The sequence below is a fragment of the Anabaena subtropica FACHB-260 genome (genome assembly GCF_014697105.1).
Classification (GTDB): Bacteria; Cyanobacteriota; Cyanobacteriia; order Cyanobacteriales; family Nostocaceae; genus Trichormus; species Trichormus subtropicus.
Window position 1 is genome coordinate 115,343 of the sequence record NZ_JACJRF010000005.1, and the last position, 97,754, is coordinate 213,096.

77 protein-coding genes, 4 pseudogenes and 1 CRISPR repeat array (1 of these 82 cut by a window edge) are annotated in these 97,754 nt (G+C 40.2%); of the genes and pseudogenes, 52 read left to right on the forward strand and 29 right to left on the reverse strand.

Annotated elements, in window-relative coordinates; all coding sequences use genetic code 11:
- Positions 1-1,050: the 3' portion of a glycoside hydrolase family 10 protein gene (locus H6G18_RS04620; RefSeq protein WP_190405912.1), read on the forward strand. Its footprint begins 201 nt before the window's first position; 1,050 of the gene's 1,251 nt are visible here — the last part of the coding sequence; the start codon falls outside the window, past its left edge; the stop codon is at positions 1,048-1,050.
- A 384-nt stretch (positions 1,051-1,434) separates the two neighbouring features.
- Here H6G18_RS04620 and H6G18_RS04625 read toward each other — a convergent pair whose 3' ends face one another.
- Positions 1,435-2,916, reverse strand: coding sequence for a site-2 protease family protein (locus tag H6G18_RS04625; protein WP_190405913.1), 1,482 nt, complete (start codon positions 2,914-2,916; stop codon positions 1,435-1,437).
- A 295-nt stretch (positions 2,917-3,211) separates the two neighbouring features.
- Between H6G18_RS04625 and H6G18_RS04630 the strand changes: the two genes are divergently transcribed.
- From H6G18_RS04630 to H6G18_RS04640, 3 genes are all read left to right on the forward strand, one after another.
- The gene (locus H6G18_RS04630) at positions 3,212-3,817 is read left to right on the forward strand and encodes a vWA domain-containing protein (RefSeq protein ID WP_190405914.1); all 606 of its coding nucleotides are present in this window, start codon (positions 3,212-3,214) and stop codon (positions 3,815-3,817) included.
- 77 nt (positions 3,818-3,894) lie between these two features.
- Complete coding sequence (locus H6G18_RS04635; RefSeq protein ID WP_190405915.1) at positions 3,895-4,500, forward strand: vWA domain-containing protein; 606 nt, start codon at positions 3,895-3,897, stop codon at positions 4,498-4,500.
- A 2-nt stretch (positions 4,501-4,502) separates the two neighbouring features.
- Positions 4,503-4,895, forward strand: coding sequence for a salt stress protein, Slr1339 family (locus tag H6G18_RS04640; protein WP_190405916.1), 393 nt, complete (start codon positions 4,503-4,505; stop codon positions 4,893-4,895).
- On the opposite strand, the gene H6G18_RS04645 is transcribed toward H6G18_RS04640, so the two are convergent.
- Positions 4,892-5,272: a winged helix-turn-helix transcriptional regulator gene (locus H6G18_RS04645; RefSeq protein ID WP_190405917.1), complete on the reverse strand. Its 381-nt coding sequence runs from the start codon at positions 5,270-5,272 to the stop codon at positions 4,892-4,894. The genes H6G18_RS04640 and H6G18_RS04645 overlap by 4 nt on opposite strands.
- A 135-nt stretch (positions 5,273-5,407) precedes the next feature.
- Between H6G18_RS04645 and H6G18_RS04650 the strand changes: the two genes are divergently transcribed.
- Entirely contained in the window at positions 5,408-6,031 is a 624-nt protein-coding gene (locus H6G18_RS04650) for an FMN-dependent NADH-azoreductase (RefSeq protein WP_190405918.1), read from the forward strand.
- A 173-nt stretch (positions 6,032-6,204) separates the two neighbouring features.
- Here H6G18_RS04650 and H6G18_RS04655 read toward each other — a convergent pair whose 3' ends face one another.
- The 4 genes from H6G18_RS04655 to pedR all read right to left on the reverse strand — a co-directional run bounded on the left by H6G18_RS04655 (position 6,205) and on the right by pedR (position 9,580).
- A complete protein-coding gene (locus H6G18_RS04655) occupies positions 6,205-6,396 on the reverse strand; it encodes a hypothetical protein (protein WP_190405991.1) in 192 nt (63 codons plus the stop codon).
- Positions 6,397-6,992: 596 nt separating this feature from the next.
- Positions 6,993-7,994 (reverse strand): glycosyltransferase, encoded by a 1,002-nt coding sequence (locus H6G18_RS04660; RefSeq protein ID WP_190405992.1) that lies wholly within the window; start codon positions 7,992-7,994, stop codon positions 6,993-6,995.
- A 56-nt stretch (positions 7,995-8,050) separates the two neighbouring features.
- Positions 8,051-8,710, reverse strand: a complete 660-nt coding sequence (locus H6G18_RS04665) for a DUF6391 domain-containing protein (protein ID WP_190405919.1) — start codon at positions 8,708-8,710, stop codon at positions 8,051-8,053.
- Between the two features lie 606 nt (positions 8,711-9,316).
- Entirely contained in the window at positions 9,317-9,580 is a 264-nt protein-coding gene (gene pedR / locus H6G18_RS04670; protein WP_190405920.1) for a photosynthetic electron transport-dependent transcriptional regulator PedR, read from the reverse strand.
- Positions 9,581-10,093: 513 nt separating this feature from the next.
- Here pedR and H6G18_RS04675 point away from each other — a divergent pair.
- The gene (locus H6G18_RS04675; RefSeq protein ID WP_190405921.1) at positions 10,094-10,618 is read left to right on the forward strand and encodes a hypothetical protein; all 525 of its coding nucleotides are present in this window, start codon (positions 10,094-10,096) and stop codon (positions 10,616-10,618) included.
- A gap of 227 nt (positions 10,619-10,845) precedes the next feature.
- On the forward strand, positions 10,846-11,463 hold the full coding sequence (locus H6G18_RS04680) for a hypothetical protein (protein ID WP_190405922.1): 618 nt from the start codon (positions 10,846-10,848) through the stop codon (positions 11,461-11,463).
- Between the two features lie 9 nt (positions 11,464-11,472).
- On the opposite strand, the gene H6G18_RS04685 is transcribed toward H6G18_RS04680, so the two are convergent.
- Complete coding sequence (locus H6G18_RS04685) at positions 11,473-12,417, reverse strand: SGNH/GDSL hydrolase family protein (RefSeq protein WP_190405923.1); 945 nt, start codon at positions 12,415-12,417, stop codon at positions 11,473-11,475.
- 359 nt (positions 12,418-12,776) lie between these two features.
- Here H6G18_RS04685 and H6G18_RS04690 point away from each other — a divergent pair, with 359 nt between their 5' ends.
- Both H6G18_RS04690 and H6G18_RS04695 read left to right on the forward strand, forming a co-directional pair.
- A complete protein-coding gene (locus H6G18_RS04690) occupies positions 12,777-12,917 on the forward strand; it encodes a hypothetical protein (RefSeq protein WP_015114367.1) in 141 nt (46 codons plus the stop codon).
- Positions 12,918-13,211: 294 nt separating this feature from the next.
- Entirely contained in the window at positions 13,212-16,103 is a 2,892-nt protein-coding gene (locus tag H6G18_RS04695) for a glycerol-3-phosphate acyltransferase (protein ID WP_190405924.1), read from the forward strand.
- 165 nt (positions 16,104-16,268) lie between these two features.
- On the opposite strand, the gene H6G18_RS04700 is transcribed toward H6G18_RS04695, so the two are convergent.
- Together H6G18_RS04700 and H6G18_RS04705 are read right to left on the reverse strand one after the other, a co-directional pair.
- Positions 16,269-17,120 (reverse strand): Rpn family recombination-promoting nuclease/putative transposase, encoded by an 852-nt coding sequence (locus tag H6G18_RS04700; RefSeq protein ID WP_190405925.1) that lies wholly within the window; start codon positions 17,118-17,120, stop codon positions 16,269-16,271.
- A 173-nt stretch (positions 17,121-17,293) separates the two neighbouring features.
- A complete protein-coding gene (locus tag H6G18_RS04705) occupies positions 17,294-19,408 on the reverse strand; it encodes a serine/threonine-protein kinase (RefSeq protein ID WP_190405926.1) in 2,115 nt (704 codons plus the stop codon).
- A gap of 170 nt (positions 19,409-19,578) precedes the next feature.
- Between H6G18_RS04705 and H6G18_RS04710 the strand changes: the two genes are divergently transcribed.
- The 9 genes from H6G18_RS04710 to H6G18_RS04750 all read left to right on the forward strand — a co-directional run bounded on the left by H6G18_RS04710 (position 19,579) and on the right by H6G18_RS04750 (position 24,735).
- A complete protein-coding gene (locus tag H6G18_RS04710) occupies positions 19,579-19,806 on the forward strand; it encodes a type II toxin-antitoxin system HicA family toxin (protein ID WP_190405927.1) in 228 nt (75 codons plus the stop codon).
- Positions 19,803-20,027 (forward strand): type II toxin-antitoxin system HicB family antitoxin, encoded by a 225-nt coding sequence (locus H6G18_RS04715; RefSeq protein WP_190405928.1) that lies wholly within the window; start codon positions 19,803-19,805, stop codon positions 20,025-20,027. Before H6G18_RS04710 ends, H6G18_RS04715 begins: the two co-directional genes overlap by 4 nt.
- Before the next feature lie 633 nt (positions 20,028-20,660).
- Complete coding sequence (cysE, locus tag H6G18_RS04720; protein ID WP_190405929.1) at positions 20,661-21,413, forward strand: serine O-acetyltransferase; 753 nt, start codon at positions 20,661-20,663, stop codon at positions 21,411-21,413.
- 2 nt (positions 21,414-21,415) lie between these two features.
- Positions 21,416-21,655, forward strand: coding sequence for an Asr1405/Asl0597 family protein (locus H6G18_RS04725; RefSeq protein WP_190405930.1), 240 nt, complete (start codon positions 21,416-21,418; stop codon positions 21,653-21,655).
- A gap of 198 nt (positions 21,656-21,853) precedes the next feature.
- Complete coding sequence (locus H6G18_RS04730) at positions 21,854-22,057, forward strand: DUF2949 domain-containing protein (RefSeq protein ID WP_190405931.1); 204 nt, start codon at positions 21,854-21,856, stop codon at positions 22,055-22,057.
- Between the two features lie 416 nt (positions 22,058-22,473).
- Positions 22,474-23,607 (forward strand): homocitrate synthase, encoded by a 1,134-nt coding sequence (nifV, locus tag H6G18_RS04735; protein ID WP_190405932.1) that lies wholly within the window; start codon positions 22,474-22,476, stop codon positions 23,605-23,607.
- Entirely contained in the window at positions 23,594-23,881 is a 288-nt protein-coding gene (locus H6G18_RS04740; RefSeq protein ID WP_190405933.1) for a nitrogen fixation protein NifZ, read from the forward strand. Before nifV ends, H6G18_RS04740 begins: the two co-directional genes overlap by 14 nt.
- Positions 23,856-24,059, forward strand: a complete 204-nt coding sequence (gene nifT, locus H6G18_RS04745; protein WP_190405934.1) for a putative nitrogen fixation protein NifT — start codon at positions 23,856-23,858, stop codon at positions 24,057-24,059. The genes H6G18_RS04740 and nifT overlap by 26 nt, the downstream gene beginning before the upstream one ends.
- 109 nt (positions 24,060-24,168) lie before the next feature.
- Positions 24,169-24,735: a (2Fe-2S) ferredoxin domain-containing protein gene (locus tag H6G18_RS04750; protein WP_190405935.1), complete on the forward strand. Its 567-nt coding sequence runs from the start codon at positions 24,169-24,171 to the stop codon at positions 24,733-24,735.
- Between the two features lie 4 nt (positions 24,736-24,739).
- Here the strand turns inward: H6G18_RS04750 and H6G18_RS04755 are convergent, their stop codons facing one another.
- On the reverse strand, positions 24,740-26,023 hold the full coding sequence (locus H6G18_RS04755) for an ABC transporter ATP-binding protein (protein ID WP_190405936.1): 1,284 nt from the start codon (positions 26,021-26,023) through the stop codon (positions 24,740-24,742).
- 255 nt (positions 26,024-26,278) lie between these two features.
- On the opposite strand from H6G18_RS04755, the gene H6G18_RS04760 reads away from it, so the two are divergent.
- The 7 genes from H6G18_RS04760 (at position 26,279) to H6G18_RS04790 (ending at position 37,201) form a co-directional block, all read left to right on the forward strand.
- Positions 26,279-27,511 carry an FAD-dependent oxidoreductase gene (locus tag H6G18_RS04760; RefSeq protein WP_190405937.1) on the forward strand — a complete coding sequence of 411 codons (1,233 nt, stop codon included), beginning with the start codon at positions 26,279-26,281 and terminating at the stop codon, positions 27,509-27,511.
- 191 nt (positions 27,512-27,702) lie between these two features.
- On the forward strand, positions 27,703-29,097 hold the full coding sequence (locus tag H6G18_RS04765; protein WP_190405938.1) for a serine/threonine-protein kinase: 1,395 nt from the start codon (positions 27,703-27,705) through the stop codon (positions 29,095-29,097).
- Positions 29,098-29,271: 174 nt separating this feature from the next.
- On the forward strand, positions 29,272-29,787 hold the full coding sequence (locus tag H6G18_RS04770; protein WP_190405939.1) for a COP23 domain-containing protein: 516 nt from the start codon (positions 29,272-29,274) through the stop codon (positions 29,785-29,787).
- A 73-nt stretch (positions 29,788-29,860) separates the two neighbouring features.
- The gene (locus H6G18_RS04775; RefSeq protein ID WP_190405940.1) at positions 29,861-33,064 is read left to right on the forward strand and encodes a serine protease; all 3,204 of its coding nucleotides are present in this window, start codon (positions 29,861-29,863) and stop codon (positions 33,062-33,064) included.
- A gap of 739 nt (positions 33,065-33,803) precedes the next feature.
- Entirely contained in the window at positions 33,804-34,334 is a 531-nt protein-coding gene (locus H6G18_RS04780) for a single-stranded DNA-binding protein (protein WP_190405941.1), read from the forward strand.
- 149 nt (positions 34,335-34,483) lie between these two features.
- Positions 34,484-36,367: an ABC transporter ATP-binding protein gene (locus H6G18_RS04785; protein ID WP_190405942.1), complete on the forward strand. Its 1,884-nt coding sequence runs from the start codon at positions 34,484-34,486 to the stop codon at positions 36,365-36,367.
- 57 nt (positions 36,368-36,424) lie between these two features.
- Positions 36,425-37,201, forward strand: a complete 777-nt coding sequence (locus H6G18_RS04790; protein ID WP_190405943.1) for an SDR family NAD(P)-dependent oxidoreductase — start codon at positions 36,425-36,427, stop codon at positions 37,199-37,201.
- Positions 37,202-37,259: 58 nt separating this feature from the next.
- Here H6G18_RS04790 and H6G18_RS04795 read toward each other — a convergent pair whose 3' ends face one another.
- The 7 genes from H6G18_RS04795 to H6G18_RS04825 form a co-directional block, all read right to left on the reverse strand.
- Positions 37,260-38,039, reverse strand: a complete 780-nt coding sequence (locus H6G18_RS04795) for a photosystem II S4 domain protein (protein ID WP_190405944.1) — start codon at positions 38,037-38,039, stop codon at positions 37,260-37,262.
- A gap of 77 nt (positions 38,040-38,116) precedes the next feature.
- On the reverse strand, positions 38,117-38,623 hold the full coding sequence (locus H6G18_RS04800) for a hypothetical protein (protein WP_190405945.1): 507 nt from the start codon (positions 38,621-38,623) through the stop codon (positions 38,117-38,119).
- 159 nt (positions 38,624-38,782) lie between these two features.
- Complete coding sequence (locus tag H6G18_RS04805; protein ID WP_190405946.1) at positions 38,783-39,160, reverse strand: hypothetical protein; 378 nt, start codon at positions 39,158-39,160, stop codon at positions 38,783-38,785.
- Between the two features lie 131 nt (positions 39,161-39,291).
- The gene (locus tag H6G18_RS04810; protein WP_190405947.1) at positions 39,292-41,439 is read right to left on the reverse strand and encodes a TolC family protein; all 2,148 of its coding nucleotides are present in this window, start codon (positions 41,437-41,439) and stop codon (positions 39,292-39,294) included.
- Positions 41,440-41,543: 104 nt separating this feature from the next.
- Positions 41,544-43,103: a circadian clock protein KaiC gene (kaiC, locus tag H6G18_RS04815; protein ID WP_190405948.1), complete on the reverse strand. Its 1,560-nt coding sequence runs from the start codon at positions 43,101-43,103 to the stop codon at positions 41,544-41,546.
- Between the two features lie 75 nt (positions 43,104-43,178).
- Positions 43,179-43,505: a circadian clock protein KaiB gene (gene kaiB / locus H6G18_RS04820; protein ID WP_190405949.1), complete on the reverse strand. Its 327-nt coding sequence runs from the start codon at positions 43,503-43,505 to the stop codon at positions 43,179-43,181.
- A gap of 82 nt (positions 43,506-43,587) precedes the next feature.
- Entirely contained in the window at positions 43,588-44,181 is a 594-nt protein-coding gene (locus H6G18_RS04825) for a KaiA family protein (protein WP_190405950.1), read from the reverse strand.
- A 652-nt stretch (positions 44,182-44,833) separates the two neighbouring features.
- On the opposite strand from H6G18_RS04825, the gene H6G18_RS04830 reads away from it, so the two are divergent.
- Entirely contained in the window at positions 44,834-48,154 is a 3,321-nt protein-coding gene (locus tag H6G18_RS04830; protein ID WP_190405951.1) for an ATP-binding response regulator, read from the forward strand.
- A 56-nt stretch (positions 48,155-48,210) separates the two neighbouring features.
- Here the strand turns inward: H6G18_RS04830 and galE are convergent, their stop codons facing one another.
- Both galE and H6G18_RS04840 read right to left on the reverse strand, forming a co-directional pair.
- The gene (galE, locus tag H6G18_RS04835; RefSeq protein WP_190405952.1) at positions 48,211-49,221 is read right to left on the reverse strand and encodes a UDP-glucose 4-epimerase GalE; all 1,011 of its coding nucleotides are present in this window, start codon (positions 49,219-49,221) and stop codon (positions 48,211-48,213) included.
- Entirely contained in the window at positions 49,218-50,627 is a 1,410-nt protein-coding gene (locus H6G18_RS04840; protein WP_190405953.1) for a sugar transferase, read from the reverse strand. The genes galE and H6G18_RS04840 overlap by 4 nt, the downstream gene beginning before the upstream one ends.
- A 759-nt stretch (positions 50,628-51,386) precedes the next feature.
- On the opposite strand from H6G18_RS04840, the gene H6G18_RS04845 reads away from it, so the two are divergent.
- The 7 genes from H6G18_RS04845 to H6G18_RS04875 all read left to right on the forward strand — a co-directional run bounded on the left by H6G18_RS04845 (position 51,387) and on the right by H6G18_RS04875 (position 61,211).
- Entirely contained in the window at positions 51,387-53,597 is a 2,211-nt protein-coding gene (locus H6G18_RS04845) for a GumC family protein (RefSeq protein WP_190405954.1), read from the forward strand.
- Positions 53,598-54,064: 467 nt separating this feature from the next.
- Positions 54,065-55,429 carry a flippase gene (locus H6G18_RS04850; RefSeq protein ID WP_190405955.1) on the forward strand — a complete coding sequence of 455 codons (1,365 nt, stop codon included), beginning with the start codon at positions 54,065-54,067 and terminating at the stop codon, positions 55,427-55,429.
- Positions 55,430-55,506: 77 nt separating this feature from the next.
- Positions 55,507-56,601: a polysaccharide pyruvyl transferase family protein gene (locus H6G18_RS04855; RefSeq protein ID WP_190405956.1), complete on the forward strand. Its 1,095-nt coding sequence runs from the start codon at positions 55,507-55,509 to the stop codon at positions 56,599-56,601.
- A 116-nt stretch (positions 56,602-56,717) separates the two neighbouring features.
- Positions 56,718-57,980, forward strand: coding sequence for a glycosyltransferase family 4 protein (locus tag H6G18_RS04860; RefSeq protein WP_190405957.1), 1,263 nt, complete (start codon positions 56,718-56,720; stop codon positions 57,978-57,980).
- A gap of 4 nt (positions 57,981-57,984) precedes the next feature.
- Positions 57,985-59,301: a hypothetical protein gene (locus H6G18_RS04865; protein WP_190405958.1), complete on the forward strand. Its 1,317-nt coding sequence runs from the start codon at positions 57,985-57,987 to the stop codon at positions 59,299-59,301.
- Between the two features lie 60 nt (positions 59,302-59,361).
- Complete coding sequence (locus tag H6G18_RS04870) at positions 59,362-60,147, forward strand: glycosyltransferase family 2 protein (protein WP_190405959.1); 786 nt, start codon at positions 59,362-59,364, stop codon at positions 60,145-60,147.
- Positions 60,144-61,211, forward strand: a complete 1,068-nt coding sequence (locus tag H6G18_RS04875) for a glycosyltransferase family 2 protein (RefSeq protein WP_190405960.1) — start codon at positions 60,144-60,146, stop codon at positions 61,209-61,211. The genes H6G18_RS04870 and H6G18_RS04875 overlap by 4 nt, the downstream gene beginning before the upstream one ends.
- Positions 61,212-61,221: 10 nt before the next feature.
- Here the strand turns inward: H6G18_RS04875 and H6G18_RS04880 are convergent, their stop codons facing one another.
- The 6 genes from H6G18_RS04880 to H6G18_RS04905 form a co-directional block, all read right to left on the reverse strand.
- Complete coding sequence (locus tag H6G18_RS04880; RefSeq protein WP_190405961.1) at positions 61,222-61,788, reverse strand: YdcF family protein; 567 nt, start codon at positions 61,786-61,788, stop codon at positions 61,222-61,224.
- A gap of 68 nt (positions 61,789-61,856) precedes the next feature.
- Positions 61,857-62,732 (reverse strand): SMP-30/gluconolactonase/LRE family protein, encoded by an 876-nt coding sequence (locus tag H6G18_RS04885; RefSeq protein WP_190405962.1) that lies wholly within the window; start codon positions 62,730-62,732, stop codon positions 61,857-61,859.
- A gap of 81 nt (positions 62,733-62,813) precedes the next feature.
- Positions 62,814-63,476, reverse strand: a complete 663-nt coding sequence (locus H6G18_RS04890) for a hypothetical protein (RefSeq protein ID WP_190405963.1) — start codon at positions 63,474-63,476, stop codon at positions 62,814-62,816.
- Positions 63,477-63,515: 39 nt separating this feature from the next.
- Positions 63,516-64,805, reverse strand: coding sequence for a hypothetical protein (locus H6G18_RS04895; RefSeq protein ID WP_190405964.1), 1,290 nt, complete (start codon positions 64,803-64,805; stop codon positions 63,516-63,518).
- A gap of 297 nt (positions 64,806-65,102) precedes the next feature.
- Positions 65,103-66,950, reverse strand: coding sequence for an ArnT family glycosyltransferase (locus tag H6G18_RS04900; RefSeq protein ID WP_190405965.1), 1,848 nt, complete (start codon positions 66,948-66,950; stop codon positions 65,103-65,105).
- A gap of 251 nt (positions 66,951-67,201) precedes the next feature.
- Positions 67,202-67,813 carry a hypothetical protein gene (locus H6G18_RS04905; RefSeq protein WP_190405966.1) on the reverse strand — a complete coding sequence of 204 codons (612 nt, stop codon included), beginning with the start codon at positions 67,811-67,813 and terminating at the stop codon, positions 67,202-67,204.
- Positions 67,814-68,284: 471 nt separating this feature from the next.
- Here H6G18_RS04905 and H6G18_RS04910 point away from each other — a divergent pair, with 471 nt between their 5' ends.
- Complete coding sequence (locus H6G18_RS04910; RefSeq protein ID WP_190405967.1) at positions 68,285-68,617, forward strand: DUF565 domain-containing protein; 333 nt, start codon at positions 68,285-68,287, stop codon at positions 68,615-68,617.
- A 2-nt stretch (positions 68,618-68,619) separates the two neighbouring features.
- Positions 68,620-69,648 carry a glycerate kinase gene (locus H6G18_RS04915; protein WP_190405968.1) on the forward strand — a complete coding sequence of 343 codons (1,029 nt, stop codon included), beginning with the start codon at positions 68,620-68,622 and terminating at the stop codon, positions 69,646-69,648.
- Here H6G18_RS04915 and H6G18_RS04920 read toward each other — a convergent pair.
- The 3 genes from H6G18_RS04920 to H6G18_RS04930 all read right to left on the reverse strand — a co-directional run bounded on the left by H6G18_RS04920 (position 69,634) and on the right by H6G18_RS04930 (position 78,224).
- On the reverse strand, positions 69,634-70,632 hold the full coding sequence (locus tag H6G18_RS04920; RefSeq protein ID WP_190405969.1) for a response regulator: 999 nt from the start codon (positions 70,630-70,632) through the stop codon (positions 69,634-69,636). The genes H6G18_RS04915 and H6G18_RS04920 overlap by 15 nt on opposite strands.
- Positions 70,629-76,082: a PAS domain S-box protein gene (locus tag H6G18_RS04925; protein WP_190405970.1), complete on the reverse strand. Its 5,454-nt coding sequence runs from the start codon at positions 76,080-76,082 to the stop codon at positions 70,629-70,631. The genes H6G18_RS04920 and H6G18_RS04925 overlap by 4 nt, the downstream gene beginning before the upstream one ends.
- Before the next feature lie 684 nt (positions 76,083-76,766).
- Positions 76,767-78,224, reverse strand: coding sequence for a protein adenylyltransferase SelO (locus H6G18_RS04930; RefSeq protein ID WP_190405971.1), 1,458 nt, complete (start codon positions 78,222-78,224; stop codon positions 76,767-76,769).
- A 98-nt stretch (positions 78,225-78,322) separates the two neighbouring features.
- On the opposite strand from H6G18_RS04930, the pseudogene ntrB reads away from it, so the two are divergent.
- From ntrB to H6G18_RS04985, 11 genes and pseudogenes are all read left to right on the forward strand, one after another.
- A pseudogene (gene ntrB / locus H6G18_RS04935) lies at positions 78,323-78,967 on the forward strand (nitrate ABC transporter permease); the annotation flags it as partial.
- A gap of 424 nt (positions 78,968-79,391) precedes the next feature.
- The gene (locus H6G18_RS04940) at positions 79,392-81,125 is read left to right on the forward strand and encodes a diflavin flavoprotein (protein ID WP_190405972.1); all 1,734 of its coding nucleotides are present in this window, start codon (positions 79,392-79,394) and stop codon (positions 81,123-81,125) included.
- A 46-nt stretch (positions 81,126-81,171) separates the two neighbouring features.
- Positions 81,172-81,684: a phosphate-starvation-inducible PsiE family protein gene (locus H6G18_RS04945; protein ID WP_190405973.1), complete on the forward strand. Its 513-nt coding sequence runs from the start codon at positions 81,172-81,174 to the stop codon at positions 81,682-81,684.
- Between the two features lie 40 nt (positions 81,685-81,724).
- Entirely contained in the window at positions 81,725-83,461 is a 1,737-nt protein-coding gene (locus H6G18_RS04950; protein WP_190405974.1) for a diflavin flavoprotein, read from the forward strand.
- A gap of 116 nt (positions 83,462-83,577) precedes the next feature.
- A pseudogene (locus H6G18_RS04955) lies at positions 83,578-84,303 on the forward strand (nitrate ABC transporter ATP-binding protein); the annotation flags it as partial.
- Positions 84,304-84,326: 23 nt separating this feature from the next.
- Positions 84,327-84,446 (forward strand): hypothetical protein, encoded by a 120-nt coding sequence (locus H6G18_RS25240; protein ID WP_190405993.1) that lies wholly within the window; start codon positions 84,327-84,329, stop codon positions 84,444-84,446.
- Positions 84,445-84,951: pseudogene (locus tag H6G18_RS04965) on the forward strand (ATP-binding cassette domain-containing protein); the annotation flags it as partial. The gene H6G18_RS25240 and the pseudogene H6G18_RS04965, both read left to right, overlap by 2 nt.
- Before the next feature lie 769 nt (positions 84,952-85,720).
- Positions 85,721-86,596, forward strand: a complete 876-nt coding sequence (locus H6G18_RS04970; protein WP_190405975.1) for a lipid kinase — start codon at positions 85,721-85,723, stop codon at positions 86,594-86,596.
- A gap of 122 nt (positions 86,597-86,718) precedes the next feature.
- Positions 86,719-87,351 carry an exopolysaccharide biosynthesis protein gene (locus tag H6G18_RS04975; RefSeq protein ID WP_190405976.1) on the forward strand — a complete coding sequence of 211 codons (633 nt, stop codon included), beginning with the start codon at positions 86,719-86,721 and terminating at the stop codon, positions 87,349-87,351.
- A gap of 35 nt (positions 87,352-87,386) precedes the next feature.
- Positions 87,387-87,971: pseudogene (locus H6G18_RS04980) on the forward strand (PAP/fibrillin family protein); the annotation flags it as partial.
- Between the two features lie 25 nt (positions 87,972-87,996).
- Positions 87,997-89,473: direct repeats of the CRISPR family, unit length 37 nt; unit sequence GTTTCAATCCCTGATAGGGATTTTTGTTAATTAAAAC.
- Between the two features lie 545 nt (positions 89,474-90,018).
- Complete coding sequence (locus H6G18_RS04985; RefSeq protein WP_190405977.1) at positions 90,019-91,134, forward strand: metallophosphoesterase family protein; 1,116 nt, start codon at positions 90,019-90,021, stop codon at positions 91,132-91,134.
- 22 nt (positions 91,135-91,156) lie between these two features.
- Here the strand turns inward: H6G18_RS04985 and H6G18_RS04990 are convergent, their stop codons facing one another.
- Positions 91,157-92,365, reverse strand: coding sequence for an FIST signal transduction protein (locus H6G18_RS04990; protein WP_190405978.1), 1,209 nt, complete (start codon positions 92,363-92,365; stop codon positions 91,157-91,159).
- 254 nt (positions 92,366-92,619) lie between these two features.
- On the opposite strand from H6G18_RS04990, the gene H6G18_RS04995 reads away from it, so the two are divergent.
- From H6G18_RS04995 to H6G18_RS05020, 6 genes are all read left to right on the forward strand, one after another.
- Entirely contained in the window at positions 92,620-92,856 is a 237-nt protein-coding gene (locus H6G18_RS04995; RefSeq protein ID WP_190405979.1) for a Calvin cycle protein CP12, read from the forward strand.
- A gap of 391 nt (positions 92,857-93,247) precedes the next feature.
- On the forward strand, positions 93,248-93,844 hold the full coding sequence (locus H6G18_RS05000; protein ID WP_190405980.1) for a DUF3177 family protein: 597 nt from the start codon (positions 93,248-93,250) through the stop codon (positions 93,842-93,844).
- Between the two features lie 40 nt (positions 93,845-93,884).
- Positions 93,885-94,181 carry a DUF7734 family protein gene (locus tag H6G18_RS05005; protein WP_190405981.1) on the forward strand — a complete coding sequence of 99 codons (297 nt, stop codon included), beginning with the start codon at positions 93,885-93,887 and terminating at the stop codon, positions 94,179-94,181.
- Positions 94,182-94,234: 53 nt separating this feature from the next.
- Positions 94,235-95,347, forward strand: coding sequence for a cobalt-precorrin-5B (C(1))-methyltransferase CbiD (gene cbiD, locus H6G18_RS05010; RefSeq protein ID WP_190405982.1), 1,113 nt, complete (start codon positions 94,235-94,237; stop codon positions 95,345-95,347).
- Positions 95,348-95,573: 226 nt separating this feature from the next.
- Positions 95,574-97,196 (forward strand): glutamine-hydrolyzing GMP synthase, encoded by a 1,623-nt coding sequence (gene guaA, locus H6G18_RS05015; protein ID WP_190405983.1) that lies wholly within the window; start codon positions 95,574-95,576, stop codon positions 97,194-97,196.
- 141 nt (positions 97,197-97,337) lie between these two features.
- Positions 97,338-97,628, forward strand: a complete 291-nt coding sequence (locus tag H6G18_RS05020) for a nucleotidyltransferase family protein (protein ID WP_190405984.1) — start codon at positions 97,338-97,340, stop codon at positions 97,626-97,628.
- The last annotated feature ends 126 nt before the right edge of the window (positions 97,629-97,754 follow it).

Below are 97,754 nucleotides of genomic sequence, written 5' to 3' on the forward strand. Positions count from 1 at the left end.
GATGTGCTGTTTGAGCGCGATCGCCTCAAAAAATCCTTGCAGCGTCTAGATGAACTCAACTTTAACACCGTATATCCGGCGGTGTGGAATTGGGGATATACACTTTACCCCAGCAAAGTTGCAGCCAAAGTAATTGGGAAAGCGATCGACCCCACCCCAGGATTACAAGGGCGAGATATGCTCAAAGAGATCGTCACGGAGGGACATAAAGAAGGGTTAACCGTAATTCCCTGGTTTGAATTTGGGTTCATGGCTCCAGCCGATTCTTTACTCGCCAAAAACCGTCCCCAATGGCTCACTAGTCTCAGCAATGGGAGTCGCATCGTGAAAGAAGGTACGCATGATCGCGTATGGTTAAATCCCTTTCGTCCAGATGTCCAACAATTTATCCAAGATTTAATCGTGGAGATTGTGAGGAATTATGACATCGATGGCATTCAATTCGATGACCATTTCGGCTTACCTTCAGAACTGGGCTATGATGCCTACACAGTAGCTTTATACAAAAAAGAACACCGTGGTCAAGCCCCCTCCAAAAACCCCCGTGATCCAGAATGGGTACGTTGGAGAGCCAGTAAAATTACTAACTTCATGCAAAGGGTATTTAAAGCAATTAAAGCCACTAAAAGAGATTGCTTGGTTTCCGTTGCGCCTAACCCTCAGCGTTTTTCCTACGAATACTTTTTAGCAGACTGGCAAAAATGGGAAAGGATGGGATTGATTGAAGAACTGGTATTGCAAATTTACCGCGACGATTTAAACGTCTTTGTGAAAGAATTGGAATATCCAGAAGTCAAAGCAGCCAAAGCACATATTCCTGTGAGTATTGGTATATTATCTGGGTTAAAAAATCGCTCCGTACCCATGCAGCAGATTCAAACTCAAGTGCAGAAAGTACGCGATCGCAACTTTGCAGGCGTTTCTTTCTTCTTCTACGAAACCCTCTGGAACCTAACCAAAGAAACATCCTCACAACGTCAGTCTGGCTTCCAGCAAATGTTCGCTCAACCAGCCAAATATCCCAATCTCATTACGGGTTGGAAGCCATAGGAAAAGTCATAAGCCACAGAAGCCTCAAGTCTTCTGTGGTGTACAGGTCTGCTAAAAATTGCGCTTTTTTAAGTTTTATCAAAAACTGTTAACCTTCCAGATAAAAAAATATCCAAGTAGGTTGGGTGCGTCAGTGCGAGAAAACTTAGCTGTACTAAGAAATTATTCATACTGACGCACCGCAATACGGTTCGGATAAGCAGGGGGTGCAGGGGAGGCAGGGGAGGGAAGAGAGTTATTATTAAGCAATTTCTCTTCCCCTGCTTCTATTCTCCCCCTGCACCCCCTGCTCGCCTCAACAGATAACTCTGTTAACCGAACCGTATTGTGACGCACCCTACTAACCGTCAATTTGGAATAATTTATGTTTTGGTGTTCCCTTAACTAACCACCAATACCCAGCCGCCCAGCTAAACCAGGAGTCAGGGGCAAAAGGGTAGTAATCATCAAGAACAGAACCAATAAACACAAAGCGGCCCTAGCATCATCGGGTTCGCTGATTTCATTCAAGTTGGGACGTTCCAAATCCCGTTGTAAGAATAGAATCACGATCGCCCAATACATCGCCAAAGCATTACCCAAAGCTACCAGCGCTAAAACAATTAAAGTAGCAAATGTTGCTCGCCCTGCTATTTTGCGTCCGTAAATTGCCTGAACAATGCGACCACCATCTAGAGAGCCGGCTGGCATTAAGTTTAAAGCAGTGATTACCAAACCTAGCCAACCAATGATTACCAAGGGGTGGACGTTGACTAAGGGTGACTGCAAACCTGAACCAAGGACAACCCGTGCTAGGCTACCCACCAAAATTGATCCTTGGAAAAACTGATTAGGTAGTTGAAATAAACTACCTTGGTGAGATAGCAACAAACCAACAATTAGCATTAACAGAGAAACAATCCCACCAGCTATCGGCCCAGCCACCGCAATATCGAATAATACTGAACGATTGGGTAATAGCGACTCGAAGCGGGTAATTGTGCCAAAAGAACCAATTTGTACAGCTGGCAAAAAGAAAGGCCAGCTGAGGCGGACTTGATGACGGCGGGCTAGTAACCAATGCCCGATTTCATGAGCCACTAAAACGGCAAAGATACCAACACCTATAGGTAAAGCTTCTTGCAACCTGGCTGGGGTGGAAAATAAATCAAAATTCAAGAGTAATCCCGCAGTTTCTAGGCTAGTGCCAATAGTTGCTATAGCCAGGATAGCTGCAAATACTTTCTGAGGTAGTGTTGTGGGACGTGGATCATTAGTGCTGGGTAGCACAATTACCACGGGTCTACCATCCGTGTTTTCTACCAGAAATAGACGATATTTCTCACCTAACTTTTCTTGCAAACTCTTACTGAGGCGAGTGTGAACCTCTTGGGATTCACCGCGCAGATTACCTTTGAAGATAGCACCGTCTTGGTAGGCGATCGTTTCTGTGGCAAAAAAGGTATCAATCCCGAAAATGCCTTTGATAACATTTAAGTCTTCTTCGGGGATTGGCATTATCTCCACCACTACCCCTACTGGTTGCGGGATATTTTCTGGCGGTGGTGAAGATTCAGCAGCCAGCCTTTCCGTTGCCCGTTGCTGGAGGATGGCATCTTGTCCAGCCGATCGCAACTGTCTACCTAAATAGATGTACAATCCAGCAGAACCCACAACCAAGAACAATATCCCGACTATGTTGATATAAATCCCGGCAGCAAACAAACCAAAAAACAACAGCCAGGGAGACATTAATACCACCGACTGCAACCAGGCTAGGATTCCTAGTTTACCAAAAGGTCTGGCGCGGTAAAAGCCCCAACCCAAAATAGCCAAAGCTACAAGTAAAATTATTCCCAGTATAGAAGTCTCTGAGGAAGCAAACATTTCCCAACCCTTCGCTGTGAAAGACTAAGCCCGAATTAGGCCGGTGTTATATATACATTACTAATCTATAACGAGGTTGTGACTTGCCCAAATTGCTAAGGGTGTAATTTCCCATCTTGTTGGGACTGGGGACTCTTATGGCTGTAAGGGTGTAGAGGAGAATAGTTTTGACTATGGAATTATCATAACTACAAATGATTGAATGGCATGATTGATACGAAAGCTTAAAAAGCTTGCATAGACGAGAGATGCCTGAACTAGACTAGAACGGCAGGGTAGTAACTAAAGGAATATTATGATGAGCGATCGCGACTACACACTAATCATCGACAAAAGTGGTAGTATGTCCACTCCTGATCAAGCTGGTGGTAGAAGCAGATGGGAGATAGCCCAAGAGTCAACGCTGGCTTTAGCCAGGAAGTGTGAACAATTTGACCCAGATGGTATTACTGTGTATCTTTTTTCTGGCAGATTTAAACGCTATGACGATGTAACTTCAGCTAAAGTCGCCCAGATATTTTTAGAAAATGACCCGGCTGGTACCACGAACTTAGCAGGTGTGTTACAAGATGCTTTGAATAATTACTTTCAACGCAAAGCTGCTGGTAAAAGTAAACCTAATGGTGAAACAATTTTAGTCATTACTGACGGTGAACCGGACGATCGCAAGGCGGTGTTTGAAACCATTATTCATGCTACTCGCCAGATGGAACGTGATGAAGAATTGGGCATTTCCATGATTCAAGTCGGTGCAGATGCTCAAGCTACTAAGTTTCTCAAAGCTTTAGACGATCAGTTACAAAGCGTTGGTGCTAAATTCGATATTTGCGATACCATCACCTTAGATGACTTAGAAGATATGAGTCTTGCAGATGTGTTGATGAATGCAATTACTGATTAGTCAATAGTCCATAGCAGTGATAACTGAATATTAATAATTAATCATTGGTTAACGGGTTTTTAGTGGAGAATTAGATCGTGTTAGAAAATCGTGATTACACTCTCATCATCGATAAAAGTGGTAGTATGGCTACCCCTGATCAAAAGGGTGGTAGAAATAGATGGATAACCGCACAAGAATCTACTTTGGCTTTAGCAAGTAAGTGCGAACAATTTGACCCAGATGGCATTACTGTATATGTCTTTTCTGGCAGATTTAAACGCTATGAAAATGTCACATCTGCCAAAGTTACACAAATTTTCCAAGAAAATGATCCATCTGGCACTACTGATTTAGCAGGCGTGTTAAAACACGCTACTGATGATTATTTTCAACGCAAAGGTGCTGGTCAAACTAAACCCAATGGTGAGACAATTCTAGTCGTCACCGATGGCGAACCAGATGATCGCAAAGCCGTAATGAGGGTAATCATTGAAGCCTCTCGTCGTATGGATAGAGATGAGGAGTTAGCGATTTCTTTCATTCAAGTCGGCTCAGATGCTCAAGCTACCCGCTTCCTTAAAGTCTTAGATGATGAATTGCAAAGTGCTGGTGCTAAATTTGATATTTGTGACACCATTACAATGGAAGACATGGAAGATTTGAGTCTTTCCGAAGTGCTACTTAATGCCATTACAGATTAGTTATGGATGCTCTAGACAAGCTGTTATCTCAAATCAAAGCTGAATACGAGAACGAACAAGCACCACAGCAACCACCAAAACCAAATGTATTCAAATCATTCAGCCCACCTGAACTCAAGTCATCATCCTTAATGGATAATCTGTTGTCAGAAGTTCAAGCTGACTTTGCTGCTCACGATGCAGCTCTGGAATTGAGAAAACAGCAAGAACTAGAACAAGAAAGACTTCGACAAGAGCAAATTAAAGTTAAACAACGAGAGGCTTTAAAACAGCAAGCACAAAATTGGTTAGAAAAATTAGATCCTTTTTCTCCAGAAGGGCTGTGGTTTGAAAGATTTGCTGAAAGTTACCCTTCTAAATTAGAAGCAGCAATTGAATATTTGCAAAGTAACTAAATAGATTCAACATTGCTATCAATGTAATTTCCGCTTTGGTTAGCGTTTGTTGGATAGAAATGTTTGATAGCCCATTCGTGCATAGCATAGAGGATTGGTTGTAAACTTGCTCCCAAAGGTGTTAGCGAATATTCTACCTTTGGGGGGATTTGTGCATAAACTTGTCGATGTACAATACCATCCTCTTCCATTTCTCGGAGTTGTTGAGTAAGCATCTTTTGTGTAATTCCGGGTAAGGCTCGCTGCAATTCACCAAACCGTTTTACACCTAACATTAATTCTCTGATAATTAAAACCTTCCAGCGTCCGCCAATTACCTTTAAAGTGGTTTCCACTTCACAAGTCAGCCTTTCATCTTTTTCTGCTTCAGCTTTCATAGTTACTTTTTAGTAAGTACCTTACTTTTAAGTGCGTACTTTTCTAATCAACTTTACATAGTTTAAAGTCAATTGAGCAAGTTTTATTGAACTTGACCATTAGCCGATTATCTGCATAGCAGTAAATAATTTATTATGGCAAATATCCTCCACATTGATTCTAGCCCTCGTGGCGATCGCTCTATTTCCCGTCAACTCTCTTACAAATTCATTACATCTTGGAAAGATACTCATCCAGGCGATACTGTAACTTACCGGGATTTAGGTCACAATCCTGTTCCTCATGTAAATGAACCGTGGATTGCTGCGGCTTTTTCCTCTCCAGATACACACACCCCCGAATTGAAAGAAGCACTTAAGCTGTCTGATACACTGATTGATGAATTTCTCGCCGCCGATCGCTTCGTTTTTGGCGTGCCGATGTATAACTTAAATATACCCTCGACTTTCAAAGCATATATTGATCAAATAGTTCGTGTCGGTAAAACCTTCACCGTTGATGCAAATGGCTATAAAGGCTTGGTTGATAGTAATAAGAAAGTATTAGTCATTACATCCCGTGGTGGTAGTTTTCCACCAGGAACCCCCTATGCAGCCTATGACTATCAAGAACCTTATCTCCGTGCTATCTTAGGGTTCATGGGACTAACAGACGTTACCTTCATCCATGCTGAGTCCTTGAATATGGGTGATGATGCTCGTGAAAAATCATTGGCAGATGCGAAGGATGCGATCGCTCAAACTGTAGCTAATTGGTAATTATTTTCCCAAAAATCATTCAATTGTCTTTTCTTTGTGTCTTGGTGTCTACCCTAAGACTAAGCATTCAGTCTATATGGTTAGATATTTTTACCACTAAGACACAAAGTATTTTTCAATAGCTAGATAATCAGTTTTTGAAGCAAGAGAAAAAAGTTGTGTTCAAAATCCTCCTAGACATCAACATTTATTTGTTCTATCTGTCTAGCAGCTTTATCCCACAGCTTGGCTGAAGTTTCATCTTGCCAATTGTTTCTCAAATATTCGGCTTTTTTATGACATATTCGCTCTAACATCTCTAGGGTTGCAGCTAATGTCAAGTTATCGATGAATTTTTCTAAAATATTCATATATTCTGTATTCATCACGAATATCTCCTGAAGGTTATAAACATCTTGTGAACAGACGAAACGAAAATTAACTCTCAAGCCCAAGTGCTTGCGAAAAGAGAATTTTTATAATTAAGCTAAAAATGAAATGCTATTTTTAATCATAGGTTATTTTCATCCATAAGCTTCAAAAAATATCACCTCTTGCTATCAAGATTCTTTTGGCATTAACAAGCAATCTGATCTATTTTAAATGCTCAGTTCAAGTAGTTATTGCTGACAGATGAAAAATAAAAAAATACCACTTTATTCCATAAAACTATGTTAATATATAAGTAATATTGAACGCAGTAAACTTCCAACATAGATGAAAAAAGTGGCAACACCCTTGACTGAAAGCTGAGGTAAGAGTAAAGCCAAACCAGGATCTAGGAAGATGCAACTATGGGAGGTTTGAGTGAGGAGACTGCGAGATGTATGAACTCAAGTTGGTTGTGGAGGAACCCTTGTATAGAATAAACAGTGATAGCTGAAGGGTCTGGTTGCATTCAACTAGACCCTTCAGTTTATTTGTAGGTAGGTATTTAAGACTCATCCTTTCAAAAAAGCAAGAAATGCAGCCGGTCAGACCACTACAAGTCCTGAAAATATTTCTTTTGAAATTTACTATATATTCTCTTAATAAAAAGTTTAGCTAAACGCCCCCTTGTTAAATGGGGAATATCACTTGGTTGATATTTTTTGTAGTCAAAAAATTCGTTTAACTCCTCTAAAATTACTTGTAGACGCTTAATAATATTTTCAACGCGATATTCAGCAAAGAAATCTTCTGATAGAGTCGGCAACATGGAAGAATCTATCACTTTTAGAATACGCTGTACATCGTATTCTTGAGAATAACCAGCAATTTTATAACAATTGAAACCAGGATCTAAATAATCTGACAGTCCACCATTAACACTAGAAAAAACCTGACAGCCACAAGCAAGAGCTTCCATTGGTTGCAACCCAAACCCTTCGCTTACATTCTGTTGCGCCCAATATTCAGCAGAATCATAAAGGTAAACTTTAGCCCGATTAAATAATCCAGGTAAATCCTCAACATAAGCAGTCACCACCTGGACTTTACATCTTTTCTGTAAATCGGGAATTAGTTGTTTTAATAGATATTCAGAAGATTTTCGCGCCTGCATTAAAATATCAATATCTCGTTCTAAATGTAAATTTTTAAACTCCCCACTAATTTCATTAGGTAAATAATAAATAAGAGAATTAGGTGATTTCTCCCCCCAATATCCCAGGGTGTTACGACTGACAGTAATTATGGGAATACTTGCAGGTAGATTGAACTTATAACCCGCACTATGGGCATGATAAACCACATTGTATTGTTTGAGTTTAGCCGCTAATTTAGCTATGTCAAAACCCCAACTAATTACAAAAATTACATCATCTAAGTTTCGTTCTTTCAATAAGTCATCAAGAAATAACTTACCTATTTCTCTCTGACGGTAAGTAACCACATTAGCTTGACAAACCTGTTGAGCCAATTTAAATGTTTTTAACTCTGCCCAAAGACCACCACAAGCAAATTTGCTATCAGTTCCTGGGACTAAAAAGTAAAGTTTTCGCATCATAAAATGGGGACTCAGAAGTAGAGGAACAAAGAAAAATAACTAAGGACTAGTGACTAATGAATTTCTCGCCAGTTCACCTTAACAAAATGCCCTTGACGACCCCAAACATCGCGGGAAATCGTAATATTTTCTACTGCTAAGTTAAAGGGAATGGCAGTGGTAATGTATCGCTGTGCTATTAAACCTAAATCGGGTGCAAGTTCAGATGCAGTGGTAGCGGCTAATCCTAAGCCAATCAATTGTTCAACAGGACGGAATGGTAACATCAAATGTACACCCACAGCTAACCCAGCCGTCAGTAACATAGCCACTGATACATTAGTGCCGCAACGGGGATGTAGAGCTAAATCCCATTCACCACTTGTTAGCCGTTGAAGCGCAACGGAGACTGCACGCCGCAGATGGCTAATATTTACTTCACCGTAAAGGTAGAAACCTTGGTCTGTGGATAAGCCACCTAGTAATTCGTTATCAATTTGAACAGCACTTGGTCTAGTTATAGGTGTTTGAGCGTTTCTAGTTTCACTCAAAACCCAAACTGTGGCGTGTTCGAGGGCGTGAACTTGCCGCAACATCAAAATTTCTTTCAACCCTGGTACAAAAGATAGCTGTTTGAGTAAATCAGCGTCCTGAGTTGGTTGAGGTGTTGTCAAGTCGAAATTGAGAAAATCAAAGGCAGACGAGCTACCTTGAACAGAGTTAGATGCATCCATAAGAACACCGCTCCTTAAGCTGATGGAGCAAAATAGATTTCTTACAAATGTAACGCTTGAGTCCAGGGATTGTTGCTAATTTTTGTGGATGATTTTCCCAAGGTCTATTGACATAGGTTGAAGTTACCCGTTGTGTTGAGAAGGGATGTAAGGGTGTGAAGGGATAAGGATTTTAAACACTTACACCGCATACCCCCACCCCCTCTGTTTAGCAACCTACGGTGTACACATAAGTCTGAAAATCTTACCCACATTGGTTTTAGTCTGGTAGGGTGTGTTGTCGCATAGCGCAACGCACCATCCGAAATCTTCGGTGCGTTAGGACTAACGTCCATAACACACCCTACAAAAAATGATTGGCAGTGATTTAATCATTTGTGTATACATCGTAGGTTTAGCAACGGGGAAAAATAGCCGCACACGGTAACTAACAGCCGATTTATTCTGCTTGATGTTGACGTTTATCAGACTTGCGCTAGAGGTTCACAAAAAAGATGCGTGAGGAGAAAACAATTAGTAAACCGTCAAAATGATCTGTATTACCAGACAAAATGAAATCGCTGTGCTAGATGCACTCAATGGCGTTTGCCACACGCCATTGATTGTTTAATCGTTCTGGTTCGGTAGAGTACAGCAGTTAACGTCATTCAAGCAGACTTTACCCCACTGTAAAGCCCAGCGAACAAGTGCTACTCGGTTTTCCGTTCGCGTCTTGTCGAGAATATTACTAATGTGGTTATCAACTGTGCGTTTGCTAATTTCCAGTTTTCCTGCAATATCTTGGTTAGTTAAGCCAGCGGCCACTAAGTCGATAATTTGCAGTTCTCTGTCTGACAGAGTAACAGGGGTCTGGGACTCGCCACTAGCCATGAGTTATTCTTTCCTCCCTTGGTATATGTACTTATCGCCTTTCTTAATTCTAGAAGATTCTTTTAACTGTAGGGATTTCAAGTGTTAGCTGTAATACAATTGACAATATTTTTTTTCTTTTTTGAAGGAATGATAATTTCATTATGCTTTTGTAACTGATATTAAAAAATACAATTTTATTCAAAAAAATACTTAACTATAGAGATATACAATGTGCGTGGTGTATGGAAAATTACATCCGTCACGAGTAACCGTTGAGGCTAGGGTGTACTGTAGAACGCCATAACACAAATTGCTATTACAGCACTTTTCATTTGGATGAGGTACATTATCCTATTCTGTAGCCCCTAATGGAGGACTGTGGAAGCGAGGATTAGTAATGGGTAATATTTTGTTTTCAATTACTAAATGCAAAGATGAAAACAGTTTATTACTAATTAAGAAAAAATGATTTAATAAATTAATTTTTATTTTTGGATAAAATATAAACAATAAGTCTTAACTTCAATAATTATGAGCGTTGTTGCAGCTAAAAGATATTCCGGTAAATTAGAGTTTGCTGCTGATAGTATTCGCGTCAATGGTTACTTAACTGAAAACTCTCGTGTCACTGGGGATGAACAAGGTAAATTGTTTGAAGTTAATGACATGATTATTGGCAGTGTAGGATATGTCATGGAGTTAAGCTTCATGCAGATATTTGCGAGAAATCATAAGCCTTCTGCTGCGACAGTAGAATCAGTGTTAGACTTCATTGTAGAGTTTTACGCTTGGGCTAAGAAGAAAGATGATACCTTTGGGCGTAAAAATAGTTATTTAATTGGTATTGAAGGAGAAATCTTTCGTGTCAGTAGTAGCTATTTAGTTGAAAAAATTAATGAATTTAGTGCTATTGGTGCAGGACAGCACTTTGCTTTGACGGCAATGTATTTAGATAAAAGCCCTAAAGAAGCCGTAGAAATTGCTAATGAATTGTGTGTTTACTGCTCTGGCCCAGTAAATGTAATTACAAAAACTTTAAACTCAGTTCATACTTAGCAAAAAAATTTTATATATGTGAGCATCCTCGAATGCTTTGATGATAAGTATGTCAACTTGATAATTTCCTCTAAAAGCTGAAAGCGATCGCTCTAAATATAATCTAGGCGATCGCTTTTTATCTAGACCTTGGTAAATCAGGCTATTGATTATGAAACTTGATAAAATATAGATGCTTAGATACAGACATTTTTACTTTTAAAAACAAAGAAAATTTTAATTTACAGATGAATACTGATTTGACATCTACCAACACAGATAACTTTATTAATACCTTATCCCAAGCGGCGGGGGCGTATCGGAAACAAAGCAACAACCGTACTCAGCCAGAGGTCATAGTTAATGCTTTGTTACAAGCAGAAAAAACTGCCAAACAGCAACGGCTAAATTATGATTTTGATTCTTTAATCGGACAATGGCGATTGTGTTTTGCGACGGGGACGAAAAAGGCTCAAGAGCGAGGCGGGATTACTTTAGGTAAAGGTTGGTATGTACCCCAATTTACGAAAATTTATATATCCTTTCGCTCTTCTCCAATAGAAGATTTAAGCAGAGGCGAAGTTACTAACCAAGTAAAATTGGGGTCATTTTTATTACAACTTACAGGCCCAGCCAAATATTTAGGCAAGAAAAATATCTTGGCTTTTGACTTTACCCAGATGTCCCTCAGTTTATTTGGTCGTACTCTTTACCAACAAAAGATTCGCTCTGGCAAAGTTCAATCTGAGGATTTTTACAACCAACCCATAGGGAAACAAGCATTTTTTGCGTTCTTTTTGGTGACAGAAGATTTGATTGCGGCTCGTGGACGTGGGGGAGGTTTGGCTATTTGGATTCGGGAATAATTCTTGATTTTATTTTATGAGTGGTAGAAGCGATCGCTCAATTTCTTGGCTGACTAGCTGATTACCTTGTAAGTTCAGATGAATATGATCATGGTATAAGGCTTTAAAGTCATCAGTAGCATTAAATATTGGTAAAAAATCTATATAAGTAATTTGTTGGGACTGAGTAAATTCCTTGAGGCGTTGACGTTCCTTAATTTCGTAATCACGGGGCCCTGGTTCACCTAGTTCTCGTAATAGGGGAGTCATCACCAGGAGAAATTGGCTATTTTTTTGACGAGTTAATTCCTGAATTTTACCAATGGTTTCTAAATTAATCCCGACGCGATCGCCTCCTTCTTTCTGGACTGCGGTTAATTCAGGATTTGGCTGTGGTTTTTTGATGTAACGCTGCCATACTTCTATTAATGCTAAGGGTGGTTTTTTGTCTGGATAGTTGCGATCGCTTCCTACGGGTAACGATGTGGGTGCTGTCGCAAATAAATCATCAGTATTGAGTACCAATACAACTACTTGGGCATGAAAATTACCAAATCGTTGTAAGTAAGCCAATTCATTTCTCGGCCCCCAAGAATTAGCTGAAGCATTCAGTACCTCTACTTGTTGATAATTGTCATGAGTTGATGAACTTAGGGAAGTCATCATCAAGCTAGAGATTGTATTCTTTTGATCTGTCCACCAACCACCATTAATAATTGAATCTCCCAAAAGTAGGATTCTTAGGGTGGCTGGTGCAGGTGTCTTGGCGATCGCCCCACTCCGCATAGAATATTCATTGATTTCAATGCGATTACCAAAGCGGCGGGTGCGCTGGTTAGGAGCCAACAAGTAACCAATTTGCGGATCGCCAATGTAAATCAGAGGATTACCAAAACCAAAGAGCGATCGCAACCCGATCTCCACCGCTAGTAATCCTATCGTTATCAGCAAAATAATCATCGATACTAATTTCATTTGTAACCAACCTTTTCTTAATCACGGAAAACAACTAAATTTAAAGTAAATGATTATACGTATTTTTTCAAAATAAGAGATAACCTCTCACTTAATTTAAGGTTTCTTCCTAAATTCAGTAGAATTAAAGCTTTGTTCTCTTCCCCATACCCGATTACCTATACCCGATTTTCTATTATCCACGCTTGATTCTTTCGTATAAAACTGAACATTCTGTCTACAGAAGTAAGTAAAATCGGTGATGAAAATGTTGCAAAGCTTAAACAAAATATTATTAGTAATATCGTCTTATATGCGGATAGAAGGACTAAAATCAAAACGGGTAAATTAACCCAGTCAAAAAGGAGGATTACAAAGCTATGTCCGACTTAAATCGCGGAATTATGAAATTTGAAGGGGCAGATTCCCCTAAACTTGTTACCATCTCTACAGTGTTACTGTTGGGATCAATTGCTGGTCTGATTATTTGGGCGTTACAAGCAGCCTATGCGCTCAACTGAGTGTGTACGTAGCAGCTTTGAGGGACACCGACAACACAGTTAGGATTTACGCATGAAAACAAAGAATCAGGGTATGGGGGTATAGGGGTAAGAATGAAGAGAAATTACACCCTCACACTCTTACACCCTCACAAAGTCTCGTTGCGTAAGTCCTAATAAATTTTCATCCTAGCCGTGTGTCCATCAAGCAACTAACAACAGATCCCTAATAACCATCAAAAATTGTAGGAAAACTTTAGATATTGAAGATTTGAGGTTTTAAGTGCAAGATTAATCTCAAATCAAAAATTCAGAATGAGAGAACTTTGGGGTGCCTTAGTTATATTAATTGTCTGTCCCCTCTTGGGCGCGTTACCTGTAATTGCTTGGATTACTTACGCGCTCAAAAGGAGACGTTTAGCTCAAATCGGTACGAAAAATGTCAGTGTCTCCGCAGCTTTTTACCACGGTGGCACATTAGCAGGTGTTTTAGCGGTTGTATCAGAAGCCCTAAAAGGAATCGCGGCAATTTCTATTGCTCGTGCTTTTTTTCCTGAGGGGTCGTTTTGGGAACTGCTGTCCCTCATCGCTTTGGTACTAGGTAGGTACTTAATTGGCAGAGGGGCGGGGACAACCAACGTCGTTTGGGGATTATTAGTACATGATCCCCTGATAGCAATATTTGTTGGTCTGGTAGCAATCATCAGCTTTACGCTTTTGCAGTCGAGAAATCTGGTAAAGTATGGGGTTTTATTTGTGTTTCCTTTATTTGTAGTGCTGCTCCATGCCGAAGATTTTCCTAAAATTATTACGGCTTTTGCCCTAGCAGGATTATTGTGGTGGATTTATAAAAGAATACCTGATGACCTGAATTTATCCTCCCAAGAGGTAGATACAGAGTCGCAAGCAGCATTTGAATATTTACGTGGCAATGACACAATTCTCACACTAGATGATGAACTAGACCAGGCGATCGCTGGGCAGAAAGCAGCTACTTTATCTCAAATTAAGCGTTGGGGTTATCAAGTACCCAAGGGTTGGTTACTCGTTCCTGGCAATGATCCAGAAAAATTATTAGAATTTCTCCAGCCATCCGAATTATCACCCTTAGTAGTACGTTCTTCCGCCATTGGGGAAGACTCAGAACAGGCTTCGGCGGCTGGGCAATATTTAACAGTTCTGCAAGTTACCAGTGATCAGCAACTGCAACAAGCGATCGCACAAGTTAGAGAATCATATAATAATCCATCTGCTGTGCAGTATCGCCGCGATCGCGGTTTACCCGACACAGCAATGTCAGTCCTGATTCAACAACAAGTCCAAAGCGCATATTCTGGAGTCGTTTTCAGTCGTGATCCCATCACCCAACAAGGCGATGCAGTGATTATCGAAGCCTTACCCGGTAGCCCCACTCAAGTCGTCTCTGGGAAAGTGACACCAGAACAATATCGGGCTTTTGTCGTTGAAGCAGATAACTTGTCCTCGGTGAAATTAGAAGGTACAGGACGGGTACCACAGGCATTAATTAAACAAGTGGCATACTTAGCTCGTCGTTTAGAAAAGCGTTACCTGGGAGTACCTCAAGATATTGAGTGGAGTTACGACGGCCAAACCCTGTGGTTATTGCAAGCAAGACCAATTACTACCCTATTACCCATCTGGACAAGGAAAATCGCGGCGGAAGTGATTCCTGGTGTCGTCCATCCCTTAACTTGGTCGATTAATCGTCCCTTAACTTGTGGCGTTTGGGGTGATATTTTTACGATAGTATTAGGCGATCGCTCTACAGGTTTAGATTTTACAGAAACAGCAACTCTGCATTACTCTAGAGCTTATTTTAATGCCTCTCTCTTAGGGGATATTTTTCTAAGGATGGGATTACCGCCAGAGAGTCTAGAATTCTTGACTAGAGGCGCGAAAATGAGTAAGCCGCCGTTGCAGTCAACTTTACAAAATCTGCCAGGACTACTGAAATTACTTAAACAAGAACTCAATTTAGAGAAAGACTTTAAACAAGATTACCAAAAAGTATTTATTCCGGGGTTGTCCCAATTAGCCAATGCGTCCCTAGAGGAGCAAGAAACAGCCGAACTCTTGACTGGAATTGATTTCAACCTGGAATTGATGCGCCGTGGCACTTACTACAGCATTTTAGCTCCCCTAAGTGCTGCCATTAGACAAGGAATTTTTCGGGTAAAAGATGAGCAAATTGATAACAGCGTCACCCCAGAAGTAGCCGCTTTACGCTCATTGAGAGCTTTAGCTGTAGATGCCAAACAGGTATTACCAGAATGTGAACCTGAGCAAGTATTTGATAAGTTAGCACAAATTCCCGAAGGAGAAAAAATTCTTTATGAATTTAACGAATTGCTGGAAGATTACGGCTATTTGAGTGATGTGGGTACAAATATTGCCGTTCCCACCTGGAAGGAAGATCCCCAACCAATCAAGCAGTTATTTGTCCAACTAATTCAACTGAGTGAACCAGAAAAAGCCGAATTAGAAGCAAAACAGATTGCTTCACCCAAACGTAGACGGGGAACTGTGCAGCGACGGGTAGATATTAAAGGACGAGTCACCGAACTTTATTCACGTTTACTCGCAGAACTACGTTGGAGATTCGTGGCTTTAGAGCAGATTTTGTTAAAGTCAGGTCTACTTCATGAGGTAGGTGATATATTCTTTTTGGAATTGGATGAAGTACAGCGTTTAGTAACAGATGCCGATGACGAGTTAAAGACTAGCTTAACTGAACTGATCAAATTTAGGCGATCGCAATTCCAGCAAGATAGTCAAATTGAACAAGTCCCCTTGGTAGTCTACGGTAATATACCCCCTCACCCTGCCGATACTATAGAGATTTACTCTGATCAAATATTACAAGGTATTGCCGCCAGCCACGGTCAAGCCGAAGGCAGAATCAAGGTAATACGTAACTTACAGAACTTGCCAGACATCGACAAAGATACAATTCTCGTAGTACCTTATACCGATTCCGGCTGGGCCCCGCTTTTAGTTAGGGCTGGTGGAATAGTAGCTGAAGCCGGGGGTAGACTTTCACACGGGGCGATCGTTGCAAGAGAATACGGTATTCCTGCGGTTATGGATGTTAAAGGCGCGACATGGATTTTGCAAGATGGTCAACGGGTAAGAATTGATGGATCTAGGGGTATTGTGGAACTATCCAACGACTTACGACCAAATTGACTAAACGCTCTACTCAGAATTTGATTAAACCGTCGTGAGTAGAGCGTGAACTGCGATCGCCATATCTTGCAGAAGTCTCTAAAATATAATTATCTTCAGCACGACTTGAATAGTTCTACAAAAGCACTGACTAAGGAAGAAAAGTTTTGTTGCTAATGTCTTGCTCTATTTATTTAGAGGTTTTTGCTCTGCTACTTGTTGGACTTGTGCAACATCTAAGTCTAACGCCTGTGCTATCTGTTCTACAGTTAAACCCAATGCTAACAGTTTAGGTATAGCTTCTAATTTGGCTTTTTGTTTACCTTCTAGTTCACCTTCTAGTTTGCCTTCTAGTTTGCCTTCTAATTTGCCTTCTAGTTTGCCTTCTTCTCTAGCTTCTTGATAAACCCGCGTTTTTTTCAATTCACTTAATCCAAACATTGCTTCTATCTCCTGACGGCTCATTTGCGGAAATTTGTAAACTAAGATTGTCTCTATTAATTCTAGTAATTGTTTTTGTGGTAGTTGCAAATTTTGTGATTGTTGGGTGCGGTTGATTAATTCCCTAGCCATGTTAATGGCTGTATCTTCCGCTTCAACTACTAATTTTATCGTAGCAATACCTATGGGTAGTGATGCAGCTTCGCCTAGTTCATCTAGGTAAATTATCCTAATATGTTGACTTTCAAAAAATTCTAAGAAATCTTCTTTCTCTGCTGTATCTATATATCTACTAGGATAAATCACCACTCCCCGCCAAGGATTTTTGCTTTTGTTTTGGCGTAAGTATAAAGAAATTTCTGAAACTAGGCGTAAGTAGATGTCTGCATCTGCTTGAAATTGCACTTCCACAAAATAAATCGGGCTTTTTTGCTGTTGGCTAGGGAGAAATACACCATCAATTCTGAAAGCTGTTTGTTTGATTTCTACTGAAGCAAATTGATAGATGTTAACAGTTTCGGGAGGGTTGCCAATTAGTTCAAAGAAAATGCTGGGGAATTGTTGAAACAGGCGATAAAATATGCTGTCAGTTTTCACGCAGAGCTTTTAGCTGATTTTTAGCTACGGTGATTTTATCATGATTGATATTACCTTTGCTTGCTTGGTGCGTGACGGCAATTTGAATATATGGGTGATGTTTTAAATCTTATCGCTGCCGTCACACACCCTACGTTACTACTCAATATTCAAAACAGCTAACTCAGCACTCACTACTCTAGCCTCCAAATTTTCATGGTGTTGTCAAAACTACCACTGACAAGGTTTTTGCCATCTGGGCTAAAGGCTACGGAATTAACCAAGTGGGAATGCCCTTTGAGGGTACGGATTTGCTCTCCTGTTGCCATATTCCACAATTTGATGGTGTCGTCGCCACTACCACTAGCAAGGGTTTTACCATCTGGGCTGATGGCTACGGACAAAACCAGGTTGGAATGCCCTTTGAGGGTGTGGATTTTCTCTCCTGTCTCCAGATTCCACAGTGTGATGGTGTTGCTGTCAAAATGACCACTGACAAGAGTTTTGCCATCTGGGCTGATGACGAGAGAATAAGCCCAGGAATCCCCTGTAAGAGAGCGGAGTTCTTGTCCGGTTGTCAGATTCCACAGTTTGATGGTCGTGTTACGACTACCACTGGCAAGGGTTTTGCCATCTGGGCTGATGGCTACGGAAAGAACCCGTTCGGAATGCCCAGTAAGGGTGCGGATTTGTTGTCCAGTTGCCAGATTCCACAATTTGATGGTTGTGTCACTACTACCACTGGCAAGAGTTTTGCCATCTGGGCTGATGGCGAGGGAATTAACCTCACTGGAATGCCCAGTGAGGGTGCGGATTTGTTGTCCGGTTGCCAGATTCCACAATTTGATGGTCTTGTCACCACTACCACTAGCAAGAGTTTTGCCATCTGGGCTGATGGCGACCGGACCAACCCCGCCGGAATGCCCTGCGAGGTTGCGGATTTGCTCTCCAGTGGTGAGATTCCACAGTTTGATAGTCTTGTCTTTACTACCACTGGCAAAGGTTTTGCCATCTGGGCTGATGGCTACGGAAAAAACCACGTCGGAATGCCCTTGCAGAGTTTTGACTGGGGCAATATCTGAGATACTTACAGGGGTGAAACTAGGTTGAGGAGAATTACTTAATTTTGGTGTTGCTTCAAGAGTTTGAGTCGGTAATGGCGAATCTTTATATCCAGAAAGACTAGATTGCCAAAACCAAAATCCTGTTAATCCACCACACAAAATGATAAAACCCCACAACGCTTGCTTATTCAGATGCTTTGGTGGTGGAGTGGGTGCGGGAATTGGTTGTGATGATGAAATTCTTGTTGAAGGTGGCGGTGATGAGGGTTTTACAATTGCTGGCTGGGTTGGCGGTACTGGTGAAGGTGGCGGTGATACTGGTTTTACAATTACAGGCTGAGTTGGGGGTACTGGTAGTGATGGCGATGAATTTAAAGCTTGTAAAACTTCCGTCGCTGAATGATAACGCTGCTGGTGTTCTTCGTGGAGTAACTTATCCAGTATTCGCCCTAATTCTTGACTGACTGGTTGCGGTAAATGCTGTCTCCAATTCGCAACCCAACCATAACCTTGACGTTTCCACAACTCCCAAGGGTGAATCCCACTCAACAGGTGAAAGCAAGTTGCACCGACACTATATAAATCACTGACTGGGTAAGCTTCACCTCCCTGCATTTGTTCCAATGGTGCATAACCAAACGAACCGATCGCAGTTCCTGGGTTAGTCATCACTGTGGCTGTCAGCTGTTTGGATGCACCAAAGTCAATCAGTACCAATTTCCCATCACTGTGACGGATGATATTCTCTGGTTTGATATCGCGGTGAATAACTTGCTGTTGATGAACAGTTTGGAGAATATCTAATAAATCCAGTAATAATTCCCTGACTTTCTGCTCATTGAAAATTCCCTGCTGTTGTAATTCTTTGAATAAATTCTGCCCTGCCATAAACTCTTGTACTAAATACAGGCGATTATCTTCATTAAAATATGCCAACAGTGTGGGAATTTGGGGATGTTTGCCTAACTGTTGCAGTCGCTTGGCTTCTTGTTCAAATAATTCTGTAGCTTTATTGAGTGATGCTGTTCCCTGTACTTGCGGTGCGAATTGCTTGATGACACAATGCTCATTGAGTTTGTCTACATCTTCTGCCAAATAAGTCTTACCAAATCCTCCACCACCTAATGTTTTCATCGGGCGATAGCGGTTTCTCAAAACGATTAAGGGAACACCGCAGCTAGAGCAGAACTTTACACCATCGGGATGGGGTGGGTTGTGGCAAGCTGGATTTAGGCAGCAGGTCATAACTATGCTTATATGGGCAAGTGTATTTATTATCGCTTAAATACAACTTATTCTGGGTATAAGCCGCAAAATCAAGACATATAATTGGGTATGCCAAAATTAAGGTGCAGAGAATAAGTCAAAAATGCTAAATGGTAATGAAGTATCTATGGCAGTATTGAGCTTAAATTATGCCTAAAAAAATTAGAGAACTCAAAAGCTTATTACTGCAAGCAGGGTTTAGCTGTCGTACTGGTAAGGGTAGCCACACTAATTGGTATCACCCTCTGCTTCCTGGTAGAGTCACCATATCAGGTAAAGATGGGAGTGATGCTAAAGCTTATCAGGAAAAAGATGTTAATAATGCCTTGCAAAGAATAGAAGATATTAAAAAGGCTCAAGAGGAAGAACAAAAATGAATTATCACTACACAATAATTATTCAATGGTCTGACGAGGATGGGTGTTTTGTTGTCAGCCTTCCTGAGTGGGGAGAATTTTGTCACACTCATGGAGATACTTATGAGGAAGCTCTTAAAAATGCTCAGGAGGTTTTAGAACTTTTGATTGAAACGACTTTAGAGGATGGCGAAATTCTACCAGAGCCTAAAAAGTTAGGTGCGTTAATTCAGGTTGCATAAGAATTGCCTACTGTATCATGGTATTAATGCTGCATTGTTCACCCTAAGTAACTCTGTGATTCTGTGGTTAAAAATCATTTATTAAACTATAGAGGCACAGAGAACACAGAGAAAATCAGGTTTTAGTAGTCATATAGACCGGGGTAAGAATGTCCATGATTTTTTCCTAGTCTCTTTCATTAAAAGGTATATGTGCATACAGACAGGAAAGGCTAAAACAAAATGAAGAATTTGGTTTTTTAAGTGCCAAAATTATAAGATGGTTATAGTGATTGGGAATACAGAAATTTAATTTACAGTCCTGTCTACTTGATATTCCGAGGTAGTTGAGTACAGCTTAATATATCGCAAAATATCTTCCTCAAATCGTATCAGAGTCTTACATATTAAGTTATTTGTAGCGAGTACAAAAATTCTGAACCCCTTGTTTAAAAATACTAGTCCCTTGTACTCAAAACACTAGTACCTATACCCCAAGAGAATTTTTAAGTTTAGTTAAGTTGCGGTTTGTAGCGGTTGAGTACAAGCTTAATTAATCCAATAAATCCAATCGGCATTTAATGTACTGTCTGCTTTGGAGCAATCTGATATAAGCAGAAAAATAGCACACGGCTCTTTAACCAGATAGTACTGATGCAACAGTCCTTAGACGGTATCGAGAATCCTCCGGATTCTACACATACATCCCTGCTGAAAAATCTATTCTCTGGCGTTTTTCTAGAGCCATTGTTGAGTGATTTTCTGATTATCTTTGAGCGCGATCCGGCGGCTCGTAATTGGTTGGAGGTGGTATTCTGCTACCCAGGATTTCACGCCATTTGTTTTTATCGTTTTGCCCATTGGTTACACTGTCGTGGGGTAGTTTTCTTCCCTCGTTTAATTTCTCATTTGGCTCGGTTTCTCACAGGAATTGAGATTCACCCAGGTGCAGTGATTGGTAAAGGTGTGTTTATCGACCACGGGATGGGCGTTGTCATTGGTGAAACGGCGATTGTGGGAGATTATGCCCTAATTTATCAAGGGGTGACTCTAGGGGGTACTGGGAAGGAAAGCGGTAAGCGTCATCCCACCGTTGGTAATCATGTGGTGGTGGGTTCTGGTGCAAAGGTTTTGGGAAATATTCAAGTTGGCGATCGCGTGCGTATTGGCGCTGGTTCGGTTGTTTTGCGTGATGTCCCTCACAATTGTACGGTTGTCGGCGTTCCTGGGCGGATTATTACCCACAAACCCAAGGCCGATGTCTCCCCTTTGGAACACGGAAAATTACCTGATATGGAAGCAGATGTCATTCGTTCTTTGCTGTTGCGGATTGAGCAATTGGAACAAAAACTGCAAACCCTGACAAATCCAACGAAGGAACAAGAACTGTTGACGAAAGATAAGTAATTATGTTACCACCTTGTAGTTCTCAAGTGTTGCAGATACCGTTGTGCGATCGCTGGCAAATTTATCACCGATTGCAAGAGTTGATGATCCCCTGTTCCTGTCATTCAGATGGTACATTGCGGGTGCAAATAAATAGTTGGCTGACTGCAATTTTAGTCCGTAGTACTGTGATGCAATTTCTAGGTTCCCGTCAAGAATTAATAGACTGGCTAGAGCGTTGTTGGTATTGCAACCATTACTAGCAAAAATTATAAGTCTTCTCAATCTATTCGGAAATATTTAATCAATAGAGACTCAGGCTTTAATTGTGATGCAACCATGATTTGTCTGAATACACATCAAAAGATTGTCCTGAAACTATTGATTATTGAAGAAGATAGTTTATCTAAGTTTTGTAGTTTTATTTTGTCGATATTTTTCTCAATTGGCTATTTGAATATATGATTATACAGACTAGTAGCAAAGATATGGAATTACTCAACTTTTTACATGATGAACTTGAGTTGACCGAGAAAGACATGGCTTTGGCCTTGAAACACCGCCAATCTGACAACGAGCCTTTACCAATGCTTCTCTGGCAGTATGGACTAGTAGATTTAGAACAGTTAGAACAAATTTTAGATTGGTTATATAAAGAGATATAGTAAATATTTTTCTGTGAAAAGTAATATATTTATCAATTCATATAGCTAAATAATAGTATTTTTCATATACATGAAAAGCTAAATATTCTTTAAACCATAGCTATTAATTTTATATGATTTTGAGTCCGTCAATATATGTAATCTCATAGATTAGCTATTATAAAGATTCGCATATTTTTTACAAAGTAATTATTAAAAGATACACGATTTTGGTTCTCTGCCATACAGATATATTGTTATTGTTTAGTTAATATTTAGAAATGATGAAGATGAATTATTAATTAAGAGAGTTCATAGCATTTACCATTCTTCCTTCAAGATGGGGAACGAAGATTTTTCATGACCAGGAATTACAGAAAGATTAACTCTCAACCCAAAAAGAATATTAAGAAAAATCCCTAAGAGGCAAATTTGAGATGAATAAAGTTCTCATTAATGACACTACATTACGTGATGGCGAACAAGCCGCAGGTGTTGCTTTTACCTTAGAAGAAAAAGTTGCGATCGCTAAATTTCTCGATACCATTGGCGTACCCGAATTAGAAGTGGGGATTCCGGCGATGGGTGAGGAAGAAATGCGTGCAATCTGTGCAATTTCTAACTTAGGTTTAAATGCTAATCTCTTGGCTTGGAATCGCGCTGTCATCTCAGATATCAAAGCTTCTATTGCTTGTGGAATGAAGCGAGTGCATATTGCAATCCCTGTTTCGGGTATTCAAATTGCAGCGAAATTTCACGGACAATGGCGGGTAAGTCTGCAAAGACTCAAAGATTGTATCAGCTTTGCAGTTGATCAAGGTCTTTGGGTGGCAGTCGGGGGGGAAGATTCCTCAAGAGCTGATGAAAACTTCCTCTTGGATGTTGCATTATATGCTCAAGAGTGGGGTGCATCTAGATTCCGCTTCTGCGATACCGTGGGAGTCCTCGATCCTTTCACCACTTACGGAAAAGTGAAGCTACTTGTTTCCGCTTTAGCCATTCCTGTAGAAGTTCATACCCACAATGATTTTGGCATGGCTACAGCTAACGCCTTAGCGGGAATTAAGGGTGGAGCCACATCTGTGAATACTACCGTCATTGGCTTGGGTGAAAGAGCCGGTAACGCCGCTTTAGAAGAAGTTGTCATGGCCATCAAACGCATCTATGGCGTAGATATGGGTATTGACACACCCCGTTTGTTGGAATTATCCCAAATGGTAGCAACCGCTTCCGGTGCGAATGTACCACCTTGGAAGGCGATCGTTGGTGAAAATACCTTTGCTCATGAATCAGGTATCCATGCACATGGTGTCATGCAAAATCCTGATACTTACGAACCGTTCGCACCTGAAGAAGTAGGCTGGGAACGCCGCTTAGTAGTTGGTAAACATTCTGGAAGACATTTAGTTTCCAACTTGTTAGAACAACACGGGATATTTTTGAACCCAGAAGAAACCCAGTCTGTGTTAGATGCAGTGCGCCAACAGTCAGTTAAGAAAAAACGCAGTTTGACTACAGAAGAACTGTTGAACTTGGTAAAAGAACAGAGGTATTCTCATGCAGCGCGATGAAAACGAGTTAGAGTCAGAACCCGTTTATGAAATTGGAGAAAAAGTCAGACTTCGTAAACAAATTAAGAACGATGGCACATTTCCTGGTAGAGACCTTGGGGAAATCTTAGCGAAAAAAGGAGAGATTGGCTACGTATCTAGTATAGGTACTTTTTTACAACGTTCCTATATTTATGCAGTGCATTTCTTGGAAAAAGGAATCATTGTTGGTTGTCGAGAAAAAGAACTAGAATCTGCCGAGGAAAACCATGAAAGTGATGTTACGAGTGAATGACGCTGGCAATTTAACAGTCTACGTTCCTAAAAAAGATTTAGAAGAAGTAGTTGTCAAACAAACAGATGGTGCTGAAGGAAAAATTCTGACTTTAGCCAACGGTTGGGAATTGGAATTTCGGGAAATACCAGATGTAGCTAATTTGCCCAAAACATTGGAAGCTAAAAAACTGGAATAAATAATTCGTGATTTTTTCAGCCACATGAAAATCTAGATTCCCGACTTCTTTGAGAAGTCGGGAATCTATAATTCAACCATGCTCGTAATTTTATTTTGAGTAACTAATAATGGGTGACAAATTTCTGACGTTATCAGAGTTTAATCTCGAAGGTAATTTTTTAGGTTTTGTTGGTAATAAACCTAAAAAAATCAAATATTTAAGTCTGGCAATTCCTTCTGGCGATGTGTTAGTTAAACTCCCGAAAAAATTGCGCGGTTCTTTGAGTTCTGCTTTAGAAATAGGTGAGCAAATTAATATTTACGGTATCTGTAAATTAAACAGATATAAAGGTACAATTAAACTCAAAGCTTATCAAGTAACAGCACTTGCTCCTACCCCAAATCAAAGTTTACCAGCACCATCCAGTGCGAAGATTATGGTGTGCCAAAAATCTGGTTGCGTCAAACGGGGTGGTAAAGGGTTGTTGTCAGAATTAGAAAAAACTTTGTGCGATCGCGGTTTACTCGACAAGGTGACAATAGAACAGACTGGTTGTCAAAAACGCTGTAGCAGCGCCCCTAACTGTGTTCTGATGTTAGGTAAGAAAAAATACAAGAAAATTCATCCAGAGGCGATCGCATCTCTGTTAGAAAATTACTTGACTGGTGATCATCCTTGCCATCCAGAAGCATAAACGGCTATTTTTTCGGAAATATCGCTAAATCCGTATCTGGGTCAAAAAAGTGAACTTTATCTGGTGTTAGTGATAACCAAAGTTGCTCACCCACACTGACAAGTCGGTCTGGTGGAACTCGCACTTGCAGAGACTTGGTTGCATCAGCAAATCGAGAATCAGTCTCGGCTAATTTGACAGTCACAAAAGAATCATTACCCAAGTTTTCCACTACATCTACTTGGACTGGCAAATTCTTAGTAGCTGGTACACTCACAGTGAAATGTTCTGGACGAATGCCTAAAATGATGGTTTGTCCATCATATTTTTGCAGCGCACTAGCCCAGATATCTGGAAGAGTAAAACGGAATTGAGAATGGGTAATTAATAACGGCGCGTGAAACACCACAGGGATAAAATTCATTGGTGGTGTACCAATAAATTCAGCCACAAATCGATTAGCGGGATGGTTGTATAGTTCTAGTGGCGAAGCTACCTGTTGAATCTGTCCTTGATTCATAATGGCGATGCGATCGCCCATTGTCATGGCTTCTGTTTGGTCGTGGGTGACGTAAATTGTGGTTGTTTCTAGTTGGCGTTGCAATTTGACAATTTGAGCGCGAGTTTCTGCTCTGAGTTTGGCATCTAGGTTAGAAAGCGGCTCATCCATTAAGAATACTTGGGGATTGCGAGCGATCGCTCTCCCTAATGCTACCCGTTGTCTTTGCCCCCCAGATAGTTGTTTGGGTAAGCGATGCAGCAAAGTTTCCATTTGTAACAATTGCGCCACAGACCGCACTTGTTCATCGACTTCTCGTTCTTTGTCGGAAATATAACGCAGTCCTTTAGGTAGCTTTCTTGTCGTACCTACTAGGAGATTTTCCGCCCAGGTGGGAAATTGAGAATGAGAATTTTCCCTATTCCCCAATTGTCGGCGGCGTAAACCAAAGGCGATATTGTCATACACCGTCATGTGGGGATAGAGGGCGTAATTTTGAAACACCATTGCAATATCCCGTTCCTTGGGTGGTAAGTCATTCACCAGGCGATCGCCTACCCAAATATTGCCGCCGGTCATCACTTCCAACCCCGCAATTAACCGCAGCAGGGTACTTTTACCGCAACCAGAAGGCCCCACCAGTACCATAAATTCCCCATCAGGAATCGTCAGGTTAATCCGTCGCAATACATTGACGGTTCCTGCTGGCTCTGTATCAATTTTCTTCCCAGATGGAGTTTGTGAGGTAACATTTTCCCCTCTACGGGGAGGGAAACTTTTGTAAACGTTTTCTAAAACAACTTGCGCCACAGTATTGCCACTAGTCAATAGTCATTAGTCAACAGTCATTAGTCAACGGTCAATGGTCAACGGTCAATGGTCAACAGTCCACATTAGCAAAACCTTGGGACTATTAACTTTTGACTATGGACTAATAACTAAGATGACGAAGGACATTTTAGCGTCTATGATACACATTCTCTATCGCTACGAAAAATTAAAAAAAATGTTTGCACCATCAAAAGCACACTACCCTTGATTTTAGGGCTGTCTGGAGGTGTTGTGATGACTACCGATTTACTAACTGATTCTGCCCATGAGATTGTAGACGTAAAAAATACAGATTGCTGCATTGTTGGGGGTGGCCCGGCTGGTGCTGTCTTAGCTTTACTCTTGGCGCGTCAAGGTGTTGCTGTAACCTTGCTGGAAGCGCATAAAGACTTTGACCGAGATTTCCGTGGGGATACGATTCATCCATCAGTAATGGAAATTATGGACGAATTGGGATTAAGCGATCGCTTGCTACAATTACCCCATGCCAAAATGCGACAAATTCGTATAAAAACGCCTGAAGATACGATCACTTTGGCTGACTTTAGTCACTTGAAAACCCGCTATCCCTACATCACAATGCTACCTCAGGTGAAATTCCTAGAGTTTATTACCCAAGAGGCGCAAAAATACCCAACATTTCAACTGGTGATGGGTGCAAATGTGCAGGAATTAATTGAAGAAAACGGAGTAATTCAAGGTGTACGCTATCGAGGTGGTGGAGGTTGGCACGAAATCAGGTCAATATTGACAGTGGGTGCTGATGGTCGTCACTCAAGGTTACGGCAATTAGGTGATTTTGCCACAACTGAAACCTCACCGCCAATGGATATTCTGTGGTTTCGCCTACCCCGTCAACCAGAAGATGGCGAGGGGGGAATGGGGCGTTTTGCTCCTGGTCATATTATCGCTATGCTTGACCGTGGTAATGAATGGCAAATGGCTTATGTGATTTCCAAGGGAGGCTATCAGCAGTTACGTTCTGCTGGCTTAGAAGCACTCAAAAAATCCATTGTGGAAGTTGTCCCAGAATTAGAAAATCGCATCCACAATTTACACGACTGGTCACAGGTAGCCTTTCTTTCAGTAGAATCTAACCTTGTCCGGCGCTGGTATCGTCCGGGGTTACTATTGATTGGTGATGCAGCTCATGTCATGTCACCAGTTGGCGGAGTGGGTATTAATTACGCAATTCAAGATGCTGTTGTAGCTGCTAATATCCTCACCAAACCACTACAAAATCACCACGTAGAACTTAGCGACTTAGCCAAAATCCAGCGTCGGCGAGAATTACCTACACGCATCATTCAAGCATTTCAAACCTTCATTCAAAAACGGGTGTTTGCCCCTGTCTTAGCATCCAATAGCACCTTTCAGCCTCCTGCTCTCTTACGCTTACCCATATTGCGCGACCTACCAGCCAGATTGATTGCTTTGGGTGTTTTTCCTGTTCATGTTCAGGCTTGAAAAACAAATCGTCACAAACATCTCAATTCTTTGTTTGTACTGAGGACTAAAGTCTACCCTGTAAGGGGTTTTCAGTGCGTTAGCCCTACGGCATAACACATCCCACTGGCGCGCCATTATGGAGTATAGATTGTCCCAACAAGTAGTTTCCATGTCAAAATTCAGATTAATCAAACATACTTGTAAATCTGATGATCGGTAAAATCCTCGATGGACGCTACGAAATTATTAGCAAACTAGGAGAGGGTGCTTTTGGTACTACTTACCTGGCTATTGATAAGAAGCTACCCGATAAAGACCAGTGTGTTGTCAAGCACTTCTCGCCTCAAACGATAAATCCCTATACTTTGCACCATGCTCGACGGCTATTTGAGACTGAAGCGAAAGTATTGAATCGCTTAGGTAATAATGATTGCATTCCTCGCTTGCTGGCACATTTTCAAGAAGACCAAAATTTTTATTTAGTTGAAGAATTTATTGCCGGGCATGACTTGAGTTATGAAATTAAACCCAACAACCCGTGGAGTCAGGAGGAAGTAATTGCCTTATTAAAGGATATTTTAGAGGTTTTGGGCGTTATTCATCAGCAGAATGTGATCCACCGCGATATTAAGCCATCAAATTTAATGCGTCGTCAACAGGATAATAGGGTTGTCCTCATCGATTTTGGAGCAGTTAAGCAGATCAGTTCTCAAATAGTCACTGCTGAGGGACAAATGGTACCGACCGTCATAATTGGCACACCTGGCTATATTCCCAGTGAACAAAGTCAAGGTCAGCCCAAGTTATGCAGTGATATCTATGCAGTCGGAATAATTGGTATCCAAGCTCTGACTGGTTTAAACCCTATGCAATTAGTCAGAGATAGTAGTACAGGTGAAATCATCTGGCGCAATCAAGCACAGGTTAGCCCACAGTTAGCAGACATTCTCGACAAAATGGTCAAGTATGACTTTCGACAGAGATATCAAGTAGTCCAGGAAATTTTGCCGGCCCTACAAAGTTTGACACCGACTAATCGTTTGACAAAGCCCATTTGGTTAAAGGCTGGTGTTGCATTGGGAATCATCACCGCAGCGATCGCCAGTATATTGTTTTTTATCTTAATACAACGAAATGACAATTTAGAAATTTATAATAACACCGTTTATGGTATCACCATCAAATATCCTCAACAGTGGGATAAAACTGTCACTCCAGACCGCATCACTGGCAATTTAGTTAAATTTATCTCACCAAAAGAAAATGAATCAGATACCTATTTAGAAAATATTAATTTAATTGTGCAAGATTTACCAGAAACGCGTAGAGAACTAGCAGACTTTACTAAATTTTATTTAAATGAAATTAAACAGTATCATCAAAATTCCCAAATCCTGCAAGAGGATAAAACACTGTTAGCCAATCAACCAGCTTATCAAGTTATTTATACTTTTGAAGGAGATGGAGTTAACATTAAACGCCTGCAAACTTGGATGATAAAAAACAATAAAGCATATATTATTACTTATACAGCAGATGCAGATAAATATGCAAAATATCTGGAAATTGTAAAAACGATGATTACTTCATTTGCCATTAAGTAATTTGCTTTTAACAAGAGTAGGAAGCAATGAAAAATTATTGATACAAGAAGATTCAAGTGGTTTCCGGATTTATGCACAAATAAATATTTACATTTTTTTCAGTAATAATAAGGTTGTTTTGTGGTAGATATATAATACAGATGCTTTCATCATATTTAGCGAGAACTACCCAAGATGAAAACCCAGTTATCTGTGCAAATCTTAACTGCCGGTCTAATTGCCTTGAGCAGTATTGCGGCGATCGCACCACCTAGTTTTGCTCAAGAAAAAACCTACTTTTGTGAGAGCGATAAAGGCGTTTGGACTACATTTGCCAAAAACTATAATAACCAAAAGATTCCTGTAATTCGCTGGGTTAGAGCTTTAGGAAACTATACTGCAAAAGCACGGTGTGAAGCTGTATCTAGCAGATTTCAGAGTGCCTATGAAACTGGCATTTTGAATTACCTCACCACTGGCATCTCTGGCAGACAACCGGTGATATGTGCTGCTAGTCAATACGGTGGCCCTTGTAGTCAATTATTATTTACACTCAAATCGCCACGAGATGCAAGTTCAGTACTACAAAATCTTGTAGAAATTGGTTATAAAGCTCGTGGCCCCATTCTTCAATCTGACGATGCTGCCGATCAAATATACATTGACATGAGTATGATCGTTAACCAAAGATCACCAGGAAATGGCAACTAATAGCAGTCTGTGTAAGTAGTGCATTGCCGATTAAGTCTGTCTCTTATAGATATTTGTAAGCGTTAAAAGCAACATGAAACAAAAATTTATTGATAACCGCTCATTGGCTCTGATTGCCTGGATGGGTACACTGTTGATGTTGCCTATACAAGCTGTTGATATGACAATTTTCTCCTCGAAAGTGTCTGCTCAACAGTCAAATCCTCAGCTATCTGAAGAACAACTTAAACGGCTAGCCCAATCTATAACTGTCAAGATTTTATCTGGAGAGAATACTGGCTCTGGTATTTTATTAAAGAAAAATAATCAAGTTTATACCATCATTACAAACCGCCATGTTTTAGAATCTGGAACTTCTACTAAAATCCAGACAAAAGATGGAAAAATTTACCCAGCCAATGTAGTTAAGGGAGTCAACTTTCAAGGTAAAGATTTAGCTTTATTGCAGTTTCGGACTAACGTCAATTATGATGTAGCTCCCCTCGGAAATCTAGCAACAGTAGCAGTAAATGAGCCAATATATGCAGCCGGATTTCCCAATGGAAATAAGTCGCCTCAATCTCAGGGATTTGTTTTTAAGACAGGACGAGTTTTGTTAGTACAAGAGCGAGCTTTTAAAGAAGGCTACCAGATAGGGTATAGCAATGAAATTGAAAAGGGTATGAGTGGAGGCCCTATCCTGAATCGTCGGGGGCAAGTAATTGGGATTAATGGTATCCATGCTTATCCCCTATGGGGCAACCCTTATGTATATGAAGATGGTTCTCGACCAACGGCAGCGCTACAAGATTTAATCAGCCGTTATAGTTGGGGAATTCCGATTCAGACTCTGGCTCGTTTAGCGCCAGAATATACTACTAAAGAATCCCAACCAGCATCTAATATAGCCTCAACACCCAGTCTTCCCCCCATCGCCAATGAAGTCAACAACATTGCTCAAGAAATCACAGTCCGCATAGATGTACCAACTTTACGTGAGTGTAGTGGTTCGGGGGTAATTGTTGGCAAACAGGGAAACACTTATAGCGTACTTACAGCAGAACACGTTGTGAGAGGATCAAGAAAATGCGATCGCTCCATCCTAGAAGTTATTACCCCAGATGGTAAGCCATATCAAGTCAGGGTAAATGATAAAAACCTCAAAACCTTGCCAGAGACAGATTTAGCAATATTGCAGTTTACCAGTAATCAAAACTACCGTGTAGCAACCCTAGCCAACTACGACATAGTTAAAGATCAAAACTACATTTTTGTTTCTGGGTGGTTAGGGCCACAACTTGGAGGGAAAGAAACACAGCGTCAGTTTACCGCCGGGAATGTGGCATCAAAACAACTAGCTTCTTTCTTGGCGAAGAACTCTTTGTCTTTAAGTTATGGTTATGGTTTAATCTATACCAACCTAACCTATAAAGGTATGAGTGGGGGTCCCATATTAGATATTCGTGGGCGCGTCATCGGTATTCATGGAAAAGCAGAACTGGAAGAAATTACCGATAAAGCTGGTCAACCTCGTTTAATCTCATTGGGTTTTAGTTGGGGTGTTCCCATTAGCAGTTTTGTGCGTTGGTCACAGTCGGTGGGGATGGCTTCTATATTAAAAGTAGAGAATAATCAACCACCGAAACTGACACCAGAAGAAACTAAATCAATTCTAGAAGCCTTATTCAAGGTAGAAAAACCGAAAGATAACGCTGATGCCATTGATTGGCTCAACTATGGCTGGGAACTAGCGCGAAACACCCCAGACAAGGCACTTGGTGAAAATCAAGCCAAAGAGGCATTTAAGGCTATTGACAAAGCAATTCAGCTAGAGCCTAACTTTTATCAAGCTTGGTATCTACGCGGTTTTGCAAAAATAGCTCGTCAGGAATCTTCAGAAGCTCTGAAGTCTTTTGATAAAGCTATACAGATTGAGCCAAAATTTGCTCCTGCTTGGCGCTTCCGTGGGCTAACACTTTTAGGCTTAGAAAAATACTCAGAAGCGTTACAATCCTTTGACCAATTAGCAAAATTAGACCCCGAAGATACTGGTATTCAAACATTTCGTAGCCTGATACTATTGCAAGCCAAGCGTTTCCCAGAAGCATTAGAAGTATCAAACCGAATTGTACAGAATAATCCTGGTTCTTGGGCTTACTTTGCTAGAGGTGCAGCACGTATTGCTACGGGGGACTTACAAGGAGCGATGACTGATTTAAACGAAGCAATTCGCTTGAATCCAGAATACATCGAAGATACGGCTTATGCACTGCGAGGACAACTCCGCGCTCAACAGGGAAACCTCAAAGGAGCGCTAGCTGACTTCAATGAAGCTGTGCGTTTTAACCCTGAAAATCATGAAAATTTTAAAAAACGCGCCGCAATTCGCTTTCAGCAAAAAGACTTCAAGGAAGCAATAGCAGATTTAAATGAAGCACTTCGTCTCAAACCGGGAGATGTGGAAGTGATTAGAGAGCGTGGTGCAATGCGGTTTCTACAACAAGACTACAAAGGAGCGTTAGCAGACTTCAACGAAGTTATTAGACTCAAACCTGACGATGCTCAAATTTTCAAACTGCGTGGTCAAGCCCACTTTCTACAGCAAGACTACAAAGCGGCTGTAGTAGATTTCAACGAAGTCCTGCGCCTGAAACCTGAAGACGCTGATGTTCTCAAACTCCGGGGACAAATTCGCTTCCTACAGCAAGAATACAAAGTGGCTGTAGCAGATTTGAGCGGAGCAATTAGACTCAAGCCGGAAGATACTGACGCTTACTACTACCGGGGACAAGCACGCGCTCAAATCAAAGATTTTCAAGGAGCAGTTGAAGATTACAACGAGATACTGGGTTCTCAAGAATTAGGTGGCATTGGCGTGCAAATAGAAATCAATGCCCAAAATAAAATTGCAACAGTTACTCAGGTATATGAAAATTCTCCGGCTCAAAAAGGAGGAATAAAAACAGGAGACCAGATATTAGCAGTTGATGGTCAATCTACAGCAAATATGAGTTTAGAACAGGTCATTAAACTGATTCGAGGTCAAGAAGGCACTAAAGTCGCTTTGCGAATTAATCGCTCTGGTAAAAATACCCTAAACACAAGCCTCACAAGATCACAAATTGTAGTTGACAACAAATTTGCTGATGTTTATTACCATCGGGGTCTTGCCCGTATTCAAGTGAAGGATAATCAAGGAGCGCGTCAGGACTTTCAAAAAGCCGCAGACCTCTATAAGCAGCAAGGTAAAGCAGATGATTATCAAAAAGTCATGGCAAAAATTAGAGAGCTTCAGTAGTAAGGGAACACCAAAAAATAAATTATTCCAAATTGACGGTTAGTAGGGTGCGTCAGTGCGAGAAAACTTAGCTGTACCAAGAAATTATTCATACTGACGCACCCAACCTACTTGGATATTTTTTATCTGGAAGTCTCTAAATTTCTACATGATGTGAAAAGTCAGAGTATTTTATCTACTAGTGAAGTGGTACAATTATACTACTCATGCAGAAATCAATGCTCGTTTTCATCAAGCGAGAGTGGCAAACAGCATCTTAAAAAATTCTGTTCAAAACTGTCGCTTGGTTTTTATGCTAAAACTGACTCCTAGAGACTATGTGATGAAGTAAACCTTAAGGTAGGGGAGGTAAAAAGCGGTGTAGATGTTCTTCCCGCTTTATTGCCGTTGTGTTATGGCTTTAACTTAACGCACCGCATTATTTAGCAGTGCGTTAGGCGCTTAAATTATCTTTTTCTTGGGCAATCATATGAAAATATGCGTCTAACACACCCTACAGAAATTTTGTTTTTACTTTATTAAGTAATATTTTATTAGAGAGTTTTTTTATTAGAGATAATTAATTCTAGAACTCCTAGAAAAAGCCAAATATTAAATATATAAGTATTGATTGGCACTACATCCAAAAATCTCTAATTTTTCACTGTTGGGAAGAAGGTTCATCAAGGGAAAATCCCACAACCGAACATAACAATCTTTCTTTCCTACTCCCTATTTTCCAGACAGTCAGGAGGATTTAATGAATAGCTGTGTTTTATTGGCGGAAATCATTCAAGAACCGCAACTGCGTTATACATCTGATAATTTAGCAATCACAGAAATGCTGGTGCAATTTCCCAATTCCCAAAAACCAGAGGAGCCACCAGCCACGTTAAAAGTTGTCGGCTGGGGGAATTTAGCTACAGAAATTCAGCAAAACTATCATCAAGGCGATCGCGTGATTATTGCCGGCCGTTTAGGGATGAATACCATTGAGCGTCCAGAAGGATTCAAGGAAAAACGTGCTGAATTAACAGTACAACAAATTCAATCAATTAGCGGTAACTTCACTTCATCACCATCAGTAGCAAGAACACCAGCCGTTACAGAAACCCCATCTCGTCCACCATCCCCGGCGGTGACTACCCCAAATGATGTTCCTAGCTACGAGTCGCCACGTCCAGCACCTACTCCAGTTAGTGTTACCCCCCAGGTAAATAATTATGAACCTGCACCCAAAACTACCTACCCACCAGTAGAAGAACCAGATCCAGACGATATTCCATTTTAAGGCGCTGGGCGTGTCAGTTGTCAGTGGTTGTTACGTATTTTTGCTATTGACCACTGACAAAACTTTACCCAAATTCCTTAATTACCCCAATTCTTCAAACTACTGCTAAAATCCAAATAATTTTTACTGAAGATTCATTATAAATTCCTATGAGAGAAACTATCCTAGATGTCCGCAATCTACAAGTGGAATTTTCCAGTGATGGCCATATTGTCAAAGCCGTTGATGGGATTTCTTTTCAGCTACATCGAGGAGACACTCTAGGTATAGTCGGTGAATCTGGGAGTGGTAAATCAGTCACTTCTTTGGCGGTGATGGGTTTGTTACAGCATCCTGGTAGAATTAGCGGTGGCGAAATCTTGTTTAGTCCGCAAGCAAACGCTAACCCCGTTAATTTATCAGCGTTATCTTCAGAAGAAATGCAACTATATCGGGGTGGCGACATCGCCATGATTTTCCAAGAACCGATGAGTTCACTAAACCCGGTTTATACCATTGGATTTCAACTAACCGAAGCCATCCTCCGCCATCAGAATGTCAGCGCCACTGAAGCAAACCGCATTGCGATCGCTGGTCTGCAAGAGGTTAAACTGTTACCTAGCGATGAGCAAATCAAACAGCAATACATCGAAACTTGGACGCAAACTAACCCCGACTCTGCACTGGATGAGTTTAAGTTAGCGCAGTTGGTGAAACAGCATAAAGAATCAATGCTGGAACGTTACCCCCACCAACTATCGGGGGGACAATTGCAACGGGTGATGATTGCAATGGCGATTTCCTGTAACCCCTTGCTATTAATTGCCGATGAACCGACTACGGCTTTAGATGTTACTGTCCAAGCTACAATTATTGAACTGTTGCGAGAATTGCAACAAAGCCGTGAAATGGCGTTAATTTTTATCACCCACGACTTGGGGCTAATTTCGGAAATTGCCGACCAAGTAGCAGTAATGTATAAGGGTAAAGTTGTCGAATATGGTGCATCTGAGCAAATTTTTAGTAGTCCCCAACATCCATATACTAAAGGTTTGGTAGCTTGTCGCCCCACCCTTAACCGTCGTCCCCACAAATTACTCACCGTTTCTGACTACATGAGTGTGGAAGAAACACCAAGCGGACAATTAATTATTCAAGAGAAAGAACCCTCACACCCATCAGAAATTACCTCTGAAGAAATATCCGCCAGACTGAAAAACCTGGAAGAGAAGAAACCTTTATTACAAATCCGTAACTTGAAAGTAGGTTTTCCCGTGAAGGGTTGGTTTGGTGGGACAAAACGCTATCAAATGGCGGTTAATGATGTTTCCTTTGATGTCAAACCAGGGGAAACATTAGGTTTAGTGGGGGAATCTGGTTGCGGTAAAACCACCTTGGGAAGAACTTTGTTACGGTTAATTGAACCAATGAGTGGTCAAATTATCTTTGATGGACAAGATATTACCACTCTCAAAGGCGAACCGTTGCAAAAACTGCGGCGGGAAATGCAAATAGTTTTTCAAAATCCTTTTAGTTCCCTTGATCCCCGGATGAAGGTTGGGGATGCGGTGATGGAACCGTTATTAATTCATTCTGTAGGTAAGACATCAAAACAACGGCGAGAAAGGGTGGTGGAACTTTTAGAACGGGTGGGTTTGAGTGCAGATGCAATGAGTCGTTATCCGCATCAATTTTCTGGTGGTCAACGTCAACGGGTTTGTATTGCCCGTTCCTTGGCATTAAACCCCAAGTTTATCATTTGTGATGAGTCGGTTTCCGCCTTGGATGTATCAGTACAAGCCCAAGTATTGAATCTTCTCAAAGAATTACAAGATGATTTTCAGTTAACTTATATATTTATTTCCCATGACTTAAGCGTGGTGAAATTTATGAGCGATCGCATTTTGGTGATGAATCGTGGTCAAATAGTCGAACAAGGGACAGCAGAAAGCATCTACCGCGAACCTAAGGAAGTATACACCCAAAAATTAATCGCCTCTATTCCCACCGGTAGTCCTGAAAGAGTCCGCAGTCATCACCTGAGAACTTCTTAACCAAAAATATATTGTTAAAATTTATAAGATTGATAAGAAAATCTTTTAATATTTAACATGACCACTGCTTTAATTACGGGTGCGTCTGGTGGTATCGGTAAAGCCTTTGCCCAAGAACTAGCCGCACGTCAGACAAATCTTGTACTGGTGGCGCGTTCTGAGAAAAAACTTGAGCAACTGGCGCAAGAATTACAACAGCAACATAACATCCAAGTAGATATTATCCCTAAAGACTTAACCCAAACAGATGCGGTGGCTGATGTATTTGATTTCACCAAAAGTAAAGCATTGACAATTGACTTACTGATTAACAATGCTGGATTTGGCGATTATGGTGACTTTGCCCAAAGCGATCGCCAAAGACAAATTAAAATTATTCAGTTAAACGTTTTAGCATTAGTAGATTTAACCCATAGGTTTTTACCACTGATGCGTCAACGTCGTTCGGGAAGCATTATTAACGTCGCTTCCATCGCCGGCTTTCAACCCATACCCTATCTTTCAGTTTATGCAGCTAGTAAGGCTTTTATCGTCAGTTTTAGCGAAGCCTTGTGGGCAGAAAATCGCCAATATGGTGTTCGTGTTTTAGTTACTTGTCCGGGACCAACGGAAACTGACTTTTTTACAGAGGCTAATTTTCCCCAAGCTTTAGCAGAAACTACAAATAAGGTGATGAGTTCTGAAGAAGTCGTACAGAAATCACTCCAAGCTTTGGAAAATTGGCAGCCAACGGTTATTATAAGTGATACTACTACTCAACTGAGAAGTACAGTAGCTCGATTAGTACCACGAAAAACCTTACTCCATTTTTTGGCTAAACATTTTAAAGCCTAACTGTCATACCAATTCGCAATAGCCTTGCCGCAGGAAGACAGCGAATTGCGAATTGGTATTACATATATCGTGTTAACTGGACGCGGTAACGTTCTTTTTTCGTTACCATAATTTCTCCAACCTCTAAACGTCCTTTACCGCGAATAGCGATTAAGTCACCCGATTTTAACTGTGAACTGGCTTGAGTGACTTCTTTCCAATTGACACGGACATCACCAGAGTCAATGAAGTCTACCATCTTACTACGAGACATCCCAAAACCAGCAGAGGCGATCGCATCTAACCTTAAAGAAGCTTCCACCGTAGTTAATTCTTTCTTCTTCGGTTCCCGTACTTTTAACTCAGTCAACTCAATGGGTTGAGTTTTTACCGGCACAGAACGCACCTGATTGAGGTGTACTTGCAAAAACTCTGCCAACTCTGGAACGACAATTGCTTGCGCCCCCCGTTCACCCAGAACGATAATATCCCCAGTTTTCTCCCTGACAATCCCCGTTCCCAGCATTGCGCCTAAAAAGTCGCGGTGAGTTGCTGAATCAAAGAGAAAATTACCAGCGATTTCTAGCACCACCAGGCTAACTTGAGATTGATCTAATGGTAAATCAGCACGAGCGATCGCTAATCGTTGCCGTTCTGCTTGCGGATATCCACCCCAAGCCACTAACTGCACTTCTGTTAGTCGATTAAATACCCTTTGAATTTCTGCTAATTCTGGGGGAGACAAAAAATCTGTCAAAACCACTTCCCAAGTCTTAATCGCTTGTTCGGCTTGATCAATTACCCGCACTACAGTATCTCGATTCTCAACACCCTTTAATAATTCTTCTCGTGGCAACATTGTTAAATAGTCAGTTGTCAGTTGTCAGTTGTCGGTTGTTATTGTCCAATACTTACCTAATCCCAGTCCCCAATTCCTCACACAGGAGTTGTGTCAGCGTAACCTTGCATATTTTCTGGCTCAAACTGACGTAATATCCGGGTTGCTTGGCGAGACAGAGTTTCCGAACCCTGAACTACAATCAAGTATTTACCTGCATTTAAGCGGTTACGGTAGGGTAAAGCATCACCACCACCCACAACTAAGCCAACTCCACCGCCAACAAACACACTACCCATAGCACCACTACCAGCGCCTAAAAGTCCGCCTACAACGTGGTTGCCAATTTCACCTGCCCAAGCAAAGGTATTCAAACCAGTGATGTAACTAAAGGTAAATCCAGCGAAAAAGCCGAATGGTACTAACCAATATGACATTAGCTGTGCTTGTTTTCTGGCTTGGAGATTGGGGTCAATTAAGCCAAACTCATCAGCAGTTTTATAGCCTCTACCTAAAATAGTGCTATTGATACCTTCTTTTTCTAAAGCTAAATAAGCAGCTTCAGCTTGGATGCGATCTGGTAATACGGCAACTAGGTAATTCATTGATAGAAAAATTTGTCTAATAAAAAGTTTTGCCCTAATTACCAGGGTATCAGTCCTTGGGAAGTAAGGAGTAGAGAGTGGGAAAAGTCCTGAGTGCTGACTAAAAACTCCTTCCCCTGCTCCCCCTGCTCCTCTGCTCCTCTGTTCCTCTGCTCCCCACTACTTAAGCGCATCCAAAGGCTCACAAAAGCTATTCACGCCTTGTTTGAGAATATATATCAAAACTGGTGTTGCCAAAATTTTGGGAAATGTGGGCATTGTTTTGAGATGCGCCATCATCTCAGTTATTGAACCGTTAAGCAAATCATTACGAAATTCTTGCTCACAAATAACAGCACGCCACTTTCTAGCCAAAGCATCTAACCATTCGGCGTTGGCTCGTTCTGGTTCTTGTCCGGCTTTGATGGCTAATGTCATCGCCGCATCTTCTAAATCTCCCTCGCAGTCTTCAATTAAGTCCAACGCCTCCATCGCTCCAAGATCATCTGCCAACTGAGAGCGAAACAATGCTATTTCTTGTGATGTAACTTTAGTCATGAGTCAATAATCAGTAGTGCATAGTCAATAGTCCATAGTCCATAGTTTATAGGTTATGGTCAGTCAAGTTTGTAACTCTTGATTTTTGACTGTTGACTACTGACTACTGACTACTGACTACTGACCATTGACTATTGACTAGCTAATGCTCTAGAAGTGACAGCACGCTGTAAATCAGCCAAAGCGCGATTGTAATCTAGAATGGCAGTGATTCTGTTACCCTCAGCCTGTGTTAAATCGTTTTCTGAGTTAATCACATCTGTTTGAGTACCTACACCAGCTTGGAAACGTAACCGTGCTAAACGTAATGCTTCTCTAGCTTGTTCTAGAGCAACATTGGCAGTTTGTACATTCTCTAAGCTTGAGCGTTGGGTGGTAAAGGCTTGTTCTACTTGGAAGCGAACTTGGTCGCGCTGGGTAGCAAATCGAGTTTCTGCGATCGCAATATTACTTTTGGCTTGGGCTGCTCTGGCTCTAGATGCTCCACCATCAAACAAGTTTAAAGTTGCTCTCACCCCAACAGAATAACCATCCGTCAGACCAACACTATCATCAAACCGATCAAGCAGGTTGTAGTTAGCGATGAAGCTGACTTGCGGCCCCAGGTTTGCCAGTGCTTGCCTACGCTGTTGCTCGTTAATGTTCCGTTGTGCCAATTGCTGTTGCAATTCGGGACGATTTTGGTAAGCGAGGATGATGCTTTGCTCTAGAGACTGGTTCCACAGACCTGCTAATTGTACAGGGTCGGCGGCGCTGATATTTACCGACTGTGGCAGGCCTAACACCGTTGCTAGTTGACGACGGGTAGTTTGTTGACGGGAGAGGCTATTAGTTAGCTGTTGGGTGTTATTGGCTAAGTTTACTTGCGATCGCAACACATCAAACCTAGTACCCACCCCAGCCCTTTCTAAAGCTTCCGCATCTCGCAAGCTAGCCTGGGTGTTTTCCACCGCCGACTGAGCAATACGTACTTGTTCATCTGCCTGTTGCAAGTCGTAATATATCCTAGTCACATTCAGACGGATTTCTTCCGACTGACGCTCTACATCCAACTCATTAAAACGCACCTGTTCTTCAGCCTGCTGAATGGCAGCTTTCCGCCTCCCAGAGGTATACAAGTCATAGGATAATTGAGCTTGACCATTGAAGCTTGTACTTGGTTCATCGCTGTTGCCAAGTCCTCCCTGTCTACTAGTAAGTTCATCCTGAAGTTGACCGCCTGCTGATTGGCTGCGGGTGACATCACTACTTAGAGACACATTGGGCAATAAAGCTGCCTGTGCTTCCCGTAAAGCGCCTTGAGTGCGTTCCAGTTCCAACAACGAAACTTGTAAATCCCGATTGTTCCGCCGTGCTAGTTCCAGCGCCTGCGCCAAACTAATCGGCTGATTTTCCTGAAGTGTCACTTCTTCTGGTTTGGTGGGAAATTGCAGAGGATTGGCATTGGGAATGAGATTTTGCGGCACTTGTACAGCACCAGCAGGTACAGGAGTATCTGCTGGTGGCTGGGTATCTGCTGGCGCTAATTCAGTCTGTACAGGAGTATCTGCTGGTAATTGAGTATCTGCTGGCGCTAATTCAGTCTGTACGGGAGTTGAAGCCGGATCGACTGTAGTATTCCCCTGAACTATCTGCTGCTCAGTTAGTTTGGGTAGTTGGCAGGTTTGTGATGAGCAACTACTGATTTCTAAGAGTTTCGCCGCCCCTACATTCCCGGCTTTTGCTTGTAAAACTATTGGTAACTGAGTTTTCAGCTTTTCCCGTGGCGCAGAAGACAGGAAAAAAGTTTGCAGTGTAGATGATGGCGTTGTGGAGGTGGTAGAAACTACTTTTGTTACTAATTCTGCTCTAGAAATCCCTGATTTAATCTGTTTTGGATTTTGAGAAAACCGCTTTTGTTTTAGCCTCTGAGCAAGAGTAAGATTGGATTTGAGATTGAAAGTTTTAACTTTATCTGGTTGAGATTTGTCTTCTCTATGGATACCAGTATTTTCTGTCAAGATTACTGGGTGACTGTGACTACTAGAAAATTGTAAATTTGGTGTAGTCACACCAGAATTGGGACTGATGTCTGGGAAAATCTGAACTGTAGCATTAGGCAGTTGTGTCTGACTGTTGTCTACTAGCAAAGTTTGACTATCTTGATTAGTCACAACACTAGAAGAAGGTACAAGTTGTACACTACTGACTTTCATGGCTTCAGCCACGGCTGGCTGAGTTGTCAATACTGCTGCTGTTACACCAGGTAAGAAACTATAAAATAAGTGTTGTCCTTTCACCGCATCCCCTCACACGAAAATCAATCTGGCGGCAGAAAACTTTTCTTCACCACAGAATATAGCACGATACTAAATTTAAGGAGGAATATAGTACGATACCAAATTTAGGAATCGGAACCCTGTTTTTCTTCAAAACGTTTGACGATGCGAGAAAGTTCCGCTTTTTCGTCAATACTTACGCGGGTAGGAGAGCCACTGACAATTCTTTCGTAGTTACGGAAAGAATCTTGAATTTGTGGCCCGTCTGCCGTGATATTATATTCTCTAATTCCTTTGTCGTGCCAGGAACCTCTCATCTTAAATACGTTAATTGCTCTTGACATTTCCCCACGAATTTCTACGTACTGTAGCATCAGAATTGTATCTGTAATTGTAGAGATGTGGGAGTCAGTAATCGAATGCGATCCCATAAATTGGTCAGTTGTGTTAGTAAAGAAACCTGTAATTTCTTCTTGTTTGGCATAACCTGTCACACCAATCACAAACTGCCGGAAAGCATTATTACTTACGCCTCTGGCTAGTGCTGAGAGTGAATCAATAGCAATTCGAGCTGGTTTGAATACAGCAATTTCTGACTTAATGATCTGTAAATGGTCTTCTAAGCCAGTTGATTCTGGGTATGTACAAATAATCTTGAGTAAACCTTGGCTTTCTAATTCTTCAAAATCAATACCCCATGAATAAGCATTCCGAGAGAGTTGAGCGCGTGATTCTTCATAAGCAAATAATATTGCTCGTTCATTGTTGACGCAGCCATTTTGTAAAAATTTACTCACCAACAGGGTCTTACCTGTACCTGTAGCTCCTGTTGCTAAAATAATTGAATCTTTAAAGAAACCGCCACCACACATTTCATCTAGAGTTTTTACACCAGAAGAAACTCGGACATTAGAAGACCTTTGAGTGAGGCGCATTGCTCCCAATGGGAAAATATTCACACCTTCATTAGTAATTGTGAAAGGATACTCACCTTTCATGTGAGTTGTACCACGCAATTTCAAAATTTCAATGGTGCGACGGCGACGCTCTCCTTCTAAAACGTTGCGGACAATTACCACATTATCGGACACAAATTCTTCCACACCAAAGGAGGCTACTGGCCCATATTCTTCACTGCGTTCAGTGGTAATTATCGTAGTGACATTGAGCTGTTTGAGACGTGCCACTAAGCGAAAAATCTCCCGGCGCACAACTCCCACCGCTTCATACTGCTGAAAGACGGCGGTGATGGAATCAATAGAAACTCTTTTGGCTTTGTATTTACGAATCGCATACTGCAAGCGCTCAATCAATGCGGAAAGGTCGAAGTTCCCTACAATGTCTTGACCTTCCGGGTCGGGAGATGCGTCCAGAATAAATAATTTACCCTCATCTATTAGGCGTTGCAAATTCCAGCCAAAAATATGAGCATTTTTGATAATATCGCTGGGAGATTCTTCAAAAGTTACAAAGACTCCGGCTTCATCAAAAAAGGTAATGCCATTAAAGAGAAACTGTAGAGATAATAAGGTTTTTCCTGTACCAGAGGTTCCACTGACTAGAGTGGTTCTACCAACAGGTAAACCGCCATGACTAATATCGTCAAAGCCTTCGATCATTGTGCGAATTTTTTCTACACCATTACCGGATGTATTTTTTTGTTCCTGTTGCTCTTTCTCACTCATCGCTTGCTAATAATGGGGTGCTATCCCCAATTTTTATATGACTAAAGTTGGTAAATTATTTTTAACACTTAAAGATTAAAGATTATTTTGTGCGTCCCAATCTTCTTCCGTTAGTTCTTCGTACAGTAAATCTAAGCCGATTAGGACTCTTTCCCGATCTGAAAGATCACCAATGATTTTGCGAACTGGTGGCGGCAAAATTTTAGATAATGTTGGTGTGGCTAAGATTTTATCCTCCTCTGCTAGCTGTGGATTCTTTAGCACATCAATTACTTTCAGAGCATAAATACCTTGAAACTCCTGTTCTAAAATATTTTTCAGTGTTTTTAATGCCCTGACTGAGTTAGGTGTGTTTCCTGCTACGTAAAGCTTGAGGACGTATGTCTTTCTGGCTTTATTCATAAAGGTAGACAATGGGAGTAAACATTTTAAGATTAGGAATCTTCATGAATTTTGCAGTCAGTTACATCTCATTTTTGTGACATCAACTTCTACTACTTAAAATTGCTCCTCTATAGGTTTCACAAAGATGAGCAAGAATATCTATAAGAGTTAAGCGATAATCCATTAAAGTTTCATCACTTCTACCCTCTAATCGTAGGTGTTTAGAAAATTCATCAATTAGTTCCATATGAATTTCTATAATTTCTGGCACAGGAATATTAGCACAAAATACTGCATTGATAAATTTATCAATTTTTTCTTTTAGTGCTTTGTCTGTAGTAAAGTAACTTAAAAGAATCTGGCGATAATCTGATTTGAGTTGCTGCAATAATACTTGCCGATCAACTTCTTGAGTCATGTGCTGACAAACCTGCTGTGCTTTTTGCTTTTGGCATATATATAAATGAGGGAATTTAATAGTAAATTTTCCATTAGTCTCTGGTTGTAGCCATTGCTGTAGATGGTAGATTCTTGTACTAGTGGCAGCAACTAGAGCCAAGAGCCATAGGGCAAGATTCCTAGACCACCTGAAAACCCACAGACATCCGCTTAATACTGCGTTAGTAGCTAGCTTTGATGGATGATCTAAATTTTCTTTAACATCTGGTTGGAAAATCAATATTAATAGTAGCATTTACATACTTGTATATTTTTGCAATCACCATAACCCATAGAGGAATCATAGTTAGTGAAAATAATTGGTGTTTTTTAAATTTAGTATGTCATTGCTAAATTATGCTCTGTGTCGAAACATAGAGCTAAAACTATCTACTCAGTCGTCTATGTATATAGTGAATGAGTAAAATGATTACAGGTTGTTAAGCTGCTCGTTGTCAAGAATACCTTAGCCAATTCATGATTTACAAATGTATATCTATCTAAATAGAGATTTCTTATTCTGCTCCCTGATAAGATACTTAAACCAAATTAAAGTATTGTCGCATTCTCAATCATTATAATTCCTCAAGGTTCTAAAGCGAATGTTTAGAGCCATAATTGTCTTAGCTCTCACTATCGATAAAAATTGAACCACCTGTAGAAATCTGGTGTGCTGATCATGCCAGAGTTTAAAGGAGCAAAGGAAAATGTCACCACTCTGAAAACTAATGAATTCAAACAGTAGTGTTCGAGAGAACCAAATCTATTCTTTCGATAGTGTTAAAGCTCTACCAAAATTGCTTATATGAGTCTTCTTAGAGGATATTGCTTCAGGCACTAACATCATCTGCTCCATTGCTGATGGTGGAGCCAGAGGCTTTCATAGGAAGAATGACCCCCAAAGCCTTATGTCAATGTTACATTATCCGCTTTATGAATTTCTAGCAAATGTAACCAGTTGCTTAGAAACAAGTACTCTGGCAATGGTGCTGGAGATTTTTGAGCAAAAACAATGTGATGGGCAAAACCCCGCCTTCGGCGTTGGCGTTCCGCCCAGCGTAGCTGATCGCTTGATGATAGTAAATGAGCAGCAATACCCCATTGGGTTGCTGCACTCTGGAGTGCTGGCACAAAAATTTTTAGCAGCCACAGGGGATGAATTATTTTTAAACTTACAACAGCCACTGTCAACCTTTGCTCAAGCCTTAATTGAACCAATACAGATATTACCAGCCAGCGATACTGTAGAGCAATTAGCTATATTTTGGCGGTATAACCAAGCCAATAACATAGAATCGGCTCTAGTGGATGGGAATGGTAAATTTTTAGGGCTACTCAATAATGTACGCCTGTTGGCGGTATTAGCCAAAGAGCAAAGTCAGAGTACTACCTCTAGCTTAAATAATGTAAATGAGTCTAGTTTTAGGCGATCAGCTACAGTGGGCGGAACGCCATCTCTACGTTCCCTGCGGGACGCTGCGCGAACGCGTAGCGAGTCGGAAACAGAGGCTGCGCAAACGCCTAGAAATAATCAACTCCAACCATTGGTACAGTTATTAGAGCGTCTACCTTGGCCTTTGATGTTGCAAACGAGTACGGGTGAAGTACTCACACAAAATTTAGCTTGGTGGCAACAGTTGGGAGCGTTGAAAGACCCAGAGGGAGTGCGCCAACAAGTTGAAGCAATCTTAGCAGCGACGCGGATCAAACAGCCAGAATACGTTGGACAAAAAACCGTTACGGCATCAAATCATCATAAAGGTTATGAGCAAGTAGGAGAGGAGTTAGCTCAAATACCAGCTACAGGTTTGCTCCCCCTATCACCTTATGAACCAGCCACAAGTGCAAAAACGACCTCCAATCGGTGCTTTTTAGATACGCAAATGGGTACTTGTACCTGTGTTGTCGAAGTGCAGAACGGTCAGGAGCGAGTATGGCAGTTTGCGAAAATTCCTTTAGATAACACTGATTTAAAACTACCCCACACCGATGATTTATGGTTGGTGTTGGCGACTGATGTCACAGAACAACAGCAACTTTGTAAAGAACTGGCGGCGAAAAATGCCGACCTCATTCAATTAAATCGCCTCAAAGATGAATTTTTAGCTTGTATAAGTCATGAATTGAAGACACCTTTAACGGCAGTTTTGGGCTTATCGCGGTTGCTAGTAGATCAGCAATTGGGAGAACTCAACGAACGTCAAGCGCGTTATGCGGGGTTAATTCATCAAAGCGGTCGCCACCTGATGAGTGTGGTGAATGACATTTTGGACTTAACTCGGATGGAAACAGGTCAAATGGAACTGACCCCAGTCCCAGTTAGCATTCGCTCTGTGTGCGATCGCGCGCTCTTGGAAGCCAAAGCGATCCATAATCAAACTAGCAAAACCTCTGGCACACAAGCTACCCGCCCATCTACCCCTGAATTTACTCTATCAATTGAACTGGACTTAGACCAGATCGTGGCAGATGAATTGCGCTTGCGCCAAATGCTGGTTCACCTATTGTCTAACGCTTTCAAATTTACAGAAATAGCCGGCGAAATTGGTTTGCGAGTGAGTCATTGGGAAGGATGGATTGCCTTTACAGTTTGGGATACAGGTATTGGTATTCCCGAACATCAACAACATCTCATCTTTCAAAAGTTTCAACAATTAGAAAATCCCCTCACCCGTCAATTTGAAGGTACAGGTTTAGGATTGGTCTTGACTAGGGCTTTAGCTCGTCTCCACGGTGGTGATGTGAGCTTTTTGTCACGGGAAGGCAAAGGTAGTCAATTTACCCTACTTTTACCACCTAGTCCACCAAGTACTGGTTTTACTGAGTCAGAGGTGGGAATAGAAGATGTCCCCGCACCAAACACCAACCTAAGAAATCGGGTAACAAATACTGGGCAAAACCACACTATCAGCTGCCAAAGGTTAGTTCTAGTCGTCGAAGCAGTAGCCCGATATATTGAAGAGTTGACCGACCAACTCAAAAGTTTAGGTTATCGAGTAGTAATTGCTCGCTCAGGAACAGAAGCTGTAGAAAAAGCCCGACGATTACAGCCGAAAGCGATTTTTGTCAATCCCCTGTTACCTCTGCTATCGGGTTGGGATGTACTAACCTTGCTGAAATCTGATAGTGCAACTCACCACATCCCTGTAATTGTCACTGCCACAGGAGCCGAAAAAGATATAGCATTTACTAATCGAGCTGATGGTTTTTTAAGCTTGCCAGTAGAGCAGCCATCCCTGACACCATTATTAGAAAAGTTATGTGGCAAAGCAAAGGTGCAGTCACCAGGTTCAGATACTAGTGAAAAGACTCAAGCCAAAAAAACACTGCGGATTCTCAGATTAGTCGATGCTGAATTGGAATCCATCAATCCCCATCCTTCACTACAAGAACATCGTGTCATTGAAGTAGATGACCTAGACCAAGCAGAACTTTTGGCAAGGGTTTGGCAATTTGATGTAATTTTATTGGATGTAGAAACCTCTTTAGCCCAAATCTACCTACAAGAATTAACTCAGCATCCCCGATTGGCAGCTTTACCATTAGTGACTTGTGATGTAGAAACTACTTTGGCTGCTTCCCAAATTCCTGGTCTTTCTGTGTTTCCTTGTTTAATACCTTTCGGTAAAAACCACAACAGTGAGCCACAACAAGGCAAAATAGATCCTCTGCTATCAGTACTCCAAATTGCTTCTGGTATTTGCTATCCACCAAGTATCTTTGTCGTAGATTTAGCCATGCTAGAGGATCTACCACAAACTAGACGCAAACTAGCCAAGAGTTATGCTACAGAGAAAAAAGCCGCACTCGCTGGGAAAGTTGCGAAACGGGGAACTGAATGGTTCCAAGCTTTAGTTCAGTACTTACAAACAGCTGGGTTAAAAGCAACAATGGCGCGTTGTTGGGCAGAAGTATTACAACAAATGCGTCACCACAGCGTAGATTTATTGCTGATTTGTTTAGGAGAGTCAGCTATTCATCCAGAAGTGGTGAAAGCATTGCAAGCCTTAGAAGATTTACCATTCGATTTGCCGCCAATTTTAGTCATTGACCAACAATTAAGTCGGACTCAACTTAGTTCTCGCAGTAAGCCAAGTCTTAGCAAAAAGCATGAATCGGCATCCATCACGGCAGTTGTACAAGCGATCGCCACCCAAATTGTACCTCGATCTATTTCAATGGAAGACTTGTTAACTCAGATTCATCAGAATTTGAGGTTTAATGAATAGTAAATTGGTGATGGGTAAACTGTAAGTATTTTTGTCTGAATTAATTATCGAATTACTTAAGCGACACCAACTAGGGAATTAAAGAACAATTCTTGCTGACGCATTTCCCAGTTGAGGGTAGTGTAGACAATTTGGTCTAGGTTATTATACTTTGGTTGCCAACCGAGTACTTGCCGGATTTTATCGCCACAAGCAGTCACACAAACAGGATCACCCGCCCGGCGCTCTGCTTCAATTACCGGAAAATCTACGCCAGAAATTACCTTCACCCGTTCGATGACTTGACGGACACTGTAGCCTTGTCCATAACCACAGTTGAGAATTTGGCTTTCCTTACCTTGCTGTAGATAGGCTAAAGCATCCAAATGTGCTGTTGCTAGGTCTTCTACATGAATGTAGTCTCTAATGGCCGTTCCATCTGGCGTGGGAAAATCTGTACCAAAAATTTTTACTCCCAATCTGCGTTTGAGTGCAGCGTCACAGGTGACACGAATTAAATGAGATGCGTCTTTTGTCATCTGTCCCAATCGCCCACCAGGTTCAGCCCCGGCAACATTAAAGTAACGTAGAATTACGTACCGCAGATCAGAAGCCTTGGCGTAGTCACGAATTAACCATTCACAAGAAAGTTTTGTTCGTCCATAGGGGTTAATCGGTTCAGTTGGTGTGGCTTCAGTCACTGGGCTAGCTTCTGGTTGTCCATAGACTGCGGCTGTACTGGAAAAGATGATTTGATTCACACCTACATCGTTGCAACAACGGAGTAAATTCAGGGTGTTGCGGGTGTTGTTGGCGTAGTAGTCTAGGGGACGAGCCACAGATTCAGGGACATTCAGGCTGGCGGCGAAGTGTAACACTGCGGCAAATTCATGTTGGCGAAAGACTTGGGAAAGAGATTCAGAATCTTTTAAATCACCAATAATTAACTCACCATGTAGTACGGCTTGGGGTGAACCTGTAGAGCAGTTGTCATACACCACAACATCGTAGCCTGCTTCGCCCAACTGACGAACTACATGAGAGCCAATGTAGCCTGCACCACCAGTAACTAAAACTTTTTGATTCATCTACCTTTACCTAGTAATACTACTCGAATGGTCTTCAGTGCGATCGCTAAATCCAAAGCTAGAGAATAATTTTTGATGTAGTAGAGGTCATAAGCTAACTTTTCGTAAGCATCTTCTACGGATGCACCGTAGGGATACATCACCTGCGCCCAGCCTGTAATTCCTGGTTTGACTACATAACGCAAGTCATAGTAGGGAATTTCTTGGCGCAATTTGACATCAAATTCTGGTCTTTCTGGACGGGGGCCAATCAGGCTCATTTCTCCCCAAAGAACGTTTAATATTTGGGGTAATTCATCGATTCTTGTTATGCGTAACCAGCGCCCTACTCTAGTAATTCGCGGGTCTTGTTTATCTGCCCACTGCACCCCTCGTTTTTCGGCATCTTGATACATGGAGCGAAATTTATAAACTTTAAAAGGTTTGCCTTCCAAACCAGTCCGTATTTGGGCATAGAATACTGGGCCGGGACTATCTAACTTAATTGCTAGGGCTGCCAGTAACATCAAGGGAGATAAGAAGACAAATAAACAGCAACTCAGAATCATGTCTACTAGGCGCTTGAGCTTTTGGCTAATGCTGTCAGCCGTTAAATTGAACCCTGCACCAAAAGCCAGCCAGTTATCTTGAAGCAGAGATGAGGGGAGTTTGTACCACAAGGTTTCACAAATATCGGGAAGACCGTAGATGGAGACACCAGATAAGCGTAACTGCATCAACTGCTGCATTTGGACATCAGATAATTCTGTTGGAGTTGCTACTACTACCCCTGACCAAGCTTGTTGGCTCCATTCGGTTAATTCATGAAGATTCCCTACAGAAACTCGATGATTTTCTGTTAACTCATTAGTGTTCTGTTCTCCCGTTGTCAGAAAAATCAAGCGCCCTAAGGAACTGCGTTCCAGAAAAGTTTTGCCAAAGAGAATGGCTTTTTGACCTGCGCCTAAGATTAGCCAACGACTGTGTTGAGCTTGTGATTTTGCCCACTGTGCCGCCCCTATTCTGGATGCCATAGCCCAGATGGTAAATAACCCTAAGCTGGGAAGCAAAATTCCCCGTTTCAAAAGTAGGTCTTTTGCCCAAATACCAGAACAATAAATCAGGGCTGCAATGATAGCAGCCACTACAAAATTACTAATCAAAATCCGGGCTGGAGCGCGTAAACCTGCTATTTGGGTATCTGGATGGTAAGTATCTGCTAAATACAAACCTGTGAGAACTAGGAAGAAAAATACATAAATTAAAGGGTCAAAACCATTCAAATTTTGACCCAATCGCAACCATAAACAGATGGAAAAACTCAACAATAAACCCAAAATATCCCCTAATAACAGTAATACGCAGAGGATGTTACGAGTTTGAAGTGAATCATTGATTTTTTTACCAGCAGCAAGAGTAATAACCATGTTTGTAGGTTACTAAAAGTTTCCAAGATTACGGGATATATATGACAAGATGAGATGCAGTAAATAATTACCCTGAAACTATTAGTATTCAATTTCAAAAAGATTGAAAATTAGTCAGTATACTGAAGATGATAAATCGAAAATAAATAGCGTGATTCTAATACCCAAAAAGTGAATCTTTGTAAATTTTTCAAAAAATAGTCCATTTTTTTGAAAGTAACTTACTAACTGTTTATTTTTAATCCTAGTGGTGGCAGTATAGCCATGTGGATATTACGTAAATATTGGATTTTATTTAATAGATTCTTCAATAAATTATTTTAAAAAAATATAAAAAATAATAACGGTTATGTTGTGGGCTGACGCACCTTAGATTGTTGGTGGTGTATCGCGCAGCGCAACACACCCTACACTCAATTTGTCTTTATATAGTTATAAATATTCGCGCCTCGCTACTTCTATATAAATAAGCTCTAAATGAATTGACCTACAAATAACAGTGAAAATACGTAGGCTTTTTTGAATAAAAGGCTTCATAATCTTTTATTAAATCTTTGTCGATTCACTCAAAATCAGGTTGCACTCTATCAGTATCAGTTATTCGGACAATAAAGTTGGCTCGTAGTCAGGGCTACCCTGTGGGAACGCTACGCGAATAGTCCTAAAAAAGGGCTAAAGCCATGACTACAAACTTTTGATTGTTTATTTGTTAAACCGTTCTACTTAGTAGTATCAATATTTAGGGTATTATCTGAAACTATGCCTTCTAATCAAGACGATCAAGACCTGATTAATTTCCAACAGTATTGGCTGACTGTCAAAAGACGCTGGTTCCTGATAGCAACCATTATGGGGTCTGTCTTTGGAGTTACAGGATTAGTTACTTTTAGTCAAAAACCAATTTACGAAGCCGAGGGTAAACTTCTTTTCAATAAGCAAAGTGGCGTTTCTTCCCTGACAGGCGTAAGTGAGCAACTGGGACAACTCAGTGGGGTGACAAATTCCTCAAACCCTTTGGAAACTGAAGCAGAAATCATTCGCTCCCATCCCATCACTCAAAAAACTATTGCTGATTTACAGCTTCAGGATAAGCACGGACAACCTTTAGAAATAGATGATTTTCTGCGTAACTTGAAAATTAAAAGTGTCCGAGGGACGGATATTTTACAGTTATCTTATCGTAGTGTTGATCCTGAACAAGCAACAGCGATCGTTAATAGATTGATGAGTGCTTATCTGGAAAGCAATGTCCGGGTTAACCGTTCCGAGGCTACAGCTGCACGGGAATTTTTAAACAAGCAATTACCTCTAGTTGAGGAGAAAGTCACAGAGGCGGAAGCAGCACTGCGTCGGTTTAAAGAAAAATATGAGGTTGTTTCTCTAGAAGAAGAAGCCATACAAGGAGTCAAGAGGCTGAATGAATTATCCGGCCAGATGACTCAACTACGCGCACAGTTGGTTGATGCTAGAACTCGTTCTGGTGCTTTGCAAAATCAATTGGCTTTGAACACAAAGCAAGCTATGGCACTTAGTACCTTAAGTCAATCCAGAGCAGTCCAACAAGTGCTATCAGAATATCAGAAGGTTCAAGACCAGTTAGCTGTGGAAAGGTCACGATTTACTGATGAACACCCAGTTATTGCCAGTTTGTTAAGTAAAGAAGAAGCTCTGAAAGCACAGCTAGAAGGGAGAGTTAGCAAAACTCTTGGTAGTTTACAACCTGTTCCAGAGCAAGATTTACAAATAGGAGAACTCAAGCAGACTCTCACAGCTAATTTGGTACAGGTGGAAATAGAACGGTTGGGGTTAGAAAATCAAGTTGGTGTATTGATGAAGGCCTTTGCACTTTATCAAGCACGTCTCAGAACCATTCCCAAACTGGAACAACAACAGTTACAGCTAAAGCGACAGCTACAGATTGCCCAAACCACCTACGAACAAATGCTCAAACGATTGCAAGATGTCGAGGTGGTGGAAAATCAGAATGTGGGTAATGCCAGAATTATATCTGAAGCTTTACTGCCAAAAAGCCCTGTTTCTCCTCGTATCCTGTTGAATTTGGCACTAGGAGGATTTTTAGGATTTTTCTTAGCTATTGGCGCAGCTTTGTTGCTAGAAGCTGGAGACAAGTCTGTGAAGACATTAGAAGAAGCCCAACAGTTGTTGGATTATCCTTTGTTGGGTACAATTCCAGTTTTTGATCAAAAAGCTAGGCTGGCTGGTGGTGAGAGTATTACCGAATTACCTGTACTCAATAACCCTTATTCTTCAGTTAATGCAGCCTTTGAAATGCTCCAGATTAACCTGGGGTTCACTTTTTCTGATAAGGAACTGAAGGTAATCGTAGTTAGTAGTTCTGTGATGAATGAGGGTAAATCTTTTATCGCTGCTAATTTAGCGGTAGCAACTGCCCAGATGGGAAAACGGGTGCTATTGATTGATGCAGATATGCGTCGCCCACGTCAGCATGAAATGTGGAAACAACCCAACATGATGGGGTTAAGTAATGTGTTAGTGGGGCAAGCTACGTTAGCTGACGTTGCGAAGGAAGTGGTGGTCAATCTAGAATTGCTGACTGCTGGGACTATACCGCCTAACCCGGCTGCACTACTGGATTCACAGCGTATGAATGGGTTGCTGAAACAAGCTGCTGAAGAATATGATTGCATAATTATCGATACTCCGCCATTAAGTGTTTTAGCGGATGCTTCGATAGTAGGCAAGATGGCGGATGGAATGCTATTGGTTGTACGTCCTGGTGTGGTTAATTCGGCTGCGGCTAAGACTACAAAGACATTACTTGAGCATTCCCGTGTGCCTGTGTTGGGAATGGTGGTGAATTGTGTGGCTACTGATAGTAATGACTATAGTTACTACTACTCCCATACAAATACTGGGGAAAATAATTCTGGTAACAAAAATAGGATTAAGTCCAATTTAAGTAGGATCACTGGATTAAGACTGCTTTAACTGGTAACTAATTTGGATAAATCAGTGTTTTTTCTGAGGTTATTCAAGATATAGCTTGGGTAAAGTTATGGGCGAAAGATGAAGTTAATAAAGTTGATTTAGATGCCTAATATAGGACTAGTATTTGATTTTTGAAATACACGCAGGTGTGCTATGCCATAAGCTAACCCACCTTATCCTAAAGCTGTTGGTGTGTTAGGCGTAAGCCATAACGCACCCTACGCGCAAAACATCTCACAAGTTTATTAACTGCATTTAATCCTCTTATCCACGGCAAGGCTAAGTTTACATAATTCAACTTTTGCAAAAGTTTATAGTCTAGGGTTGGCTATATCTGCCTTCTGGCACTGATATAAACAATAGCTATGGCTTGGCTTTAGATTGTTTTATTACCAGGGAAAGCATATCAACCTTTCTAGATAAGCCATTGTTAGCTAAATTTAGTCTTTTTTAGATAGTTGAGCTAGATGTTAGACAAATATAAAACTCAGCTTTTATGTTCATTTCGTCACAAGTTTGGCTCTGGAAAGTTAGCGGTTATTCAAAATATAGCTTGGCTATTCATTGACCGCATTCTTCGCATGGGTTTTGGGTTAGTTGTAGGTGTTTGGATTGCTCGTTATTTAGGAGTGCAACAGTTTGGTCTTTTTAACTATGCCACTGCTTTTGTAGCACTATTCAATCCGTTGACGACTCTAGGGCTAGATAACTTGGTTATACGTTCTATTGTGCGTGAACCTGAAGCTAGAGACCAAATTTTAGGGACAACTTTTTTGCTCAAGTTAGCTGGTGGAATAGGATGCGTATTGTTAGCATTTAGCTCTATTTTTGTCTTGCGTCAAAATGACCAGTTGACTATTGGGTTAGTAAGCATTTTGGCAATGGCAGGAATTTTTCACGCTTTTGACACAATTGATATTTGGTTTCAGTCTCAAGTGCAGTCTAAATATACTGTGGTTGCTAAAAACACGGCATTCATTGTCATGGCACTACTAAAAATTGCTTTGATTAAAATACAGGCACCATTACTTGCTTTTGCTTGGGCTGGATTAGCAGAAATTGGATTGGGTGCAGCAGGTTTAATACTTGTTTACAAAGTTAAAGGTTACTCACTGGAGTTATGGTGTTGGAGCCTTCCACTTGCTAAGACTCTCCTTAAGGAAAGTTGGCCTTTAATATTATCTAGTTTAAGCATCATGATTTACATGAGAATAGACCAGATTATGTTGGGAGAAATGGTTGGCTCTAGTGCTGTAGGCCTTTATTCATCTGCTGCCCGCATTTCTGAAGTTTGGTATTTTATCCCTATGACCATCAGTTCTTCTATTGCTCCTTCAATTTTTGCAGCTAAAGAAGTAAATGAAGAACTTTACTATCAACGAATCAAGAAATTAGTTGGTGTTTTGGCATTGATTTCGATTGTGATTACTATACCAATATCATTATTTTCCGAAAACATAATTACCATATTATTTGGTCAAGATTATGCCGAAGCAGGCTCTATATTAACAATTCATGTTTGGGCTTCTTTATTTATTTTTATGGGAGTGGGCATATCAACTTGGTTCGTTGCAGAAGGATTAACTAACTTTGCGCTACGTAGAAGCCTAATTGGGGTGGCTGCCAATGTATTATTGAATTTATTATTAATTCCTAAATATGGTGGAATTGGTGCCGCTATTGCCACCGTAGTTTCTTATGCAGTAGCTTCAGTTTTTGCTAACGCTACCCATAAAATAACAAGAAAGATATTCATTATACAAATAGAATCATTGCTAGATTTAATTAAATATTTTAATTTATGGGTAAAAAATATTTTATTTATAAAATAAAACCATGTAAAGCCTTTTATGTCCATCATATTTTGTAATACAAACAGTAAATCTTACGTTTTGAAAAGGTAAAAAATATGTCAAAAAAAATAGGGATAATTACTTATCATTTTACAATTAACTACGGTGCTACGCTACAGGCTTATGCTTTGTCTCATTTCTTAAAAGACAATGGATATGATGTAGAAATTATTGATTACAGACCCAGATCACTGAGATGGGAAGATATAAAATATTTATATTTTTCTAAACATTCTTTTTTAGATCCTAAATTGATTATCAAGAGTCAAGTAAAGAAATCAAATATGAATAATTTTGTAACTAATAATCTTAATCTTAGTTCAACAAGATTTTATGAAAAAATTAATTTAAAGCAGCACAAACATGAATATGACTGTGTAATTTGTGGTAGTGATGAAATATGGAATATAAATACTCATAGAGGTTTAGATGAAGCTTACTTCATAGATTTTATAGCTGAAAAAGATACCACTAAAATAAGCTATGCAGCTAGTTGTGGTTCTACAAAATTTTTTGGTGATCATGAAGAGCTTCTATCTACATTGCTAAGAAATTTTCATGCTGTTTCAGTGAGAGACAATAACAGTTTATCATTAATCAAGAGCTTTGATATCAATGCAAAAAAAGTTCTAGATCCAACATTTTTAGTTGATTATAAAAATGTTATGAGAGTACCTAATAATAAAAATAAATATGTACTTGTATATGGTTTATTAAAGCAAAGAGAAGCTATATATGTAAAAAAAATAGCTGAAAAAGAAGGATTAGATATTATTTCTATTGGTTCTCCTCAAAGTTATTTAAAGCCATTTCTTAAACTGGATTTATTTGATATTTCACCAGAAGATTGGCTTGGTTTTTTCTACAATGCTTCTTTCATAGCTACCCAATTTTTTCATGGCGTGATCTTTTCCATTATTTTTAATAAACCCTTTATTGTTTTTGACCGACAAACAAAATCAATAAAAGTCAGAGATTTGTTAAGTTTCCTTGAATTAGAGAACAGAATTATAAATTTGAGTGACTCTTCAAAAATAGCGATAGATAATTATTTTAATTTAATATTGCATCCTATTGATAACATTCAAAAGATAAAATTAGACAATGAAATTCAATTATCAAAAAAATTCTTGCATGAATCTTTGAAATAATTTTGTTTTGGATACTTATTATGTTTTCAAGTCATTCATGAAATGATTTTATTGAATGATAATTCATATTAGATACTATTAGAATTAAAATCTAAAAAATTAAAAGGACTCAAATTTTGAAAATTTTACACCTTAGCACTTATGATACTTATGGTGGGGCAGCGATAGCTACTTACCGATTATATAATGGTCTGCAAAAAATTGGTGTTAACTCTCAGATGCTTGTGCAGGTAAAATTCAGTAATAACAATTCTATTACTGCGATAGGCAACAAAATAGTTCATAAATATCCCAAAGTAAAACCCCATTTAGATTCGTTACCAAAACTACTTTTTAGACATATTGATAAGAGTCAAAGAACTTCATACTCTTTGCAATGGTTACCAGATTCTATGGTGAATAAAATTGAAAAAATTGATCCTGATATCATTCATCTTCACTGGATATCAGGAGGATTTATCAATATAGAAACGATAGCTAAACTAAATAAGCCTATTATCTGGACACTACAAGATATGTGGGCTTTCACTGGTGGGTGTCACTATAGTCAAGAGTGTAAACGCTATCAACAAAGTTGTGGTAAATGCCCACAAATGCCTAAAAGATTCAATATCGATTTATCTCGATGGGTATGGGAGCGTAAAGAGAAAGCATGGTCTGATTTGAACTTTACAATTGTTACCCCTAGTAATTGGCTTGCTGAATGTGCTAAATCTAGCTCTCTTTTTTCAAAAAGTGATATAAAAATTATTCCTAACTCGCTAGATATAAGTACATATAAGCCAACCGAGCGAAAAACAGCAAGAAATTTACTTAACCTTCCGCAAAATAAGTACCTGGTTCTATTCGGAGCAGTTAATGCAATTGGTGATAAAAGGAAGGGATTCCATTTACTACAGCCAGCTTTACAGAAGATGAGTCAATCTGGATGGAAAGACAAGATAGAACTAATTATTTTTGGCTCATCTCAACCAGAAAATCCAGTTAATTTAGGCTTTAAAGTACATTACATGGGCAAAATTAGTGATGAGACTAAGCTTGCGCTTCTCTATTCATCAGCAGATGTGATGATTGTACCCTCAATCGAGGAAGCCTTTGGACAAACTGCTTCGGAGTCTTTAGCTTGTGGTACACCAGTAGTTTCTTTTGATTCAACAGGGTTAAAAGATATAGTTGAACATCAACAAAATGGATACCGAGCAAAATGCTTTAGTTATGATGACTTGGCAAATGGGATTGTTTGGGTAATAGAAAATAAAGAGCGACATCAAAAGCTTTGTGTTAGTGCTTGTGAAACAGTCAAACAAAAATTCACATTAGAATTACAAGCAAAAAATTACTTGTCTTTATATCAAAATATATTAAAAATAAATAGTTAAAAATATGAATGCTATAAAACACCCCTTAAAATATTACTTTTTATGGTTTTGGATACTTCTCCTGACTGCAAGCGTTATTTTATCACCAAGACTAAGTGAAAATGGATTATTAAAGTTTATACGTATAGATGATATATTATTTCCAATTACATTAATAACTATGTTGATTTTTATTTCTGATACTCTTCTTATAAGAAAAGTTATATTTGCATTTATATATTTATATATATTTAATTTTATAGTCCTAATTATAACTCATTACTCAGGCTTAAATAGCGTTTCTATATTAGAAAAAGGGTTACCTTTAGTAAAAAATTTTCAGTATTTAATTTATTTTTGTTTGTGTTTTATTTTGAGTTCTAAATCTAAAAACCTTATAGAATACCAACGTGTATTTATTAGTATTTATATTTGTTTTATTCCCAATTTTTTTCATGGATTATATCAAACAGTTACTTTGAATTTTACAGGTTATTATGGGTTAGGAATTTTAAATGAAATTAGCCCTACCCTTACTGGAGCAGTCTTTTATTTTGCAACTATCATTTGTAGTACAATTATATATTTGATACCGAAAAGAAACTTAAAAGCCATTTATTTATGGATATGCTTTTCTGCCATAAATGTGATATTTACTGCCTTATCTGGATCAAGGGGTGCTTGGTTAGCTTTATTTAGCTACTTACTAGTTGTAGGGATTTACACATTAAAAAATATTATTAGTAGTAATAAAATTAATAAAAGGAATATAAACATTATCATAACTATTGTTACTAGTATATTAGTAGTTTTTCTAGTATTGCTTTTGTTTAGAGATTTTGGGTTAAAACTAGAATCTTTACTAACACAAGTTCCTAGTAGATATTTAAATATAAACGTAGAGCAAGTACAGGATGAGGCTAGAGTTGTTAACTGGTCTTCTGTACTTTCTATGTATGTAGAGTTTGTTCATCAATTTCCATTATTAGGATTATTCGGATTGGGATCAGGTGGAATTTATGAAATTTTTGGTCAGTTGTTAAATGCTGCTGATAGTCAGTTGGTATATACAATTGTAAGCGGTGGATTAATAGGCACGTTGTTGTATTTAAATGCTTTAGTTAAGTTGTATATGTTTGCCAAAAAATACACATCAAAATCTAACATAAAGTTAACCCCTGTTTTTGTAGGTCTATTTTGGTCTTTTATGGTTTTTTCTGTTTCACAAGAAGTATTTAATCTTTCAAAAACGGGAGGATTATTTTGGATATCGTGTGGTTTAATACTAGGAATAGCTTATAGTGATTTTAATTTTAAAAACCAAATAGCGAGTGATATCTGATTGCAAAACATTTCTATTAATCAGTCATTTATAATATTTTAGCAACAAGCAAAAGTTAATATGAATGAATTTGAATCATTACAAGTACAATTTGATGTTATTACAATCACAAAAAATTGTGTTCAAAGAATTACTGAAACTTTGAATAGTGTAAGCTCTCAAACATATCAAAATATTAATCACATTATTATTGATGGTAATTCTTGCGATGAAACTGTAAATACAATTAATAAATTTAGTCATACAAAAAAAATTACACTCTACCAGCAAAATGGTTCTGGTATTGCAAATGCTTTCAATACTGGACTAAGTAAGGCTTCAGGAAACTTGGTAATATTTTTAAATGCAGGAGATATATTTGTTGACCAAGATGTAATTGAAAATATTATTAATTCTTATTTCAAAAATAGCTGGTTGTGGGCATTCGGCGAAACTATATCAATTAGTCGCAAAGGATATTTAAAAAGACATATTAGACAGCATGAGGAATGGCGGCAGGAATTATTTTTATATGGTAATCCTATATGCCATCAATCTACTATTTTTACTAAAGAAATTTTAGATGAAGTGGGATTATATAATGAATTACTTCCTCTAGGAATGGATTATGACTTTAACATTAGAGCTTCTTTAATAGAAGAACCACATCTTCTAAGGTTTCCGATTTCATATTATGAAATTACAGGTGTATCTTCTATGAAAGTATTTCAAGCTTACAAAGCCCATAGTGATATTAGAAAAAGATACTTTATATATACTAATCATCGTAATTTCCAAATTGATACTATTGGCTTTAGTAAGGCAATTAAACGTTTTTTGATGATACCATTAAAGTTATATCTATGAGTATTAAAAATATAGAATATCCAAGCTTAAGTTTAGCTATTCCAGCTTATAACGAAGCTGGTAATATAGAACATTTAATTAGAGAATTTTTGAAAACTGAATATCCAAACTTAATAGAAGTAATTGTGGCTGATGGTGGTAGCATCGATGGGACACAGGATATTATTAATAAATTGTCGTTAGAGGATTCTAGAGTCAAACTACTACACAATCCTTTAAAAATTCAATCGGCTGGTCTAAATCTCATATTGCAAGAATGCACAGGTGACATATTTCTCAGGGCTGATGCTCACTCTGAGTATGCACCAGACTATATAGAACGATGTGTAGAAGCATTATTAGAATCTAAAGCTCTGAATGTGGGAGGCGCACAAAGATTTGTAGCTAAAAATCCCTTTCAGGCTGGGGTAGCACTGGCTTCTAAAAGCTTTTTAGGCAGTGGTGGGGCTAAATACAGAAACCCTAACTATAACGGCTATGCTGATACAGTTTATTTAGGATGTTTTTGGACGAAAGAATTGCGCGATGCTTCTGGGTTTGATATTTCACAAATTACTAACCAAGATGCTGAATTAAACCAAAAATTACTCAATAAGAATCCAAAAGCTATATATATAAGTTCAGATATTTGTGTATGGTATTATCCCAGAAAAACTTGGAAATCTATTTTTATTCAATACTTCAAGTACGGCAGAGGACGTTACTTAACTAGTATTAAACACACAAAGCAACTGCAACTGAGAGGAAAGCTACCATTTTTATTTATATCAGCTACATTGTTGTTATCACTGATTGATTTCATTATTCCTCAGTTATCTCTACATACAGAAGCATTGATTCTGACTGGCTTACTTTTTCCATTCGGGGAAAGTTTACGCACAACTTTAAAATTTAGTAAAAGCTTTACTACAGAGTTATGGCGCGGTAGTGAAGAAGAACTTCCTTCTTATTTAAGTCTGTGGTTTTTCTGTGGAGTTACCTTGCTAACTATGCCAATTGCTCACTTTTCTGGCTACGGATATCAGCTATTTAGGCGTAGATTTCTAAAAGTTACAGGTTGGTGAATCAAAGAGATTATTTCAAACGAGAGTTAAATCTAGCAGCACTGCGCCCAGTCGCAATCCACAAAAACGATCGCCCTCCATCTCTTAATACTCTTACCCATGATTCTGATGGCTGATTTTGAGACGCTACAGCCACAGGTGTAACCACAGTTCCCTGGCCACCCAAAACTATGGTTGCGATCGCTTGCGCCCTCCGTATATGATAATCCGATGTAATCAAATATATATGCTGTAACCTCTGGTCAGCAAAATCTCCTGCCAAAGTCGTGAAATTAGTCACAGTATCCGTTGCTCTACCATCCAAATGCAACTTTGCTTCAGGAACACCATACTGTAAAAATATCTGGCGATTAGCGTCTAAATTCCAAGCAAAATCAGAAACCCAAATATCTAAATTCTGCCGATACTGCCAAAATTGCGCTGCAAACCGCATCCTCTCAGCCGCACCACCCAACACAAAAATAGCCTGTGGTACGGGGGCTTGTTGAAAAGCGATCGCTATCCTCACAGGAATAATACTAGTAAATATTAAGGCGATCGCTAAAATCCATCTCAGTAATTTTAGTTTACCTTTCATGCCCTCAGAGAGTAAAAGAGGAAGAAGGAGAAGAAAATGAAACCGCAACATAGCACTGAGGTGAAAAACTAACCAGAAAAACCATAAGTGGGTAATCCAACCAGATTAGTCTCAACAGCAAACAAGTCACCAGAGTAGAAACTTTTGTCAATCTCTTTCTCACTCATTCCAACGGAAGCACTAGTAATATACAACGTCCGCAAATCTTCACCGCCAAAAGTACAACTAGTAGGACGCTGCACTGGTAACTTGATCTGTGATATCTCCTCACCCTTGGGGTTAAAGCAAATCACACACCAACCGTCCCACATCGCCACCCAGATATTTCCCTGACTATCTATCGTTAACCCATCAGGATAGAAAGATTCACCAGTTAAATCAACAAAAATGCGGCGATTGCTAATTTTACCTGTTACTGTATCAAAGTTGTAAGCATACATTTTCTGCTGTTCAGAATCATTCAAGTAAAACGTCTTTTCATCAGGACTCCAACCTAATCCATTAGAAATCGTCAATCCTGTTTCCATGACTTGTAAAGAACCATCAGGATCGTAACGATAAAGACTAGCTTCAGTTTTCCCAGGAGACGCGGAACCGAACCAAAAACGTCCTTGGCGATCGCACTTACCGTCATTAAAGCGATTATCTGGCTTATCTGCTTCGATCTGGATAATTGGTGTCACTTCACGAGTGTCTAGGTTAAGAAATGCCAAACCATCGCGCTGTGCCATCATCAAGCGATGGGAACTAGTTAGAGCGATCGCCCCAACCACATCTCCCACATCAAAACCTAAATTTTCCCCAGTCGCAGGCTTAAATCTGTTTACCCGATGGTTATAGATATCAACCCAATATAGCCAGTGATGATTTGAGTCCCACACTGGCCCCTCTCCCAAACGAGCGCGAGCCGTTAAAACATTGTTGATTTGATAGTCAATCTGCATATTTCAACAAGAATCCTCTGGTTTAAGCCAGAGGATTTTCAATAGCACCACTAATAACTTTAATCTCATTACGTCCAACTTTTAACATTTATTCAGGTCAACTCTTAACTGCTTCAGCAGTTTCCCAATTTCCTGAAAATTCTCGTCTTTGGTAAGTTTTTGTAGAACTCCAGAGTTACTTTCCATCACAATTTGATTGTAATCATTGATGGCAGCATTCAACTTATTGATATCCACATTCAGAGATTCTTGCTGCTGTTCCGTTTCTGAATCTACTACTAAAGTGCTAGCAGGAACATCTGATGCAGATGCTGATTGATTTTCAGCTAAACCCAATAAAGCACCTACCAATGTTTGCGCTGATGATACAGCAATTCCGGAATTTCCTAGAGAAGCTTGTAGCTGATTAGCTGCTTCTGCTCCATTCGAGCCACCCTGTAAGATAGTGAGAATAATTGCTGATGGATTTTCTTGTTGTCTATTAGCGATCGTTGCATTCAAACAATTCTGAACTTCTCTTGATATCCTCAGACGGCGATCGCTACCAACTTCCGCATTCACCCCAGGCGCTATTTCAGGGGATGACAGAAAATTTGCTGGATTGAAATTATCACCAGAAAATGAGCCAGAATCATCACTACCTCCTGTGATACCAGCACTACCAGCATTTACTCTCACAGGCGTACTCACTAAAGACACCAGCAAAACTAGAACTAGACTAAGAGAAAATTGTTGCTTCTTCATTGCCTTAATTTTTGATGAAATTCTAAGATAACTCAGCAGTTAAAACCGAAAAGTGTACCCTGCACTCAGGGAAAAACCCAGCCCAGTATCAAGGTTGCTAGTAACATCCGTGAAAATAGCGTTGATAACTATGGGTGTGTTCTGGAAAGGAGCAAAAGATGCACCCATGTTGAGACGATTTCCAGTCCAGCTACTTACCAAAGATACTTGAGGTATCACCCTTAAACCTAAACTTGCAAAAAGATTCACAGCATTTTCATTTGCATCTATTGCACCCTTGGAACGAAAAGCACCACTACCAAGACCGACAGAAACAGTCAAAGGCATTTTATTATCAGGACTATCTGGTTGCAATGGAAATGACCTAGTAACTACCCCATAGATGGTATCTTTAGCTCTGTTAACATCTCCCCATTTAATAGGATTTGACCAACCCACAGCTACGGCTGTCCCATCACTAAAGTATTTATGTAGTTTGAAGCCTACACCACCACTATCACCGAAATCAAAATCGTTACCACCACCGACACTGGTAATATTGACATTAACCTCTAGCCCTACAGACTTAGCCGCATCTCCCAACCCAAAACCAACAGACAAAGAACCATCTACCCTGTCTCTACTTCTTTCTAAAGGAAAATACAAACCACCACCAATATAGGCTTGTCCAAAACTTGCACCATATCCAGAAGGAGTCCCCGCAGATGAACCAGGAGAAGCCTTTGTCCGTTCTCCCGGTATCACAATGGGATCAATCAATAGTTCTTGGCGTAATTGATTAGTATCGCCAAAAGTATCTCCTACAGTTCCAGAAGAATCTATTTGAGCAATAACTTGAGGCTCTTGTGGTTGAGATATATTAGCCTGTTCTTTTGCAGGTAATTCTCGATTAATATCTGGATCAGCTAATAAATCTTTACTGAAATTATCATTGCTTGCTAACACATTTGCCGATTCAACTAAAAACTTATCCTCTGCAAAAGAATTGCTAAATGTTTCCGGCTGGACGTTAGCAATAAAACCATCATTAAAACTTACCGAATGGAGTTTAGCCAGATGACGATTTTTTTTATGTGCCAGTAACTTTTGCCTCAGGCTAATCTTTAATTGTTGATGAGATTCAGATTCTTCGGGGTTTTGAGGCGCAGTCAATTTAGCCTGTTGATTTTCCGAAACAATGCTCTCCTTTGCAACTGCCGATTTGTTGGCAACAGCTACAAACATGAGTATAAAAGTAATCAGTCTTGTCCCTAAACTCCAGTAATTAAAGTTAATACGAACGTAGTCAGAAATATCACTACCGTTGATATTTGTGGAGATTTTATCCATCAAGATTTCCTTGTTATCCAAGACTTTACGTAAATATGCTTGCAATTTATACGTAAAATCCCTTAATTGAAAATGGTAATCTTACGGAAATATAAAACCAATTCGCAATTTACAATTTCTTAAGAGAAGGACTAAGGGAACACCGAAAAATTATTCCAAATTGACGGTTAGTAGGGTGCGTCAGTATGAATATTTTCTTGGTATAGCTAGGTTTTCTGGCACTGACGCACCCTACATTTTGGGCATTTTTTGATCTGGAAGTCCCTAAAGTCCTGACTACAAAACTTTCACACCCAATTAAGATATCTTGATTTTTTCAGTTTTCATCTTCTTAAAATTAATTCGAGTCAACTGATAAGCACCTTTAATAGCTAGATTTTCGTAACCATCTGGTGACAAGTCCATTTTGAAAAAGTTTTTCTTTTCAGTCACAAGTAACAATGAAGACGGCTTAACTTGTTGATTAGCTAGATTGCGGATATATTCCACACCCTGTTCTGTTGAATAGATAAAATTTATCCGTTTATGACTGTAAAAAACCACACTTGGCTTTTTGAAACCAACCATCATGATTTCTTCTGTTGGTTGTTGTACTTGGGAGACAACAGCAGATAAATCTCTCAATGGTAGTTGACGTTCTTGATCCATCAAAAACAAAGCAGGCATGGTGACAACAATTAAAAATGCCACAAATGCCAGCAAATTAATACTGATAATATAATGCCAAGAACGGCGTAAGACTAAGGCCGCCACTAGGACTGCACTCACAAGCCATAGCCAACCGCCTATTATTGGTAAACCAGCAGCTTGTAAGTTTTCGCGGAAATTAGGTGCAGCTTGATCGCTTCCCAGTAAGTGGGATAGGTGAAACATTGCTACCGCCAATGCACTTAAAAAGATGACATTTAGCCAACCACTAAGCAGTAAAAAAGAAGATGGGTAACTAACAGATGTCTTGCTGGTGTTTTTACGGCTTGAGAAGAAGTCGCTCCACAACAAAGCGATTAGAATAGCGGCGGCTGGCATTAAAGGTAAGACGTAGCTTGGTAGTTTAGTAACGGCGATCGTAAAGAAACTAAAGACACTGATAAACCAAACGCAGGCAAATAAACCCAATTGCTGGGAGCGTTCTTGTTTAAGCCAGTGCGATCGCTGCCAAAACTTCAGTCGGAAAATTGCTAAAGGTAAATATACTGAATATGGGGCAAAAAATAGCAACACTATCACAAAGTAAAAATACCAAGGAGCCGAGTGACCATTCACTACGTCTGTAAAACGCTCCACATTGTGATAGCCAAAAAACGCATCAATAAAACTCTGGCCATTGCGCCAAATCACCAGCGCATACCAGGGAACAGATAAACCCAAGATGATTAACATCCCTAAGAACAGGCGCATTTCTCGCACTACTGTTCGGAATTGTCCCAAGTACAGCAAAAACGCCAAGATAATGATCCCCGGTAAAACAAAACCTACCGGGCCTTTAGTCAAAATTGCTCCAGCCGTTAGCACATAACAAGCCAAATACCACTTGTTAGGTAATTTTGAATTTGGATTAGTTAATTTTGCAGTGTCAGAGTATCCCAGAAAAAAGCATAACAAGGCTGATGCGATACACCCAGTTAGCAGCATATCGGAGACACCGGTTCTTCCCCAGACAATCATTTGGGCATTGAGTCCCATCAGACCTGCGGCTACACCAGCTGTTAAATAGCGGCGAGTCGGCTGTGTCACTTGCTCTAACTCATCTTTTTTAGCCAAAGACCACTGTACAGTGTAAAAAGCTAAAGCCACTAATCCCATTGCTGCAAGTGCTGAGGGTAAACGTACTGCCCACTCATTCACACCAAACACAGCATAGGCGATCGCTTGACACCAATAAAGTAGCGCAGGTTTATCAAAACGAGTTTCACCATTGAAAAATGGCGTAATCCAATCACCCGTCACTAACATTTGCCGGGAAGCTTCAGCAAATAATGGCTCTGTTTCGTCAACCAAGCCAACACTGCCTAAATGCCATCCATAGCCTATCCAAGCAATGAGAATCAACCACAGAATTGAGGCAGTCACAGCAAGGGCTGGACGCTTTACTATACTATTGAACCACTGCTCAACAGTGTCAAGAACGCTCAATTTTAACCTCATTAGTCACTGGTCATTAGTCAATAGTTATTAGTCAATAGTCATTAGTCAAGAGTTATTGGCTCTTTGACCAAACTGAATACTTAGTGCTAAGTATTCAGTTTTAATTCAGCACCCATAATTTTATTTTTCATTGTGAACTATTAACTGGTTACTTGTTGCACTAATCATAAGTCGTTCAACGACTATGTTTTGTTCTTGAGTATTTATACTTTTTCACTATAGACCGTTGACTGTTGACCTTTGACCAATGACTATTGACTAAGAACTAACACCCATTCTTGGCTTTGGGAATTCCAACTGGGCTGGGATGTTTCACCGACGACATAAGGCCCCCAGTAACGCCGCGAACCATCTTGGGCAAAGGCTACTAAGACATCGCCTTTGTCTAGTTTCAAGCTGCCATTTGGCAAGGAAAGAATTAAACCTTTTTCACTGCCTTCTTGGGGATCAAAATCCCAATGAGCAGGAATATCAGCTTGTTTGGTAGTCGAGCTTTTATTACCTGATTGCCGAGGCAATAGAGCTAATCTCACAGGTTGTTCTGTTTGATTACTCATTCGCAGTTTCCCTGGAATCTTGGTATTACCAGCCAAGGACTGACGTGCAGCCAAGATAGAATTTGTTTGCTCGCTTTTCTGGACTGGGGAATTATTTGGTATCTCTGTTGTATTTGTGACTTCAGTAGAGCTACTCGGTAGTGCCAAATTAGTTTCTAATTGGGGCATATCAATAGATATACCTGAAGATGTATCTGGATCTGTAGCTTCAAATGATACTGTCATCTCCCAACAACCCACAAGTAACCCCAGTAGACCCAAGGCGCAAGCTGTCACCGCAGCATTACGATACACTGAAGATTTCATATTGATATTGATTTTAGAAATAATTATTTGTGTAGGCTTGACCAAATACTAGCCTATTCTGACTAGGGATAATCAAACAAAATTGCTTATTCCCTTGGTATGGACTTCTGTAAAAATTTGCTCAGTTATGTAGCATAAATGTCATTTTTACCAAAAACCGGGAGCATGAATAATTACCTAACTTATCCACCATAAAAGCTATGAAAAGCTGAATTATGCTAGAAGTAACGTATGATTTTTGTGAATAAAAAGGTAGCTTGTAATACATTGACTATATATTTATGCGTAAAAATACAACAATATTTTTTGGAGAGTCGGTAATTTGCGGCACAGGCTATTTTCCCTCAAAACCACAATTTGAGCAACAGAGGATTGTTTACATTTCTTAATGTTTTTCCCCAGCATCTTGGTATTTTATACTAAATTGATAGACTTTCCCTAGCTGCCAATCATCTCCCAACAACCTCATCAATGCAAAACACTCGTCTTAACAACTTATTCGATGCCATTGCTAGGCAGTTGGGGCAATGGTTTTTGAATCCTTGGCGGCGGTTGTCGCTGCTACTGATTAGTTTTTTATTAGGCATTTTTCTAGGTACAGTAATTTCGACAACAGCAGGACAAAGGTCAGAACTAGATGTTGTTATAGCCGGATTTTTAGTATTTTTGACAGAGGTTACTAGCAGAATATTTTACAGTCAAAGCTTTTTTGCTAGGCGATCGCTCTTGGTAGAATCTCTGAACCTCTTAAAGGTCGGGTTCATTTACAGCTTGTTTATTGAAGCCTTTAAGCTGGGATCGTAGAAATGGAGCAAGAAGCGCAAGCAGCAGCTTTAGGGGATACATCCAGAGCTAAAGCTTTTGGGATCACCCAGGCAAATGTAGAGGAAATGATGCAAGAGCGATCGCATCTTTTACAAGCTGTGCTACCAGCTTTTAATCAGTTTTGCCAAACTAGTCTCAAAATACCACCAGAGAAGATGTTACCAGTGTTGTGGGACTTGTGGCTACCACTGGGGATCAAAATAGCAGCACAACATCAAAAGTTAAAGCGTCCCTTTATTCAAGGAATTTTGGGTAGTCAAGGAACTGGTAAAACTACAACTTCCCTGGTGATTGGATTAATTCTCCAGCAGTTAGGATATCGTACCTTGAGTTTATCTTTAGATGACTTGTATAAAACTTATAGCGATCGCCTAACTTTATTAGAACAAGACCCACGTTTAATTTGGCGTGGTCCACCAGGAACCCATGATATTGACTTAGGCTTAGATGTACTAGAACAAGTCCGCCAAGGAAAAAGTCCAGTAATTGTTCCCCGCTTTGATAAATCTGCTCATGCAGGTGCAGGCGATCGCACTACTCCAGATATCATCACAGGAGTTGATATTCTCATCTTTGAAGGATGGTTTGTTGGTGTCCACCCAATTGATCCCAGGGTTTTTAGTTGCGCCCCACCACCGATTATCACAGATGAAGATAGAGCCTTTGCTCGTGATATGAATCGTCAGCTAAGTCAATATTTACCACTGTGGGAGAAATTGGACAGTCTAATTTTGTTATATCCTACTGATTACCGTTGTTCTCTGGAATGGCGCAAACAAGCCGAACAAAAAATGATTGCTACTGGTAAAGCCGGAATGACAAATCCACAAATAGAAGATTTTGTCAATTATTTTTGGCGATCGCTCCATCCAGAATTATTTATTAAACCCTTATCTCAATCTGCTGAAATAGTCGATTTAGTAATTGAAATCCACCCTGATCATACATTTGGTAAAGTTTACCAACCGGAATTCGGAATTCAGAAGAATCTATTCTCAACCTCTAGCTAGGCGATGGTGAGAATTTAAGAAATAAATAGGAGAGGATGACTGTTTAATGTATAGTTGACAGCGATCGCGTCCGGTCATTTTAGCTTGATATAGTGCGCGATCGGCTGTGTCAATAATTTCTTGAAAATCAGAGTTGGGTGCAGGAATTTCTGTAGCTACTCCAGCACTTAAGGTGACACAAGTATTAACTTGAGAACTTATATGCGGAATTGCCAGTTCCCGCACAGCAGCGCAGATTGTGGTAGCTAAATGAATAGCTCCGTCAGGATATGTTCTGGGTAAGATAACTGCAAATTCTTCGCCACCATAACGGGCAACTACATCAGCCGGACGATTAACACTGTCTTGGATAGCTTTTGCTACCAATTGTAAACAGCGATCGCCTGCCCGATGACCATAGGTATCGTTGTACGCTTTAAAAAAATCAACATCACAAAGAATGAGAGACAAAGGTAGTTGATCCCGTGCCATACGCTGCCATTCTTGAGCGAAATATTCTTCAAATTTGCGGCGGTTGGCTACTTGAGTTAACTCATCAATCGCCACTAACCTTTGTAATTCTCGGTTAGCCGCTTCTAGTTTTTGTTGGAGATGAGATTGCTGAATTAAACGTTTGACCCGTTGACGCAAAACCGGCCAGTGAATTGGTTTGGTGACATAATCAATTGCTCCCACCTCAAACGCACGGTCAACTGATTCTTGATCTTCCAATCCCGTAATCATTAACACTGGAGTGTACTTACCATCATCTAGTGACTGCAAACGAGTGCAACACTCGAAACCATCAAGGTCAGGCATAATAGCGTCCAACAGTACGATATCAGGTTGCAGTTCTTGGAAAACGCTTAAAGCTTCTCTGCCATCTTCAGCCTCGGCGGTGCGATAGCCTTCACATTGTAGAGAAAGCCGCAGCTGCGATCGGATGAATGGTTCATCATCAACAATGAGAATTAGGGATTGACCTTCTGGAACCGTAGCGTTCATGATATCTCCTGATTAATTTCTTTCTGCAAAGCTGTTTGGACTAGTTCATACTCTTGACGTAATTGTGAGCCAAGTTCTACACAACCGTCTAAATTTTGACTGCGGCCTTTAGCTTCTAGCAGTTTACAAAGTTGTGCTAAAAAAACTGCCCCAACTGAGCCACTGCTAGATTTAAATTTGTGGGCTGTCTTCCAGATATCCTGGGTATTTTCTCTGGCAATTGCTACATTTATCTCTTGGATTAATTTCGGGGATTCAGTGAGATAACAGTTGATTAATTCAGCAAATGCTAATTTATCTCCTCCTAACATATCCCGTAATGCTTGTAAGATTTTTGTATCTATCGTTGCAAATTTTAAATTATTAATCTCTTTTGATGTCTGATTTTGGCTACTGATTATTTGCGGTGATATCTCCGTATCAATATCTAGAGAAGCAGCCTCGCTTAGTGCTTTGGATAACTCTTCAAGTTGCAGGGGTTTACTAATGTAGTCATTCATACCAGCAGCTAGACAAGCTTGGCGATCGCCCCGCATGGCATTGGCTGTCATCGCAATAATATATGGAGGAGAACTAGCACCCCAAGTTTGACGAATGATTTGGCTGGCTTTTAATCCATCCATTTCCGGCATATTCACATCCATCAGCACTAGATCGTAGACTTGACGTTGTAAAGCTTCCAGCACTTCTAGTCCATTAGCCACTACATCTGCTCGATAACCCAATTTTTTCAGCATCAGTAAGGCAACTTTCTGATTCACAACTATATCTTCTGCTAGCAAAATCCGTAGAGGTGTTTGCTCTGCCAAACATGAATTGATTGGCAAAGAATCAGCAGTCACAACATTAGCGCGAATTGGTAGATTTCCCAAAGCAGAGGTTAAGACCTCATAGAGTTGAGACTGTTTAATTGGTTTATTTACACAGGCTGCAAATTCAAGATCACTCAAGTCAATATCTGGTTTACCCCAAGAAGTCAAAATCACCAAGGGTAAGTTTTGATAATTAGGGCGCTGACGAATCTGGTGTGCTAGGGTGATACCGTCCATTTCTGGCATCTGTACATCTAAAATAGCAATATCAAAGGGTATTCCTTGATCAAGTAGCACTAAAGCTTCAGTACCAGATTGGGCAGTGTAAGTTTCCATCTGCCAAGACTTGGCTTGTAATCTTAAAATCTGGCGATTGGTAGGGTTATCATCGACAATTAATAACCGCCTACCGATTAACGGGACTGGGGAAGTCTTGGAAGTTTCTAAATCTGCATGAGCAACCACGGGAACAGTCATAGAAAAATAAAAGATGGAACCCGTAGTCACAGAAGTAGATGAGACTAAGTTTCTGGCTTGCCATCCAGGGGGAGGATTCCCACCAACACAACCCCGACTTTCTACCCAAAGATTGCCACCCATCATTTCGCCCAATCTTTTACTGATCACAAGTCCTAGCCCCGTCCCCCCATATTTTCTGGTCATTGAGGCATCGGCCTGGACAAATGGTTGAAATAATCGTTCCATTGCCTCAGGGGCAATACCAATGCCTGTGTCTTTGATGGTAAAGAGAATTTCGCAGCCATTTTTGGCTTTGCGACTGGAAAATGACTGGCTACGCACAGAGACGACAACTTCTCCTTCATGGGTAAATTTGATGGCGTTATTCAGGAGATTTGTTAATATTTGTCGCAGGCGAGTGACATCTCCGAGGATTTGGGCGGGTACTTGGGGATGAATTAGATAAGCCAGTTCAATATCTTTTTGGGCAGCTTTGGCAGCTAAGAGGTCAACTACTTGCTCTACACAAGTTCTCACCTCAAAAGGTTGTTCTTCCAGTTCTAACTTACCAGATTCAATTTTTGAGAAATCCAGAATGTCGTTAATGATGCTCAACAAAGCATCACCGCTATTCAGAACTGTTTCTACAAAGTCTCGCTGTTGGGGTGTCAAGTTAGTCTCCAGTAGCAATCCTGTCATGCCGATAACAGCATTCATGGGTGTACGAATTTCGTGGCTCATCATGGCCAAAAATTCGCTTTTTGCCCGATTGGCTGCTTCTGCTGAACGTTTTGCCTGTTCTAGGGCAAAGTTTTTGATGGTGAGTTCTTGCCGTTGCTGGGTTTCTTGCTCTAATAACTGGGCTTGGGCTAAGGCTATGCCCAGTTGAGCGGCTACTGCTTCTAGTAATTCCACTTCCTCTGGAGTCCACTGACGGAAATATCTACACTGGTGTAGACAAATGGCACCGTTGGGTTCTCCCTGATAAGAAGTGCGGATGGCTAATATGGACTTTACCCCAATGTCACAACAGCTAGGTACTGATGTCTGAAGTAAAGGATCTATGTAGACGTTGGCAGAGGCGATCGCTTTATCTTGTGCCATCATCTGTAAAATGTGATGATTGCCATTTGTGGTGAATTCCCATTTCTGCATTGAGCAGTAATCGTGAACATTATTATATTCAGCAACTAGGGGAATCCGGGTTTCGGGATCACTAATATAAGAATGTATCAAACAGCGATCAACTCCAAATGCTTGCCCGATTTGCGTCGCAGCAGTTTCAAAAATTTCTTTACTATCCAGACTCTGACGAATTTTCTGGGTAATTTTTTCGAGTAACAGGGTGCGGTGTAATTGTCGTTGTAATGCTTCTTTTGCTTGTACCGATTCGCTAATATCTTTGATGGAACCAACCATCCGCACTGGTTTACCCTGTTCATCCCATTGAGCGATCGCATGAACCAGCACCCATTTATAGCTACCATCACAGCAAACTAAACGATGCTCTACCACACAATTAGGAATTTTACGATTGAGATAATTTCGCTTAACAGTGAGGACTCGTTCATAATCATCAGGATGGATGTGACTAATACAATCTTCATTAGTGCCAATGGGTTCATAGTTTGGTTCTTTGACCAATTCTGCCCACTGCACTGAGCGAAAAGTTTGATTTGTGATCATGTTCCAATCCCAAATCGCATCTTGATTACCTTTAATGACTAATTGCCAACGTTCTTCACTTTGTCTGAGGGCTTCTTCAGCTTGTTTACGTTCAGTAATATCAATGGCAATTCCGCCAATTAGGCACTGTTCAGGTTTACTGGAGATGGGAAATTTATAAACCAAAAAATCTCGAACTGTTCCATCAGCGCAGGGTGCAGCCTCCACAGCTTCCATTACTTGCTGAGTATGAGCAACCACTTGAATGGTTTCTAGGAAACTTTGAGCAAATCCGGGTTCATAGATATCAAAAATGTTTTTGCCTATGAGTTCTGGTGTTGGCAATTGAAAAGTCCGCAGATATGTTTCGCTGAGATAAACAATTGTGCCATCCCCATCTGTAATCCAAGCAGGTGTAGGACTGTTATTCATGAAGGCTTGAAAACGCTCTTCGCTACGTCTTAGCAATAATTCAGCGTGTTTGCGTTCAGTGATGTCACGATTCACGCTAATTGTCGCCACAGTTTGTCCTAGTTCATCTTGCAAGGCGACTATAGTTGTTTCACAAATGCCTTCGCTACTATCTTGACGAACAAAGTTAATTTCTCCTGACCAGCGTCCTTGTTTGGTGATGTCTGCAAAAATTGCGTCATTTAATGCTGCATCTTCTTCTGGTTTATATAAAATACTGATAGTTTGTTTTCCACAGATATCATCTTTGCTATAGCCAAACATCCTCTCTGCGGCTGGATTCCAGTCCAAAATTTGCCCCTGTAAGTTGGCGATGATGACGCCATCATACATATTTTCAAAAGTGAGGGCTTGCCTCCGCAAAGCAGCTTCGGCTTGCTGGCGTTCGCTAACATCAGTTTGAATCCCAATAAAGTGGCTTAAGTTACCGTTTTCGTCATATATAGGCGAGATACTTAATTGATTCCAAAACAAAGTACCATCTTTGCGATAGTTACGCAGAATCACTTTGCAATTTTTGCCTGCTTTGAGAGCTAATCGCAGTTCGTTGAGTGGAGGCTGCTGGTTGTCTATACCTTGCAAAAAACGACAGTTCTGCCCAATGACCTCTGTAGCTTTGTAGCCTGTAATTTGCTCAAAGGCAGAATTGACATAAATCACCGGATAATTTGGCAGTCTAGCATCGGCAATGATAATGCCATTACTGCTGGCGGCTAGCGCTCTCTCCCGCAATCTCAAAGTTTCTTCAACTAGCTTCAGGTCGGTAATATCAACCATGAATCCCCGCAACATTACAGGAGTTCCATCAACTTGCACTACATTGGCAATTTCCCGCAGCCAGACAACTCTGCCATCAGCTGCTAACATTCGATATTCAAATTCATGATTTTCACATCTGGCTGTTGCTTCTTGGGAAAATCTGACAGCCCAATCTCGGTCATGGGGATGGAGATGATTTATCCAAAAATTTTCCTCGTACCATTGGGTGACAGAATATGCCAATAAAGTTTCTACTTGCGGCCCGACGTAGGTAAAATTCCAGGTTTTTAAATCGACTTCCCAAGGTATAACTTTGACCGTTTCTAATAACTCTCGCAAATGGGTTTCGCTGGCACGCAGAGCGATTTCTATCTTTGTTTGCTCTTCAATTCTGTCAGCTAGTTCTTGGTTGATTCTGCCAATCTGATAATTGCTCAGTTTGGTGGCTTGAGCAAAATAAATCAGTAGTGTGACAACTCCAGCATTGAAAATTCCTGCTACTAATACAAATGTTGGTAGAGGTGAGAATAAATTTGTTAATAGCTCTGGTGTTGGATAAATCTGCAATTGCCAAGTAACTTTGTGAAAGTCAATGTTCACCACTTGTTGCCAGGATGGCGGCATAAGTGACTGTGTATCTTGGCTATAAATTAATTTTTTGCCGTCATATATCCGAATTTTGTAACCCTGCGGTATGTGCAGAACTGAATCAAAAAACTGTTTAACTTCAAAAACTCCTATGATTGAGCCATCAAATTTATCTCGCATCCATAAAGGTACACAAGCTAAAAATACGCGATCGCCTTGGATGAGGTTAATTGTGCGAGTTAACGTAGTTTGATGGCTCTGCCGTGATTTGACTAACGCAGTCCGTTGTTGAGATGTTGGACTCTGGGCGAAATTTTTTGCTAAAGAAACAGTCCGAAGCACACGCAATGATGGATCAAGCAATTCGATGGCTTGATAGCCCCCGTAATCTTCAAGATACGCTTGTGCTTCTAGTTCCCATTGTCTCTGGGAAATGCCACCGTGAATTTCCCAATGTTCCGCCATCCGTTCCAATGCCAGAATGCGAGTATTCAGTTGTGTTACTAATTCGGTTTTGGTGGCGATCGCTTGTTGTTGAATTAGCTGTTGAATACTCATTTGCTCTTCGGCTACTAATCTCAGCCACAGCATAACCACCACAAATAGAATGACAATGCCAACCAGCAACGGCAGCAAATTTTGTTTGCTAAAAAAGTTCACTGAATTACATCGGTGATATTTGTGCTGCCTATTCACTTATTCAACCTCCAGCACTTTGGGCATTGGTTCTACTACTTACCACTAGTCTTTTATTTGTATGTCAATAAAAATACTAATAACAACAGGACATTCACTTAAATTATTTTCTGGTAAAACCGAGATTGGAAATCCACCTCAAGTCCAATATTTTTTACATAGAAATATTTATTGGGAATTATGTATAAAATTTGTAAACAGAATAGTAATTTATCCCTGCTTAATTCACAATCAAAGTTTATTTAACTTTAACATTTATATAATTCTTTAATTTTAAAGTTATTAATTTAAAATATAAATAATCAATCAAAAATATAGCCATTAAGCTGTTATTTGCTGCCTTAAATAATTATTTTTTCTACTAAATATTTGTGATCTCCATGATTGTAATATTATATCAATCATAAATTATTCAAAAAAGTTAAATAAATTTTCACTTTATATTCTTCATGGAAAATTGATTATTTACAGTAATTTTCATCTAGATGCGGTACATTATCCTAGCTTCTAGCCTCTCTTCCCTATAAAAATCTACTGTAACTAATCGAAGAAAGCTGTATATTATGGAATACCTGGTAATAGGAGAATGGGAAGAGAGAGTAAGGAGTACAGGTATATGTAGAGTGAGCTTCCCGCAGAATACAATACGATAAAAACTATTGACTATTTATGCCATGTAATATATCAGTGTCTTGAATGAATGGTCTTGACTAAATCGTAAAAAGGCTGCCAATTATCTTCCTGAGCAATTGGTTCCCAAACTTCTTCAACTACGGGTCTTAATAATGCAGTTTTTGGGTTGTGATCAGCAAGAGTGTGACTAATTACATCCATTTTTTCAGGATAGAAATCATTCAAAATTTTATGGTAAAGTACACACCAATTATCAAAAATTGCATCTGTGCCTGATGGAGGAAGAATGTCTGAACTACTTAATACGAGTCCTGGCTCATCTCTCCATTTAATTGAAAATGTGCGAGCCATCTCATAAAAGAACTGATGATAGCCAACTTGACTCTCTTGCAAAAATTTGATGGTGAGACTTAAAAGTTCATCGGCTTCTGGGGTATCCAATTGCTCAAAGCCAAGTTTTTTCAACATCAAAGAGCGATATTCTGCATGACAGTACTCGCTAAATTTAGCTAATCCTGCCTCCATGTCAGCCTGATCAATTACTGCTCTTAATGGTACTTGGAGCATTTCCAAATTCCATTGACAAATACTTGGTTGTTGAATATAAGAGTAGCGTCCGTAATAATCAAAGTATGCGGCTGTGAAGTAGGGATTATAAGTAGGAATAAAGGCATAGGGGCCGTAGTCAAAGCTTTCCCCAGTAATTGACATATTATCAGTATTGAGAACTGCATGACAAAAACCTGCGGCCATCCATTGGGCAACTAGTTCGGCTACTCGTTGAACTAATTCTGCATAAAATAAAGCATATTTATCTGATTCATTAACTAAGTGTTGATAATAATGCTCAATTACATGATCTAACAGTTTCTTGATTAAATCTGAGCGTTGAAAATAGTGCAGACGCTCAAAAGTCCCGAAGCGGATGTGAGACTTGTTCATTCTCACCATCACAGATGAACGGGTTGGTGAAGGTTCATCACCCCGCCACAAAGCTAAACCTGTTTCAATCATTGTGAGACAGCGAGAAGTACGCACGCCTAGCTGGTGTAGTGCTTCTGCGGCTAAAACTTCCCGCACACCACCTTTGAGTGTCAACATTCCGTCACCACCACGAGAATAGGGTGTTCTACCAGAACCTTTTGTGCCAAAGTCGTACAATTCGCCATCAGTACCGCGAACTTGTCCATACAAAAAGCCCCGACCATCACCTAAATTGGGATTATACTCACCAAATTGATAACCGTGATAACGTAGTGCCAAGAGTGGTTTACGCCCTTGAAATTGACCAAAAGCCGCGATGAAATCTTCATCTGTCACACTTTGGGGGTCTAGTCCTAATCTTGGTAGTACTGCGTCATTACGCCAACGTAGAGTGAGCTGGGGAAATTCGGCGGCCGTCACCTCATCGTAGTAATCGTTACCCAAAGACTGCAAAGCTGGTTCATAGTTGAGGGCAATCAGAGGATTGTGATGATTATTGGTATTGGAAGTTTCCGCTAAAGTCATTGATAAGCCAATCTTAATTGATTCTTCCCTCAATATTATCGTTCTGCGGAAGTTCTTGTGAATTGCAACGTTTAATTTGCAATTCCAGTGAGTATAAAATGATTTTGTATCCCTTTTATGATCGAGGTGGCATTGATAAAGGATTATTTTGGCAGATTTTGGCTAGTCTGCAACGGGTAGCTATTGGTTACTCTTTAGCCGCCGTGATTGGTATTGCTTTAGGCATTGCGATTGGTGTGAATAAAACCATGTCTAAAGCTTTAGATCCTCTGTTTCAATTATTGCGAACTGTACCACCTTTAGCTTGGGTGCCGATTTCTTTAGCAGCTTTAAGACAAAACGAACCCGCCGCCTTGTTTGTCATCTTTATCACCGCAATTTGGCCGATTCTAATTAACACGGCTGTAGGTGTAAAAGAAATTCCCCAAGACTATAACAACGTTGCTAAAGTGCTGCAACTTTCCAAAAAAGACTATTTCTTTAACATCCTCATTCCTGCTGCTTTACCCTACATTTTTACAGGTTTGAGAATTGCCATCGGTTTAGCTTGGTTAGCAATTATCGCTGCCGAAATTGTCATGTCAGGTATTGTCGGTATTGGTTTCTTTATCTGGGATGCCTATCAGAACAACTACATCAGCGAAATTATTTTGGCACTAGTCTACATCGGTGTAGTGGGTTTATTACTCGACAAACTCATGGCTTGGATTCAAAACCTAATTTTACCGACAGAACAGAAGTAAGAGAACACCAAAAAATAAATTATCCGCAATTGATGGTTGGGTAGGGTGTGTCAGTATGAATAATTTCTAAGTATAGTTAGGTTCTGTCGCACTGACGCACCCCACAGTTTAGATATTTTTGATCTGAATATACCTAATTGATGGTTGATGATTAACGGTTAACAGTCAACAGTTAACCGTTGATGCTGAATATCAAATTATCCCTTATTAGTTATGTTTATAAAACTTATTCCCACAATTTAACTTTTTCATGGGAGGAAACTAATGATAAACATTGATTTATTACAATGATTATTCATTTCCATAAAGAATAAAAATTACTAATCAATCGCTTCAGGAATTAGCATTTTACTAATTTATTTTTTCAAGTAAACATAAGAGATAAGAAAACTCGCTCCACACAATATATTTTAGGATAAAACTAATGGTCGCACTCACACAGCTTAATCAAATTATTACCAACCCTGGACGATTAACAGTTGAAACCGTGGAAATTGCCCCTCAAACAACTGCTATTCGTTGCCTAGATTGGGATAGAGAAAGGTTTGATGTTGAGTTTGGTTTAAGGAATGGCACAACTTATAATTCTTTCTTAATTAAAGGTGAAAAAATTGCCTTGATTGATACTTCTCACCGCAAGTTTGAGCAGTTATATCTGGAAATAATTACAGGATTAATCGACGTAAATCAGATCGATTATTTGATTGTTAGTCACACTGAACCAGACCATAGTGGATTAGTTAAAGATATTTTGCAATTAGCTCCTAATATTACTGTTGTTGGGGCTAAAGTAGCTATAAAATTTTTAGAAGATATGGTTCACCAGCCCTTTAAATCAATGCTGGTGAAAAGTGGAGAACGGCTAGATTTGGGCAACGGTCACGAATTAGAATTTATTTCTGCGCCTAACTTACATTGGCCTGATACAATCTTCACTTATGACCATAAAACTAGCATTCTTTACACCTGCGATGTGTTTGGAATGCACTACTGCGATGATCACACTTACGATGAGAATTTCACTGTAATAGAAGAAGATTTTGCATATTATTATGACTGCCTCATGGGGCCAAATGCGCGGTCTGTATTGGCAGCTTTAAAGCGGATTGAAAAGTTAGAAATAGAAACAATTGCAACAGGGCATGGGCCTTTACTAAAAAACTATATTTCGGAATGGATTGGGCGTTATCAAAATTGGAGTTTAAGTCAAGCTACAACAGAGGCATTCGTCGCTTTATTTTATGTGGAAGATTACGGTTATAGTGAGAGCTTAGTGAGAGCGATCGCCTCCGGTATTGCAAAAACAGGTGTGGCAATAGAATTAGTAGCTCTGAATGATGCCGAACCCCAAGAAATCAGAGAATTAGTTGCACAAGCGGCTGGTTTAGTGATTGCAATGCCTCCCCAATCTTGCGTTGTAGTTCAAGCAGCTTTAAATACTATTTTGGCTGCTGCTCACAATAAGCAAGCAATTGGTTTATTAGAGTCGGGAGGAGGAGAAGATGAACCCGTTTATCCCTTACGTAATAAGTTTCAAGAATTAGGATTAATTGCAGCCTTTCCCCCTATTTTAGTTAAGGAAACTCCCACCAAAGTCATAGAGCAACTGTGTGATGAAGCAGGAACGGATCTAGGGCAATGGTTGAACCGCGATCGCACAATCAAACAAATCAAATCTCTCAATAGCGAAATCGAAAAATCTTTAGGGCGGATTAGCACAGGATTGTATATTATCACCGCCAAAAAAGGAGACGTTCAAAGTGCAATGCTGGCTTCTTGGGTGACACAAGCAAGTCTTAACCCCTTGGGAGTAGCGATCGCAGTTGCCAAAGACAGAGCCATTGCATCCTTAATGCAAGTAGGCGATCGCTTTGTATTAAACGTCTTGGAAGAAGGCAGATATCAAGGATTAATGAAACATTTCCTCAAGCGTTTTGCTCCCGGTGCAGATCGCTTTGCTGGAGTCAAAACATATCCGGCTGCTACCAATGAATCGCCTATTCTAGCTGAAGCTTTAGCTTACATGGAATGTGAAATCACCAGCCGCATGGATTGTGGAGATCATTGGGTGATTTATAGCACTGTTCAAACTGGACGAGTTGCCGAGGTAAATGCACTCACCGCCGTTCATCACCGCAAAGTCGGCAATCATTACTAAGTTTGTCAGTTGTCAGTTGTCCAATCTCCTCTCCTCACAAACAGCTATGTACAATCCTGCTGAACATAACTCAATCCCCATGTACGAAATCAATCGGGGACGTATCGTGCGAAGCTTGGAATTTATCCAAGATGTGATAGTGATTTGTCTGTGTATTGGTTTATTTAGCTTCATGGTAATTCAGGTGAGAGATATGTTTCTCTCCTTACTTCCACCCCTAAATTTTAATGCTGTCACTGCCGATATTCTCTTTTTACTAATCTTAGTTGAGTTATTTCGACTGCTGATTATTTACCTCCAGGAACATCGAGTATCTATTGGGGTAGCTGTGGAAGTTGCTATTGTTTCGGCATTAAGAGAAGTGATTGTTAAAGGTGTTTTAGAAACAAATTGGACTCAGATTTTAGCGACTTGTGCCTTCTTATTAGTTCTAGGAGTCTTATTAATTCTGCGAGTTTGGCTACCCCCCACCTTTGAAGGTATTGATCCTGAACAAGCAATATCTAAACGCCATAATAATCGAGTCAAATCGAAATTAATAGAAACTAACAGCCATTAAATCAATTCGCAATTCGCAGCCCATATCAAGAGAGGTTACGATGTCTGCTAATACTGTAACGACCAATCGTCAAAGAGATGTTCAGGTTGCTGAAATTGGTAAGAATACATTAATTTTGCGATCGCGGACTTGGGAGCGACTAAAATTTGAGGTTGAGTATTCCCGCCAAAAGGGAACTACAGCTAATTCTTATCTCATCCAAGCCGATAAAAAAGCTTTAATTGATCCCCCTGGTGAATCTTTTACGGAAATTTACCTCCAGGAACTAGGGCAACATCTAGATTTCACCACCCTAGATTACATTGTTCTCGGTCATGTCAACCCGAACCGCAGAGCTACTTTACAAGTATTGCTCTCTCAAGTTCCACAAGTCACATTAATTTGTTCTCGCCCTGGGGCTAATGCACTCAAAGCGGCTTTTCCTGAGTGGGAGTCACGCATTCAAGCTGTGCGCTCTGAAGATACTCTAGATTTAGGACAGGGACATCATCTCACATTTGTGCGCGTACCAACTCCCCGTTGGGCTGATGGACTCTGCACTTATGATTCAGCTACCAAGATTCTCTATACAGACAAATTTTTTGGTGCGCATATTTGCGAAGATACTTTATTTGATGAAGACTGGAAAACTTTAGACGCGGAACGGCGTTACTATTTTGACTGTCTCCATGCACCCCAAGCCAAACAAGTTGAAGTTGCTTTAGAAAAATTCTCGGTTTTCCCCGCCAAATCTTACGCCCCTGCTCATGGGCCAGTTGTGTGTTACAGCCTCAGCCGCTTTACTTATGATTACCGCCAATGGTGTCAAGGGCAGAAATCTCAAGAATTAAGTGTGGCGTTGCTTTACGCTTCTGCTTATGGAAACACAGCAGTTTTGGCAAATGCGATCGCTCAAGGTTTAATTGAAAATGGAGTTAATGTCGAATCTATTAACTGTGAACTAGCTGATACCGCCGAAATTACCCGCATTGTCGAAGCTAGTGATGGATTTATTATTGGTTCACCCACTTTAGGCGGCCATGCACCGACTCAAATTCAAACTGCTTTAGGAATAATTCTAGCCACAGCAGCGAAAACCAAATTAGCCGCAGTATTTGGTTCTTACGGCTGGAGTGGAGAAGCCATTGACTTACTAGAAAACAAACTCAAAGATGCCAATTATCGTTTAGGGTTTGAATCAATTCGCGTCCGCTTCACTCCTACAGCCGAAGTTCTTCAACAATGTCAACAAGCCGGTGTAACCTTTGCCCAAAACTTGAAGAAAACTAAAAAATTGCGGACTACCCGCCAAGTTGTTACAGAAACCCATGTAGATCGTACCGAACAAGCAGTAGGGCGAATTATTGGTTCTTTATGTGTAGTCACAACTCATGATGAAGACACCCACAAAGGCGTTTTAACTTCTTGGGTATCTCAAGCCACCTTTAACCCTCCAGGAATCATGATTGCGATCGCTGATGAACAGAACGCAGATTTAATGTGTCATTCCGGCGATAAATTTGTGCTGAATATTCTCAAAGAAGGTAGAAATGTCCGCCGCTATTTTTCCCGCCAAAGCACTTTAGGAGATAACCCATTTATCAATCTTTCTACAAAAGTTGCTGTTAATGGTTGTCTCATTCTCACCGAAGCATTGTCCTATTTAGAATGCACAGTTCAAAATCAAATTAAATGCGGTGACAGATGGTTAATTTACGCAGTAATAGATAACGGCGAAGTCCTTGAAAACGAAGGATTAACCGCCCTCGAATACCGTAAATCAGGCAGCTATTTTTAATAAAACTCCGCGTCCCTCTGCGCCTACCACCCTGCGGGTTCGCTCTTAGCGTTCTCGTAGAGTAGCCGAAGCGTCTACAGCGTTCCTCCGCGTTAAAAACTCCTCCCCAAATTACTATGCCTACATTTGTTGCTGTTGATCAAATTGACAAAGTATTTAACCTCACTGGCGGTGGTCAATATATCGCCCTCAAAGGAATTGATCTGCAAATTAAAAAAGGAGAATTTGTTTCTTTAATTGGTCACTCCGGTTGCGGTAAATCGACTTTATTAAATATGATTGCTGGCTTGGATTTACCAAGTGAAGGTATTGTGACTCTGGAAGGACAAAGAATTACTAAGCCAGGGCCAGATAGGATGGTAGTATTCCAAAATTATTCCTTGTTGCCTTGGCGGACGGTACGAGAAAATATTACTCTCGCTGTAGATTCAGTCATGCGGGGAATGCCAGAAGCTGAACGCAAGGCCATTGTAGAAAAACATATAGATATGGTGGGTTTGCGTCCCCATGCAGATAAACAGCCGGGGATGTTATCGGGTGGACAAAAGCAGCGAGTGGCGATCGCTCGCGCTTTAGCAATTCGTCCTAAACTACTACTATTAGATGAACCCTTCGGCGCATTAGATGCCCTGACACGGGGTAACTTACAAGAACAGTTAATGCAAATCTGCGAAGAAAATCAAGTTACCGCCGTGATGGTAACTCATGACGTAGATGAAGCAGTGCTGTTATCTGACAGAATTGTCATGCTCACCAACGGGCCAGAATCCAAAATTGGTGACATCTTAGAAGTTGATATCCCCCGCCCCCGTAAACGTATGGAAGTAGTAGAACACCCAAGCTAGAAAAATATCCTAATACCTATATTGCCTTAACCAAAGCCTTACTAGAAGCCTGCCAGTATTGTGCTAACTCCGAAAATGCGGAAGAAATTAGACAAATTTTAGCAAGTAGAGATTACGTTAGCACCGATTTAGAGTACTGAAAACATCTACCTAGCAGTTAACGCCGTTTACCCCAACAAAATAGAAGCCGAAAAACGGTCAATTGTCTGGGAACACCTAGCAATGGTGGGTTTAGGTGATGCAATGGACAAGAAACCTACCCAAATGTCCGGGGGTATGAGACAACGGGTTTCCATAGCGCGTGCTTTGGCGATTCGTCCCAAAGTTTTAATTTTAGACGAACCTTTCGGCGCATTAGACGCGATTACCAAAGAAGAATTACAGGAAGAACTGCTGAAAATTTGGAACGAAAATCGCTGTACTGTGTTGATGATTACTCACGACATAGATGAAGCCTTATTTTTGGCAGATAAACTAGTGATGATGACCAACGGCCCACACGCCAAAATTGGTGAAGTCATGGAAATTCCTTTTTCTCGCCCACGCGATCGCGCCCTCATCATGGAAGATCCACAATATTACAAGCTGCGTAACTACGCCTTATATTTCCTCTTCAACCGTTTCGCCCACGATGATGTCGGTTAACAGCGTTCCTCAGATCACGACTGTTAGCACTAGTAAAAGATAAAAGGTAAAATCATCTGAGTTTGCCGCTTATCTTCTACCTTTTTTAAACAGCAATCATCAATAATCTGTGATGTACTATATCCCCAGCTTTTTTGAAAAGTTGGGGATTTGTGATATTTAGCACCGAGCCGACTAATGCGTAATTCGTAATTAATAACTATCTTAATTTTTAAATATGATAAATCTAGATACTTTTAAGAAAATATCATTGCTATATTCTTAAGCATCTATCACCAGCTCATTACGATAGAATAAATACACTAATAGCAAAAAGAAGTTAAACTATAGGATTCATATTTGATTTTTGAAATACACGTAGTGTGTTAGCGTCAGCGTAACGCATCTTCTCCAAAGCTTATGGTGCGTTACGGCTTACGCCTAACACACCCTACACATACTGAGATTTTTATGCGCAAGCGCAGGCTATGCCAACAGAAATCAAATCGGATTCCTATAGGTTGCATACAGCAGTAAAAATTCCTAACGGAAATATAGTTATTGGTAGTTTATCTAACGTAAATCTTAAAGCATAATAATCAAGAGTGAGCATGATACATGGACTAGGAAAGAGGCTAGATACTAGATACTGGAAATAAAATTAGGCAAAATCTACAGATGTTGGTGGTCTATACCCACTCTACACTTAAAATTCAAGTGTAATCATTATTTCTACAATTAAAATTTATCTCTACATATCCTAACTACGAATTACGAATTACGAATTATTATGACTCTCCGCGCACTACTATTAGTAAATCGTCATGCTCGCCAAGGACAAGCACGTCTATTGGAAGCAATTCATTATCTAAAAACACTCAATTTTGAGTTAATCGAAGAATCAACAGAACATCCGAAAAATCTTGGTCAAATTATACATAAATATAAAAATCAAGTTGACTTAGTAATAGTTGGTGGTGGTGATGGTACTCTAAATGCCGTCGTTGATGCTTTAGTAGAAACTCAATTACCTTTAGGAATTTTACCTCTAGGAACAGCTAATGACCTAGCCAGAACTTTAGGAATTTCTAACTATTTGCCCGAAGCTTGTCAAACAATTGCCCAAGGAGAATTAAGACGTATTGATTTAGGCTGTGTGAATGGTAAACACTTTTTCAATGTTGCTAGTTTGGGGCTGAGTGTAAAAATTACCCGCCGACTAACCAAAGAATTCAAACGTCGCTGGGGAATATTCGCTTATGCTATTACAGCACTACAAGTCATTTGGGAGTCTCGTCCCTTTAGCGCGGAAATTCGATGTAAAGATAGAGTTTACCGTGTTAGAACTGTACAAATTGCTGTTGGAAATGGTCGCTATTATGGCGGAGGTATGGCTATAGTTCCCGATGCCAGCATTGATGATCAGAGACTAGACCTTTATAGTTTAGAAATTAGCCATTGGTGGGAAATTATTCCCTTATTACCTGCAATGCGAAATGGGCGACATATTCATCGGCAAAATGTCCGCGCCCTGAATGGACAGGAATTTGAGATTTATACACGCAAACCCCGTGCCATTAATACCGATGGCGAAATCACAACCTACACCCCTGCCACATTCCGCGTCATCCCGTCAGCTGTAGCTGTCTTAGTTCCGCCAGTGTGAGAAGGGAGTGGGGGAAGAATAACTGATGACTAATGACTAATGACTTGATATTGTAAGAAATAATGGTGGGTGCATTTGTATTGATATTTCATATTTATTTTACTTAGGTTAAGTGGGGTATTGTGGCAATTCACATCAACTCACACCAAATACGCTTGAGTTTTTCTCAAGAAATTAAGTCCTTGCTGCAACGTTTAGCTGAACAGCATTTGACGCTTGGTGATATTTTGGCGGAAACCTCAGAACGGGGTTTTAGCTTGGTTATTGCATTATTAGTTTTGCCGTTTTTGTTTCCTATGCCACCAGGAGCAGCAGGGCCTTTTGGTGCAGCTTGTTTGATATTATCAGTACAGATGCTTTTAGGTAGGCGATCGCCTTGGCTACCCAAAAGAATTGCCCGTTATAAATTTCCCCGCCCCTTTGCCCAGTTTCTTCTCCAGAATCTGCGGCGTGTCACCAAAGTTGTAGAGAAAATCGCCCGTCCCCGGTTAGCGAAAATTGCTCATCATCCTTTAACTTGGCGCGTTAACGGGCTTTGTATTTCTTGGCTGACTATATTACTTATGTCACCAATTCCCTTAACTAACCCCATTCCTACTGTAGGTATTTTATTACTCGCGATCGCCACTATTGAATCAGATGGTTTGCTGATTTGCCTCAGCTACTTTATCACTGCTTTAATTACAGCGATTTTTGCATTTATTGGTTATGGGTTATGGTTGGCTCCTAGCATTCTGCCATCTATATTCAAATAGGGTGTGGGAAATTAAAATATTAACAAATACAAATTATGATCGATGAATTAGCCACTCTCAAACAAGAACTAATTGCAATTTCTGAAGCTAGTGACATGGGTTTCAACTATACCCCCAAAGCCAAAGAGCAAGTTGAAAAATTAGTATCATCTTTGGAGGTACTAAATCCCCACCCTGAACCCACCCACCATCTTGAGTTGATTCAAGGGCGCTGGCGCTTACTATATAGTACCTTTGGTTTAGAAAAAGAAACTACCCTACAACGTCTTTCTTTTGGTAAATTACCTAATGTAACTGTCACTGTCACTGGTATCTTTCAAGAGGTTTATACAGATACTCAACAGTACAATAACCTAATTGAATTTACAGCAGATGCTGATATTCAAGGTATTACTCTAGTTGCAGGACACTACACAATTGAAAATTCTCAGCGTCTTAATATTGATTTTTTAGAAACATCTGTAAAAAGTGCCATTAGTTATTTGAGTGATTCCGATTTTCGTGAGGCTCTAAACATAGATTATGAGTATCCTTTAAAATCCACACTCTCATTTAATGGTTGGTCAGATATTACTTACCTTGATGAAACTCTGCGTTTAATGCGTGGTAATCAGAAAAATCTATATGTGTTAATTAGAGACAGTTGTTTCAATCCCTGATAGGGATTTTTGTTAATTAAAACCTTGCCCCTAAAAACAGCAGTCCCAGCGTTACAGCTAGTTTCAATCCCTGATAGGGATTTTTGTTAATTAAAACCTGGTTTAGGTGTTTTCTTGAGTTTCTTTCATATATGTTTCAATCCCTGATAGGGATTTTTGTTAATTAAAACGTTCAAAAGCGCAGTTGTTATGCCAAAAATCCACGTTTCAATCCCTGATAGGGATTTTTGTTAATTAAAACATTATTCATTATCTGAATTAAGTCATCTACGTCACGTTTCAATCCCTGATAGGGATTTTTGTTAATTAAAACCAGGGTGTTCCGGGCGCTAGGGGTCTACAGGGTGGTTTCAATCCCTGATAGGGATTTTTGTTAATTAAAACGTGGCGGTAATCTTCGTAAGTCTGCCAAGCAACTTGTTTCAATCCCTGATAGGGATTTTTGTTAATTAAAACTCAGGGTCATCCGAGCTAGTCTCTAGTGTAACTTCGTTTCAATCCCTGATAGGGATTTTTGTTAATTAAAACTGGAGGATTCAGTTCACGGGTAAACTCGGGGTATGATTTGTTTCAATCCCTGATAGGGATTTTTGTTAATTAAAACGTTGATTGGTGTTATTATTTGTGCTGTCACAGATGTTTCAATCCCTGATAGGGATTTTTGTTAATTAAAACCTGCGGATTCTAAGTTATACCTGGAACTACTGGGTTTCAATCCCTGATAGGGATTTTTGTTAATTAAAACAAGCAGTTACATCGTTAATCGAACAAGCTCAGGTTTCAATCCCTGATAGGGATTTTTGTTAATTAAAACTTACCAATTAGAGTTTTTACCAAGTAGCCGTTTGTTTCAATCCCTGATAGGGATTTTTGTTAATTAAAACTCTTTATCTCCTGATCAAAGAAACGGTCAACTGTTACGTTTCAATCCCTGATAGGGATTTTTGTTAATTAAAACTGTAGATTCTACTAATGTTGTAGAAACTACAGAAGTTTCAATCCCTGATAGGGATTTTTGTTAATTAAAACTTCAGCTTCAATTCTTAGATTGTCTGATGGAGTTATACGTTTCAATCCCTGATAGGGATTTTTGTTAATTAAAACATTATCAAGCTATTAAGGTGTTAGAAAAGCTTAGTTTCAATCCCTGATAGGGATTTTTGTTAATTAAAACGCGATCGCAGTCCAGCCTCAACAATTCTCTTCAGCGTTTCAATCCCTGATAGGGATTTTTGTTAATTAAAACTTCAATTAGATTCTAAGAAAGAGTTGATCACTCTTGTTTCAATCCCTGATAGGGATTTTTGTTAATTAAAACCTTTTCAGTATGGTGATTATGCCCAACACGCTATGTTTCAATCCCTGATAGGGATTTTTGTTAATTAAAACTTATCAAGTATTGATAGCTGTAAAGCCGTGTATTGATGTTTCAATCCCTGATAGGGATTTTTGTTAATTAAAACTGCCGGAGTTTAGAAGGCTTATGGTATTTGGTTTTCAAGGTACAGTTGCGTCAATGTGAAACTAAAGTAGCCTTTTAGGCATTGGGTTGTCAAGAGCAGGATCTCAAAAAAGACCTGAAAACTGACTCCAGAAAGAAATTCAAGCGATCGCGTCAACCTCATCTTGACATCAAGCTGCTTCAAATCCATACATGATAAGCTGTTCAGCTATAAAATCGTGTCTCTTGAGAAAAACACCTCTAGGTTGACGCTCACCACCAGCGAAATTCTACGTTCCTGATTTTGAGTAAGTATAAAGTCTCGTTTATTACTAATAACAGAATTTCAATTAAGAATTACAAATTACAAATTATAAATTGATACATACCATAAGGGATCAAAATCAAAATAGGCATTTAACAACAAGAATGCCTGAAAAGTCGATAATCTTGTAACTATGTACAAATATTAAGACAAGCGACTCTTAAGCAGCTTAGAGAAGCAAAGGTTATACTTTGTGGAAAAGGCGTGCTTAAATTACTGTTTTTAATAACTTTTGGAAATCAATGGTGCTAAATTTTCGCTTTGCTGTAGTCAGCGACTTACACATCGCGCTTCCTCACACAATCTGGGATCATCCTAGTCGGTTTCATCTGGTAGAAGTGGGTATTCCAGCTTTTGAAAGCGCCATCAAACATTTAACACAACTTGATTTAGATTTTCTTTTGCTCCCTGGAGATTTAACCCAGCACGGTGAACCAGAAAACCATCTTTGGTTGCAAGAGTGCTTATCTAAATTGCCTTTTCCAGCTTATGTTGTACCTGGTAATCATGATGTTCCTGTGGTGATGGCAAATCAACAATCAATCGCTTGTGCTGATTTTCCCCAATATTACCGCAAATTTGGTTATGACAATACTGACAAACTTTACTACACTCAGCAATTATTACCCGGAGTGCGGTTAATTGGTTTAAATTCTAACTTTTTTAATGAACAAAATCAGCAAGTAGGGCGTTTAGATGCCGAACAACTCCAATGGTTAGAAGAAGTACTAGCAGCAGCAGTTGATGAACTAGTGTTAGTCATGGTGCATCACAATGTAGTGGAACATTTACCCCATCAATCTCGTCACCCGATGGCATCCCGCTATATGTTGGAAAATGCGCCAGAACTAATGCGGCTATTGCAACGCTATGGAGTCAAGCTAGTATTTACTGGTCACTTACACGTCCAAGATGTTGCTTATGCTGATGGCGTATATGACATTACGACAGGTTCTTTAGTTAGTTATCCTCACCCTTATCGGGTTTTAGAGTTTCATCGTGATCGACAGGGTCAAGAATGGTTGCAAATTTTGTCTCATCGAGTGGAATCAGTACCTGATTTCCCGAACTTACAACAATTATCACGGGATTGGATGGGCGATCGCTCTTTTCCTTTCTTAGTAAAATTACTAACTCTGTCGCCCTTAAACTTATCATTAGCCCAAGCCGAAGAACTAGCTCCCAGTTTGCGCGACTTTTGGGCAACAATCGCCGATGGTGATGCAGTATTAGACTATCCCCAGTTTCCCCAAAAAGTGCGCCGCTACATTCAAACATACAGTGCGATCGCCCGTAGTGGTACTCCCACCCTCATCGATAACAATAGCACCCTGTTGTTAGAAAAGATTGGAAGGTGAGACACCCAGAGACGTAGCAATGCTACGTCTCTCGGCAAATCCCAAATACGGAAGTGTAACCATGTAAAAAAGTTCTACCGCCCACTGGGCCAATTTCACCACCGCAGAAAAAACCACCTACGGGGATATCTTGGATGTAACTTCTAAATAGCTCAGAATCAAAGTTGGGTTTACCGTAGAGTCCTTCACCACGTCCTACACAGGCGAACATCAAAGCCCCAACCGCAGAGTGATCAAATTCTGGTTGGCTTTGATACTTTTCTAACAGAAATTCTAAGTCTTCGGCAGAGGCTTGAGCATCTCGCAGGTGGAATTGCAGACGTTGACCAGGACGGACGAGATCACCAATAGCGATCGCCCCACCAGATGGATCTACCCCCAAAATACTCCGAATTAAAAAGTCTCCTGGCTGCAAAGATAGCTTAAATTCATCCATCGCCACGCCGACAAACAAAGAATGCTGTGCCAAAGCTCGTTCTTGTTCACTCAAGCTAGCTATTAAATCTCGCAACACCACTAAAGGTACTTTCTCATCCAATTCTAAAATAATATTACGTTCAGATTTGGTGACTTGCATTGGTTGACCAATTGGTCTGCATCCTTGCGCCACAATAGTTTCTACAACAATGTTGCCACTCAACGCCAAGCCCACCGTACCCTCACGATGTAGGCTACCATTACAAAACAAAGCCAGACGACCACCCATACCCCCAGCGCTAGCTTGTCCACCTAAAATTACTGACCCTGGATAAGCAAAATCCAGTCCTTGTAATAAATCGTTAATTCCTGAAGAAAAAGCGCTGGACAGCAAAATAAAATGAGGCGTTGGTGATGATGGTACACCAATCAAATTAATCCAAGTATCCGGGGGGCTATCTAAATCAGGTAACTCCTCTGCAACAACATGAAAAACCTGTAAATTTACCCCTGGTAGGTGTGCCAAAGTTAAACTGATGGCTGCTTCTGACTCTAATTCTTGGGTTTCTCCACTAGTACCCGTACCAACCACACCACCACCGCTACACCCAATTAGTACAGGTACAGAAAGTTTTTCAGCCAGCAGAGGTAAAACCCTCGAATACTCACTAGCAAAAGCAGACGAAATAAATACCAGCCCCAAATCCGCAGGCGCTGTTAACGACGAGACAGCCCGTTGTACTACATCTGTAACAGCTGCTTCTAAAGAAGGGCGAGTTGATAGGGCATTTGCCCACTGCATTCGGTCTGCCATGAGTTTTAGGCTTCTTTTTCTTTTGTGGTTGGTCGTTTGCTGATTACTCAGCACTCTTCATTTTCTAAAATCTTAAAAGATAAACAAGTATATAAGATAGATGCTACAGTTTGCTGTAATTTTAATCGATACATCAAGCTACCCAATTAGCTGATGCAGCTCATTATGTAGAATGGTGATTGATAGAACGAAAAAATAGCAATTTTTGCAACTTTTCTATACTGTTATTATCAACACACAACGAGACTAAAGCAATGACTGACACACAAGCAAAAGGTATTCAAGACCAAATCCAAGACGAAGTAGAACAAGCTCGTGCCGTCTGTGACGTATCAGGTAGCAACTCAGCCGAGTGTGCTGCGGCTTGGGATGCAGTTGAAGAACTGCAAGCTGAAGCCTCCCACCAGCGCCAAGACAAAAAGAAAAATTCTCTAGAACAGTACTGTGATGACAACCCAGAAGCTGCTGAGTGCCGTGTTTACGATGAATAAAAATTAAGTTTGTGAACTTTTTTGACAGACAAGCAACCAGAATCTATTGACTTAGTATTTCACCTTTGTTAATGCGGCTCCTGCTGCACTTCTCCTCAGACTTATACAAAATTAAGCTAGTGGAGATGAGGCAATTCTTAGACAATTTGCTACAGTAGGTGCAAAATATTGACGATTAGGTTCTGCGAGTTGCTTGTTTTTTTACACCCCATCCGGTGACAAAAAAAGCATAAAAATATTTCTTAACCTAGTACAACGCGTCGTAAATAAGTCAACCATTCCCAACCAACGAAATGCTTTGTATAGCTGTTTGACTTTTGAATTCTGAATTTACGGCAGTACTAGCTCCTTGTCCCTAATCTCTAGCCCTTGTTTTTAAGCACCCTTAGCTATGCAAAATAACGTTTGGTTTCGCCAGTTAGTCTGGATTGATTACCGACTAGCCGTATTATTTCTGATGATTATTCCAATTATTCTGCTGATTTGGGCTTATGCTCAACAAGCTGAAGGAATACAAAGGCTATTAATGATTTACTGGCGAGCTTCTAGCCTACTAGCCATCACCATTTACCTCATGATTGCCCAGTACCCAGTTAGTTTTATCTCTGGGTTAATAGGACAAATCATCATTCCGATTTCTCTATGGTTTTGGGTTGATCTCAACGATGAAATTGAGTATCAACCAAGTGGGTTGTTAAAACTCAGCTTTACTTCTTGGCGTTGGGCAGTCACCATTTATTCTATCTTGGGGACTATAGCCTTTGTACCTTTTTTGGGTTGTGCTTTTGCCGGGAATGTGAGCCAGAATCCTACGTGTAATGTCTGGTTTGAAGCTCCCTTACTGTTTAAAGATTATTTCCACTACAATAGTAAGCCTGGCTTTTTAGGATTTTTAGGAATAGTTGGTTTAATCATATATGTGCTGTATCTAAGCTACTTTGTCTTAGTGAAGTTGGGCAAGCAGGGACGTTCGGCTACACCACAGTAAACTATCACTACGCTTCAATTCTCAATTTCCAGCTTTTAAAATGAACCCAATTGGCAAGCGGCTAGAACAATACACTACCAAACGTCTGCAAGAAGTTTTATTAGTAACAGTGGAAATCGCCGATGAACAAGACAAAGTAGCCATCTTCAAAGGTTTTTCTAGTTCATTGATGCGTCCGACTGCATTTGATCCCGATGTCCCAGTGATTCCAGACGGGGCAAGAGTTATTAGTATTGATCGCATAGCCAGTCCTTATAATCCTGAATCCCCCCGTTACATCCAACGTGAAATTTCCTGGGAAGCTATGGAAATTATTCTCGCGGAAGTGGGTGTTTGAGTGGGGAAATGAGGGCGAATTACTATGAACTGTGGACTATTGACTATTAACTAATGCGTAGCGGATATACTTTACCTGTTTTTGCTTGTGCTGCTGCTATTGCGGCTTTGCATTGGTTGCGTCAACGTCAATCGCTACAAGTTGCATTGGTAGATTTGATTGAGCCTGCACAAATTGCGGAAGTACCTGTTGAACAGGTGGCAGGATTATCGGCAAATATGGCTTTAGCAATTACTCGCAGTGCTCCTGGTGATAATCTTGATTTGACTAAAAATACCCCGATTTGGGCTTTGGTGGAATGGGGCGGTGTTGGGGATGAGCCGGTAACTATCAAAGGTGGAGAAGGGATTGGTAAGCAAACCAAGGCTGATAATCAAGCTGCTATTTATAGTTATGCTCAAAGGTTGTTAAAAGAGAACTTATCTCGATTATTAGCCGCAGACGAAAGAATTATTGTCACCATAATTTTACCAGAGGGGCGATCGCTCGCTGTTCGTACTTCTAATTCTGCTTTTGGGGTTGTGGAAGGACTCTCTCTATTAGGCACAACAGGTATTTCTCAACCTTTGAGTTCACCAGATCAACTAGATGCTTTTCGCAGCGAATTACAACACAAAGCTAGTTTGTTTGAGAGTCTGGTATTTTGCATTGGGGAGAATGGCTTAGATTTAGCGCCAAAAATCGGTATTAATCCTGAGAAATTAGTAAAAACTGCTAATTGGTTAGGGCCGATGTTGGTGGAAGCTGATGCTTTGGGTGTTAAGGAAATCTTATTGTTTGGCTATCACGGTAAGTTAATGAAACTAGCCGGGGGAATTTTTCACACCCACCACCATTTAGCTGATGGACGGCGAGAAGTTTTAGCAGCACAGTGTGCTTTAGCTGGTTTAAGTAAACAAGATATAGAAGTAGTATTTCATAGCCCGACGGCAGAAGCTGCTCTGAAACACTTAAAAGCGTTAGATGCTGCTACTGGTAGTGATTGGGTGAATCAAGTTTATAGTGCGATCGCCGAAACTATCGATGCTCGTTGTCATGAATATATTCAAAGCCAGAGTAGTAGAGGCGCACCAGTCACAGTCTGCGGCTCTATTTTGTTTGACCGCGATCGCAAAATTATCGTAAAGAGCAAAACTGCTTGTAACTTACTGGGAAATTTATGTTAATTTATTATGAATAATCATAAATAATTCCAATAAATAACTTTTTCAGTAGCAACCATAGTGTAATTTATACCTCTTAATACAATGCCGTAGTGGCAAAACAAACGCATTCTACCTAGCGTTTGTCATAAATCAATTCACCATTTATCAGCCCAAGCAAGCTGGAAATGGTGTTTATGTTCAGAACCCAAAACAACCATCTACTACCAGACTTACACTTTCTCTATTTATGAATACAGCGGTGACTCTACTAACCGAACAAGCCCCTCAACCAGTGGAAGAGTTTGGGCGGCTTGAGCGTCAAATCATTATCATATTAGACTTCGGCTCTCAGTATTCAGAACTGATTGCTAGGCGCATCCGCGAGACTCAAGTATACTCTGAAGTCTTGTCTTATCGCACCCCTGCTGAACAGTTGCGCCAATTAAATCCCAAGGGAATTATTCTTTCTGGTGGCCCCAATTCAGTTTATAGCGATCGCGCTCCCCATTGTGACCCAGAAATCTGGAATTTGGGAGTCCCAATTTTGGGTGTCTGCTACGGAATGCAGTTGATGGTAAACCAACTCGGCGGGGAAGTAGCCAAGGCTGACCGGGGTGAGTATGGCAAAGCATCACTACATATTGATGATCCCACAGACCTACTGACCAACGTCGAAGATGGCACTACGATGTGGATGAGTCATGGCGATTCAGTCACAAAAATGCCCCCAGGGTTTGAAGTCCTGGCTCACACGGATAATACACCTTGCGCGGCGGTTGCTGACCATGACAAAAAACTTTATGGTGTGCAGTTCCACCCAGAAGTAGTCCATTCCATTGGTGGTTTGGCATTAATCCGCAACTTTGTTTACCACATCTGCGAGTGTGAACCCACTTGGACGACAGCAGCTTTTGTGGAAGAAGCCATTCGGGAGGTTCGCGCTAAAGTTGGTGAAAAACGCGTACTTTTGGCGCTTTCGGGAGGAGTAGATTCTTCTACCCTGGCTTTTTTAATGCACAAAGCCATTGGTGACCAATTGACCTGTGTATTTATCGACCAAGGCTTTATGCGGAAGTATGAGCCGGAAAGGTTGGTGAAACTATTTCAGGAGCAGTTTCATATCCCTGTGGAATATGTTAACGCCCGCGATCGCTTCTTAGCAATCATGTCCGGTGTGACTGACCCAGAAGAAAAACGCCGTCGCATCGGACACGAATTTATCCAAGTATTTGAAGAAACATCCAAAAATCTTGGCCCCTTTGATTATCTAGCTCAAGGGACTCTTTACCCAGATGTCATTGAATCGGCTGATACCAATGTTGACCCCCAAACTGGGGAACGGGTAGCAGTGAAAATCAAAAGCCATCACAACGTAGGTGGATTACCCAAAGACCTGAGATTTAAACTAGTCGAACCCCTGCGGAAACTTTTTAAAGATGAAGTCCGTAAAGTAGGGCGGTCTGTTGGTTTACCAGAAGAGATTGTCCAACGTCAACCATTCCCCGGCCCTGGTTTAGCGATTCGGATTTTGGGTGAAGTCACCGCCGACAGGTTGAACATTCTCCGCGATGCTGATTTGATTGTCCGCCAAGAAATTAACCAACGTGGTTTGTACAATGAATACTGGCAAGCATTCGCTGTGTTACTTCCTATTCGTAGTGTAGGTGTAATGGGTGATCAACGCACCTATGCTTACCCCATTGTTTTGCGGATTGTCAAGAGCGAAGATGGCATGACCGCAGATTGGGCGCGTGTACCTTACGATGTGTTAGAAGCAATTTCTAACCGCATTGTGAATGAGGTGAAAGGTGTTAACCGCGTGGTGTTTGATATTACCTCTAAGCCACCCGGAACCATCGAGTGGGAATGATTTCAATTTTGGATTTTGGATTGAAAATATAGTAATTATGTAGGGTGGGCGTTGCCCACCTTATTTGTTGTTAACTTCCCAGCTATTTGCTGAAAATTCAATACCAAAGGTAAAAATTGCCACATTCTTTAGAGGTTAGTCATGGGGATTGATGAAATACTTAAAGCTTACCGTGAAGAAATTTTGAGAATTGCTGCTCAGTACGGAGCATATAATTTGCGAGTATTTGGCTCAGTTGCTAGAGGTGAAGCAAGACCAGATAGTGATGTAGATTTTTTGGTAGAACTTGAACCACAAAGAACTTTATTAGATCAAATTGCTTTGATGCAATCATTGGAAGATTTGCTGGGACGTAAAGTAGATATAACTGAACCAGAAACTCTACATGAGTGTATTAAAGAAAAAGTGCTAAAAGAAGCTGTCGTTTTATGAGAGATGACTGTCTTTACTTAGAGGTGATTCGTAAAGAAAATCTAAAGAGCTTTTGAGTAATCTGGACTAGATTTTAATCTAGATCAGGTTGAGTAGTTGTAGAAAATATGAGTAGTCTACCTAAGA

What these genes read in the sequence shown, in the direction of transcription:
- H6G18_RS04625 (WP_190405913.1), bottom strand. Translation starts at nt 2,916, where the DNA reads ATGTTTGCTTCCTCAGAGACTTCTATACTGGGAATAATTTTACTTGTA.
- H6G18_RS04630 (WP_190405914.1), top strand. Translation starts at nt 3,212, where the DNA reads ATGATGAGCGATCGCGACTACACACTAATCATCGACAAAAGTGGTAGT.
- H6G18_RS04640 (WP_190405916.1), top strand. Translation starts at nt 4,503, where the DNA reads ATGGATGCTCTAGACAAGCTGTTATCTCAAATCAAAGCTGAATACGAG.
- H6G18_RS04645 (WP_190405917.1), bottom strand. Translation starts at nt 5,272, where the DNA reads ATGAAAGCTGAAGCAGAAAAAGATGAAAGGCTGACTTGTGAAGTGGAA.
- H6G18_RS04650 (WP_190405918.1), top strand. Translation starts at nt 5,408, where the DNA reads ATGGCAAATATCCTCCACATTGATTCTAGCCCTCGTGGCGATCGCTCT.
- H6G18_RS04655 (WP_190405991.1), bottom strand. Translation starts at nt 6,396, where the DNA reads ATGAATACAGAATATATGAATATTTTAGAAAAATTCATCGATAACTTG.
- H6G18_RS04660 (WP_190405992.1), bottom strand. Translation starts at nt 7,994, where the DNA reads ATGCGAAAACTTTACTTTTTAGTCCCAGGAACTGATAGCAAATTTGCT.
- H6G18_RS04665 (WP_190405919.1), bottom strand. Translation starts at nt 8,710, where the DNA reads ATGGATGCATCTAACTCTGTTCAAGGTAGCTCGTCTGCCTTTGATTTT.
- pedR (WP_190405920.1), bottom strand. Translation starts at nt 9,580, where the DNA reads ATGGCTAGTGGCGAGTCCCAGACCCCTGTTACTCTGTCAGACAGAGAA.
- H6G18_RS04675 (WP_190405921.1), top strand. Translation starts at nt 10,094, where the DNA reads ATGAGCGTTGTTGCAGCTAAAAGATATTCCGGTAAATTAGAGTTTGCT.
- H6G18_RS04680 (WP_190405922.1), top strand. Translation starts at nt 10,846, where the DNA reads ATGAATACTGATTTGACATCTACCAACACAGATAACTTTATTAATACC.
- H6G18_RS04685 (WP_190405923.1), bottom strand. Translation starts at nt 12,417, where the DNA reads ATGAAATTAGTATCGATGATTATTTTGCTGATAACGATAGGATTACTA.
- H6G18_RS04690 (WP_015114367.1), top strand. Translation starts at nt 12,777, where the DNA reads ATGTCCGACTTAAATCGCGGAATTATGAAATTTGAAGGGGCAGATTCC.
- H6G18_RS04695 (WP_190405924.1), top strand. Translation starts at nt 13,212, where the DNA reads ATGAGAGAACTTTGGGGTGCCTTAGTTATATTAATTGTCTGTCCCCTC.
- H6G18_RS04705 (WP_190405926.1), bottom strand. Translation starts at nt 19,408, where the DNA reads ATGACCTGCTGCCTAAATCCAGCTTGCCACAACCCACCCCATCCCGAT.
- H6G18_RS04710 (WP_190405927.1), top strand. Translation starts at nt 19,579, where the DNA reads ATGCCTAAAAAAATTAGAGAACTCAAAAGCTTATTACTGCAAGCAGGG.
- H6G18_RS04715 (WP_190405928.1), top strand. Translation starts at nt 19,803, where the DNA reads ATGAATTATCACTACACAATAATTATTCAATGGTCTGACGAGGATGGG.
- cysE (WP_190405929.1), top strand. Translation starts at nt 20,661, where the DNA reads ATGCAACAGTCCTTAGACGGTATCGAGAATCCTCCGGATTCTACACAT.
- H6G18_RS04725 (WP_190405930.1), top strand. Translation starts at nt 21,416, where the DNA reads ATGTTACCACCTTGTAGTTCTCAAGTGTTGCAGATACCGTTGTGCGAT.
- H6G18_RS04730 (WP_190405931.1), top strand. Translation starts at nt 21,854, where the DNA reads ATGATTATACAGACTAGTAGCAAAGATATGGAATTACTCAACTTTTTA.
- nifV (WP_190405932.1), top strand. Translation starts at nt 22,474, where the DNA reads ATGAATAAAGTTCTCATTAATGACACTACATTACGTGATGGCGAACAA.
- H6G18_RS04740 (WP_190405933.1), top strand. Translation starts at nt 23,594, where the DNA reads ATGCAGCGCGATGAAAACGAGTTAGAGTCAGAACCCGTTTATGAAATT.
- nifT (WP_190405934.1), top strand. Translation starts at nt 23,856, where the DNA reads ATGAAAGTGATGTTACGAGTGAATGACGCTGGCAATTTAACAGTCTAC.
- H6G18_RS04750 (WP_190405935.1), top strand. Translation starts at nt 24,169, where the DNA reads ATGGGTGACAAATTTCTGACGTTATCAGAGTTTAATCTCGAAGGTAAT.
- H6G18_RS04760 (WP_190405937.1), top strand. Translation starts at nt 26,279, where the DNA reads ATGACTACCGATTTACTAACTGATTCTGCCCATGAGATTGTAGACGTA.
- H6G18_RS04765 (WP_190405938.1), top strand. Translation starts at nt 27,703, where the DNA reads ATGATCGGTAAAATCCTCGATGGACGCTACGAAATTATTAGCAAACTA.
- H6G18_RS04770 (WP_190405939.1), top strand. Translation starts at nt 29,272, where the DNA reads ATGAAAACCCAGTTATCTGTGCAAATCTTAACTGCCGGTCTAATTGCC.
- H6G18_RS04775 (WP_190405940.1), top strand. Translation starts at nt 29,861, where the DNA reads ATGAAACAAAAATTTATTGATAACCGCTCATTGGCTCTGATTGCCTGG.
- H6G18_RS04780 (WP_190405941.1), top strand. Translation starts at nt 33,804, where the DNA reads ATGAATAGCTGTGTTTTATTGGCGGAAATCATTCAAGAACCGCAACTG.
- H6G18_RS04785 (WP_190405942.1), top strand. Translation starts at nt 34,484, where the DNA reads ATGAGAGAAACTATCCTAGATGTCCGCAATCTACAAGTGGAATTTTCC.
- H6G18_RS04790 (WP_190405943.1), top strand. Translation starts at nt 36,425, where the DNA reads ATGACCACTGCTTTAATTACGGGTGCGTCTGGTGGTATCGGTAAAGCC.
- H6G18_RS04795 (WP_190405944.1), bottom strand. Translation starts at nt 38,039, where the DNA reads ATGTTGCCACGAGAAGAATTATTAAAGGGTGTTGAGAATCGAGATACT.
- H6G18_RS04800 (WP_190405945.1), bottom strand. Translation starts at nt 38,623, where the DNA reads ATGAATTACCTAGTTGCCGTATTACCAGATCGCATCCAAGCTGAAGCT.
- H6G18_RS04805 (WP_190405946.1), bottom strand. Translation starts at nt 39,160, where the DNA reads ATGACTAAAGTTACATCACAAGAAATAGCATTGTTTCGCTCTCAGTTG.
- kaiC (WP_190405948.1), bottom strand. Translation starts at nt 43,103, where the DNA reads ATGAGTGAGAAAGAGCAACAGGAACAAAAAAATACATCCGGTAATGGT.
- kaiB (WP_190405949.1), bottom strand. Translation starts at nt 43,505, where the DNA reads ATGAATAAAGCCAGAAAGACATACGTCCTCAAGCTTTACGTAGCAGGA.
- H6G18_RS04825 (WP_190405950.1), bottom strand. Translation starts at nt 44,181, where the DNA reads ATGCTACTATTAATATTGATTTTCCAACCAGATGTTAAAGAAAATTTA.
- H6G18_RS04830 (WP_190405951.1), top strand. Translation starts at nt 44,834, where the DNA reads ATGTCAATGTTACATTATCCGCTTTATGAATTTCTAGCAAATGTAACC.
- galE (WP_190405952.1), bottom strand. Translation starts at nt 49,221, where the DNA reads ATGAATCAAAAAGTTTTAGTTACTGGTGGTGCAGGCTACATTGGCTCT.
- H6G18_RS04840 (WP_190405953.1), bottom strand. Translation starts at nt 50,627, where the DNA reads ATGGTTATTACTCTTGCTGCTGGTAAAAAAATCAATGATTCACTTCAA.
- H6G18_RS04845 (WP_190405954.1), top strand. Translation starts at nt 51,387, where the DNA reads ATGCCTTCTAATCAAGACGATCAAGACCTGATTAATTTCCAACAGTAT.
- H6G18_RS04850 (WP_190405955.1), top strand. Translation starts at nt 54,065, where the DNA reads ATGTTAGACAAATATAAAACTCAGCTTTTATGTTCATTTCGTCACAAG.
- H6G18_RS04855 (WP_190405956.1), top strand. Translation starts at nt 55,507, where the DNA reads ATGTCAAAAAAAATAGGGATAATTACTTATCATTTTACAATTAACTAC.
- H6G18_RS04865 (WP_190405958.1), top strand. Translation starts at nt 57,985, where the DNA reads ATGAATGCTATAAAACACCCCTTAAAATATTACTTTTTATGGTTTTGG.
- H6G18_RS04870 (WP_190405959.1), top strand. Translation starts at nt 59,362, where the DNA reads ATGAATGAATTTGAATCATTACAAGTACAATTTGATGTTATTACAATC.
- H6G18_RS04875 (WP_190405960.1), top strand. Translation starts at nt 60,144, where the DNA reads ATGAGTATTAAAAATATAGAATATCCAAGCTTAAGTTTAGCTATTCCA.
- H6G18_RS04880 (WP_190405961.1), bottom strand. Translation starts at nt 61,788, where the DNA reads ATGAAAGGTAAACTAAAATTACTGAGATGGATTTTAGCGATCGCCTTA.
- H6G18_RS04885 (WP_190405962.1), bottom strand. Translation starts at nt 62,732, where the DNA reads ATGCAGATTGACTATCAAATCAACAATGTTTTAACGGCTCGCGCTCGT.
- H6G18_RS04890 (WP_190405963.1), bottom strand. Translation starts at nt 63,476, where the DNA reads ATGAAGAAGCAACAATTTTCTCTTAGTCTAGTTCTAGTTTTGCTGGTG.
- H6G18_RS04895 (WP_190405964.1), bottom strand. Translation starts at nt 64,805, where the DNA reads ATGGATAAAATCTCCACAAATATCAACGGTAGTGATATTTCTGACTAC.
- H6G18_RS04900 (WP_190405965.1), bottom strand. Translation starts at nt 66,950, where the DNA reads ATGAGGTTAAAATTGAGCGTTCTTGACACTGTTGAGCAGTGGTTCAAT.
- H6G18_RS04905 (WP_190405966.1), bottom strand. Translation starts at nt 67,813, where the DNA reads ATGAAATCTTCAGTGTATCGTAATGCTGCGGTGACAGCTTGCGCCTTG.
- H6G18_RS04910 (WP_190405967.1), top strand. Translation starts at nt 68,285, where the DNA reads ATGCAAAACACTCGTCTTAACAACTTATTCGATGCCATTGCTAGGCAG.
- H6G18_RS04915 (WP_190405968.1), top strand. Translation starts at nt 68,620, where the DNA reads ATGGAGCAAGAAGCGCAAGCAGCAGCTTTAGGGGATACATCCAGAGCT.
- H6G18_RS04920 (WP_190405969.1), bottom strand. Translation starts at nt 70,632, where the DNA reads ATGAACGCTACGGTTCCAGAAGGTCAATCCCTAATTCTCATTGTTGAT.
- H6G18_RS04930 (WP_190405971.1), bottom strand. Translation starts at nt 78,224, where the DNA reads ATGACTTTAGCGGAAACTTCCAATACCAATAATCATCACAATCCTCTG.
- H6G18_RS04940 (WP_190405972.1), top strand. Translation starts at nt 79,392, where the DNA reads ATGGTCGCACTCACACAGCTTAATCAAATTATTACCAACCCTGGACGA.
- H6G18_RS04945 (WP_190405973.1), top strand. Translation starts at nt 81,172, where the DNA reads ATGTACAATCCTGCTGAACATAACTCAATCCCCATGTACGAAATCAAT.
- H6G18_RS04950 (WP_190405974.1), top strand. Translation starts at nt 81,725, where the DNA reads ATGTCTGCTAATACTGTAACGACCAATCGTCAAAGAGATGTTCAGGTT.
- H6G18_RS04970 (WP_190405975.1), top strand. Translation starts at nt 85,721, where the DNA reads ATGACTCTCCGCGCACTACTATTAGTAAATCGTCATGCTCGCCAAGGA.
- H6G18_RS04985 (WP_190405977.1), top strand. Translation starts at nt 90,019, where the DNA reads ATGGTGCTAAATTTTCGCTTTGCTGTAGTCAGCGACTTACACATCGCG.
- H6G18_RS04990 (WP_190405978.1), bottom strand. Translation starts at nt 92,365, where the DNA reads ATGGCAGACCGAATGCAGTGGGCAAATGCCCTATCAACTCGCCCTTCT.
- H6G18_RS04995 (WP_190405979.1), top strand. Translation starts at nt 92,620, where the DNA reads ATGACTGACACACAAGCAAAAGGTATTCAAGACCAAATCCAAGACGAA.
- H6G18_RS05000 (WP_190405980.1), top strand. Translation starts at nt 93,248, where the DNA reads ATGCAAAATAACGTTTGGTTTCGCCAGTTAGTCTGGATTGATTACCGA.
- H6G18_RS05005 (WP_190405981.1), top strand. Translation starts at nt 93,885, where the DNA reads ATGAACCCAATTGGCAAGCGGCTAGAACAATACACTACCAAACGTCTG.
- cbiD (WP_190405982.1), top strand. Translation starts at nt 94,235, where the DNA reads ATGCGTAGCGGATATACTTTACCTGTTTTTGCTTGTGCTGCTGCTATT.
- guaA (WP_190405983.1), top strand. Translation starts at nt 95,574, where the DNA reads ATGAATACAGCGGTGACTCTACTAACCGAACAAGCCCCTCAACCAGTG.
- H6G18_RS05020 (WP_190405984.1), top strand. Translation starts at nt 97,338, where the DNA reads ATGGGGATTGATGAAATACTTAAAGCTTACCGTGAAGAAATTTTGAGA.